At 68.2% G+C, this 115,343-nt stretch carries 84 protein-coding genes, 2 tRNA genes and 1 pseudogene (2 of these 87 cut by a window edge); 35 read left to right on the top strand and 52 right to left on the bottom strand.

Translation table 11 applies throughout. The features are described 5' to 3' along the window. Both NM1_RS00700 and NM1_RS00695 read right to left on the bottom strand, forming a co-directional pair. Positions 1-2,187 carry the 5' portion of a PEP/pyruvate-binding domain-containing protein gene (locus NM1_RS00700; RefSeq protein ID WP_068012581.1) on the bottom strand. 417 nt of this gene lie to the left of the window's left edge, so only the first 2,187 of its 2,604 coding nucleotides appear in the window; the start codon lies at positions 2,185-2,187; the stop codon falls past the left edge of the window. 27 nt (positions 2,188-2,214) lie between these two features. After that, on the bottom strand, positions 2,215-2,892 hold the full coding sequence (locus tag NM1_RS00695) for a TetR/AcrR family transcriptional regulator (protein ID WP_068012580.1): 678 nt from the start codon (positions 2,890-2,892) through the stop codon (positions 2,215-2,217). A 224-nt stretch (positions 2,893-3,116) separates the two neighbouring features. Here NM1_RS00695 and NM1_RS00690 point away from each other — a divergent pair, with 224 nt between their 5' ends. Continuing rightward, positions 3,117-3,812, top strand: coding sequence for an NAD(P)-dependent oxidoreductase (locus NM1_RS00690; RefSeq protein WP_068012578.1), 696 nt, complete (start codon positions 3,117-3,119; stop codon positions 3,810-3,812). A gap of 49 nt (positions 3,813-3,861) precedes the next feature. Here NM1_RS00690 and NM1_RS00685 read toward each other — a convergent pair whose 3' ends face one another. Continuing rightward, the gene (locus tag NM1_RS00685) at positions 3,862-5,247 is read right to left on the bottom strand and encodes an ROK family transcriptional regulator (protein WP_068012576.1); all 1,386 of its coding nucleotides are present in this window, start codon (positions 5,245-5,247) and stop codon (positions 3,862-3,864) included. 105 nt (positions 5,248-5,352) lie between these two features. On the opposite strand from NM1_RS00685, the gene NM1_RS00680 reads away from it, so the two are divergent. Together NM1_RS00680 and NM1_RS00675 are read left to right on the top strand one after the other, a co-directional pair. After that, positions 5,353-6,891, top strand: a complete 1,539-nt coding sequence (locus NM1_RS00680; protein WP_084519019.1) for a carboxylesterase/lipase family protein — start codon at positions 5,353-5,355, stop codon at positions 6,889-6,891. A 309-nt stretch (positions 6,892-7,200) separates the two neighbouring features. Continuing rightward, on the top strand, positions 7,201-9,936 hold the full coding sequence (locus tag NM1_RS00675) for a helix-turn-helix transcriptional regulator (RefSeq protein ID WP_068012568.1): 2,736 nt from the start codon (positions 7,201-7,203) through the stop codon (positions 9,934-9,936). 67 nt (positions 9,937-10,003) lie between these two features. On the opposite strand, the gene NM1_RS00670 is transcribed toward NM1_RS00675, so the two are convergent. Together NM1_RS00670 and NM1_RS00665 are read right to left on the bottom strand one after the other, a co-directional pair. Next, positions 10,004-10,351 carry a DUF1330 domain-containing protein gene (locus tag NM1_RS00670; protein ID WP_068012558.1) on the bottom strand — a complete coding sequence of 116 codons (348 nt, stop codon included), beginning with the start codon at positions 10,349-10,351 and terminating at the stop codon, positions 10,004-10,006. A gap of 57 nt (positions 10,352-10,408) precedes the next feature. Continuing rightward, a complete protein-coding gene (locus tag NM1_RS00665) occupies positions 10,409-10,774 on the bottom strand; it encodes a nuclear transport factor 2 family protein (RefSeq protein WP_068012825.1) in 366 nt (121 codons plus the stop codon). Between the two features lie 168 nt (positions 10,775-10,942). Between NM1_RS00665 and NM1_RS00660 the strand changes: the two genes are divergently transcribed. Both NM1_RS00660 and NM1_RS00655 read left to right on the top strand, forming a co-directional pair. Beyond that, complete coding sequence (locus NM1_RS00660; protein ID WP_068012556.1) at positions 10,943-11,275, top strand: ArsR/SmtB family transcription factor; 333 nt, start codon at positions 10,943-10,945, stop codon at positions 11,273-11,275. A 128-nt stretch (positions 11,276-11,403) separates the two neighbouring features. Beyond that, positions 11,404-12,270, top strand: a complete 867-nt coding sequence (locus NM1_RS00655) for a TIGR03620 family F420-dependent LLM class oxidoreductase (protein ID WP_068012553.1) — start codon at positions 11,404-11,406, stop codon at positions 12,268-12,270. Positions 12,271-12,341: 71 nt separating this feature from the next. On the opposite strand, the gene NM1_RS00650 is transcribed toward NM1_RS00655, so the two are convergent. Further along, entirely contained in the window at positions 12,342-13,778 is a 1,437-nt protein-coding gene (locus NM1_RS00650; protein WP_068012551.1) for a zinc-dependent metalloprotease, read from the bottom strand. Between the two features lie 50 nt (positions 13,779-13,828). Here NM1_RS00650 and NM1_RS00645 point away from each other — a divergent pair, with 50 nt between their 5' ends. Both NM1_RS00645 and NM1_RS00640 read left to right on the top strand, forming a co-directional pair. Continuing rightward, positions 13,829-14,854, top strand: coding sequence for a YlbL family protein (locus tag NM1_RS00645; protein WP_211339359.1), 1,026 nt, complete (start codon positions 13,829-13,831; stop codon positions 14,852-14,854). Positions 14,855-15,142: 288 nt separating this feature from the next. Continuing rightward, on the top strand, positions 15,143-15,874 hold the full coding sequence (locus NM1_RS00640; RefSeq protein WP_068012547.1) for a maleate cis-trans isomerase family protein: 732 nt from the start codon (positions 15,143-15,145) through the stop codon (positions 15,872-15,874). Positions 15,875-15,976: 102 nt separating this feature from the next. Here the strand turns inward: NM1_RS00640 and NM1_RS00635 are convergent, their stop codons facing one another. Further along, a complete protein-coding gene (locus NM1_RS00635) occupies positions 15,977-16,570 on the bottom strand; it encodes a PPA1309 family protein (protein ID WP_068012545.1) in 594 nt (197 codons plus the stop codon). A 183-nt stretch (positions 16,571-16,753) separates the two neighbouring features. On the opposite strand from NM1_RS00635, the gene NM1_RS00630 reads away from it, so the two are divergent. Continuing rightward, complete coding sequence (locus NM1_RS00630; RefSeq protein ID WP_068012823.1) at positions 16,754-19,750, top strand: UPF0182 family protein; 2,997 nt, start codon at positions 16,754-16,756, stop codon at positions 19,748-19,750. Positions 19,751-19,833: 83 nt separating this feature from the next. Here the strand turns inward: NM1_RS00630 and NM1_RS00625 are convergent, their stop codons facing one another. Beyond that, entirely contained in the window at positions 19,834-20,379 is a 546-nt protein-coding gene (locus tag NM1_RS00625) for a transglycosylase family protein (RefSeq protein WP_068012539.1), read from the bottom strand. 626 nt (positions 20,380-21,005) lie between these two features. On the opposite strand from NM1_RS00625, the gene NM1_RS00620 reads away from it, so the two are divergent. The 3 genes from NM1_RS00620 to NM1_RS00605 all read left to right on the top strand — a co-directional run bounded on the left by NM1_RS00620 (position 21,006) and on the right by NM1_RS00605 (position 23,494). Further along, positions 21,006-21,079: transfer RNA gene (locus tag NM1_RS00620), tRNA-Met, on the top strand. A gap of 394 nt (positions 21,080-21,473) precedes the next feature. After that, positions 21,474-22,277 carry a DUF2637 domain-containing protein gene (locus tag NM1_RS00610; RefSeq protein ID WP_068012535.1) on the top strand — a complete coding sequence of 268 codons (804 nt, stop codon included), beginning with the start codon at positions 21,474-21,476 and terminating at the stop codon, positions 22,275-22,277. Between the two features lie 158 nt (positions 22,278-22,435). Beyond that, a complete protein-coding gene (locus NM1_RS00605; RefSeq protein ID WP_246010964.1) occupies positions 22,436-23,494 on the top strand; it encodes a replication-relaxation family protein in 1,059 nt (352 codons plus the stop codon). 186 nt (positions 23,495-23,680) lie between these two features. Here NM1_RS00605 and NM1_RS00600 read toward each other — a convergent pair whose 3' ends face one another. The 4 genes from NM1_RS00600 to NM1_RS40690 all read right to left on the bottom strand — a co-directional run bounded on the left by NM1_RS00600 (position 23,681) and on the right by NM1_RS40690 (position 29,816). Next, the gene (locus NM1_RS00600) at positions 23,681-24,913 is read right to left on the bottom strand and encodes a hypothetical protein (protein WP_114699486.1); all 1,233 of its coding nucleotides are present in this window, start codon (positions 24,911-24,913) and stop codon (positions 23,681-23,683) included. Positions 24,914-25,535: 622 nt separating this feature from the next. Next, positions 25,536-26,873 carry a hypothetical protein gene (locus NM1_RS00595; protein WP_068012527.1) on the bottom strand — a complete coding sequence of 446 codons (1,338 nt, stop codon included), beginning with the start codon at positions 26,871-26,873 and terminating at the stop codon, positions 25,536-25,538. A 1-nt stretch (position 26,874) separates the two neighbouring features. Continuing rightward, the gene (locus tag NM1_RS00590; RefSeq protein ID WP_068012525.1) at positions 26,875-28,914 is read right to left on the bottom strand and encodes a helicase HerA domain-containing protein; all 2,040 of its coding nucleotides are present in this window, start codon (positions 28,912-28,914) and stop codon (positions 26,875-26,877) included. Between the two features lie 23 nt (positions 28,915-28,937). Next, on the bottom strand, positions 28,938-29,816 hold the full coding sequence (locus tag NM1_RS40690) for a DNA adenine methylase (RefSeq protein WP_211339360.1): 879 nt from the start codon (positions 29,814-29,816) through the stop codon (positions 28,938-28,940). Positions 29,817-30,563: 747 nt separating this feature from the next. Between NM1_RS40690 and NM1_RS00580 the strand changes: the two genes are divergently transcribed. Continuing rightward, positions 30,564-31,913 carry a hypothetical protein gene (locus NM1_RS00580; RefSeq protein WP_147288924.1) on the top strand — a complete coding sequence of 450 codons (1,350 nt, stop codon included), beginning with the start codon at positions 30,564-30,566 and terminating at the stop codon, positions 31,911-31,913. A 642-nt stretch (positions 31,914-32,555) separates the two neighbouring features. Here NM1_RS00580 and NM1_RS00575 read toward each other — a convergent pair. Further along, on the bottom strand, positions 32,556-32,711 hold the full coding sequence (locus NM1_RS00575) for a hypothetical protein (RefSeq protein WP_255286139.1): 156 nt from the start codon (positions 32,709-32,711) through the stop codon (positions 32,556-32,558). A 311-nt stretch (positions 32,712-33,022) separates the two neighbouring features. Next, on the bottom strand, positions 33,023-33,553 hold the full coding sequence (locus tag NM1_RS00565; protein ID WP_068012514.1) for a hypothetical protein: 531 nt from the start codon (positions 33,551-33,553) through the stop codon (positions 33,023-33,025). A 674-nt stretch (positions 33,554-34,227) separates the two neighbouring features. Here NM1_RS00565 and NM1_RS00560 point away from each other — a divergent pair. Then, complete coding sequence (locus NM1_RS00560) at positions 34,228-35,454, top strand: helix-turn-helix domain-containing protein (RefSeq protein WP_084519016.1); 1,227 nt, start codon at positions 34,228-34,230, stop codon at positions 35,452-35,454. A gap of 28 nt (positions 35,455-35,482) precedes the next feature. Here the strand turns inward: NM1_RS00560 and NM1_RS00555 are convergent, their stop codons facing one another. The 3 genes from NM1_RS00555 to NM1_RS00545 are packed head-to-tail and all read right to left on the bottom strand — an operon-like array spanning position 35,483 to position 37,153. Then, positions 35,483-36,319, bottom strand: a complete 837-nt coding sequence (locus tag NM1_RS00555; RefSeq protein ID WP_068012511.1) for a helix-turn-helix domain-containing protein — start codon at positions 36,317-36,319, stop codon at positions 35,483-35,485. Then, on the bottom strand, positions 36,316-36,843 hold the full coding sequence (locus tag NM1_RS44545) for a DUF6879 family protein (RefSeq protein WP_068012510.1): 528 nt from the start codon (positions 36,841-36,843) through the stop codon (positions 36,316-36,318). The genes NM1_RS00555 and NM1_RS44545 overlap by 4 nt, the downstream gene beginning before the upstream one ends. Then, positions 36,788-37,153: a hypothetical protein gene (locus NM1_RS00545; RefSeq protein ID WP_068012509.1), complete on the bottom strand. Its 366-nt coding sequence runs from the start codon at positions 37,151-37,153 to the stop codon at positions 36,788-36,790. The genes NM1_RS44545 and NM1_RS00545 overlap by 56 nt, the downstream gene beginning before the upstream one ends. A 253-nt stretch (positions 37,154-37,406) precedes the next feature. On the opposite strand from NM1_RS00545, the gene NM1_RS00540 reads away from it, so the two are divergent. The 3 genes from NM1_RS00540 to NM1_RS00530 all read left to right on the top strand — a co-directional run bounded on the left by NM1_RS00540 (position 37,407) and on the right by NM1_RS00530 (position 40,001). After that, positions 37,407-37,682 carry a hypothetical protein gene (locus NM1_RS00540; RefSeq protein WP_147288925.1) on the top strand — a complete coding sequence of 92 codons (276 nt, stop codon included), beginning with the start codon at positions 37,407-37,409 and terminating at the stop codon, positions 37,680-37,682. 121 nt (positions 37,683-37,803) lie between these two features. Beyond that, complete coding sequence (locus NM1_RS00535; protein ID WP_169814175.1) at positions 37,804-39,540, top strand: ribonucleotide reductase barrel domain-containing protein; 1,737 nt, start codon at positions 37,804-37,806, stop codon at positions 39,538-39,540. After that, on the top strand, positions 39,537-40,001 hold the full coding sequence (locus NM1_RS00530) for an NUDIX hydrolase (protein WP_068012502.1): 465 nt from the start codon (positions 39,537-39,539) through the stop codon (positions 39,999-40,001). The genes NM1_RS00535 and NM1_RS00530 overlap by 4 nt, the downstream gene beginning before the upstream one ends. Positions 40,002-40,301: 300 nt before the next feature. Here the strand turns inward: NM1_RS00530 and NM1_RS00525 are convergent, their stop codons facing one another. Further along, positions 40,302-40,514, bottom strand: coding sequence for a hypothetical protein (locus NM1_RS00525; protein ID WP_068012500.1), 213 nt, complete (start codon positions 40,512-40,514; stop codon positions 40,302-40,304). Between the two features lie 330 nt (positions 40,515-40,844). Here NM1_RS00525 and NM1_RS41805 point away from each other — a divergent pair, with 330 nt between their 5' ends. After that, positions 40,845-41,825, top strand: coding sequence for a hypothetical protein (locus tag NM1_RS41805; protein ID WP_147288926.1), 981 nt, complete (start codon positions 40,845-40,847; stop codon positions 41,823-41,825). A 454-nt stretch (positions 41,826-42,279) separates the two neighbouring features. On the opposite strand, the gene NM1_RS00515 is transcribed toward NM1_RS41805, so the two are convergent. After that, positions 42,280-42,903, bottom strand: a complete 624-nt coding sequence (locus tag NM1_RS00515) for a HEPN domain-containing protein (RefSeq protein ID WP_246011062.1) — start codon at positions 42,901-42,903, stop codon at positions 42,280-42,282. 1,037 nt (positions 42,904-43,940) lie between these two features. Between NM1_RS00515 and NM1_RS41800 the strand changes: the two genes are divergently transcribed. Both NM1_RS41800 and NM1_RS43685 read left to right on the top strand, forming a co-directional pair. Next, on the top strand, positions 43,941-44,288 hold the full coding sequence (locus NM1_RS41800; protein WP_147288927.1) for a hypothetical protein: 348 nt from the start codon (positions 43,941-43,943) through the stop codon (positions 44,286-44,288). Further along, positions 44,285-45,616 (top strand): annotated as a pseudogene (locus NM1_RS43685) (recombinase family protein); the annotation flags it as partial. The gene NM1_RS41800 and the pseudogene NM1_RS43685, both read left to right, overlap by 4 nt. A gap of 393 nt (positions 45,617-46,009) precedes the next feature. Here the strand turns inward: NM1_RS43685 and NM1_RS43680 are convergent. Genes NM1_RS43680 through NM1_RS00460 form a run of 9 tightly spaced genes read right to left on the bottom strand, consistent with a single transcriptional unit; the run spans position 46,010 to position 74,567 of the window. Then, complete coding sequence (locus tag NM1_RS43680) at positions 46,010-53,779, bottom strand: non-ribosomal peptide synthetase (RefSeq protein ID WP_068012489.1); 7,770 nt, start codon at positions 53,777-53,779, stop codon at positions 46,010-46,012. Next, positions 53,776-64,167, bottom strand: coding sequence for a non-ribosomal peptide synthetase (locus NM1_RS00495; RefSeq protein WP_068012487.1), 10,392 nt, complete (start codon positions 64,165-64,167; stop codon positions 53,776-53,778). Before NM1_RS00495 ends, NM1_RS43680 begins: the two co-directional genes overlap by 4 nt. Then, positions 64,154-65,023, bottom strand: a complete 870-nt coding sequence (locus NM1_RS00490) for a 3-hydroxyacyl-CoA dehydrogenase family protein (RefSeq protein WP_246010975.1) — start codon at positions 65,021-65,023, stop codon at positions 64,154-64,156. The genes NM1_RS00495 and NM1_RS00490 overlap by 14 nt, the downstream gene beginning before the upstream one ends. After that, positions 65,020-69,333 carry a condensation domain-containing protein gene (locus NM1_RS00485; RefSeq protein WP_068012485.1) on the bottom strand — a complete coding sequence of 1,438 codons (4,314 nt, stop codon included), beginning with the start codon at positions 69,331-69,333 and terminating at the stop codon, positions 65,020-65,022. The genes NM1_RS00490 and NM1_RS00485 overlap by 4 nt, the downstream gene beginning before the upstream one ends. A gap of 3 nt (positions 69,334-69,336) precedes the next feature. Next, positions 69,337-71,196, bottom strand: coding sequence for a non-ribosomal peptide synthetase (locus NM1_RS00480; RefSeq protein WP_068012482.1), 1,860 nt, complete (start codon positions 71,194-71,196; stop codon positions 69,337-69,339). Then, entirely contained in the window at positions 71,193-72,218 is a 1,026-nt protein-coding gene (locus NM1_RS00475; RefSeq protein ID WP_068012475.1) for an HAD-IIIC family phosphatase, read from the bottom strand. Before NM1_RS00475 ends, NM1_RS00480 begins: the two co-directional genes overlap by 4 nt. Before the next feature lie 5 nt (positions 72,219-72,223). After that, positions 72,224-73,201 carry a 3-oxoacyl-ACP synthase gene (locus NM1_RS00470; protein ID WP_068012473.1) on the bottom strand — a complete coding sequence of 326 codons (978 nt, stop codon included), beginning with the start codon at positions 73,199-73,201 and terminating at the stop codon, positions 72,224-72,226. After that, the gene (locus NM1_RS00465; RefSeq protein WP_068012470.1) at positions 73,195-74,292 is read right to left on the bottom strand and encodes an acyl-CoA dehydrogenase family protein; all 1,098 of its coding nucleotides are present in this window, start codon (positions 74,290-74,292) and stop codon (positions 73,195-73,197) included. The genes NM1_RS00470 and NM1_RS00465 overlap by 7 nt, the downstream gene beginning before the upstream one ends. Continuing rightward, positions 74,289-74,567 (bottom strand): acyl carrier protein, encoded by a 279-nt coding sequence (locus NM1_RS00460; RefSeq protein ID WP_255286141.1) that lies wholly within the window; start codon positions 74,565-74,567, stop codon positions 74,289-74,291. Before NM1_RS00460 ends, NM1_RS00465 begins: the two co-directional genes overlap by 4 nt. A gap of 239 nt (positions 74,568-74,806) precedes the next feature. Here NM1_RS00460 and NM1_RS00455 point away from each other — a divergent pair, with 239 nt between their 5' ends. Further along, entirely contained in the window at positions 74,807-75,421 is a 615-nt protein-coding gene (locus tag NM1_RS00455; protein ID WP_068012467.1) for a class I SAM-dependent methyltransferase, read from the top strand. A 32-nt stretch (positions 75,422-75,453) separates the two neighbouring features. Here the strand turns inward: NM1_RS00455 and NM1_RS00450 are convergent, their stop codons facing one another. Continuing rightward, positions 75,454-76,554, bottom strand: coding sequence for an alpha/beta hydrolase family protein (locus NM1_RS00450; RefSeq protein ID WP_068012465.1), 1,101 nt, complete (start codon positions 76,552-76,554; stop codon positions 75,454-75,456). A 119-nt stretch (positions 76,555-76,673) separates the two neighbouring features. Beyond that, positions 76,674-77,573 (bottom strand): LysR family transcriptional regulator, encoded by a 900-nt coding sequence (locus NM1_RS00445; RefSeq protein ID WP_068012463.1) that lies wholly within the window; start codon positions 77,571-77,573, stop codon positions 76,674-76,676. 147 nt (positions 77,574-77,720) lie between these two features. Here NM1_RS00445 and NM1_RS00440 point away from each other — a divergent pair, with 147 nt between their 5' ends. Continuing rightward, the gene (locus NM1_RS00440) at positions 77,721-78,941 is read left to right on the top strand and encodes an MFS transporter (RefSeq protein WP_147288928.1); all 1,221 of its coding nucleotides are present in this window, start codon (positions 77,721-77,723) and stop codon (positions 78,939-78,941) included. A 14-nt stretch (positions 78,942-78,955) separates the two neighbouring features. Beyond that, positions 78,956-79,029, top strand: a tRNA-Met gene (locus NM1_RS00435). A 318-nt stretch (positions 79,030-79,347) separates the two neighbouring features. Here the strand turns inward: NM1_RS00435 and NM1_RS00430 are convergent. Further along, positions 79,348-80,232 (bottom strand): alpha/beta fold hydrolase, encoded by an 885-nt coding sequence (locus tag NM1_RS00430; protein WP_068012461.1) that lies wholly within the window; start codon positions 80,230-80,232, stop codon positions 79,348-79,350. 82 nt (positions 80,233-80,314) lie between these two features. On the opposite strand from NM1_RS00430, the gene NM1_RS00425 reads away from it, so the two are divergent. Continuing rightward, positions 80,315-81,508 carry a hypothetical protein gene (locus NM1_RS00425; RefSeq protein ID WP_147288929.1) on the top strand — a complete coding sequence of 398 codons (1,194 nt, stop codon included), beginning with the start codon at positions 80,315-80,317 and terminating at the stop codon, positions 81,506-81,508. On the opposite strand, the gene NM1_RS00420 is transcribed toward NM1_RS00425, so the two are convergent. The 4 genes from NM1_RS00420 to NM1_RS00405 form a co-directional block, all read right to left on the bottom strand. Next, positions 81,482-82,177: a cation efflux transmembrane domain-containing protein gene (locus NM1_RS00420; RefSeq protein WP_174556818.1), complete on the bottom strand. Its 696-nt coding sequence runs from the start codon at positions 82,175-82,177 to the stop codon at positions 81,482-81,484. The two genes, NM1_RS00425 and NM1_RS00420, sit on opposite strands and share 27 nt — an antisense overlap. Then, positions 82,177-82,506, bottom strand: a complete 330-nt coding sequence (locus NM1_RS00415; RefSeq protein ID WP_068012458.1) for an ArsR/SmtB family transcription factor — start codon at positions 82,504-82,506, stop codon at positions 82,177-82,179. Before NM1_RS00415 ends, NM1_RS00420 begins: the two co-directional genes overlap by 1 nt. A gap of 65 nt (positions 82,507-82,571) precedes the next feature. Then, the gene (locus NM1_RS00410; protein WP_068012455.1) at positions 82,572-83,528 is read right to left on the bottom strand and encodes a M56 family metallopeptidase; all 957 of its coding nucleotides are present in this window, start codon (positions 83,526-83,528) and stop codon (positions 82,572-82,574) included. 264 nt (positions 83,529-83,792) lie between these two features. Beyond that, positions 83,793-84,764: a GlxA family transcriptional regulator gene (locus NM1_RS00405; RefSeq protein ID WP_068012453.1), complete on the bottom strand. Its 972-nt coding sequence runs from the start codon at positions 84,762-84,764 to the stop codon at positions 83,793-83,795. A gap of 98 nt (positions 84,765-84,862) precedes the next feature. Here NM1_RS00405 and NM1_RS00400 point away from each other — a divergent pair, with 98 nt between their 5' ends. The 4 genes from NM1_RS00400 to NM1_RS00385 all read left to right on the top strand — a co-directional run bounded on the left by NM1_RS00400 (position 84,863) and on the right by NM1_RS00385 (position 88,547). Then, the gene (locus tag NM1_RS00400; protein WP_068012811.1) at positions 84,863-85,621 is read left to right on the top strand and encodes a DJ-1/PfpI family protein; all 759 of its coding nucleotides are present in this window, start codon (positions 84,863-84,865) and stop codon (positions 85,619-85,621) included. 200 nt (positions 85,622-85,821) lie between these two features. Continuing rightward, complete coding sequence (locus tag NM1_RS00395) at positions 85,822-87,624, top strand: thiamine pyrophosphate-requiring protein (RefSeq protein ID WP_068012451.1); 1,803 nt, start codon at positions 85,822-85,824, stop codon at positions 87,622-87,624. 11 nt (positions 87,625-87,635) lie between these two features. Beyond that, entirely contained in the window at positions 87,636-87,959 is a 324-nt protein-coding gene (locus NM1_RS00390; RefSeq protein WP_068012449.1) for a plasmid stabilization protein, read from the top strand. Positions 87,960-88,112: 153 nt separating this feature from the next. Beyond that, positions 88,113-88,547 carry a hypothetical protein gene (locus NM1_RS00385; RefSeq protein WP_068012447.1) on the top strand — a complete coding sequence of 145 codons (435 nt, stop codon included), beginning with the start codon at positions 88,113-88,115 and terminating at the stop codon, positions 88,545-88,547. 95 nt (positions 88,548-88,642) lie between these two features. On the opposite strand, the gene NM1_RS00380 is transcribed toward NM1_RS00385, so the two are convergent. Together NM1_RS00380 and NM1_RS00375 are read right to left on the bottom strand one after the other, a co-directional pair. Beyond that, positions 88,643-89,344 (bottom strand): DUF4190 domain-containing protein, encoded by a 702-nt coding sequence (locus tag NM1_RS00380; RefSeq protein ID WP_068012445.1) that lies wholly within the window; start codon positions 89,342-89,344, stop codon positions 88,643-88,645. A gap of 185 nt (positions 89,345-89,529) precedes the next feature. Continuing rightward, entirely contained in the window at positions 89,530-90,330 is an 801-nt protein-coding gene (locus NM1_RS00375; protein ID WP_068012443.1) for a SigB/SigF/SigG family RNA polymerase sigma factor, read from the bottom strand. A 737-nt stretch (positions 90,331-91,067) separates the two neighbouring features. On the opposite strand from NM1_RS00375, the gene NM1_RS00365 reads away from it, so the two are divergent. From NM1_RS00365 to NM1_RS00355, 3 genes are all read left to right on the top strand, one after another. Continuing rightward, complete coding sequence (locus tag NM1_RS00365; RefSeq protein WP_068012440.1) at positions 91,068-91,841, top strand: PRC and DUF2382 domain-containing protein; 774 nt, start codon at positions 91,068-91,070, stop codon at positions 91,839-91,841. 136 nt (positions 91,842-91,977) lie between these two features. Next, complete coding sequence (locus NM1_RS00360; RefSeq protein WP_169814174.1) at positions 91,978-92,850, top strand: glycosyltransferase family 2 protein; 873 nt, start codon at positions 91,978-91,980, stop codon at positions 92,848-92,850. Between the two features lie 49 nt (positions 92,851-92,899). Beyond that, a complete protein-coding gene (locus NM1_RS00355; RefSeq protein ID WP_068012437.1) occupies positions 92,900-93,343 on the top strand; it encodes a hypothetical protein in 444 nt (147 codons plus the stop codon). Position 93,344: 1 nt separating this feature from the next. Here the strand turns inward: NM1_RS00355 and NM1_RS00350 are convergent, their stop codons facing one another. Both NM1_RS00350 and NM1_RS00345 read right to left on the bottom strand, forming a co-directional pair. Beyond that, a complete protein-coding gene (locus tag NM1_RS00350; protein ID WP_068012434.1) occupies positions 93,345-95,561 on the bottom strand; it encodes a hypothetical protein in 2,217 nt (738 codons plus the stop codon). Positions 95,562-95,658: 97 nt separating this feature from the next. Continuing rightward, a complete protein-coding gene (locus NM1_RS00345; RefSeq protein WP_246010977.1) occupies positions 95,659-96,246 on the bottom strand; it encodes a class I SAM-dependent methyltransferase in 588 nt (195 codons plus the stop codon). A gap of 138 nt (positions 96,247-96,384) precedes the next feature. Between NM1_RS00345 and NM1_RS41795 the strand changes: the two genes are divergently transcribed. Continuing rightward, entirely contained in the window at positions 96,385-96,867 is a 483-nt protein-coding gene (locus NM1_RS41795; protein WP_147288930.1) for a hypothetical protein, read from the top strand. Here the strand turns inward: NM1_RS41795 and NM1_RS41790 are convergent. The 3 genes from NM1_RS41790 to NM1_RS00330 form a co-directional block, all read right to left on the bottom strand. Further along, positions 96,860-97,390, bottom strand: coding sequence for a hypothetical protein (locus NM1_RS41790; RefSeq protein ID WP_147288931.1), 531 nt, complete (start codon positions 97,388-97,390; stop codon positions 96,860-96,862). The genes NM1_RS41795 and NM1_RS41790 overlap by 8 nt on opposite strands. 980 nt (positions 97,391-98,370) lie before the next feature. Beyond that, positions 98,371-98,991 (bottom strand): MspA family porin, encoded by a 621-nt coding sequence (locus tag NM1_RS00335; RefSeq protein WP_246010982.1) that lies wholly within the window; start codon positions 98,989-98,991, stop codon positions 98,371-98,373. A gap of 199 nt (positions 98,992-99,190) precedes the next feature. Next, positions 99,191-100,090, bottom strand: coding sequence for a sigma-70 family RNA polymerase sigma factor (locus NM1_RS00330; protein ID WP_068012427.1), 900 nt, complete (start codon positions 100,088-100,090; stop codon positions 99,191-99,193). 184 nt (positions 100,091-100,274) lie between these two features. Between NM1_RS00330 and NM1_RS00325 the strand changes: the two genes are divergently transcribed. Further along, positions 100,275-101,462: a serine hydrolase domain-containing protein gene (locus tag NM1_RS00325; protein ID WP_068012426.1), complete on the top strand. Its 1,188-nt coding sequence runs from the start codon at positions 100,275-100,277 to the stop codon at positions 101,460-101,462. 30 nt (positions 101,463-101,492) lie between these two features. Continuing rightward, positions 101,493-101,939: a DoxX family protein gene (locus tag NM1_RS00320; protein WP_068012425.1), complete on the top strand. Its 447-nt coding sequence runs from the start codon at positions 101,493-101,495 to the stop codon at positions 101,937-101,939. Positions 101,940-101,990: 51 nt separating this feature from the next. Here NM1_RS00320 and NM1_RS00315 read toward each other — a convergent pair whose 3' ends face one another. Continuing rightward, on the bottom strand, positions 101,991-102,638 hold the full coding sequence (locus tag NM1_RS00315) for a TetR/AcrR family transcriptional regulator (RefSeq protein WP_068012424.1): 648 nt from the start codon (positions 102,636-102,638) through the stop codon (positions 101,991-101,993). 129 nt (positions 102,639-102,767) lie between these two features. Between NM1_RS00315 and NM1_RS00310 the strand changes: the two genes are divergently transcribed. Continuing rightward, complete coding sequence (locus NM1_RS00310) at positions 102,768-104,234, top strand: MFS transporter (protein WP_068012422.1); 1,467 nt, start codon at positions 102,768-102,770, stop codon at positions 104,232-104,234. Positions 104,235-104,324: 90 nt separating this feature from the next. On the opposite strand, the gene NM1_RS00305 is transcribed toward NM1_RS00310, so the two are convergent. Both NM1_RS00305 and NM1_RS00300 read right to left on the bottom strand, forming a co-directional pair. Continuing rightward, positions 104,325-105,467: an acyl-CoA dehydrogenase family protein gene (locus NM1_RS00305; protein WP_068012420.1), complete on the bottom strand. Its 1,143-nt coding sequence runs from the start codon at positions 105,465-105,467 to the stop codon at positions 104,325-104,327. Positions 105,468-105,726: 259 nt separating this feature from the next. Further along, entirely contained in the window at positions 105,727-107,115 is a 1,389-nt protein-coding gene (locus NM1_RS00300; protein ID WP_068012418.1) for an MFS transporter, read from the bottom strand. A gap of 90 nt (positions 107,116-107,205) precedes the next feature. Here NM1_RS00300 and NM1_RS00295 point away from each other — a divergent pair, with 90 nt between their 5' ends. Further along, complete coding sequence (locus NM1_RS00295) at positions 107,206-107,796, top strand: TetR/AcrR family transcriptional regulator (RefSeq protein WP_068012415.1); 591 nt, start codon at positions 107,206-107,208, stop codon at positions 107,794-107,796. Between the two features lie 167 nt (positions 107,797-107,963). Here the strand turns inward: NM1_RS00295 and NM1_RS00290 are convergent, their stop codons facing one another. From NM1_RS00290 to NM1_RS00260, 7 genes are all read right to left on the bottom strand, one after another. Next, complete coding sequence (locus NM1_RS00290; RefSeq protein ID WP_068012412.1) at positions 107,964-109,046, bottom strand: ABC transporter ATP-binding protein; 1,083 nt, start codon at positions 109,044-109,046, stop codon at positions 107,964-107,966. Positions 109,047-109,058: 12 nt separating this feature from the next. Beyond that, on the bottom strand, positions 109,059-109,808 hold the full coding sequence (locus tag NM1_RS00285; protein WP_246010983.1) for a carbohydrate ABC transporter permease: 750 nt from the start codon (positions 109,806-109,808) through the stop codon (positions 109,059-109,061). 163 nt (positions 109,809-109,971) lie between these two features. Beyond that, complete coding sequence (locus NM1_RS00280; RefSeq protein WP_068012408.1) at positions 109,972-110,826, bottom strand: carbohydrate ABC transporter permease; 855 nt, start codon at positions 110,824-110,826, stop codon at positions 109,972-109,974. 2 nt (positions 110,827-110,828) lie between these two features. After that, positions 110,829-112,136: an ABC transporter substrate-binding protein gene (locus NM1_RS00275; RefSeq protein ID WP_068012405.1), complete on the bottom strand. Its 1,308-nt coding sequence runs from the start codon at positions 112,134-112,136 to the stop codon at positions 110,829-110,831. 84 nt (positions 112,137-112,220) lie between these two features. After that, complete coding sequence (locus NM1_RS00270) at positions 112,221-113,525, bottom strand: hypothetical protein (protein WP_147288932.1); 1,305 nt, start codon at positions 113,523-113,525, stop codon at positions 112,221-112,223. 88 nt (positions 113,526-113,613) lie between these two features. Next, the gene (hpnH, locus tag NM1_RS00265) at positions 113,614-114,615 is read right to left on the bottom strand and encodes an adenosyl-hopene transferase HpnH (protein WP_068012401.1); all 1,002 of its coding nucleotides are present in this window, start codon (positions 114,613-114,615) and stop codon (positions 113,614-113,616) included. Positions 114,616-114,620: 5 nt separating this feature from the next. Further along, on the bottom strand, positions 114,621-115,343 hold the 3' portion of the coding sequence (locus tag NM1_RS00260; RefSeq protein ID WP_147288933.1) for a phosphorylase family protein. The gene runs 438 nt beyond the window's last position; only the last 723 of its 1,161 coding nucleotides appear in the window; the start codon falls outside the window, past its right edge; it ends in the stop codon at positions 114,621-114,623.

The raw sequence follows: 115,343 nt of genomic DNA, 5'->3' as shown, positions 1-115,343 counted from the left end.
GCGCTGCGCCTTCCAGACGGCGCGCCGCTCGGCGACGGCCTCGCGCGAATCCGCCGGTGCCAGACCGGCATCCGATGCCGATGCGGCCGCGGCCAGCTCGTCGAGGTGCAACCAGTACACATCGGCGGGGTCGGCGATCGTCTCGGCGTCGGCGAGCCTCCGGCCGATCTCGGCGAGCAGTCGCCGCACCGCCGGCCAGCCCAGACCGATATCGGCGAGGGCATTCTCGCGCAGCGGCGCCGCCGACTGTGCCCAGCCCAGCAGCCGCAGCGCCAGCGATCGCCGCATGCCCGGCCGCTTGTGTTCGAGGGTGCGCACCGCCTCCGCGCGGGCCTTGCTCGCGGTGCGCTGGCGCGCATGGGGATCCGGAGCGTCCTCGGACAGGAAGTAGATCAGCGTCTGCAGCTGGGTGGCCGGATCGTCGGCGGGTAGCGCCTTGGCGAAGTCGAGGTCGTAGACCATATCCCCGTACTCGGCCAGATGCGTGCGGAACCGCTCGCGAAACCGGTTCCACGCGGCGTCGCTCGATCGGCCCTCCGTGAGCAGATGCGTCCGCTCGGCGGGGGACAGGTTCGTTATCCGCTCGGCCAGGCCCGGCTGTGCGCGGGCCCAGCGGGCGAGGTCGTACAGCGACTTCTCGGCCCGGATCGGTTTACTGTCGAAGCCCAGCAGGAATGCCGTCGCGGGCGGATCGTCGGCCCGCCGGAGCGTGCCGTAGGCCTTGGTGAACATCGACTCGCTCATATAGGCCGCGGGCAGCGCCCCGCCCTGGATGGTCAGGTAGTACTCGGCCGCCTGGTCCACGATCTCGCGCACCCCGGTCAGCAGCCGTTCGGCCGGTTCGGCATCGAGCGCGAGCGTCCGCCACCGAGCGGCGGTGGCGTCGTAGGTGTCTCGCGTCTCCCGCCATCGCTGCGGGGCCGTGCGCAGATACCGCGGCAGCGTGGTCGCCAGAAATTTGGGCTGCGCCAGGGTCATTCGCAGCAGCAGCGCGCCGGTGTAGTCGACGTTGTAGTAGCCGTAGCCGTTGATGACGGCCAGCGGTTCGTCGAAATACGGCAGCCCGATCTCGCGATAGTGCGCGAGTGTCGCCCGCTCCCAGGCCGGAATGCCGAGCGTGGCGAACAAAGGTGACAGCGGGTCGGGCAGCAGCTCCATCACGCTGCCGCGGACGTACTTTCCGTGCGGGTCCGGCAGATCCCAGCTCAGGTCGGGCGCGGGATCGGGGAGCGCGGTGATCGGTCGGGCCTGCACGATGTACAGCCGCCGGTCGTGCAGCGCCCATTCGATATCCATCGGCCCGTCGTAGAACTCCTCGATGCGCACGGCGATTCGGGCCAGCTCGGCCGCTTCCGACGGTGACAGTGCCGGGCGCTCGCGCCGGTCTGCGGGCACGGGTTCCTCCCGGGTCCCGTCGGCCGTGCGTACCGTCATGACCTGCTTGTCGCTGATGTCCTGCCGCCGGATCTCGTTGTCCGCCTTCGCGACCACGATCGTGTCGGGGGTGACCTGGCCGCTGACGATCGCCTCGCCCAGCCCCCACGCGGCGTTGATCAGGACCTCGTCCCGCGCGCCGGTGAGCGGGTTCGCCGTGAACGCGATCCCGGCCGCGTCCGCGGGTACGAGTTCCTGCACCACCACCGCCAGCGCCACGTCGTCGGAGTCGATGCCCTGGCGCGCGCGGTAACCGATCGCGCGGTCGGTCCACAGCGAGGCCCAGCACCGGGCGACCGCCGCCAGCACGGCGTCGGTGCCGCGGATGTTGAGGTAGGTGTCCTGCTGTCCGGCGAACGACATATCGGGCAGATCCTCGGCGGTGGCCGAGGACCGGACCGCTACCGCCGCCTCGCCGAGGCGCCGATAGGCCGCGTCCACGGCTGCCGCGATGTCGTCCGGAACAGACTGTGCGGCAAAGAGTTCGGCGATCTGCGCGGCGGCCCGCTCCCAGGTTTCGGGCTGGTCGGCCACCGCCTGCGCGGCGATCTCGAGGATTCGCTCGTGCAGGCCGTCGGCGGCGACGAAGCGCCGATACGCGGCGGTGGTCACGTGGAACCCCGGCGGCACCGGCAGTCGTGCCCCGGCCATCCGGGCCAGCGAACTGCCCTTGCCGCCCGCGCATTCCAGGGTGGCCGCGGGATCGGCCAGGTCCAGGGTGTACGAATCATGCTGTGCAACACGATTGTTCATGATTTCCTCGTTCGGAGAGCGCCTGTGTCAGGCGGTGAGGTTGCTGCGGGCCTTCGAAAGTCCCTCCAGCAGAACGGTTTTTCCTGCCTCGAGATCCGCGCCGGCGGATGGGGTGAGACCGAGTTCGAGCAGTTCGGCCAGGGCGCCCACCATGTCGCCGGTCGTCGGCAGCTCCGGGTCGGCGGACAGGTGGCGCTGCTGCGGAAAGGTGTGCCGCAGCGCGGGTGTCAGGGAGTCCAGGATGTAGGCGACCGCACGGGTGTCGATATCGCGCCGGACCGCCCCGGCCTCCTGCATGGTCATCAGAAATTCCCGGGTGCCGAGGTGTTCGACGCGATCGAAGAAGCTGCCCGGCTTGCGGAGGTACTTCCCGAAGGTGGCCTCGTCCCGGGCGACGATGGCCGCCGCCAGCGGCAGCTGCCCGAGCGCGCCCGCCATGGCGCGGTAGACGCTGGCCACGCTGCCGCCCTGCGGATCGGCGAGCAACTGCTCGCTCCAGCGCTCGGCGTAGCGGTCCAGCTCGCGGCGTGCCACCGCCTCCACCAGCTCGTCCTTGGACTTGAAACGCAGGTACACGAGCCCGCGGTGGAGTGCGACCGCGTCGGCCACGTCGCCCATCGTCAGCTTGCTGTAGCCCAGGCGCAGCAGCAGGTCCGCGGCCGCGTCGAGGATGGCCTGTTCGCGTTCGGTCTCGTTGACGACCATGATTTGACCCTTTGACGAATCTGGATAATTTGTCAAAGACGACCGTACGCCCGCCGGGATGTGGCGTCAAGACGTGGTGAATGCCCTGCCGCGCGGGAGATTTCGGGGCATCGGCACGCGAGTACAAGATATTGTCTGAATCATATTGTACGAAACTCGAACTAGATTGTATGGTTCTCGTATGACCGCGACCGGCACGGAGTCGCGGCGCGGAAAGGATCGTCATGCGTATCGTCGTTTTCGGGGCCAACGGACCCACCGGCCGCCTGCTCGTCGCCCAGGCACTGGCGGCCGGACATCAGGTGGCCGCCGTCACTCGTAAGCCGGAAGCATTTCCGCTGCAGCATGATTCGCTGGAGGTGGTCGGTGCCGACGTGCTCGATCCGGCCGCGGTCGACGCCGCGGTCGCGGGCCGCGACGCGGTGCTGTCGGTGCTCGGTGTGCCCTTCGGCAAACAACCGATCACCACCTACTCCGCCGGTGTCGGCAATATCGCGGCCGCGATGGCACGGCACGGTGTGCGTCGGCTGGCCGTGGTCAGTTCCAGTGCCGTCGACCCGCATCCCTATGCCGATGCCGGATTCGTGTTCAACCGGGTGCTGCAGCCGTATGTCACACGGGTGCTGGGCAAAACGCTCTACGACGACATGCGGCGGATGGAGGAGCTGGTGCGCGACAGCGATCTGGACTGGACGATCGTGCGCCCGAGCGGGCTGTACGACCTGCCCGAGGTCACCGACTACACGATCGTGGAGGGACGGGCCGAAGGGCGCTACACCTCCCGCGCCGACCTGGCGGCGTCCATGCTGTCCGTGCTCGCCGACGACCGGTACCTCGGCGCCACCATCGGCGTGATCACCACCGTCGACAACCCAACCATCCTCCAGATCATCCGCCGCGAGGCCTTCGCCGGGAACTAACCCCCCAGCACCGGACTTCCCGCACCCTCTACCCGTTCGCGCACCGCCTTCAGCGCCCTGTAGGGGGTGCGGGAACGCGCAGGGGGTGCGTCGGCAGCGGGGGGATCGCGGCGGGATCGTCGAGGACGGCCTGGCGGGCGAGTTCCAGTGCGCCGGAGAGGATTGCGTCCTCGCCGAGCCGTGCGGCCGTCACCGCGGTGCGTACGGTCGGCACCAGCGCGCGGCGGCCCGCGGTCACCTGCGAGACGGCCGGTTCCAGCCACGGAAGCCAGTGCGCCAGCAGGCCGCCGAGCACGATCTCCTCGGCGTCGAGCAGGCCGGAGATCGACAGCACCGCGGTGCCCACGGCGCGACCGGCCTGCCGCAGGGCCGCCTCAGCTCGCTCGTCGCCCTGCCGCAGCGCGGTATCCAACCGGGCCAAGGCATTTCGCAGGCCGTCCTGCCGGAGCGTGGCGCCGAAACCGGCCGCGGTGACCACGGCCTCCGGGCCCGCGTAGCAGACCAGGCAGCCGCGCGCCCCGCAGGTACAGGCGGGGCCGTCGAGTGCCACCGGTATGTGCCCGGGTTCGCCCGCGATGCCGTGACTGCCGGTGTGAACGCGCCCGTCCAGCACCACGCCGCCGCCGATGCCGGTGCCCGCCTCGATGTACACCATGGCCCGGGGCCTGCCGGGGTGGGCGTAATACTCGGCCAGGGCCGCGGCGTTGGCATCGTTGATCACATCGAGCGGGCAATCCGAATCCGGCAGGCGTTCGGCGATCAGCGCGCCCAGTCGCACCGGCCGGAACCAGCCGAAATCCGTTGCGGCCAAGACGGTTTGTTCCCCGTCCGCACCCACCGGCCCAGCCATGGCGACGGCCGTTCGCACGAGTTTCGCCGCTGCACCAGTCGTGCCTGCGGTGCCTGTCGCGCCCGCCGTGTCCACCGAGTCTGTGGTGCCCGCAGTGCCCGCCGTGCCCGCGGTCTCTGTCGCGCCCGCCATGCCCGTGGTGAGTGCTGTGCCCGCCGAGCCGGTGGCCACCGCCGCACGCCCGATCGAGGCTGCCACCGCCGTCGCCATCTCGGCGGGCTCGCCCGGTGTGCTGTGGTGTTCCGTCGCCTCGCGCCACACGATCGCGCCGCTCAGATCGGCGACCGCCACCCGCAGCAGGTCGAGGCTGATCTGCACGGCCACCACCAGGGCGCGCCCCGGCACCAACCGGATCAGCCGCCGGGGCCGCCCCCGGCCGTCGCCGTGCCGCACGCCGTCCTCGCGGACCAGGCCGCGTGCGGTCAGATCGGTGATCAGCGTGGTGACCGTGGCGTGCGACAGGCTCGTCGCCGCCGCGATCTCGGTGCGCGCGCACGGGCCGTGCGCGGCGATATGCCGCAGCACCAGGCCGAGGTTGCGGCGGCGCACGGCAACCGAGTCGCTGGGCGCGGAATGATCGTCCACAGCATCGAGCGTAGGCTGGTCGTGAATTTTTTCAACCATTGACTTATTTAGTGCCGACCGCGATCCTGCGAGGGATCGCCGTGCGACACGAAACGAGGTTTTGCGATGCCCGCTGCTCCCATCGGACGCCGGACCTTCCTGCTCGGGGCCGGTGCGGTGACCCTTGCCGCCTGCTCGGGCACCTCCGAACAGGATTCGATGCCGGATGTCGTCCGGACGGCCCACGGTCCGGTTCGCGGACAACGCCGCGAGACCGGTGTCGCCTTCCTCGGTATCCCGTTCGCGCGGCCACCGGCCGGGGAGCTGCGATTCGCGGCTCCCGCGCCGCCCGCGCCGTGGACCGACACCCTGGACTGCACCCGATACGGCCCGACCGCGCAGCGCAAGCAGCTCTCGACGGTCACCACCATTCCCGAGCCGTCCATCCCGGGCGACGCGGTGCTGAATCTGAACGTCTTCACCCCCGACCCGTCGCCCGACGCGAAACTGCCCGTGCTGGTGTGGATTCACGGCGGCGGCTTCGTCGCGGGATCCCCGGCCAGCCCCTGGTACGACGGCGCCGCGTTCAACCGCGACGGTGTGGTGCTGGTGTCGGTCGGCTACCGGCTCGGTATCGAGGGCTTCCTGCAGATCGACGGCGCACCCGACAACCGGGCCGTGCTGGACTGGATCGCCGCGCTGCGGTGGGTGCGTGACAATATCGCGAGCTTCGGCGGGGATCCGGAGAAGGTCACGGTCGCGGGCCAGTCCGCCGGCGGTGGCGCGGTCTGGGCCCTGATGGCGGCGCCGGCCGCGCGCGACCTGTTCCGCGCCGGAATCTGCGTGTCCGGTGCCGTGACCCAGCCGAACGACCGCGCCACGGCCGCGGCGGCCGCGGAATCGTTCACCCGGATCACCGGCGTGCCCGCCACCGCCGCCGCGTTGCGCGACATGTCGGGTGATCAGCTGCAACAGCTGCAGGACAAGCTGTCTCCGCCGGGTCCGGGCGGTGCGAACCCCGCGACCCTGCAGCTGGCGCCCTTCGCCGACGGCACCCTGATCCCGGAGCCGACCCCGGCACTGCTGGCCTCCGGCGCGACCGCCGACATCCCGCTGCTGATCGGGTTCACCCGGCACGAGTTCAACATGGCCGCCGCCGCACAGCACATCTCGGATGCCGAGGCGCCCGCCGCGCTGGCGGCGATGGGCGTGGATTCCGCGACCCTCGACGCCTACCGGGTCGCCTATCCCGGCGTCGGTGCGAGCGAACTGCTCGGCCAGATCATGAGCGACATGATCATTCGCGGACCCTCCTACCGGGTGGCCGAGGACCACGCCCGCCGCGGCCGTCCCACCTGGTTGTACGAATTCACCTGGACCTCGACGGCCCCCGACTATCGCGGCACGGCCGCACACTGCCTGGACCTGCCGTTCGCCTTCGATCTGCTGCACGCGCAGGGCGTCACCGCGGCGGAGGGCGACGCACCCCCGCAGCCCCTGGCCGACGCCATGCACGCCGCCTGGGTGTCCTTCGTCCGCGACGGCGACCCGGGCCGCGGCTGGCCCCGCTACACCCCCGACACCCGCGAAACCATGATCTGGGCAGCGCAATCCCATACGGCGGCAGATCCTTTCGCCGCCCAGCGCGCCGTCTGGCTGCGCTGAGCGGCCCTGCGCGATTGCCGGATCGCGCCCCGAACAGATTGCTGCGGTGCTGCCCGCAGGTGATCCGGTGGCGGCGATTCGTCCGTGGCCGAGCGGCTCGATCGGGTCCGCAAGTCTTCGGTTGGAGCGCGCCGCGGCTCTCGACTGGTGGGCCCGGCGGCTCTCGACTGGTGGACCCGGCGGCTCTCGTCTGATGCACCCTTCGGCTCTCGTCGTCCCGGCACGCCTTTGGCCGGGATCTCGGTTGCTCCGGGGAGTCCCGCCCGGCAATGATGCGTGAGATATGTGTGATCTACCGGGGTGGCGTTGATGGGGTCGGGTGTGGCGCGGCTGCGCGGGCGGGAGCGGGAGCAGTCGGCGATCGATGCGCTGCTGGACGGCGCCCGAGGAGGCACGAGCGGCGCGCTGGTGTTGCGCGGGGAGCCCGGGATCGGTAAGACCGCCCTGCTGGAGTACGCGGCCGCGGCGGCGGGGGAACTGCGGCCGTTGCGCGGCACGGGAATCGAGGTCGAGGCGGAATTGCCGTTCGCGGGGCTGCAACTCCTGCTGCGGCCCGCGCTCGCGGATCTCGGCGCACTGGCCGAACCGCAGCGCGCGGCACTGGCGTCGGCCCTGGGCCTCGAGGCCGGTTCCGGGAACGATCCGATGCTGGTCGGCCTGGCGACGCTGTCGCTGCTGACCGAATACGCGGGGGACACGGGCGCGCTACTGCTGGTCGACGACGCGCAGTGGCTGGATCGGGCATCGCGGGACGCGCTGCTGTTCGCCGCTCGGCGACTGCACGCCGAGGGCGTGGCCATGCTGTTCGCCGCGCGCGACGGCGAGGGCGCCTTCCCGGTCGCGGGATTGTCCGAACATCGGCTCGCGGGATTGTCGCCCGAGGCGTCCGCGGCGCTGCTGGACGAGCACGATCTCACCCCGGCGCTGCGCTATCGCCTGCTGGCCGAGGCGCACGGCAACCCGCTCGCACTGCGCGAATTGCCGGTCGCGCTGGCCGCCGAACGCTCCGCCGACTTCCGTACGGGTGCCCTGCCGCTCACCGATCGACTGCGGCTGGCCTTCTACGGTCAGGTCGGCCGACTGCCCGAGCCGACCCAGCGGCTGCTGGCGATCGTCGCGGCGGACGAGACCGGTGCGCTGGATGTGCTGGTGCGCGCGGCCGCGGTCATGGACGCCGGGATCGACGACCTGGCTCCGGCCGAGGCGGCCGGACTACTGCAGCGGGACGAAAGCGCCGATACCGCAGTCGTTTTCCGGCATCCACTGATCCGCGCGGTCGTCGTGCAGCGAGCCCCGCTGGGCCAGCGACTGGCGGTACACCGCGCGCTCGCGGATGCGCTCGAGGCCCCCGAACACGCCGATCGTCGCGCCTGGCACCTGGCCGCGGCGGCCACCGGCCCCGACGAGGAGGTCGCGGCCGCCCTGGAGGACACCGCGGCGCGGGCTCGTGAGCGCGGCGGGCACGAAGCGGCGGCCGCCGCCTACGAACGGGCCGCCCGGCTCAGCGTCGGCACCGAAGCGCGGGTCCGCCGTGAGGCATCGGGTGCCGAATCGGCCTTGGAGGCGGGCGATCTGACGCGCGCCGGTGTGCTGGCGCGGCGCGCCGCGAGCCGCGACGTCGGAGAAGATCTGCGCGCCAGGCTCACCCAGGTGCAGGCGATATCGAAGTTCTGGCACGGCGAGTTCCCCGACGCGCACCGCCTGCTGGTCGAGGCCGCCGCCCGGGATATCGGGCCGGAGCAGGCGGCGGGAATGCTGCTGCAGGCGATCCACACCGGCTGGTATCTGGGCGAAGGTCCGCTGTCGGAGGTTCTGGAACGGCTTGCGGCCCTGCCTCTTCCGGATCACGACCCGATCGCACCCGCCGCGCGTTTCGTGGGACGACTGCTGGACCGGGGGCCGGGCCCGGAACCCGGGGCGTTGGCCCGCACGCTCGCGGAAATCCATGAGCGGGGCCGGATTTCGGACCAGCTGCGCCTCATACTGTGCGGGGTGGCGCTGGCGCGCGGCCAGGACGGCGACGCCGACGCGCTCGCCACCGGCCTGATCGCCGCGCACCGCGACGCGGGCGCGGCCGGTCGGTTGCCGACGGCGCTGTTCTTCGCCGCGGAGGTCGCCGTGTTCACCGGCCGTCTCCGCGCCGCGCGCGGCCTCGCGCTGGAGGGCCGGGAGCTGGCTCGCGATACCGGCCAGCAGCAGTGGGTGCGCCAGCTCAGCAGCGTGCTGGCACATCTGGACGCGCTGGCCGGGGCCGAGGACGAGTGCCGGGCGTCCGCGGACACCGGTCTGGCCGGGGATACGCCGGGCTCGATCGCACCCGGTGCACCGTGGGCGCACTGGTCGCTGGGCTTGCTCGAGCTCGGCGCGGGACGGGCGGAGGCGGCGCTGTCGAGATTCGAGCGGCTCACCAGGGAACCGTTGAGCCATCACATCTGTGCCACTCGATCGGTGCCGGATCTGGTGGAGGCGGCGGTCCGGGTCGGGGCGCCGGAGCGGGCCGCCGAGGCCTTCGCGCGTTTCGAGCAGTGGGCGGAATCGGTGCGGCAACCCTGGGCCGACGCGCTGGTCCTGCGCTGCCGCGCGCTGCTCGACGGCGGCACCCACGCCGAACGGCTGTACACCGATGCGCTGCGGGTACACGACCGAGACGGCCGTCCGGTCGAATATGCGCGCACCGCACTGCTTTTCGGCGAATGGCTGCGCCGCGGTCGCCGCAAGGCCGAGGCGCGCACCCGGCTCGACGACGCGCTGGAAATCCTCGACAGGGTCGGCATGCGGCCCTGGGCCGACCGTGCGCGCGCCGAATTGACGGCCACCGGCGCCACCGAGAACAGCCCACGCGCACAACACCGTTCGGCGACCGTCCTCACCCCGCAGGAACTCCAGATCGTCCGGCTGGCCGCCCGGGGCCTGTCGAACCGGGACATCGCCGCCCAGCTGTTCCTCAGCCACCGCACGGTCGGCTACCACCTCTACAAGGCCTACCCGAAACTCGGCGTGACCTCCCGGGGCGAACTGAAAGGTATTGCCGCCGAATTGGATTGATGAACGCCACCGGGAACTCGGAGATTCGCTTCTCGTCGCTCGCCACTGCTCGGTGATGATCCCCGTTCTATCCCTGTGCCGCGCGCAGTTCCGCGGCCTGCGCGGCGGAGTCGTGTTCGGGGCCGCAGCCGTCCACGATGATCAGGTCGCCGTCGAGGTGATCGGTGCGCAGCGGCTTGATCGCGCGGTAGGCGGGGGAGTCGTAGAAGTCGCGGGCGTGGTCCATGGAGGGGAACTCGATCATCACCAGGCTGCCCGGCCAGCTGCCCTCCTTGATCTCGAGGGTGTCGCCGTGCACGAGGAACCGGCCGCCGAACGGGTCCAGCGTCGACTGGATCTTCTCCCGGTATTCCAGCACCTGCTCGGGGATCGCGCCGACCGGGTCGAGCAGGTGGGCAATCATGTACGCGGGCATGTCTTCTCCTTCGGGTTGGGGCGGGATCCTCACGGGATCCCGCCCGGGTCGAGTGGCTCAGGCGCCGGCCGGCACCTTGTCGAGGAAACCCAGCACCTGGGTGATCCGGCCCTCCGCGACGACCGCGACGTCGAACCCGACGACCAGCGGCTCGGCGCCCGGACGGCCGAGGTGCCAGGTGAAGCGGGCGATGTGGTGGTGGGCGTCGACTGCGCTGCCGAGGCTGAACTCCAGCCCCTCGAACTGTCCCTGCACCGCGGCGATGGCGGCGTCGAGTCCGTCCCGGCCGCGCACCGAAACCATCGGGTCGGTGTATTCCGCGTCCTCGGCGAACACCTCGGCGAGGCGGGCCGCCCGGGCCGCGGGATCGGTCTCGTTCCACACCGCGAGGTAGCGCTCCACCAGCTCGTTCGTGTCACTCATGATCTTGTCTCCGTTCGTTGTCGTCTTGCTGACCACAAAGTTATGGCGGTCCGGACGCGGCGGAATCTGTCGCGCTTAAGTACTGACGACCGGTCATCGGGACGCGGGGTCGCCGATCTCATATCGACGTCCTTCGAAATGTCGGTAGCGAGTCGGTATCCTGATCCCATGGCGGACACTGTTGCCGCACCCGATCCCGATCTGGTGCGCGCACTGCGGGCATTGGCGAATCCGATTCGGCTGCAACTGCTGTCGTGGTTGCGGGAGCCGGAGCGGCACTTCCCGATGGAGCGGGCGATCGCCGACCCGAACGAGGTCGGCATCTGCGTGAGTCATATCCAGGAGAAGGTCGGTCTCGCGCAGTCCACCGTCTCGGCGTATATGGCCGAGCTCGAGCGTGCGGGCCTGGTCCGGTCGACGCGGGTGGGCAAGTGGACCCACTACAAGCGCGACGAGCAGCGCATCGCCGAGCTCGTCGGCGAACTCGGACAGACTCTCTGAGCCCGCGCGAGGTCGACCGCATTCCCACCCGCCGGGAACATATCGGAATTATTCGATGTTGCGAGGTATCGTTAATACCCGATATGACGATGTGTCACGAGTGAGTGACCGGTACGAGGAGATCTGCCATGGGCGCCGTCGACGAACGGGATCTGGGAACGTTCGGCATCTACACCTTCGACTTCGAACATCTGCCCGCCGCCGGTCTGCGGGAATCCGTCCACGAACTCGAGGAGCAGGGCTGGCGGGCGTTCTGGTTCCCGGAAGTCGGTGGGCGCGAGGCGCTTTCGCATGCCGGTTATCTGTTGTCGGTCACCGACCGGATCGCCGTGGTCAATGCCATCGCGCAGCTCGCCCCGCGCCAGCCGAACGCGACCCACGGCGCCGCTCGGCTGCTGGCCGACGCCTACCCCGACCGGCACGTGCTCGGCCTGGGGGTCGGGCAGGGCCTGCCGGGAGTCACGCCCCTGGCCGCCATGAACGGCTACCTGGACGAACTCGACGCGCTGGCCGAGGCGGACAACGCCCCGATTCGTCGCATCCTGGCCGCGTACGGACCCAAGATGCTCGGGCTGGCCCGCGACCGCGCGGCCGGTGCGCACACGTACCACGTGAACGTCGAACACACCGCGCAGGCGCGAGATATTTTGGGCCCCAATGCTTTCCTGGGAGTCGAACACGCGGTGCTGTTCGAGACGAATCCGGACCGTGCCCGCGAGATCGCGCGCGCCCACCTGGTCCCGTACCTGAGCACGCCGTACAACCTGGCCAAGTTCCACCGGCTGGGCTACTCGGAGGCCGAGACCTCCGGCGGCGGCAGCGACCGCCTCATCGACGACCTCGTATTCTGGGGCGAGCCGGACAGCGTCGCCGACCGCCTGCGCGCCCATGTCGAGGCGGGCGCCGACCACGTCGCCGTGCAGGTGATCGGCATCGAGCCGGGACAGTCGGCGGTACCGCAGTGGCGCACGCTCGCGGAAACGCTTCTCCCGTAAGGGATCAGCGACCGGGTGGATCCGCCGGTGCTCACCGTCGGCAGTGCTTGTCCGACCGGTGATCACGTCGCTCAGGACGGCTGGCTACCCGAATCGTCCTCGGGCTTCTCGGGATCCGCAGGCTTCTCCGGATCGGTGCCCTCGTCCTTGCCCCTACCCTTTTCGCGCTCGCGGGCCTCGAACTCGGCCAGCTGGGCGATCGGATCGTCGAAAGCGCCGGTGCCGCCGCCGATTACACCGTCGATGAAGCCCGCCGGGTTGTCCAGATCCTCGGAGTTGGGCAGCAGGTCCGGATGAGCCCAGACGGCGTCGCGGGCCTCGATTCCGGCATCGGCGGTCAGGCGCTGCCACAGCGCCGCGGCCTCGCGCAGCTTGCGGGGACGCAGCTCCAGGCCGACCAGCGTGGCGAAGGTCTGCTCGGCGGGGCCGCCGGTGGCGCGGCGGCGGCGCAGGGTCTCGGCCAGGGCGCCCGCGCCGGGCAGCCGGTCGCCGACGGCCTCGGACACCACGACCTGCACCCAGCCCTCGATCAGGGCGAGCAGGGTCTCCAGCCGCTCCAGCGCGGCCTTCTGCTCGGGCGTGGTCTGCGGCTCGAAGGTGCCCTGGGAGAGCAGCTCCTCCAGCTTCGACGGATCGGTCAGCGACATCGGATCGATGTTCTGCGCGGCCTGTTCGATCGCCGAGAAGTCCATCCGGATCCCGCGCGCGTAATCCTCCACCGCGCCCAGCACCTGCTGGCGCAGCCACGGCACGTGCCCGAACAGCCGCTGGTGGGCGGCCTCGCGGGCGGCCAGGTAGACCAGGATCTCGCTCTCGGGCCGCTCCAGGCCCTCGCTGAATTCGGTGACGGCCGCGGGCAGCAGCGCCGCGGTGCCCTGCGGACCCAGCGGCAGGCCGATATCGGTGGAGGTCAGCACCTCCTTCGCCAGCTGGCCCAGGGCCTGGCCGAGCTGCGAACCGAAGGCCATGCCGCCCATCTGGCCCAGCATGCCGATCATCGGCGCGGCGAACTCCTTCGCCTCCTCGGGCAGCGTCGAGGTCCACATGCCCGACACCTGCTGGGCCACCGGATCGCACAGGCGGCGCCAGGTCGGCAGCGTCTCCTCGATCCAGTCGTTGGGGGTCCACGCCACCGTCTTGGTCGCACCGGCGGGCAGCGTGGTGGCGGCGTCGAGCCACAGCTCGGCCAGGTGCGCCGCGTCGGCGACCGCGCGCTGGGTGCCCGGCGTCACCGGCTCCACGCTCGATCCGAGCTGCTGGCGGGCCAGCCGCTTGGCAACGTCGTAGTTCACCGGGCCCGACTGCGCGCCCGGCTGGCCGATGTTGGAGAACATCTGCCCCAGCGAGGTCAGCATCTGCCCGAGCTGCGACGGGTCGAAGCCGCCCGCACCCGAACCACCCATCGGGAAGCCGAAGGGGTTGTTCGCGCCGGAACCGGACTCACCCTCCCGCTTATCGCGGTCGGGATCGTCATCGCGGTTCGAAAATCCGAATGGCACGTCGCTCATATCCCTAACGTTACGCGGGTGGCTACCGGCGAGCCGCTACTGTGGGCCGCGTGAATCGTCGGATCCTCACGCTGCTGGCCGCCCTCATCCCCGTCCTCGTACTCGGTGTCGTAGGCAGTGCCGTCACGGTGCCGTTCGTGGCGCTCGGCCCCGGTCCCACCTTCAATACGCTGGGTGATGTCGAGGGCAAACAGGTCGTCGACGTGGAGGGTGCGCCGGTCGATCCGACATCGGGCAACCTCAATATGACAACGGTTTCCGTTCGCGACGGGCTGAATATTTTCGAGGCGTTCGTGCTGTGGGCCGACGGCCGCTACGGCCTGGTGCCGCGCGCGGAGGTGTACCCGCCCGGCATCCCGCGTGATCAGATCGACAAATCCAACGAGCAGGATTTCAAGGACTCCGAGGACAGCGCGGAACTGGCGGCGCTGCACTACCTGAAGTATCCGACGCAGGTGCAGGTGCGCACGGTCGCCGAGGACGGCCCGGCCAACGGGGTGCTGCACAAGGGCGACGTGCTGGTGAGCGTGGACGGCAAGCCCGCCACCTCCTCCAAGGATGTGGTGGAGACGGTGCGGGGCATCAAGCCCGACACGGTGGTGCCGATCGTGGTGCGCCGCGACGGCGGCGAGCAGACCGTCGAGGTGAAGGTCGGGGCGCGGCCGGACGACAAGTCCAAGGGCTATCTCGGCGTGACACCGGAGGAGGTGCCGCAGGGCCCGCTCGACGTCACCTTCAATCTGGCCGATATCGGCGGGCCGTCGGCGGGCCTGATGTTCAGCCTGGCGATGATCGACAAGATGACCCCCGGGCAGTTGAACGGCGGCAAGTTCATCGCGGGCACCGGCACCATCGATCCGGACGGCAAGGTCGGCCCGATCGGCGGCATCCAGTACAAGATGATCGCGGCCCGCGAGGCGGGCGCCGAAACGTTCCTGGTCCCCGCCGACAACTGCAACGAGGCCCGCCAGCGCATCCCCGACGGCCTGAACCTGGTGAAGGTCGACACCCTCGACACCGCGGTGAAGTCCCTCGGCGACATCACCGCAGGACGGGAAGCTCCGAGTTGCGGCTGACCCCCGGCCAAAAGCATGCCGGGGATAAGGGCGGAGCGCGAGGGTGGGGGATGAAGGGGAGCGCGAGGAGTGGGGGATGAGGGCGGAGCGTCAGGGGCGGGGGGAAAGAGCGGAGCGCGAGAAGCGGGGGATGAGGGCGGAGCGCGAGGAGCGGGGGATGAGGGCGGAGCGTGAGGAGCGGGGGATGAAGGGCGGAGCGCGGGGGCGGCGGCGATGACGGTGGAGCGGGGGCCGGAGTAGCCCGACTGGCTATCGACGTCCGCCGCGTGGGCGTGTTAGGGCTGGGTGATGACCGAGATTCCGGCAGGACCCACACCGCAGCGGGCGATCGGCGTGCTCGCCTCGTTCGATTTCACCAAGGACCGCGAGCTGTGGCGTTGGGCGCCCGACGACGTCACGCTGTATCTCTCGCGGACCGACCCGGCGCCGAGCTGGGAGGGGCTGGCACTGGTCAGCGCCTTGAACAAGCCGCAGGTGCTGGAGCGCGCGACCCGTGAGCTGTGCACCCTGCGGTCCGAGGCGGTGGTCTATCTGTGCACGGCCTGCAGTTTCGTCGGCGGCGTCGGCGGTGAGCGGGCGCTGCGCCAGGCGATGCTGGATTACGGTGCGCCACAGGCACTCACGACCTCCGGCGCGGTGGTGGACGCGCTGCGCGCGGTGGGCGCCGAGCGGGTCGCCGTCGCGCATCCCTATATCGAGTCGGTCGGGAAGCGATTGCACGACTACCTCACCGAGTCCGGCTTCACGGTGACGTCCAGCATCGGCCTGGGCCTGCAACCCGCGGAGATCCCCGCCGTGCCCTACGACGAGGTCTGCAAACTCGTCCGGGAGAGCGACCACCCCGACGCCGACGCCGTCTTCGTCAGCTGCAGCTCCCTGCCCACCTACGACGTGATCGCCCCGCTGGAAAGGGAATTGGGCAAGCCCGTCATCACCGCCAACCAGGCCACGATCTGGGGCGTCCTCCGCGCCGCGGGCCTGTCCGCCGTCGGCCCCGGCCAGCAACTGCTCACGGCCTGAGGCGGATACCGACAAGTCCCGCACCACGTATTGATTCCCGCACGCGCTGTAGCGCCTGGAAGGGGGTGCGTGAACATGCGCGGGGTGCGGCGTTGGTTGGTGCTAGTCCGGTTCGTTCTCGAGGGTGTGGCGGAGGGCCTCGACGAGATTGGGGGCGAGGTTGGGGGCGGTGCGGAGGTCGAGGTCGCCGAAGGGGTCGTCCTCGTCGTCGGCGGGGCGGACCTGCAGCAGGCACAGCGACACCCCGTCGCGCAGCACGCCGGCGAACAGTCGCGCGTCGCGGCGTCCGGGGTGGGTGACGGCGGCGTTGCGCGCGGCCTGGTCGGCGGCGTCGCGGTCGGCGAGCAGCGGGGCGATGGCGTCGTCGAGGGTCTGCTCGGCCTCCGGCGGCAGCACCACGATCTGCTGTACCAGGACGCAACCGGCCACCGACGGCGGCCAGCTGGTGGTGGCGAGGAATTCGTCGAGGGCCATGGCGTCGCTGCGCAGGTCGTCGGGAAGCGGTTCCTGCGCAATGGGAGTCAGCTCCGCACCGTCGGCGAGCTGATCCTCGAGCGTCGGCTCGGCCGCCACCAGATCCACCGTCGGCACCAGTGCGAACAGCTGCGGCGGCCGATCCCACCCCTCGCCGTCGGCGTACTCGGCCACCTCACGGATGCAGCGATACAGGGCGGTGGAGGGGTTCGCGAGGGTCACGCGCGCAGAGTCTAGGTGTTCGCCCAGGGCGAGATGCGACCCGCACCGGAGCCATCGCGATCCATTCCGATCCGTTTTACGTAGAGTGGGGCGCGAGAGACGGTCCCGCAGGGACCTCTGCATCATCGGACTGCGGTGCGCCGGCCGGGAAGTCGCGCGCCGCCGGACCTGGGAGAGTGGCTCGTGGGCATGCGCCCCCCGACAGGCTTACCTTCGCTGTCCCGACGCAGCCGAGTGCTGCTGGTGACGGCCCTCGTGCTGGCTGCGCTGCTGCTGGTCGGGCCGCGCCTGGTCGACGCCTATACCAATTGGCTGTGGTTCGGCGAACTCGGATTCAAGCGCGTGTACACCACCGTGCTGGTGACCCGAGTCCTGCTGTTCCTCGTGGTCGCGGTGGCGGTCGGCCTGCTGATCTGGCTGGCGCTCCTGGCGGCCTACCGCACCCGGCCGGTGTTCGTGCCGGTCGCGGGGCCCAACGATCCGATCGCGCGCTATCGCACCACCGTGATGGGGCGGCTGCGGCTGTTCGGCGTCGGCATCCCGGTCCTCGTGGGCCTGCTGTCGGGCCTGGTGGCGCAGTCGAGCTGGGTCACCGTGCAGATGTTCATGCACGGCGGCGCGTTCAATATCAAGGATCCGCAGTTCGGCCTGGACGTCGGCTTCTACGCCTTCGATCTGCCGTTCTACAAGATGCTGCTGAACTGGCTGTTCGTCGCCGCGGTGATCGCCTTCTTCGCGAATCTGGTGACGCACTACGTCTTCGGCGGCCTGCGGCTGTCCGGCCGGGAGGGCGCCCTGACACGCCCGGCCCGAATCCAGCTCGCGGTGATCGCCGGAACCTTCGTGCTGCTCAAGGCGATCGCGTACTGGTTCGACCGGTACTCGATGCTGTCGAGCACCCGTAAGGAGCCCACCTTCACCGGCGGTTCCTACACCGATATCAACGCCGTGCTGCCGGCCAAGCTGATCCTGATGTCGATCGCGATCATCTGCGCGATCGCCTTCTTCACCGGAATCGTGTTGAAGGACCTGCGCGTTCCGGCGATGGCGGCGGCGCTGCTGGTGCTGTCGTCGATCCTGATCGGCGCCGTGTGGCCGCTGATCGTGGAGCAGTTCGAGGTGCGCCCGAACGCCGCCACCAAGGAATCGGCATACATCGAGCGCAATATCGCCGCCACCCGGCAGGCCTACGGGATCACCGACGACAAGGTCCAATACGTCGACTACAAGGGCACTTCGACCAAGGACCCGGTCAGTATTCCCTCCGACCAGCAGACCATAAAGAACATCCGCCTGCTGGACCCGAACCTGTTGACGCAGACCTTCATTCAGCGCCAGCAGCTGCAGAACTTCTACGGCTTCTCGGATCCGCTGGACATCGACCGCTACAACATCAACGGCGAGATCCAGGACTACATCGTGGGCGCGCGCGAGCTGGTGCCGCAGAACCTGTCCGGCAACCAGACCGACTGGATCAACAAGCACACCGTGTACACCCACGGCAACGGCTTCGTCGCGTCCCCGGCCAACCGCGTCAACGTCGCCCCGCCGAAGGAGACCCAGCAGGCCGCGACCGGTTCCGCCGCCGGATCCAATACCGGCGGCTACGGCTACCCGGTGTTCAACGTCGGCGATCAGTCGACGGTCAGCGACCTGTTCACGCCGCCGAACAAGGAGGCGATCCCGGTCGAGCAGCCGCGCGTCTACTACGGCGAGCTGATCTCCAAGTCCGATGCCGACTACGCGATCGTCGGCGGCAACAGCCAGCCGCCGCGCGAATACGACACCGGCACACAGCAGTACACCTACACCGGTGCGGGCGGCGTCCCGATCGGCAACTGGTTCAACCGGCTGGCGTTCGCCGCCAAGTACGCCGAGCGCAACATCCTGTTCTCCGGCGCGATCGGCGACGATTCGAAGATCATCTACAACCGCAATCCGCGCGATCGGGTGCAGCAGGTGGCGCCGTGGCTGACCGCCGACGGCGACGTCTATCCCGCGGTGGTCAACGGCCGCATCCAGTGGATCGTCGACGCGTACACCACGCTGGACAACTTCCCCTACTCCCAGCGCACCTCGCTGGACGGGGTGGTCGAGGATTCGATCGACCAGAACACCGGACGGATGCTGCCGCGCAAGGAGGTCAGCTACATCCGCAACTCGGTGAAGGCCACCGTCGACGCCTACGACGGCACGGTGAACCTGTACGAGTCGGATCCGAACGATCCGGTGCTGAAGGCGTGGGAGGGCGTGTTCCCGAACGTGGTCAAGCCGCAGAGCGCGATCACGCCGGAACTGCAGGCTCATTTCCGCTATCCGGAGGACCTGTTCAAGGTGCAGCGGGAGATGCTGTCGCGCTACCACGTGAACGACCCGCGCGAGTTCTTCACCACCAACGCCTTCTGGTCGGTGCCCAGCGATCCGACCTCCGACACCCCGACCAACGCGCACCAGCCGCCGTACTACGTGCTGCTGGGCGATCCGAAGACGGGGAAGCCGGCGTTCAATCTGACCAGTGCGATGGTCGGCTACAAACGGCAGTTCCTGGCCGCCTATATCCAGGTGAATTCCGATCCGGAGAATTACGGCAAGTTCACGGTGCTGAAGCTGCCGACGGATTCACAGACACCGGGCCCGCAGCAGGTGCAGACGTCGATGACGACCGACGCGCGCGTGTCCAGTGATCGCACGGTGCTGACCGGTGGCAATACCAACAAGATCAAATACGGGAATCTGCTGACGCTGCCCGTCGGCGACGGCGGAATCCTGTACGTGGAGCCGTGGTATCTGGAACGCAATGCGGGGCCGAATGCCGCGTCGTTCCCGCAGCTGGTCAAGGTGCTCGCCAGCTCCGGCGACAAGGTCGGCTACGAGGCCACGCTGGGCGATGCCCTCAACGATGTCCAGGAGGGGCTGGGCTCGGCGGCGACCCAGCAGCCCGGCCAGGCGGCGATCAACCCGCCACCCGCCGGGACCGGCACGGCCCCACCGTCGAACCAGGGAATCCAGCCACCCGTTCCGCCGACCGGTTCGGCGGGCAGGGACGCCGCGGTCCGGGAGATCAACAACGCCCTGAAGGGCGTGGAGGACGCGCAGAAGTCCGGTGATCTCGGTCAGCTGGGCCAGGCGCTGGAGAATCTGCAGAAGGCCATCGACGGCTACAACAAGTCCGGTGGCTGACGCGCGATAGAAACGCGAACGGCGCCGCCATCGGCAACGATGGCGGCGCCGTCTGCGTCTCCCGGTATGGAGGAGTCTTCGGGTCAGCGGCCGAGCGAGTCGATCAGACCGCTGTTCTGATCCAGCAGCTGGTGGTACTGACCGCCGACGCCGAACTGGGCGGCCACCTGGTCGCCCGCGGACTTGGCCTGCTCGATCAGGGCCTGGCGCTCGGACGGGGCCGGGGCCTGCGCGACCAGCGGCTCGGGCTGGGCGGGCTCGGGCTGGGCGGGCTCCTCCGGAGTCCCCGCGCCCCAGCGCAGGTACTGGCCGCACACCGGCCAGGCGCCCACGCCCTGGGTCTCGAGCACGTTCTCCGCGACGCGGATCTGCTCCTCCTTGGAGGCGTTGGCGGGGCTGCCGCTGCCACCGTTGGCGCTCCAGGTGCTCTGCGAGAACTGCAGGCCCCCGTAGTAGCCGTTGCCGGTGTTGATGCCCCAGTTGCCGCCGCTCTCGCACTGGGCGACACCGTCCCAGTCGTGCGCCGCGGCCGAGGCCGTGCTGGACATGGCGAACGGGACGGCAACAAGGGCGCCGGTGACGGCGACGAGGCCGAGGGCGCGACTGCTGAACTTCCGGTTCTGATTCATGGTGGTTTCCCTCCCTGCGCCCACCAGCACGACGGTCGCCCGCCGGTCCCTGCCCCCAGGAGGTCGGGGATCCCTCGAACCGCGGGGCAGGGTCGCCGGTGTGCAGCGGTTCGGGTCGGTGCCCATCACGGGGTCGATCCGGGCCGAGCACGACGATAACGAACCGATTTCGACAGATCACGTCTTGATAACAGTGAGAATTGCATGAAGCGTATAACTGCTAATCAGGTGTTGATGCAGGTTGGCTATGCTGTATTTCTAAATTCTGGACGGTCTGTTATGCGTTCGTGATGTGTTGCAGATCACCCTGAAATGGTGGTGTGGATCACGTTTTACAGGGGTTGCGTGGGTCACGCGCGCGTGCACGGGGATGAAACGGAGCATTTGGTGCGGCCGTGTGGATCGGAATATCGCGGCACCGGTGCACATACCACTCCCGGGTATGTCTGATCTCAGTCACGCCGATCGCCGTCGTCGGTAGCCGAAGTCGGGTGACCTTGCTCACGGAGGCCTGAATCGGGGTGTCCGGAACGTCGCTTCATGATCGTTGCCAGAACCCCCGAAACCATGCTTGGCCAGGCGATTTGTGTATGCGCAGCACGTGTGTGTAATGTTGTGTTCACCGACGCGGGGTGGAGCAGCTCGGTAGCTCGCTGGGCTCATAACCCAGAGGTCGCAGGTTCAAATCCTGTCCCCGCTACTAGGGAAGCGGCCCGGAACCATTGGTTCCGGGCCGCTTTCGCGTTCGGTGGGCTACACCTTCGGCTCGGTCGGGCTAATTCGTGCCTCGGGCGCGGCACGTACAGGATCTGCACGTACCCGTACACGCCGTGAACTGCGGGTTTCCGCGACCGTTCCCATTGTCCGGCGGCGTCGCCGTTCCACCGGTGGTGGTGCGCAATGAACGCCGACCAGATCATCACCGGATTGACCGTGTTGCAGGCCGATGGGCTGGCCTGCGTGGCGTGCGGAGCTGACTACCTCCGCAGTCGTGTTCCGCATGTGCCGGTCGGTCGATCGGTCACCGGGTCGCAGGTATTCGCCTGTGCCTCCTGCGATTTGAGTGACCCTCGCCGGGCGGGAGGTGCGCTGGGATGAGCAGCATCTCCATGTCGGATCGCCGGAACGACCGGACGTTGTGGATCCAGTGCGCCTGCACGGCCGTGGTCGCGCTCGGCGCGGCATACGCCTCGTATCGGCATGGTCGGGAGTTCGCGTTGCGGTTCGGCGCCGACGAGACGACGGCCGGCATCTGGCCGTTGATCGTGGACGGGCTCCTGACTCTGGCAACAGTCGAGCTGTGGAAGACCGGCCGCGAGCGGAACGGGAGCGGCCGGTGGGCGGCCTGGTCGGCGTTCGTGTTCGGAATCTGCCTGTCGCTGTGCGCGAACATCGCGGCGGCCCCGGTGCTGAGCGTGTTCAGCGTCGTGGTCGCCGCGTGCCCGCCGCTGGCATTACTGCTCGCGGTCGAGTTGTTGAACCGCGCCCTGAAGCGGCATCACGCCGACACCACCGAGACCACCAACGAGACTGTGGACGAGACCACCAGCGAGAACAGCGAGACGGACGAGACCACCGAACCCGCGGCACCGGTCGTGCGACTCGCACCGGTGCCGGCCTGGTCTGGTTCGCCTGTCGAGCTGACGGCGGAGCAGCGCATGTGGGAGTACTACCGCAGTGAGCGGTCGCAGGGGCGGACACCGACCGGTGCGGAGCTGGACCGGATCGCGGGCACGAACAACTACGGCCGCAAGGTGCTGCGGCGGTGGCAGGCAGCGGGCCGACCGGTGACGAACCTGGAGGACCGGCAGGCGGACCGCGAGGTGGACCTCGACAGGCCGGACGTCTGGGTCCGCGCAGTCGGCACAGGGCGATCGGTCGGCGGTGATGCCCGATGACCGGCCGCGACGACAACACGGCGGATGGGGCGTCGGTTGGTGGTGCGGATGGGGCGTCGGATGCTCGGCGTCCTATAGCCGCCACCCCAAACGCCGAAGACGGAAAGCGCAACAAGGCAGCTCAGGCCCGCATTCGAGGCAAGGGGGCGGAATCCAGAATGAATACCAATAGTCATACATATTCACATGTCGGGCGGCGTCGCGGCCGTGGCGTGCATCGGGGCGGGCATCCGGATGCGGGTGCGTGGTTTCGTCTGCTCGATCGTGACCGTCGCCTGCTGGCGTTGCTGTCCGAGCACAAGGCGTTCACGACCGAGCAGATCGCGTCGCTGGAGTTCTCCTCGGTGCGGCGCGCGCAGGATCGGCTGCGCAAGTTGCGCGAGATGGGCATGGTGTTCGCCTTCCGCGAGTCCCTCTACGGCGGCGGCACCACGCAAACGCGGCACGCGCTCGGCTATTCCGGTGCTCGCTTGATCGCGGCGGAGCGTGCGCAGACTCCGCCTGCTCCGGCCAAGTACGCCCTCGGGTTGGAGCGGCTGGCGTGCTCGCCGATGCTCGACCACCGCTTGGGCGTGAACGGGTTCTTCGCCGCGCTGGCCGCGCACCGTAGCCCGGCGCGTGACCACGACCCGGCCGTGCCGGGGTTGACCCTGTGGTGGTCGGAGCGCCAATGCGCCGAGATGTTCTGGACCAATCCCTCCGGCGACGACCAACTCCACCCGGACGGGTACGGCTGCTGGGAACAGGACGGCCGCATGGTGCGGTTCTTCCTCGAATACGACACCGGCACAGAGTCGTTGAAGACCGTGACGTCCAAACTCGCTGACTACCAAGGGTTCCCGACCGACAAGTTCGGGATCCTGCTGTTCTCGGTGCATTCGACCCGCCGCGAGACCGGGTTACGGACCGCGCTGACCCGCGCGTTCGGCAGCTACGACCCCGGCCTGATGATCGCGACCACCAGCCGCGACCTGAACCACCCGGACGGTCCGGCGGGACCGGTGTGGGCACTGTGGACCGCCGACGGCGGCGATGCTGTCGCCGAACGGCTGGCGCTGGCCGATCTTCCCGAACGCGGCCCCCGGATCAACCACGACGCCAGCGTCTGGCAGCCCTACACCGAGGCAGCCTTCGGCTACCACGATCCCCAGATCCAGAACCTCCTCTACCCCAACCAGGTGCGCCCCACGCCGCCGACGACGGAATACGGCTGGTGACAATCATGTCCGTTGGATGCGGGCGCGCGCCGACGCCGTCCCGGCATACGTTCGCCGGTCAGCGGGTCGTGATCGGCCCAGGGTCCCGCACGATCGGCACGTGTCGCGGCGGTCGGTGATGATGGCGGCGGACAAGCGGGTAGTGGGGGAACCGGCTGGTGCCGGTTCCCCACTCAGGGGCGGTTTTCAGGGGTTCTCGGCCAGTGCCCAGGTTCGGGGGGTGTCGCTGATTCGGCGCGCTACGCCCTGTTCGGTCAGCTTGTCCAGGGCGTTGCTGATCGCGCCGCTCGAGATGTTCCGCTGGTATTCCTGGTCGAGCATGTGCTTGAGCACCGTGGTGGTGAAGCTACGGCCCGGGTTGTCGCGCAGCGCGTCCTCCACCATGCCGCGCAACCCGCCCGGGGGAAGCTTCTCGGCCGTGCCGTGATTCGGGGCGCTGACGGTGGAACGCATGCCGGTCGGGCGGGCGGTGGCCCGCTTGATCTCATCGACGGTCAGCAGTCCCGAGCCGGTGACCAGGGTGCGGAAGCCGTTCAGATCGGCCATAGCGGCCTCGAGATCGCCCGCGTAATCCGCGATCGGCGCGGTGTCGTCGTGCGGGACAACGGTTCCGGTGCCCAGCGCCGTCGCGATGCCGCCGAGCCGCTGGGAAAGCTGCTCGAGGTGTTCACGCGCGGCGGTAGACCGGTCGGCCAGCTCGTGGACCGCGCGGTCATGCTGGGCCGCGATCAGGGCGTCCATCTGCTGCTGCCACTCCTCGCCGACGCCGTCCGGCCCGGCGGGAACCAGCGCCCACGGCGGAATGGAACTTTGCGCGCCATCGGGGGTTTCGATGATGCACCCGGCGATACCGTCCTGACACCGCATCTCGGTCACCCACCCGCGCCAGGACCGGTGGTACCGGTTGGCGACCTCGTCACCGACCGCGATCGGGCACGGCGCACCAAACAGGGAATCGCTGTCGTCGTCGGGCAGCTCGGCCGAATCCGCGTCGTCCGGTGTGACGGCATCGTCGGCCTCGGGGGCCGGTTCAGGTGCGGCGGGCACATCCGCCGGGGGTGCGGCGGTGTCGGTGGCCGGTTCGGCGGGCCGCGTATCCGTGTCCTGGGCGGCGATATCGGTGTCCGGGGCCGCCGGTTCCCGGGCCGTGTCGGTGCCCGTAGCGGCCGTGTTCGGCACCGGTGGCGTCACGGTGTCGCTGGTGGTCACGGTCCAGCGGTGCGGGCCGTTGGAGTCATCGGCGTGGCGGGTGACCGTGTTGTCGTCGGTCCATCGGGCCAGGATCTTGCGGGCGCTGGACGCTGTAATTCCGGCGGCGGCGGACAGTTCGCCGGTAGTCGCCATGGGTTGGGTATTCAGGGCCTGCCACAGGGCGTCCTCGTTGTCGGCACGGCTGGTTTCCGATGATGTTGTGGACATGACTTTTCCCCTTGAATAGACGGGTTTGGTTGATTGGTCATATCCCGGCCGGGATGCGCGCCCCGTTCAGAAATGTTTCGCGGTATCGGTTCGGGGGTTGCATATCCATGAACGCTCCATGCCCCGGGTGTTGTCAAGCCATTACCAAAATAAGACACCCATCTCATTGAATTCGGCGCACCGTGATTATCGGAGATGCCTGGCGCGCGCCCGCGAATGTGTTTTTACCCTGCAATGGTGGCCAACGAGATCCTTGAGGCGTACAAGAAAAAGCCACACTACTTGATGAGTCATCTTGGGTGTTATCGTCGAGTTGTTCGGAGATTGGCGCGAGGCTCTTATCGCACCTTGGAGGGTATCAGCGAGCGGGCCGACCTCCGTGGGAAGGCGGTGATTCGACCAAAGTCTCCATGGCGTCGACGGCCAGGTCCGCCAACGAGACAGCCTTCGGCCACGACGATCTTCAGATTGCCTCCTCTTCCCCAACCGGACTCGACATAACCCCTACCTGGATTCCTCTGACGACGTCGCAGAGGTGGGGCTTGTTGATCGAATTGGGCACCCCTGGTTGACAGCCACAACCGCCCGAGTGCGGCCCGCCAGGGGGGCGGGGGACAGACTCCTACAGCCCGGCAAATAGCTTCAGTACAGCGGCGGACGGGTACGACGACAGCGATGCGACACCGTGAGCCAACGCGATGGGCACGAGTGCACCTTCGTGCTGATAGCTGATGATCCTGGGCAGGGTTGCAAGGATTCGATCGAGACCGATCATGTCGTCCTTGCCCGAGGGGAAGTCCGGATCGGGGTTGTAGGCGCCGGTCGGCACGGACAGCACCATCGACGTGTGCGGATCCAGTTTGACCAGTACCTTCTCGCCGTAGTTGGTCTTCAGTCCGTAGGGATTGACGCGGTCGGCGGCGTGGTCAACGTCTTCACGGACATATCGGTGGGACAGGACGGCGTAATGAGCCAGGTCGCCAGTGGCCTTCGGTTCGGTGAAGCGCTCTATTTCTCGGAGATGGTCGACGAACCGGCCGCTTTTCTCTTGGCCGATGAGGTGGATGGGGCATCCTAGGCCTTTGGCGTATGCGAGTAGGTCGCGGATGTTGTCGACCAGCTTGGAGTACTGGCCACGCAGTGATAGAGGTCCGTCTTTGATCAGCAGGACGTTACTCAGGGACGATTGGTCGCCGCGGTCCCAGAAGTGGCGGATTACTGAGAACAGCAGCAGGGTTTCGTGCATCAGCATGTACGCCGACGCCACGCTGTCGGGCGCTTGGTCTTCGCCCATCTCGAGGTGGAAGCCGATCATGTCCGACAGGTAGACCTCACCGCCGCAGTGGTTGCATGTACCGGCGTCGGCGTCGTAGGGGAGGCCGTTGATGTCGTCGGGGCAGTGGGGGCAGCGGAACTGCGGCGATGCTGATCGTTCTCCGGTCCGCCATTTGCGGTACGCAAGCCACTTCAATGTCTCGTGGACCAGGCCGTCGGATTCGATCTGGAAGGAGTCTCGGACGATGGTGCGAACAAGGTGGTAGTTCGAGGTGCCTGGGACGCGGATGTTCCGCAGCGGCAGCACTGTCGATGATTGCAGTGCCGACTCTGCCATCAGCGCCTTCATCAGCACCGGGTGCGGCAGCTCCTTGTCGATCCGGTCGAGCTGGCGGCGATCGATCCGCACGAGTGCCGTCTTGATGAATGCGAGCGACCGGGGTGGGTAGTCGTCGGAGGTGACAGGCTGGAAGGATCCATCGACGGCAAGGACCAGGTTCAACGGTTCGATGGCGGTGGGGTCGAATGCGGTCCACAGGTGCTTGCCCGGCTCGTCGTCGGTGGGTTCGGGCCGTTCGAACTGGTCGACCAACTGTTTGACGAACGGGCTCTTCACCACCTCCAGATGCCCAAGTTTGCTGGCCCGTTCGGTCGACGTGAGGCGTTCTCCACCCTGATATGGCATATCAGCGCCCACCTCCGGCTTCGAACAGCTTCGCTTGGACAGGGACAACGAACCGGTGGGATTGGGTGAGCATCCGCATGAAACCTGGTGTGCGCGAACGCATGATCTCCTCCTCAACGCCGACGAAAGCTCGTTGCAGCCGTCCGAGTGCCCGTGTTTCATCCGAAGAGGACAGGTGGCCGACGAAGAAGTTCTCGGTCTGGCTCAGCAGCTCCCCGTAGATGGTCGACGGTGACTGCGTGGAATAGGTCATTCCGATATGGAACTTGGCGCCCTCCTTGGCGAACCGTGCGTAGACGGCTTTGAGGTCGGCCTTCGCGGGGAACAGGTTGTGTGCTTCTTCGAAGTAGAGTTGCACGTAGTGTTGCCCCAGATCTGCCGCGGTGAACTTGTCCTCTTGATGGCGAAATATCGCGCGGGACAGGCTATCTGCGAAGAACTCACGAATCTGATCGGTAGCGTTGCCAAGGTCGAGAATCACCGTCTTGCCAGCATCGAGCGACTCCAGAACCTCACGTTCGAAATCGGACGCGTGGGGGTGGTGGTACTTCCGGTAGCGGTTCAACAGGGTGGCGCCGGTGCTGGATGAACGTCTCGGAACCAGGAAATCGAATAGAGCTCGGTCGTCGGCACTGAACTTCCGGGACAGCTCCTCATGGGCCTTCTTGCGTTTGTCGTCATCTTTCAGCTCGAGACGATAGAAATCGATAATAGCTCGGTATTCTTCGACGAGCTGGTCCAGCGTTTGCGGCTTGGATGGCGGGTCATCCGTTCCATATGCTGCTTTTCGAGCGTCCTGGCTGAACGCGGGGTCGAGGACGCTGGCCGAGGATCTGATTGTGAACCATTTTCCATCATCTGTCTTCCGCAGCTTCGCCATACGACCTTCGTCGGCTGGATATCCAGCGACATGGAGGATCGCCCAGAATGCTTGGATACGTCGCATGCCTCTTGTGTGGCTGCTGGGGTCGTTGTCGTTCTGAACCTCCTCAACCGACGGCAGGGCGACGCTCGCGAACCCCTCGATATAATCCGACTTCTTGTTGTCCTTCGACAGCAGCGAGCCCAGGATATCGAGAGCCGATGCCGGCTGTTCATAGAAATTCAATCGCAACGGCTTCGACGGTGTACTTTCACGCTGCGTCAACGCATAAACTTCGGACACTTCCTCGTTGGCGCTGCGAATGGACTTCGAGTTCTCCCACTCGTTATCGTTGGCGTATTCCCCGTTGATGTCGAAGATCAGTTGACCGACGGATCGATCGCTCTTGGTGGAGTCGATGATTGCCTGGACCAGAAGCTTGACGACGTTCGATTTCCCCAGCCGCGTCTTGCCGAACATGGCCGTGCGAGCACCCTTGAAGTCCTGCACGGACACCTTCACCGTTGTGGACACCGATTTCCCTGCGTCGCTGTCGAGGATTGCCGCCAGCTCGTTCTCGGTCGGGCGCAGCTCCCCGATTGAGAGTGGCTTGCCTGCTTGTCTTTGAACCAGGCCATTGACGATGAGGTCCAGCAGCGCTTCGTTCGGGGCATAGACGCGGTATCGGTGTGCGCTCACCACGGTGTTCACGTCACCTGAGAAGGCAACCTTGGTGCGGTCGGTCTTGTCCGGATAGAACATTCCGAGCACAGCGCATTTCAAAGCCCCCCATTGCAGCTCGCTTTGCGTCCACACATCCAACTCAGGCATGGACTTCTTGTGAAGCTCGAAGTAGGTCTGCTGTACCTGCATCGACAGTGGTGTCGGCGCGGTTTCACTGACCCGCAGAAGCGTGAAGTGCGGTGGCAGCCCCTTCAGGTTGTGGGCAGCCAAGATCAGGAACGAGCCTCTCGGAATGCCTCCTACCGCAACCTTATACGGGTCGGAGGTGATGATGGTCGCCGTGTCGTACCCGAGTTCTAGCACGTAACCGACAAAGCGCATCTTATCGACCTGCTGAGCGTGTTCGAAGCGCTCCTCAGCATCCAGAAATTCAGTCAACGCCGCGAGCGGCGTCTCCTGATAGTCAAGGCGTGCAAAGAAATCATCTGGTTGCACGACCTCCCCCTTTCGGTCGACTACTATCTTTTTTGTTTGCTGATAATGATCAATTCTTCGAAGTGCTGACGACTCTCGCTTGACGCAGATATCGAAGAGAATCGACTTACGCGCCTAGACCTGAAAGCCCTGGTCGGGTAGAGCTTTCGAACTGTGTCGTGATTCGCATTGGTGACAATCACGTGCGCACCGCGTTCTGCCGCTCGCGTCGCAGCTTTCGCTAGCCGCTCCTGGTCGTCCCAGGAGAACAGCTGCTCGTTGTATTTGATAAAACCGTTGCTGTTGTGCCGGACGGTGTAAGGTGGATCGAGGAAGACTAGATCGCCCGGTTGTGCTTCGTCCACGAGGGGTTCGAAGTCACCGTGCCGCAACTCTGCGCCCGCCAGCAACTCGGACACGCCAGGGAAGTTATCGGTGTCTCGCACAACTCGGGTTCTATTACCAATAGGGACATTAAATTCTCCGCGCTGGTTCACGCGATATATGCCATTGAAGCAAGTTCTGTTCAGGTAAATTATGCGTGCTGCTCGGTCGGCCAGCAATGAGGGAACGCGCTGACGTACCTCGTAATAGTGCTCCTTGTTGTGGTTGAGATGATGCTTCTCAAGCAGCAACTGAATCGCCTGCGGATCCTGCTGGATGCCGCGATACACGGTCATCAGGTCCTCATTGAGATCCCCTAGAACAGCCCGCTCCGGCTTGATGTGAAAATACACCGAGCCAGCACCGAGGAACGGCTCGATATATCGATCGAACCGGCGACCGCGGAAGAGGTGTGAATGCATCTCGACAAACCAGCGCTTGCCGCCAGGCCACTTCAGGAACGGGCCAACCTCCGGCTCGTCGGTATGGTCGTTCGTCCGGACCCCTGCACTGGACGATGGCGATGGAAGTGGCGGCACCGATACAGGGTATCCCATTGGCGTGGAACATATCTCGAATAGTGCGCGTGTTCCGATCGAGGGGGCGATTCATGCTCTCGGCGACTAGCGCGGCAATCGTATAACACCCTCCGCGACCGTCCAGCGGATCGCACGTCACCGAAGGTGCTGTATCGCTCACACGACCTCGGTACGATCCCAGTGCCGAGCAGCCCGAAAAACGGGGGGCGTCTTCGACCACAACGATCCGCAGATCCAGAACCTCTTCTACCCCAACCAGACTCGGGACACCGGCCCTTTACTCCGCCTCTCACGACGTCGCGAAGGACAGTGCCCTGACAGAACTGGATACCTCGCTCACCGACGACCCCTGAGAACTACGAACGGGGTCCGAGGTAACGCCAGGCAATCCGCACCTTCTCTAGCGCGCGCAAACCCACCCGCCCCAGCCAAGTACTCCCTCAGCTTGGAGTGGCTGGCGTGCTTGCCGATGCTCGACCACCGCCTGGGCGTGAACGGGTTCTCCTGCGCGAAAGGTTATGGAAGCAACCAACTCCGTCCCCGCTCAACCCATACGTCAGTGCGCCGCGACTGTGAAGGCGCTGGCATCGCCGAACGCGAACTACATGCTCGTGGACAGGCGCTACCCATCCATGGGTGCAGTGCCTGGAGGCCGCTCGTGCTCCCCTGAACCAGGAGCAAGGGGGTCAGTGGCGGGTTTGCCCGGAATCATCCTCTGACGAGCGCGGTGCCGTACATGATGGACGTGTGGGCAAGAACCCAGCACAGCTGAATCAGAAGCAGGTCGAGGTTCTTCAATGGGTCCTCGACGGGTGTCCTGAGGGCGTCTTCACCGGTTTTGAGCACCGGGCGACCGCGCGAGCCCTGGAACGCCGCGGTCTGATCACTATCACCGGGAAGAGGCGCACCTGGGCAGCGGCGATCACGGACGTCGGCCGGAAGTGGCTCGCCGCGCCGCCAGTGGCAGTGCTGCGCGACGAGTCGGACGCGGATCGGCTGATCGTTGAGGTCCAGGAGGCGGGCGGACGGCTCGTCCTGGAGAAGGACCGCGAGGTTTTGGAAGCCCATAGACGGCTCGTCGGTATGAGCTTGAAGTCCCCGCTCCGCCCCAGGGGCAAAAGATTGGAGATCATCTCGACAGGACCATACGGCTCGGGTCCCGAAGCTATCGTGTTCACCGAACACTTCGATGATCTGGTTGATGCGCGTCCGGTCCCCGTTCCCGAACGCATCGCGAGATACCACCCGGCCGTGAAGGCGTATGTGGCGAACAAGGACTGGCACTACGTCAGCAGCGACCACGTTCCGCGCGCTGCGAAGATCCTGCAGGCGATCGCTACCGAGGCCGTCGCCCGCGGCATCTACGCCATAGCGCCTGTCGATGCCAGGAAGGGCGCGGACGCCTACGAAGCACATTTCCTGAACGGATGCCACCTGGCGCTGCGGACACCGGTCGGGGTCTACGGACTCACGATCAAAGAGATTGCCGCCCCCGGTGCACCGAAGATCGATCCGATGAAGTGGCGGGAACGCCAGAGGATGCCGGCGTGGATCAGGCACCGCGGTTGGGAGTTCATCGGCACCGGGAGGCTGGAGCTCGTGGTTGACGGGCGGTGGAGTCGCTACAAAGGGGACCACTATCGTGACGCGAAGACTGTCACCGTGGAGGACAAGCTCCCGGAGGTGTTCCGCTCCTTCGAGATCCATAAGCTTCGTGCCGACTGGCAAGACCAGGAACGCGAGCGAAAAGAAAGCGAACGCCGACGCCGCTGGGAAGCGGCGATGGCCGTCGCGAAAGAACGATACTTCGAGCACGCTCGGTGGGAGCATTTCAAGAATTGCTCGCGCGAATGGCAGAAAATCACCCAGCACCGCCGCTTCCTCGCCGCAGCCAGAGACGCCGCTGAACGGTATCGCGGAGATGACCGCGAGGCGATCCTGCATCATCTCGACGACGCCGAACGAACCCTCGACGGGCTGGACCCGATCCTGCAGCCGACACGTATCGCACCCGACGTACCGGAGCCGAAGCCGGAGGATCTCAAGCCTTTCCTCAAGGGCTGGAGCCCGCACGGCCCGGACGGACCGCTTTGGTAAGGAGACCAAGTCAACTCAGATCGGTCTCGGTTGGGTACCTGTGCGTAGTCAGGTAGTCGTGCCGTCCGGTCGGGCTTGGAAGATCCAAACCTCCTCTACCCCGAATCAGCGACCCGGACGGCGTTCGTCGTTTCGCAGATCGTCCGTCCCCACCCAAGGCGGCCGCCGAATAGGAGTAGCCCGCACATGTGGCCGTATGTCCTGCACCCGCGGCAAAACCTCCGTATCCTCATCCTCTCGCCACCATCGTCCAGCCTGGCCTTCGGTCGGCAGTCCTTCTATCGGCGCTGTATCCGCCTCGTCCACCTCGGGGAGCCTGACCTCCACGTAAGCCCTGCCCAGTTCGCCTGGCCCCTGTTCCAGTTCGTCAGCCTCATCGTCCTTCCACCCATCCGGCACCGAATCCGACGGTCGACCCCTCCAAGAGGCGTCAGCCTCTTGGTATTCGGACACCTCCACATAGCGATCGACATTGTCACTGTGACGCCTCGTTCCAGGCGTGCGCCCTGGGATGAACTCGTGCCGCCCCGGAGTACGAGTTCCCTTCCACCACATCCCAACCCGAAAGCTCAGCACCGCCGTAAAGAACACCGAAGCGGGCCACAGGATGACGACAATCGCTGACGATGAATCCACTTCGGATCAGCCACCGCCCTCGGGAACCGACAGGCTGCCCCAGCCATCCTCCTCGTCCGGGAGAAGAAGGTAGGCCGCTTCCAGGTGCACGAGGCATTCGTCCGGATGGTGAAACCGATGGATATACCGGAGTTCCCAGGCTCGCGCTGGTGTGAGGCCCATCAGATGCACCTGGCACATGAACTCGGCGAGTGCGCCATCGGCGTGAACAAACGTTTTGTGCTGCAAGGGTTCTGGCCGGGCCACTATTCCCACAACTCCCCACACGGCAGCGGCGGCAACTCCGGATTCACCTCATCGTCGATCGTGACGATCAGCTCCATGTCGGCGGCCTGCCCTGCAATCAGCTCGTCGGCCACGTTCTGTGCGTGTTCCTCGCTGGCCTGGAGATCCAGCCGGAGCGCACCTGACTCGATGTGGATGTGCCGGATGCGCCGCGGTGGCCGTGGCGGAGTAACGGGCCGCATTGGGGATCACATCCCCGGGAGCGTTCGTCGGCCGGATTCGATCTCCGCCGCTAGGTAGTCGTAGCCAGTGCACAGCTCGACCAGCTGGTGCGTCTCCGGCTGCGGTGTGCAGATTGGTTCGCTGCCCCTAGCGACGGCCCGCTCCCAGAGATCCGCCATTCGGGCGGCAATTTCACCGATGCTTTCGGTGTGCAGAGGCACGGGCGCCAGCTGGTCGGGCTGCATCCGTGCGGGCGACGCTGCCGTGGCTGCCGTATCGGCCTCGATCACCTGGACGACCTTGTCGGGCCCGGTGCGTTGCGGTTTCAGCCGTTCGGCTACCGCATCGTCGATGATGGTGACCAGTACCTCGATGTCCGCAACCGCAGTCACGAGCATTGCTGCGGCTGCTTTCAGGTCTGCCGCCGATGCCTCTGTACCAGTCATGACACCAAGGGCGAGCTGGTACTTGCGTTGGCATTCCACCAAGTCGTACGCCGGATGCAGGACGTCTCCGGCCGTCACCGGCTGGGCGCCGGAGAAGACCGCCAGAAACATCTCGGACGAGGGCAGCGGTTCCAGTGGTGCCCACTCTGGGATTGGTTCTGCCGCAGCCGAATCCGCATCCGAATCCGAGTTGCTTGGGGCGGCGCTGGCACTATGCGGCCGATCTTCCGGCGCGCCGTGGTTGGGCTGTGTGGTCACTATGGATCACCGCGGCTTGGTGGTGGATGGCACGAGGCGGCCGGCCTCAGCGAGAGTTTGCAGCGCGGCTGCTTTTCGCGGGCAGTGCTTCGCCCTGCACGCGACGTGGAATTGCATGATGGTGTGAGATTCAGCGACGGTAAAAGGTACTTTCGGCGCCTGGTGGGTGCGCTGCATATTCAGCGCGTCCAGCTGATGAATCGCAAGGGAATGCATGGCAAGGTCTCCGGTTTCTGGGAGGTTTGGCACATCACGAGGTGCTCCAGTACCGGGACGTTTTGCTACCGCCCCTTGTCACCCGAACTGGCACGTCGCGCGGGCTAAGGGGTCACCCCGGTACCGGGGCACGCCCCGACCGTAGGTCCCCAATTTGGGCCGCTACCGGCCGAAATAACCGAAACCCCTGAAATATACGAAAACCCTTATAAACTGCGTTCACGGGGGGCGAAAGCCCTTGCCCGGCAACGTGTCCCGAGCGTTTGTCCGATCTTGCAGATGCACGTTCATATGGAAGCAGGGACAACCGCATGCAACTAACAACCGGTGAGGTCATCCGCCGGATTCGCAAATCGCTCGGCATGACGCAAACCGAGCTGGGGGGCATCCTCGGCTACACACAGCCGGTCATTTCGCAGCTGGAACACGACGGCGCGGCCATCCACGATGTGCGGGTGCTACGTCGCATCGCCAAGGCACTTCACGTTCCGCTTGCCATACTGGTGGTGGAGTCGGACGAGGAGGCAGACGTGAATCGTCGCAATTTCCTACGAGCCAGCACTTTCGGGGCCGGAACCGCCATGGCCACTGCTGCGGTTCAGCAGGCCGAGGGAACGACCGCCACGATCTGGGTTGATGCAGGTGACGTCGCCGAGATCAACGCCACCGTGAATCAGGTGCATGAGCTGGATTTGGTTGTCGGTGGTGACCGGTTGTGCCGGTTGGCGGCCGGGTATGTCCAGCATGTTCAGCACCTGCTCGACACCGCCCGCTACAGCGACGACATCGGACGCCAGCTCACCAGTGCTGCCGCCGAGATGATGACGGCTGCGGGGTGGGTGCACTATGACGCCGGACGGCCCGAGGCAGCGCGCCGCTACTATGCCGACGCCGCCCAAGCTGCTAGCGCGGCCGATGACGGCTTCGCGGCGGCACACGCCTTGGGTAACGCCAGCGGGTACATGGTCAATCGAGTGTGGGGGCGAGACAACGCTGCGAGCGATCAGCTGGGGGTGCAATATGCCCAGGCGGCATCACGTGCGGCCCTGCCGCAAGGAGGGCCGAAGCTTCGGGCGTTGATGGCCCTGCGCGAAGCCGAAGCCCACGGAGGCCGGGGCGACAAGGCAGAAATGGCAAAGGCGATCAGCCGGGCCTATCGGGCGTATGAGTCGGCGCGGGGGTTCGATCCGGAGTGGGTGTACCTGCCCGAGGCCGAGATCAGCGGCATCATCGGCAAAGCCCACATGTGGCTCGGCGATTACGAAACTGCCGTCACTCATTTGGGCGAGGCCGCTGAGCGTTCGGCAGCGTGGCCTCGAGAACGAGCCTCGTGGCAGTTGCACCAAGCCCACAATCTCATCCACAGCGGCGAATTCGGCCAGGCGTGCTCACTCCTCACCGAGAACTTCGACGCTATTTCAGACCGGGACTCAGCACGGTTGCAGCAACGGTTCGATGCGCTGGCGGACCTTGTTCGGCCGCATGCAAGGGTGCCCGAAGTACGCGATTTCCTCGGGAAGGTCGCCGAGAAGGTCTAATCCCGCGGGAGGCGAACCGTTTCGAGAGTCAGTTTCGGCGACGCTGCAACGCTGTGGTGATCAAAGCGCGGGCAGCGTCACCGACGACGGCCAGCTCGGCCAGCACGCTGAAGACCTGACCGTACTGCGTGATCTCGCGTGGCTGGGTAATCGTCAGTTCGGCGGTGATGGTTTCCACCAGCACCATCCGGGTGTCGTACATGACGAAATTGTTTGTCTGCATGGGGATTTCGGCTTCGGCCGGAACGATCCCAAGCCTGACTCGGGGTAGCCCGATCACGGCCAGCAGCCGGTCCAATTGCCCGGTCATCACGTCGTCTCCGCCGACCGTCGTCCGTAGTGCCTGCTCGGCGATGATAATGGAGAAGCGGTGGTCGCCGCGGTACAGAAACTGTTGGCGCTCCATGCGTTTGGCGATTCCCACGTCGATGTCGTCCGGGGCGCCGTGGCGGGTGATGGAGCGTTCGAGGATGGCGCGAGCGTACTCGGCCGTTTGCAAAATGCCGGGTATCAAGACGTTCTGGTAGATGCGCGTTTGCGTGGTGCGTTCGGCGAGCTTGACCAGCTCGTCTTGCCCACGGCCAGTGCCGGTGCTGAGCAGTCGCCGCATTTCCATATAGGCGGCGTCGATGTGGTACAAGCTGGCGAGCAGATCCGGCAGCTGATCATCCGCGCCCGCGAACTTACAGTAGGCGCGGATGTCAGCATCCGACGGCCGCAGCTTGCCGTATTCGAGCTTGGATACCTTGGACTCGTGCCAACCGGCCTGGGCCGCGAGCTTGCGTCCGGTCAGGCCCGCGCGACGGCGAATCTCCCGGAGTCGCTGCCCGAGTGCCTCCTTCGCGTCGTGAACCTCGTTGGTCACTGCCGCGCGTGCACACCCGCGTAATCGGCGAACGGGATCGCCAGCTCCCACAAGCGGTCCCGCACCGTCAGGCAGTAGCCGACAACGCCCGGGTCGGTCGTGACGGCCATGCCTGCGGGCCGACCGTCTTGGTCGACCAGGTTGAACGCCACCTGCTGCTCGTCGAACAGCCACCAATCGTCGGGCGGCACGTCTCCGGCTTGGTGGCGCGGCACGTAGCGGATGTCCTCCCCGGCGGCGACATTGCCCGCCGTGATGGACAGCAGCCACCGCTGGTAGTCCGAGTGCGGCTCCGTCACCACCCGCACCCGACTGATGGTCACGCCGCGAGCGATGGTTTCGCGCATGAACTGGACCCAGGGACGTTCGGCGTAGTCGGCCGGTGTCGGTTCGCCGTTCAGGAAGCGGCGCAGCGGCTCAGATTCCGTAGCCGTGGCGTAGGCATCACGAACCTCGAGATGAAACGCACTACGCTGACATGCGCGAAACGGATCGTCCGCGGAGTCGCCTTGGAGTAGCTGCACCGTAGTACGTCCTCTCTCGCTTCGGCACCTCGATGGCGGTTTCGTCGGCCGCCAGGGTCAGTTGCTTCAGCGTGTCATCATCGGTCACCGGACGTCCAGCCAGGCTGAATGTCCCCCGACGAGTGTCGGTCAGGACCGCGTCGATGAAGGTATCCGGTTCCAGGAAACCGAGAAGCAGGTGCGGGATTTCGATGACCCCGGGGGTATCGGTCTTCCAGCCCTGTACGAGGTAGGTGCCATGGTCGGTGGCGTACAGCGTCGGGCAGTCGCGGTCGCCGGAACCGCCCTTGCCGAGGAACAACAGGTGCATGATGAAGCCCCTTCCAGCCATGAGCGCGGATTATCCGCGCCGCCTTCATGTTCCATGCTCCAAGCACAGATTTGGTCGATTGTCGGCGAAATCGTTCAAGTTTTTGCAAACTCATGGCGTGTCCGCGACCTGGCCTTCTAGCGTCGATGAACAGGCGCTCGGCACCAGATGATGAAAGCCTGCTCGGGACAGCGTAATTGGTTTGCTACTCCCTGGTGCCGGGCTGCCCTCACAACGGGAGCGAGGGGAGCGAATGTCGCTGAGTCGGTATCTCGTCCGGGTTCATTGCTGCAACAGTTGGTGGCTGATCGAAGTGCCGGCGGTGGGGCGATGGACGCCGGTCGATGACAAGAGGGCCATCGCTGACACCGCGAGGGCGATGATCGCTGCGGTCACCGAGGCGTCGGCGGACGCGTTCGGTATCGACCTTGTTGAGGACCGGGTGGTGAGCGGCATCGAAGAGTTCGCCGGTGCCACCGACCTCAAGCGCTGGCGGATGGCGATGCCGACCGGCACTGTCTGCGAGTGAAGTACTAACTCGCCCAACATATTTCCAATTGCCTGGGGACGATCCGCCCCAGGTTACTTCAGGCTGCGCTGACGTCGCCGCAGCCGCGAATTCGCTTGTCTCATAAGGAATGAGTTTTGCTATGCCGCAATTTGTCCCGTCCACGCGGGCCGAGCAGGTCCTACGTATCGGCAGAATCATAGGCGCCGATGAGACGCCCACGGCGATGGTGCAGCGGCTGACAAGGGCGCTGGCCCGCCAGGAAGTTGAGTTCTCCGGCACACGCGCGGGCCGCGAGTTCGCCGAGGCATTCGAAGCCGCCCTCGTCGGACGAAAGATCGTCATGAGCACGCCCGTCATGACCAACGCGGGCCGCTACGACGACCGACCACTCACGGCCTGCACCGTGCCGACGATCGGCTTCGACTCGAACAGCGCGCGGTGGCTGAAGGAGGAGATCATCCGGCTGCACGAGCAAGGAATGGGCACCGGCTTCAATCTCGATGAGACCAGTGATCCGGTAGCCGCCCTGCGCTTCCTCAACCAGGTGGCAGTGGACAGTGCCGATGGCGGCCGAGAGGACCGGCCGGTCGGCAACATGGCCGTCCTGAGCGTGCGCCATCCGAAGATCTATGAGTTCATCGGCGCCAAGGCGGATGCTCCAGTGGACGGGATCGACTGGAAGTTCAATATTTCGGTCGACCTTGACCGCGGTTTCATGGAAGAACTGGAACGCGGCGGGAGAATCGAACTCCGCGACGGCCGGGAGGCTGATGTCTGCCACCTCTTCGAGGCGCTGTGCGCAGCTGCTGCCGCCTGCGCTGACCCTGGCATCGTGTTCCTCGACCGAATGAACGCTCGCAATCCACTGCCCGGCATGGGTGCCTACACCACGACCGCGCCGTGCGCCGAGGTTGGCCTGATCGCGGGCGAGACGTGCCAATTCGGCTACCTCAATCTGCGCCGGTTCGTCTACACCGACGCCGCGGGGCGTCCGGCGATCCGGCTAGCGGAGCTGGCGCAGACAACGCAGCTGTTGACCCGCGCCCTGGACAACAGCCTCGAGATCAGCCAGCGGACGCTCGACGGTCCACGGGCGCAATACGTCTCGGGCCAGAAGCGCAAGATCGGGATTGGGGTGTGTGGGTTGGCCGACGCGCTGAGCGTGGTTGGGCTTGCCTACGATTCAGAAGCGGCACGCACACTGATGGCGGATGTGCTGTCCTTCGTCAACTTCACGTCCAAGGAGGAGTCGGTGCGCCTGGCCGAGCAGCGTGGGCCGTTCGGCGCAATGCACACCATGGTGATCGGCAACCGTCACCGCGAGGTGCCGGGGCATATGGAGCGGCTATACGGGCAGCTCGAATCGAGAACGGTGCCGGCCGCGGTGTGGCGGAGGCTGTCCCGGCACGTTACGGCGACCGGCATGCTGCGCCACGTATCGACGATCGCCTTGCCGCCGACCGGCAGGAGCGCTCTCGTTATTGACGCCTCCACCGGGATCGAGCCGCACTTCGATACCTTCGCGGCGAACGACAAGGTGATTGCCGGTTTGGAGTGGATCGTTCAAAATACGCACAGCCAGTCGATTTACGCCGACCCCTCGACCCATTCACCAGCAGTCGGGGAACTTCTGGCCTCAGCCTCGGATATCCGACCAGCGGGACATATCGGTATGGCAGCTGCGTTGCAGCGCTACACCGACGAAGCCATTTCCAAGACGATCAACCTGCCCTCGGGCTCCACGGCCGACGATGTGCGCGCGGTGTACTGCGCGGGCTACGCAGCAGGCATGAGCGGCGTGACCGTGTATGTCGACGGCAGCCGCCAGCTGCAACCCAAGAAGCTGAGTCACCTAACAACACAAGGAGACCTATGAGCGACACGACCCACTTTCAATACTGCCAAAAGCTGGTCGTCATCGACCCGGCAGCCAACCGCGTTCTGCTGGCGCGACGCAAGGGCGAAGCCGACTACGACGGCGTCTATTCCCTTATCGGAGGCAAAATGGAGACCACCGACGGCAGCATCCTCGACGCCATCCGCCGCGAGAAGGAAGAGGAGATCGGCAAGGCGCCCACGATCTCGATCGCCGAAGATATCTCCTACAACGTGCACTTTCGGAAGAAGGACGGCAACAGCATGATCCTGCCGCACTTCTACGCCGAGTACGAGGGCGGCGACATCGAGCTGAACGACGAGTACTCGGACTACGCCTGGGTACCCGTCGATCAACTCGGCGAGTTCGAGCCGAAGATCGACACTATTCCGGCCGCAGTGCGGTGGGCAACCGAGATCGGAGCGACGGTGAAGAAGAGTCGGGGGCTGACGCGGCTGTAGCCTAGCGATGACCTACCTACCCCACTCCCGAGACACCTGCGGGGCGACAGTTACGCGAGGACACGCCGTGGGTGGCTCTGTCCGCGAACTGTGACGTCAGTTGTTCGCGAAGCCTGGTGGAGTGTAGCCACCTGCACCTCTCGGAGATGTCCACGAATGTCGACGGCGGAGCCGGTCAAGGCTCGGCAGAGCATCCATCACTTGCCATGAACGCGCGGTAGTAGCGATTAGATGATGTTTGCCCATTGTATTACATTGTGGTGCATGGACATTCGTCCAACGTCACGCTCCAGGTTGGGATCATTCGATCAAGGAGGAAGGGCGAGTCATGACAGACAGGCGGCCATCCGCACGGGGGATCCGCGCGTCGGGTTCGATTGCGGCGTAGTACATCCGCTCATGCCGAATACCGGATATGTAGTCGGCCGTGCGCGCCTTCCCTGAGAACACCCGTGGCTGTTCGAGCGCCTCGCCAACGTGGTCGACGACGCCGTACCGATAATCCGATTCCACCTCAGTGCCTCCGCAAGACCGCCCTCCGCTATACCGCTGTCAACGCCTGGGTGCAAACGCCTACTCAGCTTGGTGCGACCTGGGCGTTGTACGTCTGTTGTATCTCCATGTCCTGCAGGCGGTTCCGTATGCCGATCGGGATAGGGGTTGACTCCGATCAGTACCTGGAGCAAACTAGGGCGCGGCGCGCAGGCGCCACGCCAGCTTCACCCCGGACGTGAAGCAGCTGCGGCGAAATCGGCTAGGTGCCTCCTGCTCCTCTTGAATGGTTGAGCCAACTTTCGAGCCTGAGCCTGGGTGCATGTCCGGGAATGCGCTGAGGAGATGGTCATGGCTGGAAATCTGCAGACACTTGCCCGGCGTTGGTGCGAATACACCAATGAGCCGTATTGCCAAGCTAGGCAGGCGCTTCTGGCAATTCCCCACAGCGGACGTCTGTTACCAGACGCTCCCCTTGGTCAGGCACGATTCGAAGCTGCTGTATTGCGAAGCGTTGGCTATGGTATCTCTCCTCAATGTGGTGGCCGCGGCTCAACTCAGCCGTTCGGCATCCAGTCCGTCTCCCCTGGTTGCTGCGGGCTTGAGATCAGGTTGAGTTCAAATCCCAAGTCTGCCAATGATTTTCTGTACCGAATATCGCCGATACTCGCCGATGGCGGTGTGAATGGGATCGCCGGCCTTCGTGTGACGTTCTCACGTCGAGGCGCTGTGCTGTCCATGTATGAAACTGATGGGACGGTATTGGTCCGTGGGGTCGACGAAAAGTCTTGGATGGCCGCTTTGGTGGCAGTGTCCGGGAAGCGCACTCTGCGAAATTATCTAGGGGGCACGGATGCGCTCCACGAAGTCGAGGAAGCCGAAATGTGTTTGTATCGACGCATGCCGAGCAGATCCGGATTGGATAGCGCTGAGGTACTCCTCAGCGGAATTATTCGCCGAGCGCACATGTTCCGGTGCAGAGATTTGAGGTTTCTTGACCTGTGGACAGATGTTTCAGTCGACGATGCGGTCATAAAAATCGAGTGGGCGGGTGATCTCACGCATCATCAGGTTATCTCTCGTGCCATCGACAAGCGTTTCGGACTGCCGCTGAAAGTCGTTGACAAGAAGTGTTTTTGCGATCACTGCACGTCTGATACCTACGAAATACATCTTCTGGACACGGTCGACGAACGGGTCCATGTGTATTTGCGTCGCAGCAGTCTGTATGACGATGAGTTGCCTCCGCGGCCAACCGGGCGCTGCTTGTCGCCCGGTTTCAGCCTGGGCCGCGACGTGGAGCTGGGACGAGGTGCCTGCCATGCGATTTGATACGCAGCTAGCCCTGGCGATCGTTGCTATCACCTGGTCGATCGTGGTTGTTCTCTCCGTAGCCGCCGCTGTCCTGGCAAGGAATCCTGGCCAACGCGAGGATGCGAGAAAGGTTCTGGCAGCGCTCCTGAGGATTCGTCCTCCGAATGGCGATTGAGTTGAGGCCGATGCGTCCTATCAATCCGGTCAGCCACTTAAATGTCGGTCCGGTCGAGCGCGCTGCGCCCGAGCGGCTAAACGGTCGATGCAAGCCGATATCATTAGTACCTCCCATGCACCCCACTGGGCGAACGAGGCTAAGCACGGTTCGAACCGTATCGAACGCACGATAATGCCACATGGTGTTCGGTTCGAAAAGGCCACTGCCCGGCCGGGGGATACAACTTCGCCCCACCTGGATCGGCCGGGCAGGCAAGGCTCAATTAGTCTGTGCGCGTGAGGGTTCGACAGCGGGCTACTTGTTCTTCGGTGGTGGCACAACTTCGCTTCGGAAGTCGACTAGTTGTTCGTCGAACTTCTCACACAGCCGGGTTACAAACTCGGACCACGAGCGCACGCCCTTCAGGTTGAGTGCACCGGGAGTTGTTCCTTTGTGAACAATCTCGCCGCGAATCTCGACAAGATCAGAGACGTCCCGACGCACCATCGCGTTCGATCGGCCGCTCCACTTCACAGCGTAGATCGGCGAAAACCCAAGCACCTGGTTGTACAGACCGTCCACATTGCCGACGCTGGCAGTGTTGAAACCAAAGCGTCCCTTGCCGTCGCCCTCGATTCTCTTATGCACAAGCGCAAGTGCCTCGCTCCGCCACCCGTCGCCGACAAAGGCCCAGGGACTTGGCTTTCCTTCAACAATCCAATCGCGAAACGTGCCAGGGAGACTGTGAGGCTCGGTGCTCTCAAGTAGCAACTCGACCGTTTCGAGCAACGCTTCCTCGACGAACACCTCCCACGCCGTATAGCAGAGCGCTACGCCCGACCGAAGCAGGTGCCCGTAGCCCGGCCCTGCTGGGCGGCCGCGCCTCGGATCGTTCTGGGCAGGATGATGTTCGAGCAATGACGTAACGTCCGCCAGCACGAGTGCGGCCCGCTCAAATGCCCTCGAACCTGTCACGCAAACGCCGCCCTTCTAGGTGACATTTTTCGAAAGCGGAACTCGATCGTCGCCGCTTTCATTTTCTGCAGGTAAAGCTCCTAGTTACACCTCGACACGTTCCGTGCCAATAACCTATGCCTCTCGCTATCCGGTCTATCTGATGCGGGCGGCACGTGAGGTCCAACTCTACAGTCAACCCCCGGCTGGCTTCAGGGGAACTCAACTGCGCGCTCATGCCGCGAGGCGCGCATTGGCCGGGCCGTACCGATGGCCTGCGGCCCTATACCTTCGAGACCCTGGTGGCCGCACAGGTCACCTGAGCGAGCAGGCCACGTCCCCCAACTTTCACCCCTCTGCGAGGGCTAGGAGGTGACGGTGACTGCAGTCAGATGAAGCGTCCGCACATGCCGCATATCGCACTGACCGGGCGTTCGCCGGAGCCTGGCAGACGGTGTTGTTGTTCGTAACAACGACTTGAGCCGACTGGCGGTGCCGTCAAGACTCGTAGACAACTGCCGTCGCAGATGGCGGACAGAGCCACCGTGGGATTGACGCACCCCAGTGGGCCGTGCCCTTATCAACTCGGCGAGACCACACCGAGACGCTGACACCAGACATCGAGACACGGGCACCAACCAGCGAGACATGCTGGTCTCGCACCATGCTCGCCAGTCTCGGCACCAGCCCGCGACCGGCCATTATCCAGCGCAGACGAGAAAGATCGAAAAAATTTCGGGCAAGGGGTTTACAACCCCGCGTGGAGAGGTACGCTAGTTGACCCAGTGTGTCGACCAGAGCCTACAACACACCCAAGATACAGGTTGAGGATTCCTAGGGTATGCCGTCGGTGAGGGTTCGTCAAGCTGGGACCACAACTGAACACCACGTGTGACGCTGGCCTCGACGGGTGCCATGGCAATCGAGGAGTCGAAGCGGGCACAACCCGAACCCGACAACCGCGACCGACGCTCGCGGCACCCCGCCACAAGCAGGGGACCGTGAGCTATGGAGAGGCACCCATGCGCACACCCGACCATCCCGACGACAACATCAACGACGACCCCGACAACCCTGGAGATAACAAAGACGCCGTAGTGATTCCGCTACGGCGAAAAGCATCCAGTAATAACTCCGCCAGCAACAACGAAAAACCGTCTGAAACCGCCCCTGACCTGCCAGTTTGGCGGTATGATCAATCCCGGAAACGCGTCGCTGACCAGCGTTATGCTGGTCACGTCCATTATGTTCACGGTGCGCGTGCCGAACAATTGCGGGGCGAACTGGCCGATGTCACGGCGCAATTGTTGGCGTGGGCCGTGCAACAACAATCCGATGATCAATCCAGGCAGGATGGTGCCGCCGCATGACCCCCGACGACCCGCCGATCAATCCGCCCGCCCCCGCGCTGACCCACCGGACGGCATCGCTGTCGTCGGCGGTGCCGGTGTCGGGGCCGTCGGGGTTGTCCGACTACGCGGTGTCGCCGCTGGGGATGCCGGTCGCGGTGCTGCAGGGTGAGGTGCGCGTAGCGTTCCTGGGTCGCACCTCCACCGAGGACCAGCAGGACCCGCGTCAGTCGATGTTGCGGCAGTTGAACAACTGCAAGACCGCGATCCCGGACGCGTGGGTGATCGTGGCGCACTTCTACGACGTCGAGTCCGGCCGCATGGACCTCGACGACCGCGGCCACGGCAGCGACTACGACCGCTTCGACATCCCGGTCGCCCGCGACGGCGGCGTCGCCGACCTCCGCGACGAAGCCGCCCACCCCGGCCGCCGCTTCGACGTCGTCATCTGCGAAGCCGTCTCCCGCGTCGCCCGCCGCACCTTCGAGGGCCTGTCGATCGAACGCGAACTCGAAACCGCCGAGGTCCCGCTGTTCGCGTCCAACGAACCGATCCAGCTGTCCGGCAGCCGCGCCCAGCGCATCCTGCAACGCCGCATCAACCAATCCATCGCCGAATACGAGACCCTCAACACCCTCGAACAATCCTGGGGCGGACTGTGCACCCACGTCCGCGAAGGCTGGAACATCGGCAAACCCCCGTACGGGTACAAGGCCAAAACCTACCGGCATCCGAATCCGACCAAGGCGGCCAAGGGGCAGACCAAGACCCGCCTCGAACCAGACGGGGCGCGCGGAGAGACGGTCACCCAGATCGCGCTGTGGCGCCACCACGAGGGCCTGGGCTACGACACCATCGCCGAGCGGCTCAATACCGACCCGGTGAAGTATCCGCCACCGATACCACCGGGGCGGGAACGTGCCCGGGGCGCGTGGTGCAAGACGAGCGTGTTCGAGATCCTGCGCAACCCCAAATACACCGGGTTCCAGGTGTTCAACCGGCGCGCGTCGCGGTCGCGGCGGGGGAAGGTGAACGATCCGGTGAAGTGGGTGTGGTCCACCGAACCCGTCCACGAGCCGTTGATCCCGAAATGGATGTACGACGAACTCGCCGCCCGCCGACAAGCCCGGCGCGGCTCCCGCGACGGCAACACCCGCAACACACACCCCGCCACGCGGCGCACCTACCTGCTGCGCGGCATGGTGTTCTGCGGGTGCGGGCGGCGGATGTTCGGCAACCACCGCCACAACAGCGGCTACTACATGTGCTGGCCGCGCGGCAACAACCGGGGCCGCTCGGACAAGTACACCGGCCACCCCAAAGCCGTGTACCTCCGCGAAGACGCTGTGTTGGATGCGCTCACCCGTTTCTTCGCCGATCGGGTCTTCGGTCTCCACCGCCGCGATTTCCTCGCCGTCGACCTCGCCGGCCTCGACGACCGCGCCACCCGAGAGCGCCAAGCCGAGCGGGAACGACTCCAGCGAGTAGTCGCGGATGTGACCCGGCGGCAGAACTCGATCCTGCGGCAAGCCCAAGACAGTGACCCCGACGACCCGTTCACCAAAGGGTTGCGCGGCACCTACAACGACCTCGACGCCGAGAAGACCGCCGCACTGTCGGTCATCGCTCAACTCGACGCCGCCGACACCGCCGAACCGCATCGACCCGGCACCGCCGACATCGCGCTTCTCGACGCTCTGCCCTACCTGGCACTCAACCTCACCAACGCGCCAGAAGCGTTGCTACGCAAGCTGTTCGAGATCACCCAGCTCGACGTCCGGCTGCACGACGACGATGACCAGGTGACCATCACCATCACCCTGCCCGCCGACCAAGTTCTCGACATCACCCACACCGCAGAAAGGATCACCAACACCATGCCCCCTACACAACAAACGCCTGCCCACACGGCAGAAATAGGTTGTGCAGATGCTGTACGTGCCCCCGGCGGGGCTCATCGCCGGGGTGGCGGACGGGAGTGCCGGTGCGTCGGGGTCGGTGCAGATCGCTCGGAGGGCGGCGGTTGTCGTGGCGCTGAGTGATTCGACGGTTCGGCGGTCGAAAAGCTCTTCCGCATAGACTATTTCGCCGTTGATGCCGGCGCATTGCCCGTCGGGGCGGTATTCCTCCCGCAGGTTCGGCAGGAGCTCGAACGGGGTCCGGCGCACCGCGACCGGACGATGCCGGATCGCCAATCCGTCCGGATTCGTACCGAGATCGACGCCCCGCAGGTAGGTCACCAGCACTTGGAACAGCGGGTGGTGGGTTCGGGAGCGCGGGGGGTTCATCAGTTCGACGAGGCGATCGAAGGGGAATTCCTTGTTCTCGTGGGCGCCGAGGATGCGCTCGCGGACCCGGTGGGCCAGTTCGCGATAGGTGGGTGTGCCCGACATGTCGAGGCGGACCACCGCCGTGTCGACCACGCATCCGACCAAGTCCTGCAGTCCCTCCGAATCGCGGCCGCTCAAGGCGACGCCGATGGGGAGGTCGGTGCCCGCGCCGCGGCCGTGCAGCGCCACGGCGAGCGCCGTGTGCACCAGCATGTACACGCTCACCCCGCAGGCGGACGCGGTTCGGGTGAGCTCGCGGTGGGTGTCCGCGTCGACGCGGACGGGGACCGTCGCCGCCGTATTCGCACGGCGGTCGGTGCGGGCGTGATCGACGGGCAGGACCGGTTGCTGCGGCATGCCGTCGAGGACGGTGCGCCAGTATTGCTCCTGCTGCCGGAGCAGGAGGGTCGGGGCGGAGTCAGGGCCCAGAACCCGCCGCAGCCACGTCGCATAATCGGCGAATTGTGGTGCCGGAGAAGGCCATTCCGGTGCCGCCCCGGCGACCCGCGCCCGGTAGGCGGTGACCAGATCGCGCTGCAGAACGGCGGCGGATTCGCCGTCGGCGGCGATGTGGTGGACGACGCCGAACAGGACATGATGCTCATCGGTCAGGCGGTACAGCCGGATTCGCAGCGGCGGCCGCCTCGTCGGGTCGAACCCCTGCTGCATCTGCGATTCCACCGCGCGGTCGACACCGTCCGGACCGTCCGCGTCGACGATGCGGAAGTCCGGCCGAGCCGAATCGATCGGCAGGATCCGCTGTTCCGGGCCGTCCGCCGCGTACGGCAGCACGGTGCGGAGGATCTCGTGCCGCGCGACGATATCGGTGACCGCCGCCTCCACCGCCGCGGTGTCGAGCGGTCCGCCGATGTCGAGCGCGGTCGCGATCAGGTAGTCCGGCTGCTGCCCGCCGAGATAGTTCACGGTCCACAGGCGCAGCTGCGCGGGCGACAGCGGGATCGGGTGGGTGCGGGGGACGGGTGCGAAATCCGGCCGGGTGATTCCGGTGTCGCGCATCTGTCGGTCGAGCGCATGCTCCAGCGCGACGACCGTGGGCGATTCGAACAGATCGCGCAGCGATACCGGGACGCCGAGCGACGACCGGAGGACGGCGACGGCGCGGAGGGCGGACAGCGAATTGCCGCCGTGCGCGAAGAAGTCGTCGGTGATACCGATGGTCCGGCCGCCCAGCGCCTCCGCGAAGGCCGCCGCGACGATCTGCTGGCGGGGCGTCCGGACGGGCACGTGCGCACCGTCGGGAGGCGTCGGGAGCGCGCCGACGTCGACCTTGCCCGTGGCGGTGAGGGGCAGCTCGTCCACCTGCACGATCGCCGACGGCACCAGGTAGGCGGGCAGACTCGCCGCCAGCCGGGCGCGCAGTGCCGCCGTGTCGATCTCGGCGGTCCCGGTGATGTGCGCAATCAGCGACTGCCCGCTACCGTTCCGCCGCGCCGTGACGACCGCCGCCGTGGTGTCCGGCTCGCGCCGGATCGCCGCCTCCACCTCGCCCGGTTCGATGCGGAAACCGTTGATCTTCAGCTGCCGATCGGTGCGGCCGAGGAAGTGCAGTACGCCCTCCGCATTCCAGCGGCCGAGGTCACCCGTGCGATACATGCGCGCACCGGGCGGGCCGTACGGGTCGGCCACGAACCGCGCGGCGGTCAGGGCGGGGGCCCGGTGGTAGCCGTTGGCGAGTCCCACGCCGGACAGGTAGATCTCCCCGGACACGGCGGCGGGCACCGGCCGCAGCGCCGGATCGAGCACCGTGACCCGGGTGTTGTCGGCCGGACGGCCGATCGGGACGGGCCGGTCCGGTGCCGCGTCGCCGGGGATCGGGTAGGCGACCGCGAAGCCCGTCGCCTCGACGGGCCCGTACAGATTCCGCACGACCGGCGGGTGCTCGCCCCGGCGAACGGCCGCGGCGGCCCGGGGCGCCAGCACGTCGCCGGCGCTCGCGAGTTCCGACAGCCTGGCGAGTTGCTCCGGGGCCTGCTCGGCGAGCAGATGAAACAGTCCCGCCGACAACAGCATCGAGGTCACCCGTCCCGCGCGCAGGACCTGGGCATAGTCGTGCACATCGAGCACGCCGGGCGGCGCGATCACCACGGTTCGGCCCGTCAGCAGGGGCAGCCACAGCTCGAAGACCACCATGTCCCAGGTGTGCGGGAGATGCAGCAGCACCCGTTCGTGCCCGTCGCCGTCCCCGACGCGGTCATGCGCTCGCGCCACGATATTGCGGTGGGTTACCTCGACCCCCTTCGGCGCTCCGGTCGACCCGGACGTGAACATGATCGTCGCGACCGCCTCGGGGGCCACGGTGATGCCCAGGTCGCTGTCGTCGTCGGTCGAAGCGGCCGCATCGGCGAGATCGTGCAGCACCAATTCGGTTCCGGTGAAACGCAACAGCCGCTGCACGTGGGCGGGCGGATAGCGGTCGCTGAGGGGCACGCAGACCGCCCCGAGCTTGTAGACCGCGAGGAAGGCGACCACGAGATCGGCCGACCGCGGCAGCGCGATGCCGACCGGCACCCCCGGCCCGGCGCCGCGGGCACGCAGCCGGCGGGCCACCCTGTCGGCACGGGCATCGACGTCGGCGTAGGTGAGCTCCACGCCGTCGCACCAGACCGCGGCGCGCCGTGGGTGTCGTCGCGCGACCGACTCGAAACACGCTGCGATGCCGCCGTTCTCGACATCGGTGCGCGCACCGCGCCCGAAGCCCAGGAGCTCGGCATGCCGTGCGGGCCCGAGCAGGCGGAGCCGGCCGACCGGCGACTGCCGCCGGGCGGCGAGCGCCTCGCCGGCGGCCAGGATCCGTGACCACAGCTCGTCCGCGTCGGCGAAACCGTCGATGCGGCCGGGCTGCAAGCCGATTCGGAAGGTCAGCCCGCCGTCCTCGGGGACGACGGTCACCGTCAGCGGAAAATGGGTACTGCCGAGGACCTCCACGGACGTGACCGAGAAGTCCGCGTCCGGGTCGTCGACGGGTCCGGTGTCGACGGGGAAGTTCTCGAAGACCAGTGAGGTATCGAACAGGTCGGATTGCCCTGCCGCGGCGAGGATCTCCGGCAGTCCGAGATGGTCGTGCTCCATGATCGCGGCCCGCCCGGCCTGGATGCGAGTGGCCAGATCGAGCGGAGATTCGCCGGGCGCTGAGCGAACCCGCAGCGGCACCGTGTTCATCAGCAGCCCGACGACACCGGCCATTTCGGCGCTGCCGGTGCGGCCGGACACCGTGATGCCGAAGACGACCTCGTCGCCGCCGGTCAGGTTCGACAGCACCAGCGCCCACATGGCCTGCATCAGCGAGTTGATCGTCAGGTTGCGTTCGGCGGCCCGGTCGCGCAGCGCGGTCGACAGCGCGTCCGGCACCCGGAACGTGTGGTCTTCGGGAGGCCGCCACCGTTCCCGGCTCGCCCGTGCCACCCTGCTCGGCTCGGCGCCGGAGAGCGCACGCGCCCAGGCTCGGCGGGCGCCGTCGCTGTCCTGCGCCGCAGACCATTCCAGAAACCGGCGGAACGGTGTGGGAGGCGGCAATTCGATGCCGCGATAGCCGATCGCCAGCTCGCGCAACAGGATTGCCACCGACCAGCCGTCGAGCAGGGCGTGGTGGTGGGTGAATACGAGCAGGGAGCGGTGTATGTCGGTGTGGAGCAGGGTGACCGTGAGCAGCGGCGGCGCGAGGGGGTCGATCCGGGCGTCCTCCGTCCGCGCCCGGTGGACGGCGCGCGCCCGCTCCTCGGCGGTTGCCTCGACGAGATCCAGGACGCGCCAGGGTATGTCGACATCGGGGCGGATCTCGTAGCGCGGGCGCTCGCCGCCGTCGACGGCGAACGATCCCAGCAGATGCGGATGGCGCGCGAGCACGGATCGCCACGCCTCACGCAGGCGTTCGGCACGGATCGGGCCGTCCAGGGTGAGCACGAACTGGACCAGGTAGGGGTCGCCGTCCTCGCCGCCGTCGTACAGGGAGTGGAACAGCAGGCCCGACTGCAGCGGTGTCGCCGGGAGGAACCGATCGTTCGCTCCATCGGGCTGTGCGGGTGTGTCCGGTTGCCGGGCGTCGGCGGGCCGTGCCTCGGCGATGTGCGCGAGCGCGCGCACGGTCTGCTGTTCGAAGACGTCCCGCGGCGTGGTGGCGAACCCGGCCGCCTGCGCCCGATCGGCCAGCCGGATGGCCAGAATGCTGTCACCGCCGGAGGCGAAGAAGCCGTCGTCGATGCCGATGCCGTCGTGCCCGAGCACATCGACGAAGAGCGCATGCAGCCGCATCTCGGTGTCGGTACGCGGTGGCGAGCCTGCCCCGCGTGCGGACCCGTCGGCGGCGAGGGCGCGCAGTCGGCGTTCATCGATCTTGCCGCCGGGTGTCATCGGGATGGTGTCGACGACGAAGATCGCGGAGGGAATCGCATGTGCGGGAAGCAGATCGGCGAGATCGGCGCGGGTGCGATCGACGTCGATCCCGTGCCCCGTCACGAAGGCGGCGAGCCGTCGGTCCCCGGGTTCGGGCTCGACGGTCAGGACCACCGCCGCGCGCACGGCCGGGAGAGCGCACAGCGCTGCCTCGATCTCACCGGGTTCGATCCGGAAGCCCCGCACCTTCACCTGCCGGTCCGCGCGCCCCAGGTATTCCAGCGTGCCGTCGGCGGTCCACCGCGCCACGTCGCCGCTGCGATACATGACGGTGCCGGGCGGGCCGAACGGGTCGGCGGCGAAGCGTCCCGCGGTGAGGCCCGGGCGGCGCAGATATCCTTGCGCGACACCGGGACCCGCGACATACAGCTCGCCCGGGAGCCCGGGCGGGCACCGGCGGAGCGCGGCATCGAGCACGTACACCGACAGATCCGGTATCGGCGTGCCGATGTCCCCGGACGACGAGCCGGGTGTCAACGGCGTTCCGGTCGTGAACACCGTGGTCTCGGTGATGCCGTACATATTGGTCAGGCGCGTCGCCGCCGGATCGCGAAGCGCCCACCACGCGGCCAGTCGCCACGGTTCCACCGGTTCGCCGCCGAAGATCACCTGGCGCAGCGACAGTCGATCGCTCGCGGCCGGTCGCCGCGCCAGGGCGTCGACGAGCATCCCGAATGCCGAGGGCGTCTGATCGAGTACCGTAACCTGTTGCTCCACAAGGAGATCGAGAAAATCGCTCGGCGATCGAGCCACCCCGGCCGGAACGACCACGAGGGTGCCGCCGTGGCACAGGGCACCCCAGAGCTCCCACACCGAGAAGTCGAAGGCGATGGAGTGGAACAGCGTCCAGACGTCGGAGGCGCCGAACTCGAACCACGGCTGCGTCGCCTCGAGCAGGCGGACGACATTCGCGTGCGTGACGACGACGCCCTTCGGCCGCCCGGTCGTGCCGGAGGTGTGGATGACATAGGCGGGGTCGTGCGCGGCCGGGCGGACCGCGAGGTCGGCGGGCTCGACCGGTGGCGGGTCATCGATGCGGAGGACGGGCGCCGGCGAGATCGCCTCGGGGAGGTCCACGTCCGTACAGGTGACGATCAACGCGGGGGTGACATCGGCGACGATGGCTCGCAGCCGCTGCTCCGGGTAGCCGGGGTCGATCGGAGCATAGGCGGCGCCGGTCTTCAGCACGGCGATCACGCCGACCACGAGGTCCAGCGATCTCGGCACCGCGAGAGCCACGAAATCCCCTGGGCCCACGCCGTATCCGGCGATGATCCCCGCCAGCCGTCGAGCGCGGCGGTCCAGGTCGGCATAGGAGAGGGCGGCCTCGCCGCAGACGACGGCGGTGGCCTCGCCGCGGGTCGCGACGGTCCGCTCGAACCACTCGGTCAGCGTCGCGGCCGTCGGCGTGAGTGCTCGCCGGGGTGCGGCCGCGCGCTCTTCTCGCACCGGAGCACCCGCGATCTCCGCCGGACCGGTGCGGAGCCTGCCGATCGGGAGATCCTCCGGGGCCGCCGCGAGGGCCGCGATGGTGTCGGTGAGCCGGCGGTGGTGCGCGGCGAGTTCGGCCTCGGTGTACCGGAGCGTGCTGGACTCCAGGACCAGCGTCAGGACCGGATCGCCGTTGTCGTACACACCGATGGTCAGGTCGTCGGAGCGGCCCGCCGAAAGATGGCGCAGGGTAGCGGTTTCGGGGCCGAAGCGGAGGTCCTTCTGCATGGGCAGCACATTGACCGTGGGACCGGCGATACCCCCTCCGGCGCCGCCCGCCCGCAGGTCGGCGAGCATATCGGCCTGCTGGTATCGCTGGTGGCGCAGGATGATCAGGGATTCGGCGCGGATCGCCCGCAGCAGGTCGCCGACGGATGCGGACGGGTCGACCGATATCCGCATCGGGACGATATTCGCGGTGACGCCGAGCGCGGTGCGGGAGCGTTTGGCGGGTACCGCGAGGCCCAGCGTGACCATCCGTGCTCCCGAATCCGCGTGCAGCGCAATCGCGGTCGCGGCGAACACCCAGGCCGGCCACGCGGTGGCGGACTCCTCGGCGCGGGCCCGCAGTGCCTGCCACGCGGCGCCGTCGAGCACGCCCGCGTGCCTGAGGTATCGCGGGGTGCGGGTGTTCGACGGGGCTCCGGAGAACAGCGGGGCATCGGCAGGGCCGGGCACCGCGAGCCGCTGTGCCCAGAATCGCCGGTCGTCGGCGAAGCGGTCCGAGGCGCGGTAGCGAATGTCCTCCGCCACAAAGGCTTCCACCCGGTCGAATACCGATTCCGGCACCGGCCGGCCGTCCACTATCGCGGTGTAGGTGTCGGCGACGCGGCGGACCATGGCGGCGGAGGCGGCGCCGTCGAGCACGGCGTGATGCGATCTGACGAACCACGCGGTGCCGTCGGCGCCGAGATCGATCAGGTGGTGTTCGAACAGCGGCGTCCGGCGCAGGTCGAACGGCCGGTCCAGCAGCGCGTACATGAATCGCACCGCCTCGCCCCGCGGGTCCGCCGCCGCGCGAAAACTCTTGCGGTACAGCGGCCAGTCGGCCACCTCCTCGAGGACCTGCGTGACGCGGCCGTCGGCATCGGCGTCGAACCGTACCCGCATCGTCTCCGCACCGGCGACCACGAGGCGCAGTGCTCGCTCGAACGCCGCCTCGTCGACCGGGCCGTGGATGTGCACGTACCCGCCGATGACGAACCGCAACCCGGTGTCGTCGAGTTGCTGTGCCACCCAGACGTGTTGCTGTGCTCCGGTCAGCGGCCACCGCGAGGTCATCGGAGGGCCTCGATGGGGTCCTGCGGGGCCGCCGCGACCGCGCGCAGCAGATTCCGTAGCTCCGCGGCGATCTCGGCTACTTGTGTCTCGTCGAAAGCCGTGCGCTGGTATCCGAATTGGATGGTCAGCGCCGGGCCGGGCTCGACGAAGAGCGTCAGGGGGTAGTGCGCGGCGTCGTGCAGTTCCACCGCGGTACCGGCGATGCCGTCGACGGCGGCCGCCGCGGCGGCGAGCTGCGCCACGTCGACGGGGTAGGACTCGTACACCATCGCCGTGTCGAACAGGATGTCCCGCTGTCCCGCGGCGGCATGGATCGCCGTCAGGCCGAGGTCGTGGTGTTCCATCAGTTCCGCCTGTTCGTCCTGCACCGACCGCAGCACCGCCGCGGCGGGCATGCCCGGGTCGAACCGCACTCGGACCGGCACGGTGTTGATGCAGAGCCCGACAACGGATTCCACGCCGGGAAGCGCGGCCGGGCGGCCGGACACGATCGTGCCGAACACCACGTCGTCGCGGCCGAGCCTGCGTCCCAGCAGGATTGCCCACGCGACCTGCAGCACGGTATTGACCGTGACGCCGAGTTCGGTCGCGGTCGCACCGAGTCGGTCGGTGGTGTCCGCGTCGAGAACCCATCGGTACTTCGTGGTGGTGGTGATGTCGTGGCCGCGAGCGGTCGGCGCGACCAGGGTCGGCCCGCGCACGCCGTCCAGCGCCCGCCGCCATGCGGCCGCGGCCGCCGTCGTCTCGCGGTCGTGGTGCCACGCGAGGTACGCGCGGAACGAACCCGCCGGTGGCGCGAGCGGTTCGCCGCTCGCGTAGAGCGCCATGAGATCTCGCAGCACGAGCGGTACCGACCAGCCGTCGAGCAGGATGTGGTGATACGTCGCGATCAACACGTGTTCCGAGTCCGCGGTGCGGGCGAGCGCGAACCTCATCAGCGGCGGCACCGCGGGATCGAACCGGTGCGTGCGCTCCCGGTCGATGAGCTCGGACACCCGGCCTTCCAGCCGGAGATCCACTTCACGCCAGGGTATTTCGACGGTTTCGGGCACCACCTGCCGCGGGGTTCCCGTGGTGTCGGCCACGAACGCCGCGCGCAGATTCGGGTATCGCCGCAGCAGTTCGTCTGCGGCCCACCGCAATCGGTCGCGATCGAGCACGCCGCCGATGTGCTGCACCGCCTGGACGTTGTAGACGTCGACGACGGTGCTGCCGGGTGACGACGGCCGCGCGAGTTCGGCGTGGAAGTACAGGCCCTGCTGCAGCGGCGCGAGCGGCCACACCTCGGTGAGCCGTCCGTAGTCGCGCTCCCACCCGGCGATGTCGCCGCGACTCACTCGGACCAGCGGGAAGTCCGAGGGAGTGTGCCCGCCGGCGTTCGAGTCGCGCGCATGGGAGATGATCGCGCCGAGCGCCGCCACCCAGAGCTCGGCCAGGTCGGCGACCTCCGACTTGTCGAGAAGCGTTGTCGGATACGAGAACCCGGCGCGCAGCCGGGAGTCGACCACGATCGCGTTCACGTCGATCGCGGCGGCCGCGGGCAGGTCGGGGTCCGCGTCGGCGGCGGGCATCGCGACCACGCCGCTGCCACGGTCATGGATGCGGCCGAGGTAGTTGAAGGCGATCTGGCCGGGCATCGGTCCCGGCAGCAGCTCCGCCGTGTCCGGGTTCAGGTAGCGCAGCAGCCCGTAGCCGACCCCGTGGTCGGGGACGGCGCGCAGCTGCTCCTTGACCGCCTTGATCACCGCGCCCGCCGATTCGGTCCCGGCGAGCGCACCCTCGACATCGATGCCGGTGAGGTCCAGCCGCACCGGATACAGCGAGGTGCACCAGCCCACCGTGCGGGACAGGTCGGCGCCGGGGGCGAGCTGCTCCTCGCGACCGTGGCCCTCCAGCCGGATCAGCGACACCGGTGCGGCCTCGCCCCGCCGTGCCCGCCAGGTCGTGAGCGCGACGGCCAGTGCGGAGACCAGGATCTCGTCGACGCCGGCGTGGAACAGCGCGGGCACGGTCCGCACGAGCGATTCGGTATCGGCCTGGTCCACGGTGATGTCCACCGTCGCGAGCCGCGACACGGTGTCGAGATCGGGGTCCAACGGCCGCGGCCCGAGTGCGGGGTCCGGCGCCGCGCAGATGCGGCGCCACAGGCCCAGTTCGGCGATTCGATCGGGGGCGTGCGCCGCGTCGACCAGGGCGTGCGACCACCGGCGCATCGAGGTTCCGGGCGGATCCCACTGCGGCGCCGCGTGATTCGCGATCGCCGCCATGGCCGCGAGCAGGTCGGGTATGAGAATTCGCCACGACACACCGTCGACCGCGATGTGGTGCGCGCAGATGATCAGCCGTCCGGTCCCGTGCCCGGAATCCAGCCGGACGAACTGCACCATGATGCCCGCCGCCGGGTCGAGGCGATCCAGGGCGGCGTCGAGTGCGGCCGCCTCCGAGGTGAAGTCGATATCGTACCGGCGCAACAGTTCCGAGGTCCCGATCGCACCGGGTGGCGCGGTCTCCAGCCGCCACTCGCCGAAACCGTCGCGGAACAGTCGGCCCCGCAACATGTCGTGCCGGTCGACGATCGCCGCGACGGCGGCGGCAACGGTGTCGTGGTCGATGCCGGGGGGAAGATCGACGGTGAGGGTCTGGTTGACGCGCCGGAAGGAGCCGCCGCGTTCGGTCAGCCACCGCACCGCGGGCGGCAGCGGCAGCTCTCCGACACCGCCGCCGGGCAGTTCGAGCAGCCGCGGCACGGCGGGATCGGAATCGGAGGTCCTTGCCGCGGACGCGATTCCGGCGACCGTGCGATGGTCGAAGACGTCCCTCGGCGTGAAGTGCAGGCCCCTGGCTCGTGCCCGGGAGGCGAGCTGGATGGACGTGATGCTGTCGCCGCCGAGCGCGAAGAAGGAGTCGTCCACGCCCGCCCGGTCGATGCCGAGCACCTCGGCGAACACATCGGCTATCACCTGCTCGGCGGGGGTGCGCGGGGCCTGTGCGGAGCGCGGCCGGAAGACCGGATCGGGCAGTGCCGCGCGATCCAGCTTGCCGTTGGGAGTCAGCGGGAGCGCCTCGACCGCCACGATGGCGGAGGGTCGCATGTACGGTGGAAGGCGGTGCGCGACATGCGTTTCCAGCTCACCCGTGGCGAGGATGCGACCCGAGGCGGGGACCGTGTACGCGATCAGGCGCGGCGACGGGCCCTCCGCCCGCGCCACCACGACGGCCTGCGCCACCGAGTCGTGATCGAGCAGTGCGGCCTCGACCTCGGCCGGTTCGATTCGGTAGCCGCGAATCTTCACCTGCTGGTCGCCGCGCCCGCGGTACTCGAGGCTCCCGTCGTTGTTCCAGCGCGCCAGGTCACCGGTGCGGAACATGACTCCGCCCGGCACACCGAACGGGTCGGCGACATAGCGGGCCGCGGTCGTCGCCGGTCGGGCGTGGTAGCCGCGGGCGACCTGGTCTCCGGTCAGGTACACCTCGCCCGTCGCGCCGACGGGCACCGGGCGCAGCCGCGAATCCAGTACGCGGACAGTCATTCCCGGCAGTCCGAGCCCGATCACGCTGGCCCGTGCCGAGCGGGCGAGTGCGCCGTCCACCGGCACATGGGTGGCGTGCACCGTCGCCTCGGTGATGCCGTACAGATTCGAGATCCGGGTCTGTCCGGCCGGACTCGCGTCGTACCACCCGCGCAGCCGGCGCAGGTCGAGGGCTTCGCCGCCGAGCACGATATGCCGCAGGGACGGTGGTGCGGTGGCTCCGGCATCGAGCAGTGCGTAGAAGGCGGACGGTGTCTGGCTGAGCACCGTAACCGCATCGCGCTCGAGTAGTTCGCCGAATTCGACCGGCGAGCGCGCGAGATCGGGATCGACGATGGCGAGGGTGCCGCCGGAGGACAGTGCTCCCCACATCTCCCACACCGAGAAGTCGAAGGCGGGGGAGTGGAACATGGTCCAGACGTCGGTGTGGTCGGTGTCGAGCAGCGATCGGGCGGCGGTGAGCATCGCGACGACATTGCGGTGCGTCACGCACACCCCCTTCGGGCGCCCGGTCGAGCCGGAGGTGTACAGCACGTAGGCGAGATTGCCGGGGCGAGGTGTCGCCGCAGGGGATGTCGGCGCCGAGGCCTCCTCCGCACCGAGGATCAGGCACGGCAGGTCGCCCGCGGGCAGCGCGGCACGATCGGCGCGTGTCGTGACGACACAGGACGGATCTGTCTCGGCGAGAACGAATTCGAGTCGCCGCGGGGGACTGTCGAGGTCGAGGGGCACGTAACCCGCCCCGGCCCGCAATACGCCGAGCATCCCCGTGATCAGCTCGATGGATCGTGAAACGGCCAGGGCCACCAACGATTCGGGACCGATGCCGCGAGCGGCGAGGGCATGTGACAGCTCCGCGGACGCCCGATCCAGCTCGCGGTAGGTCACCGCACGGGATCCGTGCCGGACGGCGACGGCGTCCGGCCGGGCGGCCACCTGCGCCAGGAACAGATCGACGAGCGTGGTGTCCGCGGCGTGCGCGGCGGGCCGCTGCCAGTGCTCCAGCACCAGCTGCCGCTCCGCCGGGCCGATCGCATCGATATGAGCCACCGGGACATACGGATTCGCGGCCAGCGCGGACAAGACCCCTACCAGGCGCTCGGTGAGCCGGGCCACGGTCGCCTCGTCCACCAGGTCCGGTCGCCTGCTCGCCAGGATGTGCAGCCGGTCGGTCTGCCGGACGGTGATCGTCAGCGCATAGTGCGTCGCCTCCCGGGAACGGAGCCCGGAAATGGCAAGCCCGGCACCCGCGGTGGCGTCGGTGCGCAGCCGCGCCACATCGAACGGGTACGACTCGACCACCAGCAGTGTGTCGAACAGTCCGCGCTTACCGGAATCGGCCTGCGACACGATGTCGGGGAGCCCCAGGTGGTGGTGGGTGGACAACGCGAACTGTTCGCGCTGCACCCGGCGCAGCAGCGCCTGCGCGGTGTCGTCCGCGACCATCCGGACCCGGACGGGGATGGTGTTGATGAACAACCCGACCATCGATTCGACACCCGTGATATCGGCGGGCCGGCCCGAGACGGTGGTACCGAAGACGACGTCCGAGCGATCCGTCATGCGCGACAGCAGGATTGCCCAGGCGCACTGCAGCACGGTGTTGACCGTCACCTCGAGTTCGCCGGCGAGGCGGGTCAGCGCCCGGGTCTGTGCCTCGTCCAGCACGAACTCGTGTTCCGGCGGCAGGACGGCCGGTGGGCGCGCGGGGGGATCGCCCGCCAGCAGCGTCGGCTCCGGCACGTCGCCCAGCGCCTCGGCCCACGCCCGGCGGGATTCCGACTTGTCCTGCCGGGCAAGCCATTCGAGGTAGTGCCGATAGGGTCGCGGCGGTTCGGTGGCGAAACCGGCGTAGCCCGCGACGATCTCGCGCAGCAGCAGCGGTATCGACCAGCCGTCGAGCAGCAGGTGGTGGTAGGTCAGGACCAGCCGGGTACGGCCCGCGTCCTCGCGGACCAGCAGGAAACGCAGCAGCGGCGGGCGCTCGAGGTCGAACGGTGTCACGCGCTCGGTGTCGAGCAGGCGGTCGAGTTCCCCGGCGGGTGCTCCCGTCAGGTCCACCGTGCGCCACGGCAGCGCCACCTCGGCGACGACGATCTGGCGGGGTGACCCGGCTCCGTCGACGACGAACGCGGTACGCAGGTTGGGATGTCGCTCCAGCACGGTGTCCGCGGCCGACCGCAGTCCGGCGGTGTCGACCGCGCCGTCCAGGGTCAGCACCAGCTGCACCGTGTAGACGTCCACGGCGGCGGGGTCGAACAGGGCGTGGAACATGATCCCGGCCTGCAGCGGCGACACCGGCCACACGTCGGTCAGGGCGGGGTATCGCCGTTCCCACAGGTCGATATCGGCCTGGCCGGGGACGGTGAGAGGGAAATCGGACGGGGTGTGCCCGCCGCGGGTTCGCGGATCCCGGGCATGCCGGGCGACGGCGGTCAGCGCCTCGCGCCACAGCCGGATCAGCTCCTCGCCCGATGCCTCGTCGAACAGCGTGCGGGCGTAGCCGATGCTGGTCCGGAGCCGGTGGCCGACGACGATGGAATCCACCTCGACGGCGCCGAGCGCGCCGCGCCGCGCATCCGGCCGGATCGGCAGCATGCCGTAGTCGGGCGAGGGCAGCCAGCCGATTCCGGACAGTTCGTCCGGGATGTCGACACCGGTGATGTGCCCGAAATAGTTGAACGAGATCTCGCCCGGCTCCTCGCGCGGCAGCGTCGCCGCCGTCTCTTCGTTCAGGTATCGCAGCAGTCCGTACCCGAAGCCGTTGTGCGGTGTGCGCCGCAGCTGTTCCTTGACGGCCTTGAGCGCGTCGCCGAGGGCGGGGCCGCCGGCGAAGGCGTCGTCGAGATCGATCCCGGCCAGATCGAGCCGCGCCGGAACGATCGAGGTGAACCAGCCGACGGTGCGGGACAGGTCGGCACCCGGCACCGCGTCCTGCTCGCGACCGTGACCCTCGAGCCGCAGCAGCACCGACCGCTCGCCCTGGTCGCGCCGCGACCGCCAGCGCGCCACCGCGAGTGCCAGCGCCGTCAGCAGCGCGTCGGCCACGCGGGCCCGGTAGCGGCCGGGTATCGCGGTGATGAGTGCGGCGGTGTCCCGCTCGTCCAGTTCGATCGCGGTGTGCGCGACGTCCGGCGTGAGATCCCGGTGCGGGTCGAACGGTCGATCGCCGAACGTGGGAGCTGGTCCGTCGACGATCTCGCGCCAGACCGGCAACTCGGCGACCAGCTCAGGGCGCCGCGCGGTGTCGACCAGCGCGTGCGTCCATGCCCGCATGGACGTCCCGACCCCGGGCAGCCGCGGCGTGCTCCCGGCCGCGACGGCCGCCCACGCGGAGACGAAGTCGGGCAACAGAATTCGCCACGAGACGCCGTCGACGGCGATGTGGTGGGCGGCGATGACGAGCAGGCCGGGCGAGGCGGACCGCCGCGGGGTGAGCCAGACGAAGCGCAGGACCGCGCCGGTCGCGGGGTCGATCCGGTCGACGGCGGCATTCAGCTGTTCGGTGGCGAACGCCGCGAGTTCGGTGCCGCTCAGGTCGGCGTCGTAGAAGACCTGGTCGATCAGCGCGTCGACGTCGATGCTGCCCGGCGGTGAGACGGTCAGATGCCATTCCCCGGCGTCGTCACGAGAGAGCCGGGACCGCAGCATGTCGTGGTGATCGACGACCGCGGAAATGGTGGAAACCATGGCGGCGCGGTCGATTCCGTCCGGCAGCTCGAGTGTGAGCGACTGGCAGAAGCGGTCGAAATTGCCGCCCCGCTCGACCAGAAACCGGATCACCGGCGTGAGGGGCAACTCCCCGACGCCGCCGCCCGGCGGCTCGTCCAGCCGTGGCGTGTCGCATCCGTCCGCGGCCTCGGCGACGGTCGCCAGGCGCGCGACGGTGCGATGCTCGTACACCTCCTGGGCCGTTATCGCGATGCCCCGCGCCCGCGCGCGGGACACCAGCAGAATCGACATGATGCTGTCGCCGCCGAGCGCGAAGAACGACTCGTCGACGCCGACGGTGTCGCGGCCCAGCACGTCGGCGAATACGGCGGCCAGGGTGCGCTCGGTCGTGGTCCGCGGTGCGCGGAAGGGAACCGGTTCGAATACCGGCTCGGGCAACGCCTTTCGGTCGATCTTGCCGGAGCGGTTCACGGGCAGCTCGGTGAGGGCGACGATCGATGCGGGGATCAGATGCCGCGGCAGCACCTCGCCCAGCCGGCGCTCCAGCTCCGCCGGGTCGATGCGGTGCCCGGCCGCGGGAGTGACGTAGGCGACGAGTCGATCGCCCGCCGTGTGGTCCCCGCGCCGGACGACGGCAACCGCCTGAGCGACGGTCTCCTGTCCGGCGAGGACCGACTCGAGCTCGCCGAGTTCGACCCGGATACCGCGCAGCTTCACCTGGAAGTCGCTGCGGCCGAGGAATTCCAGCTCCCCGAGGGCGGTGGCGCGCACGATATCGCCGGTGCGATAGAGCCGCCGCCCCGGATCGCCGAACGGGTCGGCGACGAACCGCGCGGCGGTGCGTCCGGGCCCTCCCACGTACCCCCGGGCGAGGGCGGCCCCGCCGATATAGAGCTCACCCGACGCGCCCGCCGGGACGGGTTGCAGGCAGTGGTCCAGCACATGGGCGCGGACGTCCCAGGACGGCGTGCCGATCGGAACCGTGTCGTCGGGGGAGAACGCTTGCGCCGCAGCGATCTCGTGCCGGGTGACGGCCACGGTCGCTTCCGTCGGACCGTAGAGATTGTCGTATCGGGCACCCGGGGCGGTCGCGGGCAGCTGCGCGGCGAGGGCGGGCGTCAGCGCCTCACCGGCGACGAGGACGCGGCGCACGCTCGCCGCGAACGGTTCCGCCGCGGCCCGCCGGTGCGCCGCGAGGGTCGACGGCGTGAATTGCACCGTGGTGACCCCGTACTCGGCGAGCAGCCGTGCGAGCCCGGCCGGATCGCGGTGTGCGCCGGACTCGTCGACGACGACTCGGGCCCCGGAGAGGAAGGGCCACAGCACTTCCCACGCCGAGACGTCGAATGTGAGGGACGTCTTGCGCAGCACGGCATCGCCGCCGTCGAGCGCGTGTTCGTGCTGCATCCAGGCGAGGTGCGTGCACAGTGCGGCGTGGGTGACGCCGACACCCTTGGGCCGTCCGGTGGATCCGGAGGTGAACAGCACGTACGCCAGGTTGTCCGGGCGGAGCGGGGCGATGCGATCGACATCGGTGACGGTGGCTCGCGATTCGCCGGACAGGTCGAGGTCGTCGAGATGGATCACCCGCACGCCCGGCGGTGCGTCGAATCCGTCGCGCCGAGTGCCGAGTACGCACACCGGGCGGGTGACGTCGAGCAGGTAGGCGTGCCGTTCGCGGGGGTGCTCGGGATCCAGCGGCAGGTAGGCGCCACCGGCCGCCAGCACGGCGTGCACCGCGACGATCTGCTCCGGCGACGGGCCGATCGCCACGGCCACCGGCCGCTCCGGGCCCACGCCGAGGTGGATCAGACTGCGCGCCAAGGTGTTCGACGCATCGTGCAGGTCCGCGTAGGTCATGCGGCGCTCGCCGGAGACGAGCGCCACGGCGTCCGGCGTGCGGGCCGCCTGCGCCGCGAGCAGGGCCGCCACGGTCGTCGGCGGGGCGTCGGTGCGCGCGCCCTCGAGGTATTCCGTATCCATGGGCCCGGTGAGGGCGATGCGGCCGATCGGCGTGCGAGGCGCCCGGGCGAGCCGGTCCAGCAGCCGGACGATGCGGTCCCGGTGGGTTCGGTGACCCGTGCCGACGACCGCGATCCGCCAGCCTCCGACCGCGCCGTCGTCGACGCAGACCGTCACCGGGTCCCCGGTCCCGAACGATACGCGCGAATCCGGTTCGTGGAGCCGACCCGGCGCCGCGTCGGGGAGCATCCGAACCGCGAGCGGCCACTGCCCGTGCACCGGCGCCTCGGGCCACGGATCATCGATGTCGGGGATATACCGGTGCCGTCTCGCCCTGCGCAGCTCCAGTCCCACCCGCTTGGCGAGCCCGTCGAAACTCGTCTGGGGGGACACGGAAATGCGTAGTGGCACAGCGCCGTCCACGTTTCCGACCGCGATCACCACGTCGTCGGCCATCGTCATTCGAGAGGCGTAGACCGCCACCGCGGCGAGCACGACCGCGGGTGGGCCACCGCCACAGGCCCGCGCGATCCGGGTGAGCTCGGTGCCCGCCGCCGTCTCGGACCACAGTCCTCCCGCTGCCGGATCGGGCAGGTCGGGCCCGTGGCCGGAGAGGGGTGCGGGCCGGTCCGCACCGGCCAGGGACTGCTCCCAGTAGTGGCGGTCGGTCGCCCACGAGCCCGACTCGCGGTATCGGCGCTCGCTCTCCAGCCGGTCTGCCGCCGGACCGAAGGGTGGGCAGGCGGGCGGGTCCGAGCGGGTGCCGTCCAGCAGCGCCCGGACCCGGGCGACGATCGCGAGCATGCCGGGTTCGTCGTTGACCAGCCGGTGATAGCGCTGGAACCAGCCGACCCGGCCGTTCGCGAAGCCGACGACGAGGTGTCGGTACAGCGGCCCCCGATCGAGATCCGTTGTGCGCGAACGCTCCTGCGCCAACCATGAGGCCACGAGCCGGTCCGGATCGCCGCCGTCGGCGGCGAGCACCTCGGTCGGCGTGGGTGCCGTCTCGCATACCCGGACGGTGCCGGGGGCGCCGCGGAACACGCTGTGCAGCACGGGGCATTCGCTCATGACGGTGTCGATCGCGAGCGCCAGTGCGTCCGCGTCCACCCGGCTCCCCGGCTCCAGATACAGGTCGATCCACTGGTCACCGGCCGCGAGCGCCGCGCGTTGCGCATCGGTGGGCGCCCACCCGTCGGTGACGGCGAATTCATTGATAGTCATGGAATCCCCGTCCGGTCTTGCGGCCGAAGTGCCCGGCGTCGACGAGCGCCGCGAGCGCGGGCGGCACGCGGTAGTGCGCCTCGCCGGTCTCGTGCCGCAGCACCTCGAGGGTGTCGGCCACGTTGTCCAAGCCGATGAGGTCGGCGGTGCGCAGCGGGCCCATGCGGTGCCCGAGGCACTCTTCGAACAGGGCGTCCACGGTCGCGGCGTCCGTGCCGGTGTCGAGTGTGGCGGCGGCCTCCGCGATGCACAGCATGAGCACCCGATTCAGGACGAAGCCGGGGCGGTCGCCCACGACGATGGCCTGCTTACCCAGCGCCGCGACCAGGCCGACGGCCCGCGCCAGGGAGTCCGCCGCGGTCTGCGTACCGCGCACCACCTCGACGGCGGAGGTCAACGGCGCCGGGTTCATGAAGTGCAGCCCGAGCACCCGTTCCGGCCGCTCGGTGGCGGCCGCCAGGCGCGCGATCGGGATGGCGGACGTGCACGACGCGAATACGGCACGGGCGGAGCAGTGGCGGTCCAGCTCGCCGAACAGCTTCTCCTTCAGCGCGATTCGCTCGGGGGCGCATTCTATGACGAAGTCGGCGGCGCTCAGCTCGTCGACCCGCCGCACCCACCGCACGCGTTCGGCGGCGCCCGCGGCGGTCCGGCGATCACCGCGCCCCAGCAGCAGCGCCAATCGCATCGCCTCCCCGAGGCCGCGACGCGCCCGCTCGGTGGCGTCCGCGTCGGGTTCGACGACCTCGACCCGGTATCCGGCCTGCGCCAGGCATTGCGCGATGCCGGCGCCCATGGTGCCGGCGCCGATTACCGCGACGACGCCGTCGGCCGGGAGACCCTCGTGCGCGTTCACCGCGGCGCCTCCGCTCCCGACAGGCAACGCACGGTGATATCCGGCACCGGATCGTCGGGTGTCCGCGCGAGACCGTGCAGCAGCCGGATCAGGTCTCCGAGCATTTCCTTGGCCGTGGTGTCATCGAAAAGGTCTGTAGCGTAGTTCAATTCGATGAACTCCCCATCGTCGTCACCGGTCCGGTCGAGTGTCAGTTCCGACCCCTCGGGCCGGGTGCCGAAGCGGACCGCCGGCTGACCGGTGGTAGCCGCCGGTGCCGCCAGCGCCGCTGCCGCGCGGGCCACCAGTGCGGTCCCGTCGGGTTCGTCGGCGAGGTCGAAGCGGGCGGCGCCGTTCGCGAGTCCCACCTCGACCTCGTCGGAGCCCGAATACCAGGCCAGCAACGCGGTCCAGGCGCTCAGCAGCTCCGCGGCGGAGGGTCCGGCGGTCGTCGACAGCCGCTCGCGGACCGATGCTGTCGTATATCGGGCCGCCCGGGTGTCCCGCGGCCGGTCGGTCGGAATCTCCAGTGCCGCAGCCGATCGCGGTACCGCCCGGGGCGCGGCGACGAGTTCGTCGATCGGGCGATCCGGCGCGGACTCGACCAGCTCCGCCAGGATGTCGAGGTAGGCGGCGGCGAATCCGGCGGCCGTGCGCGGCGTGAACAGCTCGGTGCTGTACTCGAAGCAGGCCAGCATGTCCCGTCCGTCGCTGCGATCGTAGGTGATCAGACTGAGGTCGAATTTGGCCGTGCCGGCGGGCAATCCGCCGAAGGCGTTCTGTATCGAGTGCTCCAGGTCGAAGAACTCCGCCGCATCGTCGAGGGGATTGCCGGTGCCCGGGATTTCCTGATGGACGAACAGCACGTCGAACAGCGGGGTCCGCGACAGATCGCGCTGGTCGTCCAGGGCATTGACCACCCGTTCGAACGGAATCTCCTGATTCTCCAACGCCCCCAGCACAATTGCGCGAACCCGCTCCAGCAGCTCGGCCAGCGTCGCGGGACCGGAGAGGTTGGTGCGCAGGGCGACGGTGCTGTTGAAGAAGCCGATGAGTCCCTCGAGTTCGCGGCGGGTGCGGCCGGTGGTCGGTGTGCCGACGACGATGTCGCGCTGGCCGCTGCGCCACGCGAGCAGGATGTACAGGCCGGTCAGCAGCACCACGAACAGGGACACCGACTCCCGCTTCGCGACCGCGCGGGACCGCGCGAGGAGGTCGGCGGGGACCGTGAACGGTTCCAGGTCGCCGACGAAGGTCTTGCGCGGTGGCCGCGGAAAGTCGGTGGGCAGCTGCAGTTTCGGCGCATCGCGCAGCAGGTGCACCCAGTACTCGAGTTCGTGGTCGAGGGCGCCCGAATCGAGCAGATCGCGATGCCAGCGGGCGTAGTCGCGGTAGCGCACCGGCAGCGGTTCCAACTCGGCGGTCCGGCCCTCCTGCCGCGCGGCGTACAGCAGGGGGATCTCACGGGCCAGGATGCCCGGGGTGGCGCCGTCGGTGACGCAGTGGTGGCAGGTCACCTGCAGGACGTGCGTGTCGGGTGACAGTGTCACCAGCAGCACCCGGACCAGCGGGTCCCGAGCCAGATCGAACGGCGCCAGTGCCGCCTGCGCGATCAGCTCGCGGGTCGCGGCCACGGGGTCGGTCCCGCCGGAAACATCGGCGACGCGGAAGAATTCGCCCAGCGACGGCCGGACCCGGACCGCGGGCAGTCCGTCGATCTCGACGAGGTTGTAGCGCAGCGGTTCGTGCCGCTCGGCGAAGTCCTCGAAGGTGCCCCGGACCGCGGCGACATCGACCGGTCCCCGCAGCACGTTGACCACGGGGTAGTTGTAGAGGGTTGTCTCCGGAACGAGCTGGTGGTGGAACCACATTCGTTCCTGGCCGGACGACATGACCAACTCGTCGGTGCGCGCGATCGGCGGCGGCGCCGGCCGCGACGCCGCCGGAACGGCCCGATCGCGCAGCAGCGCGGCGAAATCGGCGACCACCGGGTGCTCGTAGATGTCGAGCAGTTTGGGCCGGAAGCCGTAGGTCTGGGCGACCCGATCGACCAGTTGCACGGCCATGATGGAATTGCCGCCGAGATCGAAATAGTCGTCGTCCGGGGCGATTTCGGTCTCCGCATGCAAAATGTCGCGCAGCATCGCCCGCAGCCATTCCGTCGTGTCCGCCGCCGCGGCGACCGTCGCGAGCGGTGTGGCGGGCGCGACCGGCCCGGCCGGAGCCGCGGTCGGCAGCTCGACCCAGCACCGCGAGCCGTGCAGTGGATGACCCGGCAGCCGCACCCGCCTGCCCTCGTCGCCATCCACCCGCGCCCAGTCGAGATCTGCCCCGCGCTCGTAGAGACGGCCGAGGATGCCGAGGGGTCCGCCCGAATCTGTTGCGCCGAAGACAATTTCCGCGCCGGGGCGGCCCGCCAGGTCCTCGGCGAGCAACCGGCCGAGTATTCCGTCCGGGGCGGGATCGACGAAGACGACCGGCCCGTCGCGCAGCAGCGTATCCGCCGCCGACCGCAACCGGAGCCGGTCCACCGCGGGCGCCGCGGCCGCGTCGGCGAGCTCACCGGCCGCCACGGTGGCCGTGGAGCCGAGCAGGTACCGCGCCGCGAACCTGGACGCGCCTCCGCTCAGTATCGCGGCGAACTCGATTCCGCAGGCGCGCAACCGATCGTGCACCGCGATCTGGCCCGCGAGCACCTCGGCGACGGCTCCGGTCGCGGGCAATTGCCCGGGCAGCGGGGCGGATTCGGCCCCGGCCGGTACCGCACCGGGGGACAGCAGCAACGCCACCCGGACCGGCCGGGCCTGCTGCATGTCCGGATCTGCCGCGGCCCCGCGCGCGGTCAGCGCATCGGCGAGATCGGCTGTGCCCCTGGCGTATACGGCCGTGCGATACCCGAAATGCGTGCGTCCCCGACCGAGCGTGAAGGCGACGTCGGCGAGATCGAAGTCGCCGCGGCGCAGCGCCCCCGCCAACTCGCCGCAGAGCTCGGCCAGCGCGGCCGGGGTCCGCGCCGAGACTCCGATCAGCCGGGGCGCGGGCTCGCGCGGCGTCACCGGCTCCTCGGGCGGCTGCTGCACGACACAGTGCGCGTTCGCGCCGCCGAGGCTGTACGAGCTGACGCCCGCCAGCCGTGGCCCGTCCTCGCACGTCCACTCCCGCGGCCGGGTGACCACCTCGATTCCCGCCGCTTCCAGGTCGAGGTCGCCGGTGGGACGGTCGAAGTGCAGCGACGGGTACAGGCGGCCGTCGGCGACGCTCAGCGCGGCCTTGACGAGTCCGGTGATCCCGGCGGCGTGATCGAGGTGCCCGATATTGGTCTTGACCGATCCGATCGGCAGCGGTAGCGGGCGCCCGTCGAATGCGATGCGGAGACCCTCGAGTTCGACGGCATCGCCGAGCCGGGTGGCGGACCCGTGCGCCTCGAGGTATCCGGCCGCGCGGGGATCGGCCCCGGCATTGCGCCACGCCCTCGCGATCACGCGCGCCTGGGCGGCCGCGCTGGGGGTGCTGATCGTCGCCGAGGAGCGTCCGTTGTGCAGCACCGCGCTACCCCGGATCACGGCGTGCACGGTCGCACGGTCGGCCCGCGCCCGGCCGAGTGTGGTCAGCAGCAGGGCGGCGCCGCCCTCGCCGGGCACGGTACCGTCGGCGTCCGCGTCGAACGCCCGGCACACTCCACTGGTCGAGGCGATCTCGGTCATCGTCTGCGCGGCCCATTCCGGGTTACCGTTGGCGCGCACGTTGACTCCGCCCGCGAGCGCGTAATCGGCGTCGCCACACCGCAATTCGCGGCAGGCATGATGGACCGCGATGAGTGAGGCGTTGCAGCCGCTGTCGATCGAGTAGCACGGCCCGGTCAGGCCCAGCAGGTGCGCGATGCGGGCGGTGACACCGAAGGGCAGGTTGCCCAGCATGCTGAGCGGGCCGGGGTCGACGGCCATCGCATGGTAGGTCGGCATCGGTGCGCTGAACACCACCGCGGTCGTGGCCTCGCGCAGCGTGGCGGGAGCGTATCCGGCGTCCTCGATTGCCCTGTGCGCCAACTCCACCGCGATCCGCTGCTGCGGATCCATCAGCGAGGCTTCACGTTTGGACAGCTCGAAGAACGCGTGGTCGAAGGTGCTGATGTCGCCGAGGTGCCCCATGGGGAGGTAACCGGCGGTGCGATCCAGGGCCGTCGCCTCGGCCCGGGCGTCCGGCATCGGTCCGATCGAGTCCCGCCCGGCGGCGAGATTGGCGCGGAACTCGTCGAGGTTCGACGCGTCCGGGAATCGAGCGCCGATTCCGACGATCGCGATGTCATCGTTGCCTGCGGTATCCACGGTCATCCCTCACACTTCGAATGCCATCGGGGCGCCGTCCACGGGCTCGGGCCGGGTCGTCGCATCCGACGCCACCGCCTCCGCCTGGGCCGCCACGGTGTCGAGATCGAACAGCATCCCGACCGAGATCGCGTCCGGCCACCCGGCCTCCAGCCGTAGATGCAGGGCCACGACGCGGTGGGAGTTGCCGCCCACGTCGAAGAACCGGTCCTCGCGGTCGAAGTCGTCGTGGACGAGCACCTCCGACCAGATCGCGCCGATCGCCCGCTCGGTCTCGCTCCACCCGTCCCGCGACGGTGCCGGGCGCCGTTCGGGGCGGGAATCCAGCAGGGCGCGCAGGGCCGCCTCGTCGAGTTTGCTGCTGCCCGGCGCTATCGGCAGGGATTCGATCACCACGAACCGGTCCGGAACCGATTCGGGCGCAAGGTGTTCGGCACAGAATCCGGTCAGCGCACCGGTCGGGGGTGGTGGCGCGGCGGTGTCCGCGGGCACCCAGAAGGCGGCCAGGTACACCGCACCGTCGGCGTCCGTCGCATCCAGCACCACCGCCTCGCGCACGGCGGGATGCCGCTCCAGCACCGCCTCGACGGCACCGCGCTCGATGCGCACGCCGCGCACCTTCACCTGGCTGTCGGCCCGCCCGTGGAATTCGATGGCGCCGTCGGCGTCGACCCGCGCGAGATCGCCGGACAGATACATGCGGCCGCCCGGCTCGGCGGCGAACGGGTCGGCGACGAACCGGGTCGCGGTCAGGCCCGGCCGCGCCGCGTACCCGTCGGCGATCTGCCCGCCCCCGAGGTACAGGTCGCCCCGGGTGCCGCGGCGGACCGGCCGCAGCGAGCGGTCCAGGATGTGGGCGGTCGTGCCGTCGGTGGGTGTGCCGATCGGTACGACGCGCTGCGGCGTCGGCGGCACGACGTGGCAGATACACGTCACGGTCGCCTCGGTCGGGCCGTATTCGTTGTGCAGGCGCGTGGCGGGCAGCGTCGCGCGATGCTCCGCGGCGAGGCGGGCCGGCACGGCCTCGCCGCCGAGGGTGACGATACGCAGCGTCGGTTTCAGCTCGGTCAGTCGCGGCAGCAGCAGGCGGTAGAACGACGGGGTCGACACGAGATGCGAAACACTGTGGCGGACAGCGAGTTCGGATACCGCGTCGACATCGGGCAGCATCCGGGCGTCCGGGAGCACGCTGGTCCCGCCGACGGTCAGCGCCCATGCGAGACCCATGAGCGAGCCGTCCCAGATCAGGCGCATCGCCGAGAATGTCACGAGTTCGCCGTCGCGGTGCGGCGGGTAGCCGCGGGCGCCGATCAGCGTGGCGAGGTTGGCTCGCGACACCACGACGGCCTTCGGCTCGCCGGTCGACCCGGAGGTGGTGATCACGTAGGCGGGCGCCCGCATGGGCGGCTGGTCCGGCAGCGCCACGGCGGGCGACTCGGCGCCGTCGCCGATATCGAGCACCGTCGGCCGGGTCGCCGTGGCGTCCAGCATCGCGGCCACCTCGTCGCGCGGGGTGAAGTCGTCGCGCCCGTCGACCAGTACGGCCGTGCAGTTCGCGGCGTCCACGACCGCGCGCACAGCCGCCGCCGGCCGTCCGGGTTCGACCACACACCAGGCCGCGGCCGCACGCAACGCCGCGATCATGCCGACCAGCGTGTTCAGGCTCTGCCGCTGCAGCACCATGACCGTCTGCCCGGGACGAACCCCGGCGGCGACGAGCCGTCGTGCGAGATACGCTGTGGCGGTGTCGAGTTCGCGATAGGTGAGCGACCGCTCACCCACCACGAGCGCGACCCGGTCGGGTACCCGTTCGGCCTGCCGCAGAATTCCGCGCAACAGGTCCGTCGCCGGGCTCGTCGAACCATTCATCGGATCACCTCGACATGGCCGGTACCGCCGATGTCCTCCGGTGGCACCGTGCAGGCGAGCAGAATGCGGTCGGGGCCGGACTCGAGCACCTCGAATCCCGCGAATCGCAAGGTCACCAGCATCACCCGGTTGACCGGGGTGGCAACGAATTCGGCGGCCGGCCGTCGGCCCGCCGCCCGGGCCCGCCGGACGATCTCGCGGATCAGCGCCGTCCCGACCCCCCGGGACATCACCCGGCAGGACATGAGCAGCAGGAGCAGCACCGAATCGGTGCCACGAATCTCCGACACCGCCAGCCCGATCGTGCCGTAACCCCCGAAACGGTCGTGCAGGGAGGCGACGAGCACCTCGTGGCGCGGCGACGCGCACAGCTCACGCAATTCGTCGATGTCGAAGGTGACCCCGGTGGTGTTGAGCTGGTGCGTGCGCACGGTGAGCTCGTGGGCTCGCGCGAGATCCTCTTCGGAGGCGGTGCGCACGGTCATGACCAGGCCCAGCGATGCGAGGAACTCCGCGTCCGACCCGCCGAACTCGCCCTCGTCCGCCCGGCGGGCACGTTCCGCGCGATAGTACGACCTGCGGTGTCGCGCTTCGGATGTCGCCGTGCCGGGCGTGAATTCCGGAAGGCCCGCGAGCTCCGCGATGCGATCGGCGGGATAGCACCGGACCGTGGGATGCGCGGTCGCCACCTCCGCCAGCTCCACCGGATCGTTGTCGACGAAGGCCATGGCCTCGGGCCCGATGTTCAGCGAGTCGGCGATCCGGCCGATCGCGTCCGATTTCGGGCCCCAGCCGATCTCGACCGCCGAGAACATCTCCTCGATGCCGTGCCGCCGCAGGTGCGCCGTGGCCGCGGACGGTTCGCCGCGGCTCGCGACGGCGTGCAGGATTCCGCGTTCGTCGAGGGTCCGGATCGCGTGTAGCGCTTCGGGTTTCGGGGCTCCGCCGTCGGATTCCAGTACCACGCCCGGCCACACCGTATCGTCGAGGTCCCAGACCACGCACTTCACCGTTGTCGTCATAACCCTCACACCCTCCGCATCAGTCCGGCGCTCCACGCGGCGACCGGGCTGCTGTTCAACAGCAGCGCGTACTCGCCCGGCATCCGGGTGGCCGCCGCGGATTCCAGGTTGACCAGCATGTCCATCGAGCCCAGGTGGCCGTAGGCCGCGAGGTTGTCCCGGCAGGCCTTGTCGATCGGGGTCTCCAGCGCCTCCTCCCAGAAGGCGAACGCGCCGGCTGACAGGTTCTGCATGAGGATCGGGCCGACCTGGCCGACTCGGATTCCGTTGCGCTCCAGCAGTTCCGGGATGATGGCGTCGAACCGTTTCTTGCTCTCGACCGCGAGCCGGAACGAGTAGGTGGATTCGTCGGCACACTCCTCGGCCCAGTCGTCCGACGGGATGTCGCGATAGTCGATCCGGAACAGATCCGCGTACTTGCCGTCGCTGCGCAGGATCTGGTCGACGAATTCCCAGCGTCCGGCGGAGGTGACCAGGAAGGCGGCCGCGCCGTCGCCGAGCAGCGTCATGGGCGGGCGGTAGCGGTTGCGCGTCGGCGTCTTGGCCGCGGCGACGACGAGAACGGTGCGGCACCGTGCGTCCCCGCGCACCAGCGCCGCGGCGAGCGACAGCGCGGCCGAGATCGAGACGCAACCGAGGTCGCCCACGCCTGCGGTGAAGGCGCGGGTGGCGCCGATGCGGTGTTGCAGCCGTGTGGTTTCCGAGGCGAGCAGGTATCGGGGCGCCCGCCCCGTCACGAGCAGCAGGGCATCGACGTCGGCGGCCTCGATGTCGGCCGCGGCCAGCGCCGACCGGGCGGCCTCGGCGGCCAGGTCCCCTTCGGTCAGGTCGTCCGCCGTCCGCACCGTGTCGATGCCCAGAGCCAGCGCGTGTTCGCGGCGGTTCGGCGGCAGATCGTGCAGCTCGGCCAGTGTTGCCACGCGCGCAGCGGCGTCGGGGAACCACGTCGCGACCGGTCCGATTCGCACCTGTTCGGTCACCATCGCGCACCCCGCAGCACGTGCTCTCCGATCGTCACCTCGGCAACCTCCTGCGCCCCCTCGATGATCTGCATGACCTTGGCATCTCGGTAGAACCTCCCGACGCGGCTGTCGGGCGCGCATCCCGCCGAGCCGAGCAGCTGCACCGCCCGGTCGCTCACCATCGCCGCGGCGTCGGCCGCCGCGTATTTGGCGGTGACGGTCGCGATGATCGAATCGGGCGATCCGGCGACGCGCTGCCCGGCCGCGCGTTCGCAGAGGGCTTGTGCGCCTTCGACTTCCACCCAGCAGCGGCCGAGCGTGGCCCGCACCGACTGATGCCGTGCGAGCGCGGTGTCGCCCTGCACGCGGGTCGCGGCGTGCGCGGCCGCGTCGGCCAGGCAGGCCCGCGCGAGCCCGACGCAGCCCCAGGCGACGGTGAACCGGCCGTGATCCAGCGCGGTGCCGACGACATGGGACAGCCCGAATCCGGGGGGCGCGAGCAGCTGCGCGGCCGGTATCCGCACGCGGTCGAACCGGACGTGCGCCAGCCGGGCGCCGCGGAGGCCGAGCGGGTTCTCGACCGGCTCCACCGTGACGCCGGGGCGGTCGCGGTCGACGAGGGCGGCACACAGCCCGTCCCCGGATCCACCGAGCACCAGGAACACGTCGGCGACCTGACCGAATGTCACCCAGAGTTTGTGTCCCGACACCAGGCGGTCGGGGCCTGCGGTCTCGAATGTCGTTGCGACGGCGGCCAGTTCGGTCCCCGCTCCGGCCTCGGTGGCGGCCAGTGCGGCGACGGCCTCCCCCTCGGTGAGGCGGGGCAGCCAGTCCTCGCGCTGCTCGGCCGTACCCCACCGGTCCAGTGCGGCCGCGGCCATGCCGTGCACCGTGACCAGTGACCGCAGGCTGGTGCACCGTTCGCCGAGGGTCGCCGTCATCCGGCCCAGTTCGCGCGCGTCCAGGCCCGCGCCGCCGAATGTCGCGGGCCGGTCGGCTCCGAGCACACCGGTCCGGGCGGCGAGCGAGATGACCTCGCCGGGAAGACCGGTGCGGTCCCATTGCGCGGCATCCGATTCCGCCGCCGCCACCAGTTTGTCGACGTCGATCACGACGGGTCGTTCCCGGACTGCTTGCGCTCGACGAACGCGGCCGCGAGGGCCGCGGTGCGGAAGTTGTCCAGGTCGAGATCCTCGACCTCGACGGAGATCCCGTAGGTTCGCTCCACGTGCACGACGATCTCCAGCGCCCGTAGCGAGTTGACCAGCCCCAGCGCGAAAATGTCGTCGTCACTGGACAACTCGGCGGAGGCGAGCGAGCCGAAGTACGCCAGCAACTCGGCCGCCAACACCTCGCGACGTCCGGTGACCGGCTCCACGTAGTCCACCAACACCCGCACCTCTCGACAAGCTTCGACGGCGAGTAGCCGCCCGGCCCAGCCCCCGCAGAACACGACAACATGGACGATGCGCGCCGACAAGCCCCCGGTTTTCCTGGCCGCGGGTACCGCAGCCGCGCTGCTACTCTCGCGCAATTCGGGCTACCTGTCGCACCGAACGTTTGACCTCGACCCGACCTGAACCAGCAATCTGTGGGTACGACAATCACGGTCAGGAAGGATGCGCGATGAACCCGCCGCCCACACCCGCAGTCAATCACCATGCCGGACACCCCGGTTTCGCCGGGCCGATCGGATCGGCGATGGGGCTCTACATGTACCTCGCCGGTCGGCGACGCGCCCGAACGGTGGTCGATCTGGCGGCCGTGACGTCGGCCGACAGTGTCGTGGATATCGGATGTGGACCGGGTGGCGCGGTCGCGGCGGCGGCGCGTCGCGGTTGTCGTGTCACCGGCGTGGACCCGTCCCCGTCGATGCTGCGACTGGCCCGAATCCTGGTGCGCGAGAAGACGATCGGCTGGATTCAGGGGTCGGCCGAGGAGCTTCCGCTCGAGGACGGCGCGGCCACCGTCGCCTGGGCGGTCGCCACCGTCCACCACTGGCCGGACGTGACGACCGGGCTCGCCGAGATCCGGCGCGTGCTGGCGCCCGGCGGCCGGCTGCTGGCGATCGAGCGGAGCGTCCGCGCCGACGCCACCGGGCTCGCCAGCCACGGCTGGACCGAGCCTCAGGCCCGGACCTTCGCCGACCTGTGCCGCACCGCCGGATTCACCGACCTGCGTGTCGATAGTCGTGCAATGGGGCGATACGAGGCCTGGGCGGTGCAAGCCCTCCGTCCGTGAACAGCGCCGAGATCCGCGAAACTGCCTGTCGGTCAGCCGAAGTGGACCTCAGGGTCGGGCGGGCTCGCGGCGTCGATCACCGGTTGAGGCAGGTTGCGCAGGTGTTCGTCGAGGAATGCGGTGACATCGCGGCGGGTCAGTTCCATCGCGCGGCGGCCGTCGATGGTCGTGTCCGGGATCTCGACGCCGAGGGCCGTGCCGATCGGGGCGTAGTCGGTGAACGACGAGTGTGAGGCGCCGTCCACGGAGATCCGGCGCTTCCAGCCCGCGAAGGTGTCGTAGGCCGCGGTCCATTTGGCGCCGTACTCGCCCTCGGGCGCATGATGCGGCGCACCCATCATCAGGAACGGCCTGTCGACGGCCCGGCCGTGGGGCACCGCGGGGAAGGTGCCGTCCAGGTTGAATCCCGCGCGGATCCTGGGATCCTCGGCGAGGGCGTACGGTGCGGCGAAACCTCCGGCGGAGTGTCCGCCCATCGCGATACGGGCCGGGTCGATCGGCAGTCGGCTCGTCAGCTCGTCCAGAACGAAGGAGACATCCCGCGCGCGGCCGACCGAGATCGCCGCGAAGTCCGGGCGACCACGGCACGCCACACATTCGGTGACGCGGCCGTCCGGGAAGGTCACGGCGGCGGTCTCGTAGGTGTGGTCGATGCCCAGGACGAGGTACCCACGCGCGGCGAGCTCCTCGGCGAGGCCCGTCAGCGAGGCGCGGGGCATGGCGAATCCCGGCGAGAGCACCACGGTGGGCAGGGGATTACCCCATCTCGGCGCGTCCACGAACGCGTGGGTGCGGATCATGCTGAACGCCTCCGGCGCAACGTCTTCGAGGCGCAGCGAGGAAATCTGCAGCGCCGATTCCCGCGGTGTGGCGTAACCGTCCGGTCGGCCGATCGGCGCAATGGCCGGATACCAGGCCGAGACCATCAGCTCGCGGCTGAGCTCCGGAACCCAGGGGTCGGGGCGATCATCGATCAGATGGAACTCCTGAACGCCGACCGGAAACGGGCCGGTCGGGGCGGGTAGCGCCGAACCGGGATCGAAACCGGGGGCGGCCGATGTGACAGGGGCTGTCGCGAGGCACAGTGTCGCGGCGAGAACGGCTGCGGAGGCGTGGAAACGGGTGAAACGCACGGGCTCGCTTTCGATTCGACTCGATCTTGTTCATCCGAGTCTCGTCGGCAACCGGCTCCCCGCGCATCAGGTGGATCCCTGAATTCGGCGACGTAGCTTCCGGTCCGAGGGCGCGTGTACTAGTTCCTTTTCGGCGGTCGCGATCGGGCCCAGGTGCGGCGGAGTTCGGCGAGGACGACCTCCAGGGCCGGGCCGGGGTGGCGGCGGGGGTGTGTGGCCATGTGGATATCGCAGGCGGGCAGGTCGGGGCCGGGGATGATGCGCAGTTCGCCGGAGCGGATCTCGGATTCGGCGCTGATCGCCGGGAGGGCCGTCCAGCCCAGTCCGACGGCGACGCAGCGCTTGATGGCCTCGATGCTGCCGAAGCGGGAGCGGCGCCCGGGGCCCGCGCCGGTCGCGGCGAGATGGTTCGCGACGTCGTCGCTGTAGCCGCAGCCCTCCTCGATGAGCAGGGCGTCGCGCCCGGCCAGTTCGGCCCACGTCGTCGAATCACCGATCCGCGCACCGTGATCGACCAGGATCAGCGGCTCCGTCCCGATCTTCTCCAGGGCGAGATCGGTCACCGGCGCTCGGGGCTCCATCGTGAGCGCGAGATCGGCGGTGCCGCGGCGCACCGCGTCCAGCGCGTCGCCGATGCCGCCGGGGCTGATCCATATCTGCACGTCGGGTTCCGCCGCACGGACGGCGCCGATGACGGCGGGCAGGCGGTAGGTGCACAGCGACTCCGGGGCGATCACGCGCACGGTGCCGGAGGGTCGGGAACCGCTCGGCGCGGTGAGCGCCCGCAGCCGGTCCTCCGCGGCGAGCACCTCCTCCGCGTGCGCGATCAGGCGGGCGCCGAGGTCGGTGACGACGACCCCGGAGGAGAGCCGGTCCAGCAGGCGGCCACCGAGTTGGCGTTCGAGTTTCTGCACGTGACCGGTCACGGTCGACTGGGTGTATCCGAGTTCCAGGGCCGCGTCGGTGAAGCTTCCCGACCGTGCGACGGCCAGGAAGCTGCGCAGCAGCCTGGTGTCCACCGCGCACCCCTCGTTATCGAGATTCGTGATGGCTGGGATCGTGGTTCATCGTTGGACAGAATACGGGGTCCCGCGTGATGGTGGAACCGTGCCCAGCAACAGGCCCACCGGCCCGGCCGGGGAGTGGCGGAGAGCGAGGTCGACACGATGACGCCGGAGACCGATCGCGCCGGAGCGGTATGCGAGCCGCGGCCGGCAGGAAACGCGTACCACGGCAAGGGATTTCGGATACCCTCGCCGAGCGGTTTCGCGGTGCTCCTGGCGGTGACGTTCCTCGCCTTCGTCAACTACGCGGCGCTGCTGTCGGTCGTCCCGCTGTGGTCCGCGACCGGCGGGGCGGCCAGCGTGGCCGTGGGGTCGACGACGGGGGTCATGATGGCCGCCACCGTGGCCACCCAGCTGGCCGTGCCGTGGCTGTTCCGGGTCGTCTCGCTGCGGACGATGATCATTATCGGCGCGGTGCTGCTCGGGGCGCCGACGCCGCTGTACGTGCTGTCCGCCGACCTCGCTCCGATCGCGGTGATCACGGTGGTCCGGGGTATCGGGTTCGGGCTGGTGGTCACGGCCGGAGCCACGCTCGTCGCGGACCTGGCCGCCGTCGGCAAGTTGTCCTCCGCGGCCTCGCTGTACGGCGCGGCCGCCGCCCTGCCCAATCTCGCCGCGCTCGCCGGGGGCGTATGGATCGCTCGGACATGGGGATTCTCGGTCGTGTTCTGGGGTGCCGCGGCCGCGTGCCTCGCGGGTGCGCTGCTGGCGTCGCTGTTGCCGCGCGGCCATCGCGGCGCATTCCGGTTGGGATCGATGACCGATATGCGAAGTATCGCGGTACCGATCGCGCTGTTCTTGATGACCGCCGGATCCTTCGGCGCCGCGACAACCTTTCTGCCGGTGGCACTTCCGGAGGACGGGGCCGCTTCGTGGGCGCTGCTCGCGGCATCTGTCGCCCTGGTCGCGGCGCGGCTGGGCGCCGGGGTGATCGGCGATCGTTTCGGCGCGGGCCGCCTGCTGGCGGGGTCGGTGCTGTGCTGCGCGGCCGGGCTGGCGCTCATCGCCGCCGCCCTGGCGGGAACGCACGGCCTGCTGATCGTCGGGGCCACGCTGCTGGGCGCGGGATTCGGTGCCTGCCAGAACGATTCGTTCGTGCTGACCATCCAGCTGCTCGGCACCGGCCGCAGCGGCACGGCCAGCACGATCTGGAACATCGCCTACGACGGCGGGCTGGGACTCGGCGCCGTCGCCCTCGGCTGGGTCATCGGCGCCGCGGGATACGCCGGGGCCTTCCTCTGCGCGGCCGCCGGTATCGGCGTGCTCGCGGCGTTTCTTGCCCGGATACCGGCGCGATTAGGGGACGACGGCACCGGCGTGTAGGGTGATAAGTACGACGCGGGGTAGAGCAGCTCGGTAGCTCGTTGGGCTCATAACCCAGAGGTCGCAGGTTCAAATCCTGTCCCCGCTACTAGGGAAACGGCCCGGAACTATTTGGTTCCGGGTCGTTTTCGCGTTGGTTCGGCATCACGGTTGGCATCATTGGTCGGATGCAGCCGATGTCTCCTCCGCCGCCGCAGCCCAAGAAGCCCAAACTCGGGTTGATCGTCCTTATCGTGCTCGGCGTCGTCGTGCTGCTGTTCGTTCTCCTCTACGTCATCGGCTTTCTCTCGTTCATCACCTCGCACAGGGACGCGGAGGGCGGTGGCAGGGCCGCCACCACCTCCAGCTTCGTTGCTCCCTCGCACGGGAGGGCTGGCCTGGACTGTCCGTCCGCAGTGGCCGATGCTCAGTCCCGGGCCGCTTTTCGCACCGCGGCCATGACGTCGTGGCAGACGGCCGCTCCGATGCTGTGCCCGTAGCCGTCGAGGATATGCGGTGTGCACGAGGGGATTTCGTCGATGAGGCGGCGGGCGATCGCCACCGGTACATTCCGATCCGCCGCGCCGTGCCAGAGTTCGACGGGCACGGTGATGTCGGACAGCGCGAAGCCCCAGGGGCGCGTGATCATCGCCAGTTCCTCGGTTGCCGCTCGGCCGCCGTCGCGCAGGGCGTCCGCGGCGGCTCGGGTGAGCCAGGTGGTGTCGACCCGATCCAGCGCCTGTCGCTCGGCTTCGAGGGCGTGGCTGCGCATCGAACGCTCCCACCGCTGCGCCTTCGCCGGGTCTCGCAGCATCCGGCCGAGCATCAGCATCTGCAGGCGCAGCAGCCAGGGTGCGCGCCTGGCCAGGGTGATCAGCCTGCGATTGGTGGTACCCATGCCCTCGCGGACGTTCTTCTCGTGGGCCGGTCCCATGCCCGCCACCACGATGGCGGTGGTCAGACGGTCCGGCCGGGCATGCGCGAGAGCGAAAGTGTGTGGTGCGCCGCCCGATTCGCCGACGACGGCGAAGCGGTCGAGACCCAGGTCGTCGGCGAGCCGCGCGAGGTCGTCGGCGTAGCCGAGCAGTGAGCGGCGCGGGTCGGCAGTCGAATTCCCGATGCCCGGCTTGTCGACGGAGATCCACCGGACCCCGGCGTCGCGGGCGGGGGCGTCGTATATGCCGCCGAGGAGCCCGGAGGCGGGCCATCCAGGCACGTAGACGCACGGCACACCGTCGGGATCGCCGAACTCGTAGTATCCCAGGCGCCGACCATCACTCAGTCGCACGGAGCGTGCGTGCGCGGTTTCCATGTGGTCGATTCTCGCGGCGATTGCCTGCCGGGCAAAACCGCGCGGGCCGCCTCAGGCGTGGGAATGCGGTTGGATGTCCGTCGTGGACACTGTGGACTTCGCGCGTGTCGTGGCCGAGTTCGGTCCCGGTTCGGCGCTGCTCGTCGAGCCGGGTTCGGCTGCCGCGGCCCATGTTCCGGCGCGGTGGGCCGGTGTCGCGGGCGGCCCCGACGCCCGCGCCCGGTGCGCCGCCGCGGTGGCGCTGTGGAACCTCGACATGTTCGTGGATGTGGTGCGGCGGTTCGGCGACGTGCTGGACGAATGCCTCGACGACGTGCGCGTATGCCTGCTGCGCGGGGACTGGGTATTGCTGTACGCGCTGCGGAAACCGTTCCAGCCGCACGAGTTTCGGATCGGATGGGATCCCGCGACCTTCGGCGCGGACCGGCCGCCGCACTGGGACGCCCTGCCCGAGGCGCTGCGAGTCTTCCTGAGCACGGTGCACGCGGGATTCACCGATCTCGACGGAATCTCCTTCGGTCCCACCAGACCCCGCGACATGCGGACCTACCGTGAGCTGAAACTCGCGGAGCCGGTGCGCAATTGGGAAGCGGGCGAGGATATTTCGGGAGACCGGGCGATGCTGATCGCCAAGGGGCTCGGGGATACGTGCTACTTCGCCTCTCCGGACCTGCCGGACGGGACCGTCGGCTGGGAGTACGGCGGAAATATGGAGCGGCCGCGGGATTTCGCGCAGACCTTCGACGATCTGATGAGCTACGGCTTCGAACTCGAGCGCGATCACCCGCCCGAGCCCGATGCGCCCGCGGAGCCGCCGACATCGGACGAGTTGCTGCCGATCGAGTCGATGCCGCGCGTGGCGAGGGCGGTGGCGTGGACCCGCGAACTCACCGAAGACGCTGCGCGCGAACGCACTCGCGACCTCGTCGCGGAACTGCTCGACGCCCTGGGTGGGCAGGTGCGGATACACCCGCAGGGCGGCCTCGACGGCGAACTGCTGCTGCCGCTGGACGACGACGCGGGCACCGTCTACATGGGCGAGCGGCTGGAAACCCGCTATCTCCTCGACCCCCCGCCCCCGGATCGCGCGGAAATCTACCCGCCCGTGATCGTCCGCACCTGGGAGCGCAACGGCTGGGATGTCACGCTGTCGACGGATCCCGACGGCATCGTCGCCCAGGCCCGCACCCCCGACTGGTTCGAACTCACCCTGACCCACCGCGACGACGCCCTGCGCCTCACCGTCATCTCACCCGGCTTCCTTCGGCCGCTCTGAGCAGCAGGCCGTTGCGTGGCCGGAAGTTGTTGTGGCGCAGCAGGTGTCGCCTCGCCAGGCGTTCATGCCCTCCTTGGTCGCGATGACCGCGATCACCAGTGCGGCGATCGGGTCCGCCCACGACCAGCCGAACAGCCAGTTGAGCAGCAGGCCGACCAGCAGGACCGCGGACAGGTAGGTGCACAGCAGGGTCTGCTTGGAGTCGGCGACCGCCGAGGCCGATCCCAGCTCGCGTCCGGTGCGCCGCTGCGCCCACGACAGCACCGGCATGACGGCCAGACTCGCCGCGGCCAGCCCGATTCCGAGCGGGGAGTGCCGTGCCTCGCCGAGGCCGAGCAGCGACCGGATCGCGTCGACGGTCACGTAGGCGGCCAGGGCGAAGAAGGAGAACGCGATGATGCGCAACGCCACCCTCTCCCGCGCCTCGGGATCGCGCCCGGCGAACTGCCACGCCACCGCCGCGGCCGAGGACACCTCGATGACCGAATCCAGCCCGAACCCGATCAGCGCCGCCGACGACACCCGGGTGCCCTCGGCGAGCGCGACGATCGCCTCGAGCACGTTGTAGGAGATCGTCGCGGCCACGAACCAGCGGATCCGCCGGGACAGCACGGCCCGGCGTTCGATGCTCGGACCCGTCGGCGCGAGCGGCATCCCGAGCGCCGACATCAGCAGCAGTCCTCTGCGTCGGCGGCGGCGCAGCAGGCCGGGTCCACGGCGAGGACCAGGCCCACCAGATCGTCGAGGGCGCGGCCGATGCGCGGATCGGCCAGCTCGTACCGGGCGCGGCGCCCCTCCGGGACCGCGACCACGAGCCCGCAGCCGCGCAGGCAGGCGAGGTGATTGGACAGGATCTGGCGCGAGACCCCGATCTTGTCGGCCAGCTCCGACGGGTATCCGGGTGCGGCTCGCAGGCTGAGCAGGATCCGCGTGCGCGTCGAATCCGACAGGGCGTAGCCGAACCGGGACAGCGCGTCGCTGTGCGTCAGGGTGTCCACCCTCAAAAGGTACAGCGGATTCTGTATTCAGGACAAGGTGTACCGATTCGGGCGATGGATCCCGCTCAGCAGCTGCCCGCCACGCCGAGGCCGGTGACCGCGGCCAGCACGGCGGCGGAGGGGCCGAGCGCGGAGGCGGCGACGGCGGCGAGCAGCAGGAGGCGAATCCGGATCCTGCGGGCCGTGGCCGCCGGTGCGGCGAGCCGTTCGACGCGGGTGACGAGACCGATATCGGCGGCCGTGGCGATCCGGTCCTCGCGCATCCGGCCCGGTGTCATGGTCACCAGCGCGTTGATCAGCGCGTGCCGGCCGTAGGTGCGGACCGCATGGTCGTCGGCACACATTTCGAGGAGCCGGGCGACCTCCACGGCGCCGATACGGAACACCTCGAGGCGGGGGAGGACGGCCGCGAGGCCCCGGGTCAGCGACAGCAGGACGTGATGGCGGCCGAGCAGATGCGCGCGTTCGTGCGCCAGGACCGCGTCCAGCTGTCGCTCGTCGAGGACAGCGAGCGCCCCCGTGGTGACGACGACGGCATGCGGCCGCCCGGCCACCGAGTAGGCGGCCGGTTCGCCGACGTCGACGACGACGGCGTCGAGCCCGGGATCGTGCCGTCCCGCCGCCCGTGCCAGCCACGCGTGCTCGTGCGTGCTGGAGCGCGCCCGCACCAGCAGCCCGATCAGCCGCGCCACCAGCACGATCGTCGCCAGCCCGGCGAACCCGGCCAGGCCGATCACACCGCCCTGCGCCACCGGCCCGTAGCGGCCGGTCATCTCGTTGTGCAGGTCGGTGTAGCAGGCCTCCAGGACCAGTGGCTCGGACATGACCGTGTGGATCACCACGGAGGCGATCAGGGTGACCACCGCGCCGATCCAGGCCGCCAGCACCGAACCCAGCACGCACACCCACGCGGTGAGACCGAACTTCGGCGCCACCCCGGTGTGCGTGAGCCGGACCAGCATTCGGGGTGCCAGCACCGCAACGGTGAAACCGTATGCGAGCAGGCAGGTTTCGATGGTCATCGCAACGTCCGATATCCGTCGGCCGCGGGCGCGGCCCGTCGCGGGTTGCCCGGGGATGCGGGCACACGGACCTGTTGCACGGGCGCTCCTTCAGATTCTGCGACAGCGAACCATGATCAACAGGTTAACGGGCCGGAAATGGCGGAGAAATCGGCCCGGCGCCGGGATCCCGGCTCTGCCCGGGGTGACCAGCGTGAACCGACCTCCGCGGGATGTGACGAAAGTTATTCCTAGAGTTGGGAACGTCGCCGGGAGACGCGGGTCTCAGCTCGACGCCGAGACGGCGCACCGGTAGGTGCGGCGGTACGCCGAGGGCGCGGTGCCGTAGTGGTCGAGAAAGGTCTGCCGCAGCGTCTCGGTCGAGCCGAAACCGCAGCGGCGGGCCACGGCGGTCAGCGGGAGATCCGTGCTCGACAGCAACTGGGCCGCCGCCTCGGTGCGCACGGCGCGGACGTAGCGGCTGGGCGTGGTACCGAGGTGCGTGTCGAACAGCCGGCTGAGCTGGCGCGTGCTGGTGCCCGCCCGGGCGGCGAGCGCGGCGGTGCCCAGGTCCGCGCCGAGGTTCCCGGCGATATGCGCGGTCAGATCGCGGACCACGCGGTGCTCGGGCGGCGGCGCGGCGAGAAACATGCTGACCTGCGCCTGATTTCCGGGACGCTGCAGATAGACGACCAGGCTCCGGGCCAGCTCCCGCGCCAGGGTCGGGCCGTGATCCTCCTCGATGAGGGCGAGGGACAGGTCGAGCGCGCTGGTCACCCCGGCCCCGGTGTACACCGGCCCGTCCTTGACGAACAGCGGCGCCGGATCGACCGTCACCCGCGGATACTGCCGCGCGAGTTCGTTCGCGTACTGCCAGTGGGTGGTCGCCCGCCTGCCGTCCAGCAGGCCCACCGCGGCCAGCACGAAGGCGCCGGAGCAGATCGAGGCGACCCGCCGGCTGCTGGCGGCGAGCCTGCGCACGTGGGCGAGCGTCGGGCCGTCGGTGACCACCGTCCTGCTGCCCGGGCCGCCCGCGACGATCAGGGTGTCGAGCGGGCCGTCGATCCGGTCGAGCCGATGCGGAGCCAGCAGGGTCATTCCGGAGCTGCTGTGCATCGGGCCCTGCTCCGGACCGGCCAGTCGCACCCGGTAGCCCGGAGTCGCGCCGAGGCGGTTCGCGACGTCGAAAGCGTCTGCCGTACAAGCAATTTCGAGCAGCATCGCATCGCTGTAGCCGACAATGACGACCGGGCGCATATCATCGACGCTACTCGACTCCGTCCGATCGGACACGTTTCGCAGGATTCCGGACACGGCGGCCCACGGACCCGCCGGGCCCGGACATGCTGGGGCACATGACGGATGACACGAAGACCATTGCCTGCCTGGTGTTTCCGGGCGTCGACCCGCTGGATCTGATCGGCCCGATGCAGGCGCTCGGCCTGGTCGGCTACCTCGGCTCGGGCTGGCGCACGGTCACGGTCGGGGCGCGGATCGAGGCCCACGAGACCGAGGGCGCGCTGCGCATCACACCGAGCCACACCTTCGCGGAGGTTCCCACTCCCGACGTGCTGGTCGTCCCCGGCGCCAGCACCCCGGCGTTCCGCGCCATGGCCGACGAGCACCTGCTCGACTACCTCCGCACCGCCGCGGCACACGCCGAGATCACCGCGTCCGTGTGCTCCGGTTCGCTGCTGCTCGGCGCGGCCGGGCTGCTGCGGGGTAGGCGGGCCACGACGCACTGGACGGCATTCGACCTGCTGGCGGAGTTCGGGGCCGAACCGGTGCGCGGGCGCTGGGTGCGCGACGGCCGGATCGTCACCGCGGGCGGGCAGTCCGCCGGGATCGACATGGGGTTGTACCTGGTCGAGCAGCTGGCGGGCACGGACGTGGCCAGGCTGGCCCAGTTCGCCATGGAATACGACCCGGAGCCTCCGCTCGGGCCGCTGGACTGGGAGCAGGCGCCGCACGAGTTCTTCGCTCCGCTCGCGGAGTCCTGGGTGACCGACGGGCTCACCGAAAAGCCGGAACTGGCAGCACGTCTCGTAGCCCGGCTGCGCGCGGCTGCCGCGGCCGGGCAGCAGGCCGCGGTGCGGCAGGAGGTCGGCGGATGACGGGTGAGCGCTGCCGAGGACCGGTGCTCTCGCTCGACCGCCCCGCGTAGCTCGCGGCGGCGATCGAGAACCTCCTCGAAGGCCCGGTCGCGATAACGCGCGAATAGCGGTGACTGATTCCGCACGCCCTGATTGACCCCCCGTTTCCCGGGTATTCGCGCAAATGCGCCCGGGACCACTCGAAACGGATAGGAGGGGCCATGGCTCAGCAACAGGTGGGCGATTTCGTCGTACAGCGGCTGCGGGAATGGGATGTCGATCAGGTCTTCGGATATCCCGGCGACGGGATCAACGGCCTGGTGGCGGCGTTCGGCCGGGCCGACGACGGCCCGGAGTTCATCCAGGCCCGGCACGAGGAGATGTCGGCGTTCCAGGCCACCGGGTACGCGAAGTTCAGCGGCAGGGTCGGGGTGTGTACGGCCACCTCCGGGCCCGGCGCCATCCACCTGCTCAACGGGCTGTACGACGCCAAGCTCGACCACGTTCCGGTGGTCGCGATCGTCGGCCAGACGGCCCGCAGCGCCATGGGTGGCAGCTATCAGCAGGAGGTCGACCTGCAGAGCCTGTACAAGGACGTCGCCTCCGACTACCTGGTGGAGGTGAACGTCTCCGCGCAGCTGCCGAATGCGCTGGACCGCGCGATCCGCGTCGCGCTGACGCGGCGCGCGCCCACCGCGGTGATCATTCCCGCGGATCTGCAGGAGGAACCGTACGAGCCGCCCGCGCACGAGTTCAAACAGGTCCCGTCGAGCCCGCCCGGGCCCGTCCGGACCGCGACGCTGGTGCCCCCGGCCGACGAGATCCGCCGTGCGGCAGAGATTCTCGATGCCGGGTCCAAGGTGGCGGTACTGGTCGGTCAGGGAGCCAGGGGCGCCGCGGCCGAAATCGCCGAGTTCGCCGACCGCACCGGCGCCGGTGTCGCCAAGGCCCTGCTCGGCATGGATGTGCTGCCCGACGACCTGCCGTACGTCACCGGCCCGGTCGGACTGCTCGGCAGCCGCCCCAGCTACGAGCTCATGCGCGACTGCGACACTCTGTTGATCGTCGGCTCGAACTTCCCCTACAGCCAGTTCCTGCCCGACTTCCGTCAGGCGAGAGCCGTAGAGATCGATATCGACGGTGCCTTCATCGGCATGCGGTACCCGACCGAGGTGAACCTCGTCGGTGACGCCAAAGCCACTCTCGCCGAACTGATTCCGCTGGTGCAGCGCAAACAGGACCGGTCGTGGCGGGAGACGGTCGAGAAGAACGTGGAGCGCTGGTGGCAGGTCGTCGAGCGGCAGTCGATGCTCGACGCCCGTCCGGTCAATCCGATGCGGGTCGTGTGGGAGCTGTCCGAGCGCATCCCCGGCAATGCCATCGTGACCGCGGACTCGGGATCGTCCACCAACTGGTATGCCCGGTGCCTGCGGATGCGCGGGGATATGCGGGGATCGCTGTCGGGGACGCTGGCCACCATGGGGCCCGGGGTTCCCTACGCCATCGGGGCGAAGTTCGCGCATCCCGACCGCCCGGCGATCGCCCTGGTCGGCGACGGCGCCATGCAGATGAACGGCATGGCCGAACTGCTCACCATCGCCCGCTACCGGAGCCGGTGGTCCGATCCGCGCCTGATCGTGTGCGTCTTCCACAACAACGACCTCAACCAGGTCACCTGGGAGCTGCGCGCGATGGGCGGGGCGCCGAAATTCGAAGAGTCCCAGTCGCTTCCGGACATCTCCTACGCCGAGGTCGCGCGCTGCGCCGGGCTGTCGGCCATCGCCGTCGACAATCCCGACGATCTCGGTCCGGCGTGGGATCGGGCCCTGGCCGCCGACGAGCCGGTGCTGCTCGACGTCCGATGCGACCCGGAGCTGCCGCCGATCCCGCCGCACGCCACCTGGGAACAGATGAAGGACACCGCCTCGGCGCTACTGCGCGGCGACCCGGATGCCGGGCACGTGATGTTCCAAGGCGCGAAAACCAAAGCACAGGAACTCATCAATACGTTCCGCGACAAGTGAGGAGGCACGACATGCCCAAGGAATGGACCGCGAAACAGGAACGCGAGTATCAGCACATCAGGGAATCCGAGCGCGACCAGGGCGCGAGCGAGCGCCGCGCGAAGGAAATCGCCGCCCGCACCGTGAACAAGAATCGCGCGCAGTCCGGCCAGTCCCGCACCGCGAGCAGGTCGACGGTCAAGGACATCTCACCGCAGCGCCGGGGTGGGTTGCGTTCGCACACCGGGTCCCAGGGCCCCACCCGCGACCAGCTCTACAACGAGGCGCGGCAGCGCGGCATCAAGGGCCGCTCCAAGATGACCAAGAAGCAGCTGGCGTCGGCACTGGGCAAGTAGCGCTCCAGCCCGTCGCCGACTGGACGCGCGGTTCACTCGAAGTGCTGGCAAAAGGTGCTATCGGCAGGGACTTTGGGCACTGGGGCCGGTAGGTCCGCCGCCCGATCATCGAGACATGTCAGCGATACATGCGACGATGGGAAGGCGGCGGACGTGAGCACGAGGAACGACACTCCGGGCTTCGGTGCGGCGGCCACGCTGGTGGCGCTGCGGCTACCGGTCGGATTGCGTCGGAGAATCGGCGAATTGCGATTCCAGGGGTGGGGGAGCACCCTGCCCGTGCCCTACGCGTGCTCGGGCGGCTCGGTGGTCGTGCGGGTGGACCACGCCGATCGGACCACCTGGTGGCGCACTTTCCGCTCGCCGCATCCGGTCTCCATCCGCACCGGCCGCAGTCGGTTGACCGGGACGGGCCGGGTGGTGATGCCCGGAACGTCCGAGTACGAAATGCTGAAGGCCACCTATCAGCGGGCGCATCCGCGCAGACAGGCGTGGGGGAGCGACCCCTATGTGCTGATCGACGTGGACCGCCGCTCGTCGCTGCGGGGCGCGGCTCCCGCCACCGGCAGGCGCCGCTCGGCCGCGTAGCCCACTGAACCGCGCTCGGCGCGGCTGCCGGAGGACCTGCTTCGCCACGATGGCCGCGCGCGCCGAAAACCTTTGCGCGCACGGCCATCTCGTCGTCAGCGCGGGACCTTGCCCGTCAGCTTCCCGCCGTTGGCCTCGAACACCATGCAGGACACGCCGCGGTCGCGGTCCCAGTCCTTCTTGTTGTCGGGGTAGAGGTAGGACACGCTCAGCTGGTCGTACATCGGGCTGTTCGCCAGGGCCTGCTCGATCTTGGTCGAGCACTGCTCCTCGGCCTGCTGGGCGACCGCGGGCTCGCCGGGCCAGGCGCCGCGCGGCAGGTCGAACTGCGCGATGATCTCGCCGTCGTGCGCCTGCTCGCACGGTGACACGGTCACCGAGGTCATGCGCTTGCCGTCCTCCATGCCGCCCACGCAGTCGCCCTCGCGCAGTCGCGAGACCGATTCCGAGCCGCCGCTGGTGACCTCACCCGAGGCGTCCCGCTGCTCCGAACTGCCGGCCGCGGCGACGAAGCCGATCACGCCGACCGCCACCCACACCGCCGTCAGCGCCAGACCGGCGATCGCGAATCCCTTTCCGCGCTGGCCCGTTTTCTTGATCTGGACCAGTGCGATGATGCCGAATACGGCCGCCAGTCCGCACACCCCGCCGATGATGCCCAGCACCAGAGAGGCGATCGCGAGGCCGTTGGTGCCCTGCTGCCGCGGTGCCTGTGCGAAGTTGCCGCCGGGCGCCGGTGGATAGCCGCCGGGCGGTGGTACGGGTTGCGAAAAGCCCTGCGGCGGTTGTTGATTCATGTGCAACGATTCCCCTCCCAGGAATCCGTGCTCGCCCCGGTGGCGAGTCGACCGCCTACCGTACCGTCATGGTCGTCCGATCGTCGCGTCGGCCGGAGCGTGAGGTCCGCAAACCGCTAGTCCCAGCCCTGGGAGGATGTGTCCTTGACTTACCTTGTCGCAGAGCGTAATTCGTGGTTGCGGCTTCAACCGTCTGCCGGAAGGGCTTGGCAGCGAAGTCGATCCAGCGTTCGGAACAGGCGCCGCGAGACGCTGATCTGTGATGCGCCGATCCGCTGCGCGATCTGCGTCTGCGACATCGACTCGTAGAACCGCATGACGAGCAGCTCCCGCTCGTGTTCGGGAAGCTGTGTCAGCAGCGGCCGCAGGGTCATCGCCTCCTCGATCAGCGAGTAGCACGGCTCCTCGACCGAGTACGCCTTGGCGGGCGTGCCGGGGGTATCGTCGTCGTCCGATCCCGTATCGATCGGGTCCGATCGGTAGCCGTTGGAAGCCAGTTGCGCCAAGGTCAATTCGTCGGTACCCACGCCCAGCTCCGCCGCGACCTCCGCGCACGTCGGCGCCCGTTTCAAACGGTGGGTCAGCGATTCGGCGGCCGCCGCGGTCCGCGAGTTCAGGTCCTTCACCGGGCGGGGGACATGCACCGCCCAGGTGTAGTCGCGAAAGTGTCGGCGCACCTCGCCCATGATCGTCGGAATCGCATATGCCAGAAAGGGTTTCCCTCGGGAGACGTCGAACCGATCGACCGCCAGCACGAGTCCGAGCCGGGCCGCCTGCTCCAGGTCGTCGACGTTCTCGTTTCGTCCCGAGAACCTGCGGGCTATATGGTCGGCGAGCGGCAAACCCTGTTCGATGATGCGGGCCCGCAACGCTTTTCGTTGCGGACCGTCGGCCTCCGCCATCCGGTGGAACCAGGGTTCCAGATTCTCGTACCCGCGAGCTCTGTCCAGCGCATCGGACGGCTGTCGTTGCGTCGCCGTTCTCATCCCTGCCTCCTCGGTCCCGTTCCTGGCTCCGTGATCCCAGCTTCGCGGCGCCGGAGCATGCTCGCCAGCAACCGGGACCAAGGTCCGGGAAAATCGCGACCAATGGCAGATCTGCGTGGGATTACCGCAGGTACGTAAGGCACACGGCATGGTGCCGGGGACCGCGATCCCCGATGCGTGTTACCTAGGGCCCTCGTTCAGCTACTTCCAGATGGGAAGAGCTCTGGTGTCGGCCCCGGACGAGGAGCTGCATTCGGAATCGATGGGAAAGCAGGCAGCAGTGGACATCTTCGAGAACTACGCGAGTATCGGTGCCGTCGAGTGGCCCGAGCCCAGTCCGTTGAAATCATGGTGGGACAGCGTGATGTTTGCACGCGATGGGTCCGGTGGTCTGCCGGGCGTCGCGGGATCCGGCGCCGCGGCGCCGCGAGGTGCGGTTCGGCCGCGTATCAGCGGGGCGTAGCCGGTTTGCGGGGCGGGATACCGGGTACTTGCCGGGATGTAGCCGATGTTCGTCGCCTGCGATGAACGGCAGGTCGGCGGCATCTTCTACCGGACCGCTCGACGGCTGTGTGTTCGTCGGCAGGCGTCGAATCGGCCATCGCGGACATGAGGTGCCGCGCCGGTGACCGGGCGGCATCTCGTCAACCGAATGAGGACAATCTCCGAACCATGCGGTGCGCGCCGCGCCGCCTCGCCATGGGCGCGGCCCGGCACCGGCGTACAGGAGGAGAGTCATGACACACGCAACGTTGGAATCCGTAATCGGTAGTACCGCATACGATTCCGCCGGCGAGAAGATCGGCAAGGTCAAGAAGATATACCTCGACAACTCCACGGGCGAGCCGACGTGGGCGGCGGTGTCGACGGGTCTGTTCAGCGGCGATTCGATGGTGCCGCTGGCGGGCGCCCAGCACCGGCCGGAGGCCGAGACGCTGCAGGTTCAGGTGGACAAGGACCACGTCAAGTCCGCGCCCTACCTGGACGACGACGGCCACATCACCCGGGAGTCCGAACAGGAGTTGTTCGCCCACTACGGCGTCGACTCCCGCCGCGCCGGGTGGACCGCCTACGGCCGTCAGCAGATTCGGCCCGGATCCGACGAGCCGATGACGCACGGGTACGGCAACGACGAGATGATCCGCTCGGAGGAGCGACTTCAGGTCGGCACCGAACGACAGGAGGTCGGGACCGCGCGACTGCGCAAGTACGTGGTCAGCGAGGACCAGACCGTCGACGTGCCCACCACCCATGAGGAGGCGCGCATCGAGCGCGAACCCATCACCGATCCGGCGCATATGCGTCAGCCGGAGATCGGTGAGCAGGAAAGCGAGGTCACGCTGCACGAGGACCGGGTGACCGTGCACAAGGAATCGGTGCCGGTCGAGCGGGTCCGCCTCGAGGTCGACGAGGTCGAGGACCAGCGCACCGTCTCCGACACCGTGCGTAAGGAGCGGATCGAGGCGGAAGGCGTGGAGACCGAGAAGAATCGTGGCAGAGACGAACGCTGACAATTGCGCAATTGAATACCCACTGAGAGGCCGGGGTAAACCCCGGCCTCTCGCGTATATCCCCCCAAATTCCGCCGTCCTGAACCATCCGCCATTCTTTTGTATGGTTGTCCGCGCATTAGCTGAAGGGAGCGCTGTGACGGTGCCATCGGTGTCGGTCGTCATCCCGGCACACGTGACGACGGCCGAGAGCCTGGGATTTCTGGACGTGCAACTCGCGGCGCTGGCGGAACAGGACTATTCGGGCCCTTTCGAGGTGGTCATCGCCGACAACGGATCGCCGATCGGTCTGCGCGATCATGTCGCCGGTCATTCGCTGAAACAGCGGCTGAGCCTGCGTTACGTGGACGCTTCGGGAGATCGGGGCGCCGCGTACGCACGCAATATCGGCGCCGCCGAGGCGAGCGGTGACGTGCTGCTCTGCTGCGATCACGACGACCGCGTGTATCCCGAGTGGATCCGCCGCCTGGTCGAATTTCTCGATACCGGATACGACCTGGTGAGCTGCGCCGTCGAGGGCCGTTCGCTCAATCGGGACAATCCGCGCACGGTGGCGGATATGGCCGAGCCCGAGGCCTTCCAGCCGCCCGGAGTGGTGGTTCCGATCGTGCTGGGCGGCAGCATGGCCTGCCGCGCCGAGGTGTATCGGAAGGTGGGCGGATTGGATGTCACCTATCCGGCCAATGAGGACGTCGAATTCGGGTGGCGTGTGCATCGTCACGGTTTCCGGGTGGGATATCTGCCCGCCGCGCTGGTCGCCTACCGGTATCGGCCCGGCTTTCGCGCGGGCCTGCGGCAGGGACGCGCCCGCGGACTGGGCCTGGCCCGGTTGAATGCCGAATATCCCGGCAACGGGCTGCCCGAGATCCGTCTGCCGATCGTGCTGCGCGACCTGTTCCGCGTCGGGACGGCCCGCGGCCTCGTGGGGGAGGAGCGCGGTCTGCTGCTGGGCATCCTGATCGGGCAGGTGCGCGGCGGCCTGCGGTATCGGACCCTGCGCTGGTGGTAGATGTCACCACCGATGGGAGGACCGTGCGGTCCGTGGTGAACTACCGGCCATGGGCAGCTCCTACATCGACTATCGCGAAGGCGGGTTCTGGTGTCGTGACGGCTCGGCGGAGCTGTGGCTCTACCTGCTGTCCGAGGAGGCCGACGCCGTAGCGGACCGGCCGGCCTGGCTGGCGGAGGCCGGCGCCGATTGGCGGCTGCAGGCCACCGTCGGGCTCGCGGGCTGCGTCGGCCCCTCCCTCGACAAATATCTGGGCACCGACCCAGAGCGCGTGGAAACCGTTGTGGCACTGTCGGAACGAGTATCCAGGCGGCTGCACGAGTGGTCGCCCGCGATTCCGATGGAGGTCGTGAACGGCTGGGGCACCGGCGGTGCGGGAACCCGCTACTGCCGCAATGTGGACACGGCCTGGATGCTGCGGTTCGGCGATGCCTTCCACCGCCTGCTGCGCGGCACCATCCCGGCCGATCCCCATGCGACCACGATGTACTGACCTATTTCGCTCGGCCCGCGGCCACGATATCGGCCAGTTCGCGGTCGGTCTCGCTGAGTTCCCGATCTCCCGGCGCGGGCTCGTCCCTGCGCCGGGAGCGGATGTACAGCCACTGCAGTACCCCGATTCCGGCCAGTCCGGCCCCGAAGGTGGCCGCGCCGATCTTCCACCCCGGCGGGCGCCAGGTCAGTTCCAGATCGGCGTCCTTGGTTCCGGCGGGAATATCCACGGCGACAAAGGATTTCGCCACGGTCGTGAACGGGACCGGCTTGCCGTCGAGGGTGACGCGATAGCCGGGCCAGCCCAGGCGGGCGAACACCACGCGGCCGCCGCTCTCGGAGGAGACACGCACGCGACTGTTGGTGTCGGACTCGGAAACCGAAGTGGCGGTGGCGTTCCGGGTGTCGGCGACACGGCCGTTGACCGTGGAGATCGGCCCGTTCGTCCGCTCCAGGACTGCGATGTAGCGTTCGTGGCCCGGATAGTCGACCCACTTCCAGCCCTCGGGCGCAGGCTGATTCGGGACGTCGGGGAACAGCGCCCGCTGCACCACCACGCGGTCGATGAGCATGAGGTCGACCAGCGGGCGGCCGGTGCTGGGCTCCGGGGCGAACATGCGACGGTAGGCGTCGGGGCAGACGCTGGAATCCCAGCGCATGCACAGCATTTCGCCGAAATAGAAGTGCCCGGTCGGGGTGTAGCCGTTGACGTACTTCAGTTCCATGCCCTCGGCGTAATTGCCGAAAACCAATGAGCCGTAGGCGCCGTCGAGATTCTTGTCGCCCGGCTGCAGCAGGCCGCGTTCGCCGAGTTGCAGGGTGGTGCCGGTGAAATCGGGGAAGGCGGCGCGGGCCTCGGCGCGATTCGCGGGCAGGTTCCACCCCATCGGCGTCGGCTGGGCGGCGTTGACCTGGTAGTAGGCGATCGGGAAGATCGCGACGATGGTCAGCACGGCCGCGGCGGCCGCGCCCTTGCGCAGGCCCAGCCACACCACCCCCGCGCCGAGCGCGGCGATCGCCAGCGCCGCGACGATGTGCCGGAACACATTGTGCGGATCCGCGGAGAACGACCGCACCCACAGCGCCAGAACCAGCACACCGGCGGCGATGGCGCGATTGCGCCAATTCCGGACGGTGCCATAGCGTCCGAGCAGCACGGCCACCAACACCAGCAGGCCGATCGCCAGCATCGGTAGCACGCGCACCGGCCAGCGCAGCGGACCGATCGTGCCGGGCCCGGCGGTCCACATCAGCATGATGATCGTGAACAGCGCGACCGCGGACAGCTCCTTCCACGCCTCACGCGCCCGGCGCCAATCGATGAACGCCAGGGCGGGAATCAGGAACCAGGCGATATAGGTGACCGGCATCGGCTGGATGTAGCCCCACCAGGACGTGAACGCGGGCAGGGTGCTCGGCAGGCTGGCGTTCAGCGATTCCGACCAGGGCACCGTGAGGAACTGGTCGTTCATGATCTGCGAGGTGCCGCGCCAGGTCACCTTCGCCGCCAGCATGCTCGGCAGGAAGGTGAGCAGTCCGGCGAGACCGGCGCAGGCGGCCGCAATGGTGAGGCGCAGCACCGGTTTCCACGCGCGGCGGTACACGATCTCGCCGACCGCCACCGCGACCAGCATCAGCGCCGCCTCGACCGCCGGGAAGATGTACTGCGTCGAGATCGTGAGATACAGGTAGACGAAGACGGGGATCGGCCCCGCCTTACCGCGGGTGTAGCGCACCGACGCGGCCCACGCGTGCACCAGCCACGCCGTGCCGGTGAGCGCCGTCATCCAGCTGGCCTCGTCGAAGAACAGGAAGAAGCCCGAGAACGGGAACGCGATACCGGCCACCGCCGACCACGCCGGTCGTCCGCCGTAGGCCAGGCAGATCCGGTACACGCCGAGGGCGGCGATGATCGCGAAGATCAGCTTGACGATCGTCGCGTACAGGGCCATGTTGTCCACCGACGGTGCGATCAGGTCGATCAGCAGTTGTGGCGGATTGAACAGTCCCGCATCGTCGATGGTGTTGTTGCCCGACATCCACCGGTCCGGCCACAGCACCGGAAACTCCCCGTTCCGCATGGCGCGGCCCAGGGCCACCCACAGGCCGGTGTACTGGGATTCGGTGTCGTCGGTGAAGAAATGGCGGACATTGGCCAGCAGGACCGCGACGTATCCGACGGCCACACCGACCGCGGTGACCGCTCCCCACCGATACACGTCTCGCCGCGCAGGCTCGGCCAGCGCCACCCTCGTCACTGCACTGTCCGTCACGAGTTCCTCACCCTACAGGGCCTTTCTGTGAAGGGACGGCCGCTCACGTCGCGATCACGAAGAGCTTTTCGCGCCCGCCGGCGATCAACGATTGCGCCACCACGCGAGGTTCGTAGGGCCGGAACAGGGCGTCCAGGGATTCCTCCGTGAACCGATGCTGCTGTGCACCCTCGCCGGCGTTGGTGTAGCGGCGGGCGATCGCGGCCAGGACGCGGTTGTTGCTGGTCGCCAGGTTGCGGATCGGCTCGGAGATGATCACCTGCTTGCGCGCGGCGGCCAGCATCCGCTCGACTATGGGCGCGGGCTCGGGCAGAAAGTGATACAGGCTCGCCTGCATGACCAGATAGTCGGCCGGTGGCAGCGCCGCATCGGAATGCACATTCCACACCGTGCCGCGCCCACCCGCGTCGTTGAGCCGGGCGATGAAGCCGGCGTTGAGGTCCAGCCCGGTGTAGGAGCCCGACCGGCCGCGGAGATACCGGGTATACAGCGTCGCCGGACCGCAGCACACGTCCACGACATCGGCGCCATCGGGAATCTGCTCCGCCACCGCGCGATACCGTGCCCCGTAGTGCCGCCCGTACAACCCCCGCATGAGCAGTTCGTATACGGTGGCGTTGCGATAGACCACGCTGGTTCCCAATGGCTTCCCTGCAGCTGTCGGGTAGTTGGCTGCCGCGCCGGATGTTACGGGGCTTCGGGGTGCGTGTCGATGCGAGCGGGGTGAATGGGGCGGCTCCATCGGGAGAATTTCAGTACGATGACACTCGTGGATTTCGTCGCTTGGCCTGGGGCGATCGCTGTCAGCCGAGGGCGATCGGCGGCCTGCCTCCTGGGTCTGGTCAGCGTGGTTGTGCTGCGGATTTCCCGATTGCCGGTATGGGAGTCGTTGGCGGCGCATACCGCAGCAATGCTCGCATTTGCGTTTTTCCCCATCGCAGTCGGGTATCTTTCGGTGCTGCTGGCTGTACGCGTCAGGACGGTGCGACTATTATCTGTCAGCGTCGTAGTGCTTGCTGCCATATCGTTGGTTCTGCAACCCCTGAAACTATTCTTTGCGGCCGACGGGCATCAAGACCTCATGTTCGAAGATCATATTCTCGTGACACCACGTGAATCGCTCCTGTATTATAATATGCCGCTCGTCTTGACATACACCGCGGATATTCTGCTATGGCTTGCGTGTCTATTGTTGTCGGCGATGTCCACCGCAGCCTTCAAACGTTCTTCGGTCAGACGCAGCGTCAGTTGAGGCCGCAGATTCGCCACGTGCCGTCCATATTCTCGTAGACGCTGGAGACTTGCACCTCGTTATTCGAATTAAGGCCCTCTACGTGGCGTTCGTACTGTACCCACAGTGCCGCACTGGCGAATCGATCGAGCACAGTGAGATCCAGATATTTGGTGATGGTGCCGCGGCCGCGGGCGGCGAGGTCGGAGCGAGCCCCTGCGGCGAAACTCTCCGGATCGGTGTTCTCCAGATCGGTTCGAAGAGCCCCGCACGAGATCTTCATCAGGTTATGCAGGTCACCGTTGTTGTAAGCCTCGATCGCTTGGCTCGCTACCGCTGTGATCTGATCCCGTGTTGCCGGATCGATGGCTCGGGGACCCTGTGCTGGCGAAGAAGCTGGGGATGCTGCCGGTGCGGGTCCGTCCGAAACAGGTGTAGTAGACGGTGGGTCTGGATTGGATGTCTGGCTGTCGGAGCAGCCGGCCATCAGGATCGTGGCAAATGTGAGGACAATTCCGATGTCTCTGCGCAATTTATATCCCATTGTAGTCGAGCATATCTTGAATGAATCTCAATTCGCCCAGGGTGGGCCATTCAGGCCGGGCCACGGAGGTTGTATCGTGGACACCACTGTCCAATACACTTCCGCGTTGTCCAAGCATAAGGTGTACCGCGGGTCCAATGTACCGTAGGTGTACTTGCAGTTCTGAGTCATGTCGGTGAAGAGCTGATTATTGCAGAAGTTATTCGTTCCACCGCCTGCCAGGCACATGTCGTGGCGGGCGCAAGGGCCGCTGAAATCGGCATTCGCACCGGGGCTGGGCAGCTGATCCGGAGAACCTGAGCAGTAATCGTGCTCGAATCTCCACGAGTCGCAGGTTTCCCCTTGCGGAATTTGTTTGCAATCCGGGTCGTAGATGTAGTCGTCGGGTACCTCGACCTTCGAGCCGGATCCATTCAACGCCCCGTGCCCACGGCAACTGCCGTCAGGATTTCTACCGGCAATGCACAGGCCCGCACTCTGGACCGGCAGTGTCGGTGTCAGGTCGGTCGATGATCGGTCGTCTCCGAGTCCGCACGGTGGAATCGGCGTATTGCCGGGGAGCGCCGGCGGAATGTACCCGGGTACGGGGATGATGGCCGCGCACGGGTCTGGCGGTGGTTGCAGGGGTGGCGGCGTGAGCGCTGCGGCGGGCGGCGGTATCGCGGTTGTCGCCGACGGCGGTGTGGTGGTGGCCAGGGCTGGCGGTCCGGGAACTGTGGGCGCAGGCTGACCGGGGGGTTGGTTGGGGAGGGTGGGTTCTTCGATTTCGGGGAAGTTGCCGAAGCAGGGCCAGCCGGGGTGCATTTCCTGCCATTGTGGGCAGGGGATGTAGGGGTTGATCGGTTTGGCTTCGGCCTGGGGTGTGTTTCGGGTGCTGATGGCGAGCACGCTGGTGCCGATCAGCAGCGCGAGGGCTGTTATCAGCAGCCCGTATCTTCGGGTCGTTCCGATCGGTCGCCTGAGCGGTGACATGGGTTGTCTCACAGGTAGATCGGGTCGCCGTAGACGGCCAGGGAGTTGTCGGCGGTGGGGGTGGAGATGTTGACCTGGGCGTAGGAGCGGAGGCTGACCGGGCCCATGCAGCCGTCGATTTTGATGTGGACCTGGTCGGAGGTGATCGAACCGTGGCGTCCGGCAAGGGGTTTGGTGGCGAACGGAATGTCGGTGATGGTGCCGGGTTTGAGGTAGACGGTCGGCGATATCGTGGCGCTGCCGCCGATGCCGGAGGTGACGCCGATGGTGACGGTGGGGCCGATCGCGACTCCGATTGCGGCGCCGCTGGTTACGTCGACCTGGCAGCCGATCTGATAGCCCAGTTTGAGGGTGCCGGCGTTGACCGGTGCGGCGCCGTCGCCGTCGATGTCGGCGACCGCCTTGAGACTGACGAATCCCTCGCGGGTGAACATCGTGGCGGCGAGATTCGGGTACCGGTCGAGGTTTTCGTCGGTCTTCGTGATCCGCATCTGCCAGCCGTCGTCGGTGGTGGTTTCCCGCGATTTGTCGGCGAGCGGTTCGGCGGTGGCGGTTCCGGTGGCGGCGATGCTCATGGTGAGAACGCTCAGCAAACCGAACAAACCCGTGATGGTGGACCGTATGCGCATGACATCCCCGTCTGTAGACATGGCGGAGCTAACGAACCGGTCGAATAAGCCTGCGCGACAAGCGAATCCCCCCGAAATTACTGCCCCTTCGGCGCGAGAGATTAGCACGGCGTCGTGCGCCGGGCTACCGGGAGAGGCGGGGGTTGTGATGTGCAACAAACGATTCGCGGAGCGTCGTGCCGGTGGTCGGGACAGGAGGTCAGGCCGGGGCGGATCGACCGATGATGGCTGTTGCGTCGATTCGGTCCAGTCGGTGAGGGTCCGAGAGGATGTCGATGGTGGTTATGCGGGCGTCGGTAACGGTAAAGCTCATGATCGAGAACAGGGCGCCTTCGCGGGTGCTGACCAGGCCCGCGGTGCCGTTGACCAGGGCGGGGTACGAGGTGCAGGTGGTGGCCATACGGTGGAAGGTGTCGAGCAGTCCGGCGACGTCGGTGGCGCCGCGCAGCACCCGCATGCCGGGCAGGCCGGGGTCGGCGCGCAGCACGATGTCCGGGTCGAGGATGCCCAGCAGCGCGTCGAAATCGCCCTCGCGGGCGGCGGTGAGGAAGGCGTCGACGACGCGGCGTTGCCTCGACAGATCCGGATCCGGCGCCGCGGCTCGGCCCTGAACGTGGCGGCGTGCCTGACTCGCCAGCTTCTTCGCGGTCTGCGGGGTGCGGTCGATGATGGGCGCGATCTGGTCGAAGGGCAGGGCGAACATGTCGTGCAGGACGAATGCGAGCCGTTCGACCGGACGCAGCGACTCCAGCACCACGAGCAGTGCCATGCCGACCGAATCGGCAAGCAGCGCTTGCTGCTCCGGATCCGACCCGGTATCGGCGGCAATGACCGGATCGGGCAGGTGGTCGGTCTCCAGCGGTTCCTCGTGTCGAATCTTGCGGGCGCGCAACATGTCCAGGCACACCCTCCCGACCACGGTGGTCAGCCAGCCGCCCAGGTTGCCGATGTCCGCCGATTCCGTGCGTGCCAGGCGCAACCATGCCTCCTGCACCGCATCGTCGGCCTCGGTGAGAGAGCCGAGCATCCGATAGGCCACGGCCCGCAGGTGGTCGCGGTGCTCCTGGAAACGGTCGGCCAGAAGTTCGTGCTCGGTCACGGGTCCTCCTCGATCGGTGTCACCACGCTGACGAACCAGCGCTGCCGAGTGTGACCTCGATCGACCTTCATGCCGTATGAACAGGCAGAACGTCGCGGGGTCACCTTTTGCGGCAGTGGTTCGTCAGGGCGGTAGGCGGTCGGGCAGCGGGCCCGGCCCACAGCCATTCGGAGGAATACACGCAATGAGCAATATCGAAGTCCACGGCACCGTCGCGGCCGGATTCGAGGAGGTGCGCGCGGAGTTCGCGGCCGTGGTGACGGAAGAGAACGGCGAATCCGGTGCACAGCTGGCCGCTTATGTGCGGGGCCGGAAGACGGTCGATCTCTGGGCGGGTGCGGACGTCACCGGCACCACGCTCACCGGCCTGCATTCCTCGACCAAAGGTGCTGCGGGACTGGTGATCGCGCTGCTGATCCAGGACGGAGTCCTCGATATCGACCGTCCGGTCGCCCACTACTGGCCCGAATTCGCCACTGCGGGAAAGCAACGCATCACGGTGCGGGACGTGCTCGCACACCGGTCCGGAATCGTCGGCGCGAACGGCGGATTCACCGTCGCGGAACTGGCCGACGAGCGGATCATCGCGGAGAGGCTGGTGGGACAGCGGCCGTACTTCGAACCGGGCCGAGTGCACGGGTACGGCGGGTTCGTCATGTATGCGATCCTCGGCGAGGTCGTGCGTGCCGCGACCGGCCGCACCGTGGCACAGCTGTTCGAGGAACGCATCCGGGCCCCGTACGGATTGGATGTCTACCTCGGACTGCCCGCCGAACTGGAACACCGGTATGTGCCGATCCTGCCGTGGCACGCGACCCCGGAGATGGAGGAGGCCTTCGCGGCGAATTCGCCTGGGCCGCACTCCATCGCGGGTATCGCCTACAACCTGAACGCCCGCGGCTTCACGCCCGCCGACGTCATGGCGCTGCCGAACGACCCGGCGGTGCGCCGCCTCGGGCAAGGCTCGGGCGGCGGTGTGGGCAGTGCGGACGGGCTGGCGGCAATGTACGCCGCGGCGATCTCCGGCGTGGGCGGCCGACCGCCGCTGCTCACCCTGGACACCATCGCCACTGTATCCGAGATACATTCCGGCGGAAGGGATCTGGTGCGGGGCGACAACGCTCCGTATGCGCTCGGTTTCGAGGCCAAGGGGCTGCTGCATCCGTTCCTCGGCGCACACGCCTTCGGTCACACCGGTTCCGCGGGCTCCGACGGCTTCGCCGATCCACACAGCGGACTCACCTACGGATACACCCGGCGCCGGGCCGCCTTCGCCTTCAACGCACCCGAGAACGCGCGTCTGGCCGAGGTCATCCATCGTGCCGCCACGGCAGAACGCGCTGTGGCCCACATCAATTCGTCGGCGGCCTGAGGCCCCGCACATCCGAAAGAGAACTGTCACATGACTACTCGCTCGATCTCCCGTTTCCGTTCGCGAGCACTGCAGTTGGCCAAGTGGACACCGGCCGCCATCGTGCTGACCGAGACCGCTGTGGGCTCCTACTGGGACCTTGCGAGAATCCCGTACGTCCGAGAGGTTTTCGACCATCTCGGATACCCGATGTATTTCGCAACCCTCCTGGGAACAGCCAAAGTGGCGGCCCTCGCAGCGATCCTGACCCCGGGTCATCCTCTGGTCAAGGAATGGGCCTATGCCGGACTGGTTTTCGTCTACGGCGGCGCGGCCGCGTCGCATCTGGCGGCGGGTGACGGGGCCGACAAATGGGCCACCCCACTGGTGTTCGTCGCCTGCACCTTCGCGGCCCGCGCCTGGTTGCCTTCCGGCACCACGCACCCCGCGTCACTCGAGCGCATCGGGGCACTGCTGCGTCCTGCCCGCAGCGCGTAGCGGCGAGGAAAACCACCTACCGCGCTCGGATTCACCGCTGAGCACCGAATTTCACTGTGCCGACCGGGAGGGCCGGTTGATCATCGATCGGAAGATCTCGAAGGTCTCCAGCACAGCCTGTCGGCACGACTCGGCGGACTGGTCCGGGGAGTGCCGCGCCCATTCGTCCATGGCCGCCTGGGACACCATGCGCCAGGTCGCCACCAGGAGCCTGACCGCGATGTCGTCGGGTGTCGTGTCCATGCGGTCGGCGAGCACCGGAGCGAGGATGTCGGCCTCGATCTCGCCGAATTCCGTGCAGCGGGCGCGCACGGACGGTGAACTGTGGATGATCCGCTGCATCTGCCGGACGCGATCGAAGTCCACTACCTCGTCGCCATCTGCGGTGCGCTGCAACAGAGTTGCGTAAGCATCGCGCAGGGCGAGCAGATCGTTGCCGCCGCGCGGCCGCTCCCGCAGCAGTTCGACGGTCGCGGCGAGGTAGTCGTGCATCGGTCCGAGGACGATGTCTTCCTTGGTGGTGAAGTATCGGGTAACCGTGCGCGGTGCGACCTGTGCGGCGGCGGCGATCTCCTCGATCGTGGTGGCCTCGAAGCCGTGCCGGTCGCACAGGTCCAGGGCGGTCTCGATGATCTGGATCCGGGTGCGCTGCTTCTTGCGTTCCCGCAGGCCGATCGGTCGCACAGGCATCGCGGTCATGTCTCGAGATTGTAATCGCCCAAAATATGGCCATGATGGTCACTTGGCCATTGACGTCAGTTTGGAACCGTGTCAGGATTGCGCCGGAAGGGGAAGTTCACGACCGAGGCCCAATCGAGGGGGAGGTTCATGTCATCGGATCTTGTTGTGCCCGAACGCCGTTGGTGGGCGCTGGTGGTGTTGTCCATCACCCAGCTGATCATCGTTCTCGACGCGACGATCGTGACGATCTCACTGCCGTACGCCCAGGCCGACCTCGGCATCCGCGAGGCCGACAAGCAGTGGGTGCTGACGGCCTACACGCTGATGTTCGGGGGATTGCTGCTGCTCGGCGGCAGGCTCGCCGATTACCTCGGCCGCCGCCGGATCCTCGTGGTGGGACTGGTCGGGTTCGCGGCGGCGTCGGCGCTGGCCGGGGCGGCGACCACCGGCGGGGCCCTGTTCGCGGGGCGTGCCCTACAGGGTGTTTTCGCCGCCCTGCTGGCGCCTTCGGCGCTGTCGCTGGTGTCGGTGACGTTCACCGAAACACGCGACCGTGCCCGTGCTTTCGCGGTGTTCGGCGGTGTGTCCGGCGCCGGTCTGGCCCTCGGCCTCATCGGCGGCGGGGCGCTGACGGAATACACGTCCTGGCGGTGGTGCCTGTTGATCAACACGCCGATCGCGCTGGTCACCGCCCTGGTGGCGGTGGCGGTCGTGGTGCGCGACATCCCGGTCCCGCGCACCGGCAGCTACGACATACCAGGTGTGGTCACCGTGACGGCGGCGCTGGTGGCGACCGTGTACGGATTCAACCGGGCCGCCGAGGCGGGCTGGGGCGCCGCGAGCACGGTGGTACTGCTGGCGGCGGGCGCGGGCCTGCTGGCGGCGTTCGTGGTGATCGAGTCGAGAGTGGCCGATCCGCTACTGCCGCTGCGCATTCCGGGCGAGATCAACCGGGGCGGGGCGTTTCTCGTGGCGTTGCTGGCTCCGGTCGCGATCTACGCGATGTTCCTGTTCCTCAGCTATTACTTCCAGAACACCCTCGGCTATTCACCGCTGCAGGCGGGTCTCGCCTTTCTGCCGTTCCCCGTCGGGATCGTCGTATCGGCCGGCCTGGCAAGCCAACTGCTGCCGAAGGTGGGCCCGCGGCCGCTGATGCTCAGCGGTGCGTTGCTGTGTGTCGTGGGACTGGCCTATCTGGCGCAGTTGAGTGTCGGCGACAGTTACGGGACCGGTGTGCTGCCGGCCGCGATCGTCTTCGCGCTGGGCATGGCACAGATCTTCGTGGCGATGCAGGCGACGGCGATGCACGGGATCCGCGAGCGTGACATCGGTGTGGCCAGCGGGCTGCTGAATGCGGTACAGCAGATCGGGGCGGCCATCGGCACCGCACTGCTGACCACGATCGCGGTGCAGGTTTCCGAACGCTATGCGCAGCACCACCGTAGCGAACCCGATGTGGCGGCTCGGGCTGCGATTCACAGCTATGACACCGGATTCTATTGGGGTGCTGGGTTTTTCCTGATCGCGGCGATGGTGATCGCACTGACGATCCGGGTGCGCGGCCGGGATCTCGCCACGAACGCGCAGGATGCGGCGGTGATGGTCGGCCAGTAGGGCCCAGCCTGTTGTGGACCTGCCGGACGGTCCCGTCTCTCAGGAGGGGGAGAGACGGGACGTCGGCACAAGCCGACCGCGCGGCCTGGCTCAGCTCCCTGCCAGTGAACGCGCTATGACCAGGCGCTGGATCTGGTTGGTGCCCTCGAAGATCTGGGTGATCTTGGCTTCGCGCATATAGCGTTCGACGCGGAAGTCGCGGGTGTAGCCGTAGCCGCCGAGGACCTGGACGGCGTCGGTGGTGACCTTCATGGCGGCGTCGGTGGCGACCAGCTTGGCGACGGAAGCGTTGCGGGAGTAGGGAAGTCCGGCGTCGCGGCGGCGGGCGGCGTCGAGGTAGGTGGCGCGGGCGGAGTCGACGGCGGCGGCCATGTCGGCGAGCAGGAAACCCAGGCCCTGGTGGTCGATGATCTTGCGGCCGAAGGCCGTTCGCTGCTGCGCGTAGGCCGTGGCCTCGTCCAGGGCGGCCTGGGCCAGCCCGACCGCTACCGCCGCGATGCCGAGCCGTCCGGAATCGAGTGCGCTGAAGGCGATTTGGAGCCCCTGGCCCTCGGCGCCGATGCGGCGGTCGGTGGGCACGAGGGCGTCGTCGTAGTGGGCGGTGGTGGTCGGGACCGCGGCCAGGCCCATTTTCTCCTCGGGCTTGCCGAAACTCAGTCCGGGAGTGTCCTTGTCGACGAGGAAGCACGAGATACCACGCGATCCCTCGCCGGTGCGGGCGAACAGGGTGTAGAAATCGGCGCGGCCGCCGTGGGTGATCCAGGCCTTGGTGCCGGTGATCCGATAGCCGTCCGCGGTGGCGGTGGCCTTGCAGGCGAGGGCGGCGGCATCGGATCCGGCCTGCGGCTCGGACAGGCTGTAGGCGCCGATCATGCTGCCGCCCAACATCTCCGGCAACCACCGCTGCTGCTGTTCCTGCGTCCCGAAGGCGAGCAGCGGGTAGCACGACAGGCTGTGCACGCTGACCGCCACGGCCACCGCCGCCCACCGGGCCGCGATCTCCTCGAGCACCTGCAGATACACCTCGTACGGCTGCCCGCCGCCGCCCTGCTCCACCGGATACGGCAGGCTCAGCAGCCCGGCCTCGCCGAGTGTGGCGAACACGCCCTCGGGATAGGTCTCGGACTTCTCGTGCGCGTCCACGATCGGCGCGAGCACCTTGTCGGAGATGTCGCGGGTGAGCTGGATCAGATCACGCGCTTCGGCGGTGGGCAGCAGGCGATCGACGGCCACGCACGGCTCCTAGCTGATTCGGATGAAGACGGTTACCAGGCATCCACGCTACTGCCCGCCTCGCCGCCCGACCGCACAGCCACCACCCGGCCTGCGCGGACATGTTTCGAACCGACGCAGCGAATTCTTCCGTCACAACGCGGTTTGTGGTTGTGGAGGCCGGGCGGGGAATCGACTCGTGCGGCACATCCGATTGCCCCCTGCAGCGGATACGTGCGGTACCCGGCGGCGCACAGTCGGCGACCGCCGGGCAGCAGACTCAGCCCGCTCGGCCGGGCGTCAGCACCCCCGCCACCCCGGCGGCGACCGCCGCGGCCGCCGCGGCGACCACGAACCCGCTGGTGAAGCCGGAGGTCGTGTGTGCGACCAGGCTGGCGGCCGCCGCGCTGGAGACGACCGCGGCGCCGAGCGACGCGCCGAATTCGTGGAAGGTGCTGACGATTCCGGACGCGATCCCCGCCTCGTGCGGCGCGACCTGGCCCAGCGCCGTCGCCGAGGCGACCACGAAGAGGGCGCCGGTCCCGGCCGCCGCGACGGCCACGCCGATCACCACGGCCGCGGTGTCGAGCGAGACGGCGGGCACCGCCATGCCGAGCGCGGCGACGAGCAGCCCGGCCACCGCCAGGGTGCGTGCGCCGAATCGGGCCAGGACCCGCCCGGTGAGGTTCGCGCCCGCCATGGTCGCCAGTGCCACCGGCAGGAACAGCAGCCCCGTCCGCAGCGCGCCGTAGCCCAGTCCCTGCTGGAAATAGAAGGTGCCCAGGAAGAACACCGCGATCATCAGCGCCGTCGCCATCGCGATGAGGAAGGCGCCGGTGGCCACCGGACGCCGGACCAGCAGCCGCACGTCCATCAGTGGCGAGGCCGCCGTCCGCTGCCGAACCACGAATGCCAGGTAGCCGATCGCGCCGAGCAGCACGAACGCTCCGGTGCCCACGGTCAGCCAGCCGCGATCGCCCGCCGTGATGAGGGCGTAGATCACCGCGCCGGTCGAGGCCGTGACCAGCAGCGCACCGAGCACGTCCAGGCGCGGGCGCGGCACCGCGGCGGTCTGCCGCGGCAGCAGCGCGGTCAGCGCCACCAGGATCACGATGCCGATCGGGACGTTGACGTGGAAGACCCACGGCCAGCCGGGGCCGGCCGTCAGCAGACCGCCGAGCAGCACACCCAGCGCCGCGCCGCCACCGCCGAGTGCGGACCACACGCCCAGCGCGCGGTTCCGCTCGTCGCCGCCGAACAGTGAGACCACCAGCGACAATGCCGCCGGTGACAGCAGCGCCGCCCCGACGCCCTGTGCGACGCGGCCCGCCAGCAGCACCTCGGCGCTCCCGCTGAGCCCGGTGACCAGCGAGGCCACCGTGAAGAGCCCGAGCCCGGCGAGGACCACCCGCTTCGCCCCGATCAGATCCGCGATACGCCCGCCGAGCAGCATCAGGCCGCCGAACGCCAGGGTGTACGCGCTGACCGCCCACGTCACCGCCGCGCGGCTGAGGCCGAGGTCGGTCTCCATGTGCGGCAGGGCGATTGCCACGACGGTTACGTCCAGGATCAGCATCAGCTGGGCGATGCCGAGGAAGCCGAGGATGCGCCACCGCTGCGGGTGCGCCGACTCGGGCGGGGACGTCCGGTCGATTTCTTGCTGTGTCATCAGATTCTCCCGAAGCTAACTCGTACTGATTCGTACGACATGTAACTCCGAGAGTAACCCGTACATTCCAGTACGAGCTAGAGTGTTGTCATGTCGACCACCGAGGGCCGCACGCGCCGCCGCGCCGATGCCGAACGCAGCATCGCCCGCATCGTCGCCGCAGCGCGCACCACCTGGAGCAGCAATCCGCAGGCCAGCATCGACGACATCGTCAAGGCGGCCGGGGTCGGCAGGATGACGCTGTACGGGCACTTCCCGAACCGGGCCGAGCTGGTGGAGGCGGCCCTGGCGGCGGCGCTGCGCGACGGCGAGGAGGTGCTGTCCGCCGTCGATCTCGACGGTGATGCGCGCGCGGCGATGGACCGGCTGCTCGCGGCCAGCTGGTCGCTGGTGGCCGAATCCGCGGCGCTGCTCACGGCGGCCCAGGAAAGCCTGTCCGCTGAGCGAATTCGCGAGCTGCACGGCGGCGCCGCGAACCGCGTCGAGAACCTCATCCGCCGCGGCCGCCGCCAGGGCGTATTCCGTGCCGACCTCTCGGTCGCCTGGCTGGTCGGCGCGGTCCACTACCTCCTGCAGGGTGCCGCGGAGGAAGTGCGCGCCGGGCGAATGACCGAAAAGGAGGCGGCAAAGGCCGTTCCCGCGACGATCCAGGCTGTTTTGGATGTGCCACGGGCGGGGTGATCGTCTCGACGCATGGCGAACCGCCCCGAGCGCGTGGAGAGTGTGGGAGTCACTGGTCCGGGGCGGTTCCGAGACCCTCTGGGCGGGAGAGGGTCCGAGCCGAGCCTACGGACCTCGCAGCTGCCCCTGAACCCCTGTGAGCCCCTTTTCACCGACCGGTAGGGGCGTCAGTGGGGGGTCAGGTTCAGGAGCAGTCCGGTGTCGGGGTCGTACCAGCGGGTCGCTGCGGCGGGGATTCGCACGGTCAAATTTCCGCCCGGCTCTGCGTGGAAACCCGCCGCCGCTTGGATTTTCACCGTCTGCCCGGCGACGGCGGTGGTAAGCAGGGTCGACGAGCCGAGCGGTTCGAGAACCTGGAGCTCACCCGTCAGCGTGTCGTCGCCCGGATTCTCGCTCACCGCAACGGCTTCCGGGCGAATGCCGAGCCGGAGCGTGCGGCCGGCGAACGACGACAGTGCCGCGGGCACGGCCAGGGACTGTCCGCCCAGGTCCAGTCGCCCGTCCTCGACGGTTCCGGTCAGGAAGTTCATCGGTGGGCTGCCGAGGAAGCCGCCGACGAATTCGGTCGCCGGACTGTCGTAGACGTCGCCCGGCGCACCCGTCTGGGCGATCCGCCCGTCCCGCATGACCGCCACGCGGTGGCCCAGCGACAGCGCCTCCAACTGATCGTGGGTGACGTAGATGGTGGTGGTGCCGAGCTCGCCGACCAGCTTCTTCAGCTCGGCCCGGAACGACAGGCGCAGCAGCGCATCCAGATTGGACAGCGGTTCGTCCATGAGCAGCACGTCGGCGTCCATGACGATGGCCCGGGCCACCGCGACCCGCTGGCGCTGCCCGCCCGACAGTTTCGCCGGGTAGCGGTCGAGGTAGGGCGTCAGCTGCAGCAGGTCCGCGGCCCACGCGACCTTGCGCCGGATCTCGTCGGCGGGCACGCCGTGCACGCGCAGGCCGAAACCGATGTTCTCGGAGACCTTCTTGTTGGGAAAGACCGCGTAGGACTGGAACACCATCGACAGGTTGCGCCTGCGGGGTTCGAGGTAGGTGACGTCGCGGCCGCCGATCACGATCTGCCCGGAGTCGGGCAGGTCCAGCCCGGCGATCATGCGCAGCAGCGTCGTCTTGCCGCAGCCGGAAGGCCCCAGCAGCACCATGAACTCGCCGTCGCCGACGGTCAGCGAGACCTCGTCGGTGGCGCGCGCGGTGCCACCGGGATAGGTCTTCACCAGCTCGCGCAGGATCACCTCAGCCATCGCACACCTCTGTCATCGCAACGTCGTTCCCCACATGTTCACCAGATAGCGCCGCATCACGAGAATGAACAGCAGCGCCGGAATGATCAGCGCGAAACCGCCCGCGAACCGGTACGGCGTGGACGCCTCGGCGAGCGCGGTGAGCACCTGGGCCGGCAGGGTGCGGTGGCCGAGCGTCACGATGGTCGCGCCGAGGATCTCGTTCCACGACAGCACGAAGGTGAAGATCGACGACGCCGCGAGGCCCGGAAGCGCGAGCGGCACAACGACTCTGCGCGCGGCCTGCCAGCGGGTGCAGCCGAATACCCGGGCCGCCTCCTCCAGATCGGCGGGCACCGCGACGAAGATACTGGCGGTGATGAGCACGGTGGTCGGCAGCGCCAGCACCGTATGCACGAGCGTCACCGCCAGCACCGTGTCGTCGATGTGCAGATGCAGGAACATCGTCGCCAGCGGCACCGACAGCACCACGATCGGCAGGGCGCGCACGAGCAGGACGAACACCCGGTAGGCATCCTGGCCGCGAAAGGCGTAGCGCGCCAGGGCATATCCCGCCGGCGCGCCCACGACCAGCGACCAGAACACGGTGTAGAGGCCGACGAGCACCGAATTTCCCAGGGCCGGAACGGTTCCGGTGGCGTGGAAGAAGGACGACAGCGTTTCGGTGGAGAGGTCGCCGGGCAGCAGCGGCTTCGGAAAGCGGTTGAGATCGTCGCGCGACGAGACGGCGGCCAGGGCGATGAGCACGATGGGCACAGCCATGAAGAGAGTGATGGTCAGGCAGGCGAATTGCACACCGGCCGAACGCCATCGGCGCCGACGCAGCGGGGCTCGGTCGATCGGAGGGAGGTCGGAGCGTGCGGCCTCGGGACCGGAAGCCGTCGTGGTCGTTGCTGATTCACTCACCGGAGCACGCCCTCCTCGCTCATCGCGCGCCCTCCGGATCCCGCACGGTCCGGAGGTAGAGCACCGCCGTACCGATCGAAATCACCAGCACCACAAGCGATACGCAGCTCGCCACCGCGGGGTTCTGCAGATTCGAGTACCACTGGTAGGTCTCGCCGACCAGCAGCGGGAAATCGCGGCCGGTGAGCGCCTGCGCGACCGCGAAGGCCTGTAGCGCCAGGATGGTGCGCAGGATCAGCGCCACCTGCAGGCTGGGCCCGAGCAGCGGCAGGGTCACATGCCGCAGCCGCTGCCACAGGCTCGCCCCGAATACCTGTGCGGCCTCGTCGAAGTCGCGCGGAATCAGCTGCACCCCGGCGATGACGATCACGAACACCAGGGAGGTCGCGCGCCAGATCTCGGCGACCACCACGGCCAGCAGCATGGTGCCGGTGTGCTGATATCCCAGCCACTGCACGCCGTCCTCGGACAGCCCGAGCCACACCAGCAGCGAGTTCAGATAGCCGCGATTGCCGAACACCGACAGCCACACCAGCCCGGCCGCCAGCTCGGACACCGCGAGCGGCACACACCACAGATAGAAGTGCGTACCGGCGAACCGCGGCCGCGCCTGCAGCAGCAGCGCCATGCCGATGGCCAGCACCAGCTGGATCGGCACCACGATCACGATCAACAGCAGCGTATTGCGCAGCGCCGTAAAGAAATACGGATCATCGAACAGCCGGTGCCAATGTGCGAGCGTGAAGCCGTGATCGTCGCGGAACGCCGCCAGCACGGCCTGCACCAGCGGCCAGCCGAACAGCGCGGCCAGCAGCACGATGGAGGGCAGCAACAGCACCCACGGAGATCGCAGCCCACGCTGTGTCGCAGCCATTTTCACCCCACCCGGCACAGGTCGGCGGCGGGGTCGGGGGCCCAGCACGGCACCCGCAGTTCGTCGAGGATGCCCTGCAGCACCCCGGCCTGCTGGTCCAGCGTGGCCCGAATGTCGGCCCCGCCCAGCACGATCGCGCGGAAACTGTCCTGGAACACCTTGCTCACCTCGCCTTCGCGTTTGCCGAGTCCGACCGGAGGCAGCGACAGCAGGGCATCCGGCGCCCGCTGCTGGCGGCGCAGCGCGTCGGCCTCGAGCCGGGCGGCCGGGGGCAGATCGTCGGGGATCGCCGTGTCGATCGACGGGAAGAAGCCGTTCGAGCGCAGCAGTTCGATCTGCGTGGACGGATCGGTGAGGGTCGAGATGGTGCGCTGGGCCAGCCCGGGATCCGGGCTGTGCTTGGGCACGGCGAGCCCGGTCACCACGGCCATGTAGCCGAGCCCGCGCGGGCCGCGGGGCGCGGGCAGCATGCGCCAGTCCTGCGGCTCGCGGGCGGGGGCCTGGGCCAGCCGGACCACGTGGTCCCACGCCATCCGCACCTCGCCGCCCTCCAGCGCGTCCTGCATGAAGTCGTAGCCGGTGCTCGACGACGCGCAGTTGGCCCACAGCTCGCGGAAGTACTGCCAGGCCGTCACGGCCTCGGGGGAGCGGAACGTGGTGATCTGTCCGCCGGTGAACGAGGGCAGCAGAAATCCCTGTACGAACCGGTGCAGCAGCCCCTTCGGACCGGCGGGCAGGCCGAGCATCGGGCGGTTGCCGTTGGCGCGGCGGGCGGCGATCGCCCAGTCGAGGAACTGGTCGTAGGTCAGCGCGTTCGCATCCGCGCCGGACGGCAGGTGCGCGAGCGCCTCGGCGTGCGCGGCGAGCAGGTAACTCGCTGTCGCCCAAGGGATGTACCAGGTGCGGTCGGTCCCGGCCCGCGCGAGTCGCAGATAGTCGGCGGACCAGCCGCGCGCGCCGAGGTCGGCGAGCAGTCCGGTCAGATCCTCCACGTACCCGTCGTCGGCCAGCGGCGCGAGATCGCCGTGCAGCCCGCCGAGCAGGCCGATCTTCGTGGCCCCGGCATCGACCTGGGTGCGCACCTGGCCCGCGAACGGGCTCTCCTCGATGGTCACGTAGCTGACGCCGGGCGCCGTCCGGCCCAGCAGCGACCGGAATCGCTCGGCCTCGTCGGCGGGCCGGAACTGGGTGGACAGGAACACCATTCCGCCCGCGCCGCTGGTGGTGAAGCCGGTGCAGGCGGCGGTGAGTGCGGCCACGCCGAGACCGGCCGAACGCAGCAACCCTCTGCGCGTCAAGGCGGCGGGCATGGGCGGCTCCCTGTGTGACTTGATCATGGGCTCCGTGGTCCGGCAAACCTAAGCGCCCGCCAGGGTGTTGTCAACGAATCCGGTTCACTCGGTCTCCGAGGCACTTTCGGGCTGTCGGCGGAGCAGGAAGTGGACGAACACCGCGCAGCACACGATCGTTGCGACGGCGGCCCACCCCGGGGATGCGGTGTCGCGATCATCGAACTCACACAGCACCTCGCCACCGGCACCGACCTCGGGGGTGCAGGTTCCGTAGCTCATCCGGGTGCGCAGCGCCAGCACCGCCGACGGGGCCAGCAGCAGCACGATGCCGAGCACCCGGGTCGAGGCGCGGCGCGGCAGCGCGGTGCCCAGGCAGTAGCCGGTGACCGCCGCCAGCACGAAATCGGCGATATCTTCGACGACGGGCTGGCCGTGGACGTGGCCGAGCAGCGCCGCGCCCACCGCCAGCGCTCCGAGCGCGGCGAGACTGAGAATCGGTGTCGGCCATCGGATTCCGACCAGCAGCCCGATCGCGGCACCCACGACGAAGATCGGGACCGCCGCCATCGGCAGGTCGGCCGAGACCGTCGCATTACCGGCCGCGGCGACGGCGACGCACAGCAGAACGAAGATGCCGTCGCGCCCGGGCAGCAGCAGGGCGATGAGGCCGGTCACCAGCGCCGCGATCGCGACCGCGACGACGACCACGACGATCCGGTCGCCGCTGCGCGTCAGCCAGCCCGCGATCACCAGCCACACGGAGACCAGCACCAGCACCGCCACGATCGGCATCATCGGCAGCTCCACCGACATCCGCTGGGTCGGCGAGCGCCGCCGGTTCAGGTAGGTGCTGACCGCGACCAGGACGAGCGCCGCGCCGATCAGCCAGGTCGGCGGCGAATCGGTAGCGGTCCAGTTGGATTGGAAATGCTGGGCGGAGTTGTCGGACCAGTGCGGGACGGGCAGCGCCTCGGCGATGCAGATGCTGGCCACCGTGCCGAGGATCCAGGCGGTGGTGGGCAGCAGGTGCCGCGCGACGGCCGCTCCCACGGCCCCGAGGATCACGCCGCCGGCGGTCGCGTCGAGGAAGTTCATCGTGGTGAGCGATGCGGAGGGCGCGGCGGAATGCCCGAATACGTGATTGAGCGTCATGACCGCGATGCCGCACAGCGCGGTGCACCAGGCGACCAGTTCGCTGTCGGCGGCCGCGACGACGGTCGCCACGACCACCGCCACGATCGCGCCCGCGGCCACCGCCCGCGGCTGGCTGTAGGCGAGCAGGTGCAGTTGCAGCGGCGTGGATTCGCTGGTCCAGCGGAAGTCGATCGGCAACGCCAGCGACAGCCCGGCGACCATGGTCGCCAGGAAGGCCGTGATCGTGTCCACTCCGATGTGGATGCGCTGCACCGGGCAAAGCTACCCGGCTCGGCACTCGCGCCGGGGCCGAAACGCCGATCGCCGGACAGTAGCTGCCCGCTCCGGCGACGCTGTCCCGTCAGCCCGCGGCGGCGCGGATCGTCTCCCGCAGCGAGCCGAGGGTGGCCACGACGGCGGTGGGCTCGTAGCCGCAGTGGGCCATGCAGTTGGCGCAGCGCGGGTCGTTGCCCCGGCCGAAGCTGTCCCAGTCCGTATCCTCGATCAGTTCGCGGTAGGTCGCGGTGTAGCCGTCGTCGAGCAGGTAGCAGGGGCGCTGCCAGCCCTTCAGCGAATACGACGGGATCGCCCACGCCGTGCAGCGGAAATCGACCTTGCCCTCGAGGAAATCCAGATACAGCGGCGAGTGGTTGAGCCGCCACTTCTTGCGCCGCCCACCGGCGAAGGCCTTCGCGAACAGCTGGTGGGTCTGCTCGACGCTGAGCCAGTGCTCCTGGTCGGGCGCCTTCTCGTAGGCGTAGCCGGGGGCGATCTGCATGTGGTCGACCCCGAGCTCGTCGTTGATGTAGTCCAGCACGTCGATGACGTCCTGCGGCGAATCCACATCGAAGAACGTCGTATTCGTCATGACCCGGAAACCGGCGGCCTGCACCTGCCGGATGGCGGCCACGGCCTGATCGAAGACGCCGTCCTTGCAGACCGAGGCGTCGTGGCGCTCGCGCAGGCCGTCGAGGTGCACCATCCAGGCGAAGTTGCGGTGCGGGGTGAACCGGTGCAGATGCTTGGGCAGCAGCACCGCGTTCGTGCACAGGAACACGATCTTGTTACGGTCGAGCAGCTGCCGCACGATCTCGTCGATCTGCGGATGCATCAGCGGCTCACCGCCGGCGATGGAGACCATCGGCGCGCCGCACTCCTCGATGGCTCCGACGGCCTGCTCGACCGGCATGCGCTGCTTGAGCACGTTGTGCGGGTGCTGGATCTTGCCGCAGCCGGCGCATTTCAGGTTGCAGGCGAACAGCGGCTCCAATTCGACCAGGATGGGGAACTTCTCGCGGCGCAGCAGCTTCTGCTTCGCGAGATAGGTTCCCAGGCGCAGGGATTGACGCCATGGCATGGCCATTCAACTCACCTCCCGAGGGTGGAACGAAGTTCATCGGCGACCGTGGTCTCGCGCACTCGGATCGGGCCGAGACCGGAGAGGGCGCGGAGTATTTCGGCCCGCAGCGTGGCCGGGGCCGAGGGGGTTGCGAATACGGCGATCCGCCGGGCAGTGTGCAGCAACGGCAGATGCAGTGCGGCCGTGCTGTCGACCGGATGTACCGGAATGCCCTGCATCGCAGCGAGTTCCAGCAGGCCCGCATCGGGGCACATGTCGGGGATCTCGGCGGAGTAGGCGGACCCGGGGCCCCAGATGTATTTGCCGGTGATGCGCGGTGTGCGTGCTTGCGGCGCATCTGTGGCGGAATGCTGGCCGGCTGTTTCGGATGCGACGAGGATCAGCACGAGGTCGATTCGCGGGGGATGAGTTCGCTTGGTATGGCCGCGGGTTCCGCCGGTCGCCACGGTGTCCCGGTGGTTGTCGGTGTCCTCGGTGGACGCGCGACTACTGTCCGGCCCTGCGCCGCTGCGACTACCGGTACGCTCACGGGTCTTGTCCGGGTGCGGGCCGGGACGCGCTCGCCCACCGGTGGCGTTGCCCGGTCCTCCCTCCGGCGGCCCGAACAGCAGCACCTCCCGTTCGCCCAGCGCGGCCGACCAGTGGTCGAGTATCGGTGCGGCACAGCGCAATGCGTGCAGGGCGCGGATGCCGCGCAGGACGGTCCCGGGATGGACCAGCGGCGCGTTCGG

The organism is Nocardia mexicana NBRC 108244, from assembly GCF_001613165.1.
In the GTDB taxonomy this organism is placed as follows: Bacteria; Actinomycetota; Actinomycetes; order Mycobacteriales; family Mycobacteriaceae; genus Nocardia; species Nocardia mexicana.
This window is presented reverse-complemented; position numbering and strand designations above follow the sequence as displayed.

What these genes read in the sequence shown, in the direction of transcription:
- NM1_RS00325 (WP_068012426.1), top strand. Translation starts at nt 100,275, where the DNA reads ATGAGCAATATCGAAGTCCACGGCACCGTCGCGGCCGGATTCGAGGAG.
- NM1_RS00275 (WP_068012405.1), bottom strand. Translation starts at nt 112,136, where the DNA reads ATGCCCGCCGCCTTGACGCGCAGAGGGTTGCTGCGTTCGGCCGGTCTC.
- NM1_RS00605 (WP_246010964.1), top strand. Translation starts at nt 22,436, where the DNA reads ATGAATACCAATAGTCATACATATTCACATGTCGGGCGGCGTCGCGGC.
- NM1_RS43680 (WP_068012489.1), bottom strand. Translation starts at nt 53,779, where the DNA reads ATGACCTCGCGGTGGCCGCTGACCGGAGCACAGCAACACGTCTGGGTG.
- NM1_RS00390 (WP_068012449.1), top strand. Translation starts at nt 87,636, where the DNA reads ATGCCCAAGGAATGGACCGCGAAACAGGAACGCGAGTATCAGCACATC.
- NM1_RS00690 (WP_068012578.1), top strand. Translation starts at nt 3,117, where the DNA reads ATGCGTATCGTCGTTTTCGGGGCCAACGGACCCACCGGCCGCCTGCTC.
- NM1_RS00320 (WP_068012425.1), top strand. Translation starts at nt 101,493, where the DNA reads ATGACTACTCGCTCGATCTCCCGTTTCCGTTCGCGAGCACTGCAGTTG.
- NM1_RS00660 (WP_068012556.1), top strand. Translation starts at nt 10,943, where the DNA reads ATGGCGGACACTGTTGCCGCACCCGATCCCGATCTGGTGCGCGCACTG.
- NM1_RS00400 (WP_068012811.1), top strand. Translation starts at nt 84,863, where the DNA reads ATGACGGATGACACGAAGACCATTGCCTGCCTGGTGTTTCCGGGCGTC.
- NM1_RS00430 (WP_068012461.1), bottom strand. Translation starts at nt 80,232, where the DNA reads ATGGAAACCGCGCACGCACGCTCCGTGCGACTGAGTGATGGTCGGCGC.
- NM1_RS00440 (WP_147288928.1), top strand. Translation starts at nt 77,721, where the DNA reads ATGACGCCGGAGACCGATCGCGCCGGAGCGGTATGCGAGCCGCGGCCG.
- NM1_RS00610 (WP_068012535.1), top strand. Translation starts at nt 21,474, where the DNA reads ATGAGCAGCATCTCCATGTCGGATCGCCGGAACGACCGGACGTTGTGG.
- NM1_RS00535 (WP_169814175.1), top strand. Translation starts at nt 37,804, where the DNA reads ATGCCGCAATTTGTCCCGTCCACGCGGGCCGAGCAGGTCCTACGTATC.
- NM1_RS00545 (WP_068012509.1), bottom strand. Translation starts at nt 37,153, where the DNA reads ATGCACCTGTTGTTCCTCGGCAAGGGCGGTTCCGGCGACCGCGACTGC.
- NM1_RS41790 (WP_147288931.1), bottom strand. Translation starts at nt 97,390, where the DNA reads ATGGGATATAAATTGCGCAGAGACATCGGAATTGTCCTCACATTTGCC.
- NM1_RS00565 (WP_068012514.1), bottom strand. Translation starts at nt 33,553, where the DNA reads ATGTTTCTGGCGGTCTTCTCCGGCGCCCAGCCGGTGACGGCCGGAGAC.
- NM1_RS00395 (WP_068012451.1), top strand. Translation starts at nt 85,822, where the DNA reads ATGGCTCAGCAACAGGTGGGCGATTTCGTCGTACAGCGGCTGCGGGAA.
- NM1_RS00365 (WP_068012440.1), top strand. Translation starts at nt 91,068, where the DNA reads ATGACACACGCAACGTTGGAATCCGTAATCGGTAGTACCGCATACGAT.
- NM1_RS00530 (WP_068012502.1), top strand. Translation starts at nt 39,537, where the DNA reads ATGAGCGACACGACCCACTTTCAATACTGCCAAAAGCTGGTCGTCATC.
- NM1_RS00405 (WP_068012453.1), bottom strand. Translation starts at nt 84,764, where the DNA reads ATGCGCCCGGTCGTCATTGTCGGCTACAGCGATGCGATGCTGCTCGAA.
- NM1_RS00380 (WP_068012445.1), bottom strand. Translation starts at nt 89,344, where the DNA reads ATGAATCAACAACCGCCGCAGGGCTTTTCGCAACCCGTACCACCGCCC.
- NM1_RS00675 (WP_068012568.1), top strand. Translation starts at nt 7,201, where the DNA reads ATGGGGTCGGGTGTGGCGCGGCTGCGCGGGCGGGAGCGGGAGCAGTCG.
- NM1_RS00455 (WP_068012467.1), top strand. Translation starts at nt 74,807, where the DNA reads ATGAACCCGCCGCCCACACCCGCAGTCAATCACCATGCCGGACACCCC.
- NM1_RS00650 (WP_068012551.1), bottom strand. Translation starts at nt 13,778, where the DNA reads ATGAGCGACGTGCCATTCGGATTTTCGAACCGCGATGACGATCCCGAC.
- NM1_RS00335 (WP_246010982.1), bottom strand. Translation starts at nt 98,991, where the DNA reads ATGCGCATACGGTCCACCATCACGGGTTTGTTCGGTTTGCTGAGCGTT.
- NM1_RS00655 (WP_068012553.1), top strand. Translation starts at nt 11,404, where the DNA reads ATGGGCGCCGTCGACGAACGGGATCTGGGAACGTTCGGCATCTACACC.
- NM1_RS41805 (WP_147288926.1), top strand. Translation starts at nt 40,845, where the DNA reads ATGGCTGGAAATCTGCAGACACTTGCCCGGCGTTGGTGCGAATACACC.
- NM1_RS00560 (WP_084519016.1), top strand. Translation starts at nt 34,228, where the DNA reads ATGCAACTAACAACCGGTGAGGTCATCCGCCGGATTCGCAAATCGCTC.
- NM1_RS41800 (WP_147288927.1), top strand. Translation starts at nt 43,941, where the DNA reads ATGCGCACACCCGACCATCCCGACGACAACATCAACGACGACCCCGAC.
- NM1_RS00480 (WP_068012482.1), bottom strand. Translation starts at nt 71,196, where the DNA reads ATGAATGGTTCGACGAGCCCGGCGACGGACCTGTTGCGCGGAATTCTG.
- NM1_RS00310 (WP_068012422.1), top strand. Translation starts at nt 102,768, where the DNA reads ATGTCATCGGATCTTGTTGTGCCCGAACGCCGTTGGTGGGCGCTGGTG.
- hpnH (WP_068012401.1), bottom strand. Translation starts at nt 114,615, where the DNA reads ATGGCCATGCCATGGCGTCAATCCCTGCGCCTGGGAACCTATCTCGCG.
- NM1_RS00540 (WP_147288925.1), top strand. Translation starts at nt 37,407, where the DNA reads ATGTCGCTGAGTCGGTATCTCGTCCGGGTTCATTGCTGCAACAGTTGG.
- NM1_RS00485 (WP_068012485.1), bottom strand. Translation starts at nt 69,333, where the DNA reads ATGACCGTGGATACCGCAGGCAACGATGACATCGCGATCGTCGGAATC.
- NM1_RS00575 (WP_255286139.1), bottom strand. Translation starts at nt 32,711, where the DNA reads ATGGGCCTCACACCAGCGCGAGCCTGGGAACTCCGGTATATCCATCGG.
- NM1_RS00410 (WP_068012455.1), bottom strand. Translation starts at nt 83,528, where the DNA reads ATGACCATCGAAACCTGCCTGCTCGCATACGGTTTCACCGTTGCGGTG.
- NM1_RS00665 (WP_068012825.1), bottom strand. Translation starts at nt 10,774, where the DNA reads ATGAGTGACACGAACGAGCTGGTGGAGCGCTACCTCGCGGTGTGGAAC.
- NM1_RS00280 (WP_068012408.1), bottom strand. Translation starts at nt 110,826, where the DNA reads ATGGCTGCGACACAGCGTGGGCTGCGATCTCCGTGGGTGCTGTTGCTG.
- NM1_RS00475 (WP_068012475.1), bottom strand. Translation starts at nt 72,218, where the DNA reads ATGACGACAACGGTGAAGTGCGTGGTCTGGGACCTCGACGATACGGTG.
- NM1_RS00295 (WP_068012415.1), top strand. Translation starts at nt 107,206, where the DNA reads ATGTCGACCACCGAGGGCCGCACGCGCCGCCGCGCCGATGCCGAACGC.
- NM1_RS00625 (WP_068012539.1), bottom strand. Translation starts at nt 20,379, where the DNA reads ATGAATCAGAACCGGAAGTTCAGCAGTCGCGCCCTCGGCCTCGTCGCC.
- NM1_RS00470 (WP_068012473.1), bottom strand. Translation starts at nt 73,201, where the DNA reads ATGGTGACCGAACAGGTGCGAATCGGACCGGTCGCGACGTGGTTCCCC.
- NM1_RS00285 (WP_246010983.1), bottom strand. Translation starts at nt 109,808, where the DNA reads ATGGCTGTGCCCATCGTGCTCATCGCCCTGGCCGCCGTCTCGTCGCGC.
- NM1_RS00680 (WP_084519019.1), top strand. Translation starts at nt 5,353, where the DNA reads ATGCCCGCTGCTCCCATCGGACGCCGGACCTTCCTGCTCGGGGCCGGT.
- NM1_RS00300 (WP_068012418.1), bottom strand. Translation starts at nt 107,115, where the DNA reads ATGACACAGCAAGAAATCGACCGGACGTCCCCGCCCGAGTCGGCGCAC.
- NM1_RS00595 (WP_068012527.1), bottom strand. Translation starts at nt 26,873, where the DNA reads ATGCCATATCAGGGTGGAGAACGCCTCACGTCGACCGAACGGGCCAGC.
- NM1_RS00695 (WP_068012580.1), bottom strand. Translation starts at nt 2,892, where the DNA reads ATGGTCGTCAACGAGACCGAACGCGAACAGGCCATCCTCGACGCGGCC.
- NM1_RS00290 (WP_068012412.1), bottom strand. Translation starts at nt 109,046, where the DNA reads ATGGCTGAGGTGATCCTGCGCGAGCTGGTGAAGACCTATCCCGGTGGC.
- NM1_RS00670 (WP_068012558.1), bottom strand. Translation starts at nt 10,351, where the DNA reads ATGCCCGCGTACATGATTGCCCACCTGCTCGACCCGGTCGGCGCGATC.
- NM1_RS00495 (WP_068012487.1), bottom strand. Translation starts at nt 64,167, where the DNA reads ATGACTATCAATGAATTCGCCGTCACCGACGGGTGGGCGCCCACCGAT.
- NM1_RS00375 (WP_068012443.1), bottom strand. Translation starts at nt 90,330, where the DNA reads ATGAGAACGGCGACGCAACGACAGCCGTCCGATGCGCTGGACAGAGCT.
- NM1_RS00600 (WP_114699486.1), bottom strand. Translation starts at nt 24,913, where the DNA reads ATGTCCACAACATCATCGGAAACCAGCCGTGCCGACAACGAGGACGCC.
- NM1_RS00640 (WP_068012547.1), top strand. Translation starts at nt 15,143, where the DNA reads ATGACCGAGATTCCGGCAGGACCCACACCGCAGCGGGCGATCGGCGTG.
- NM1_RS00355 (WP_068012437.1), top strand. Translation starts at nt 92,900, where the DNA reads ATGGGCAGCTCCTACATCGACTATCGCGAAGGCGGGTTCTGGTGTCGT.
- NM1_RS00315 (WP_068012424.1), bottom strand. Translation starts at nt 102,638, where the DNA reads ATGACCGCGATGCCTGTGCGACCGATCGGCCTGCGGGAACGCAAGAAG.
- NM1_RS00420 (WP_174556818.1), bottom strand. Translation starts at nt 82,177, where the DNA reads ATGTCGGCGCTCGGGATGCCGCTCGCGCCGACGGGTCCGAGCATCGAA.